We start from the raw sequence: 115,343 nt of genomic DNA on the forward strand, positions 1-115,343 counted from the left end.
TTGGGCACTGTACGCGTTGGTAAAAAAAAGGCGCCAGCCTTCAGCAAACGAACCGTTCTATAGCGCTCTTGCTGCGGACTCAGTTCAGATTGCCATGCCGCAGAACGGTGATCCTGCTGAAGGGGCATCAGGGGGCGCCACCGAGCTTGGCAGCATCGGCGCAGAACAGAAATTGACCGTCGCGACTGACGCCGGGGAGGTACCTCGCACGGCAACGGGACTGGCGAGGTTCATAGAGAAATACAAAGGCGAAATGGCGGTCGGCGGCACTGTATTGCTGGGTGCTGGATTAACTTTTTACCTCACAAAAAATTTCATATTAACGAGGCCTGCTTATCTTGATCTTTCCGATGTGATTGGAAAGATGGAATTTATAGACATTGCGGAAAGTCCTGATTTCAGAAAAATATTCGACGTTCCAACGCAATTCCCCAGTCGGAAAATTCTGTCCGCCGATGTCCCGGGAAATGCGGAAGAAAATTTAAAGCGGTACGTCTCGGATTTGAGCGCGGGCCTTGCTCGAAATACCTTGCTGAGGCAATTCTTCGACGATCTCATGCATCGGCTTGCACCCAGGATAGCCCAAAACAAGAGTCTTATGACCAGGGTGGGTAATGAGTTTGCATTCCTGGTGGAGCTGGACCAGATGATTTGCAATATGCAAAACTACATCGTCACACGCGAAATTTATGCGGGAGATTATACTCATTTAAAAGCGATTTTTATACTTAATAAAATAAGAAATTACGTATTGGGCAGTCTGATTGATAAATATCAGGGGAGGGCGATCGATTACTATTCTATTTCAGGTGGAAAGGAAAATTTTAAGCGGCTGGAGAAATTCTGGAGTTCGGATCTTGTTTCCGTATATGTTCAGTATATGCTTCACGAAAACGGGGCGTCAGAAAGTGAGATTGAGTATTACGGTGAAGTATTAAGAATAATTATCGAGGCGGCAAGGCTTTCCGTGACAGAGTATACGGAGAGCGGTGGCGTAGGATTTGTCGATGAAGGAGGCGTCATAAAGCTGGCCATTGATGGCATAAGTGAGCGATTGATATATGCGAAAGGTCAGCTTTCCTGGGAAAAAAGAGCGGATGCCAGAGCCAGTACCGATACCGGTCACGGAGGGTCGAAAGATAGCGATTCGGTGGAGAGGTACACCAAACTTGTCGAATATCTGCGACAGGCCTCAAAAGACCTCGGGAGTACGGGTAGTCATGACTTCATCTATCCAGGCGACCTGCCGGGCAGGCTTAAGTCACAGTTTATTACGGAGCGCTGCGAGGAGATACTGGGCGACGCGGCCAGGAAGAAAATAATAATTCCCGTGACATACAAGGACGGACCCAATGCCCAGGTTGCGATGTTTAGTCTTGAGCAGATCATTCTGGGCGTCCACCTGAAGCATTCATATTACGATGGTCACGCGGAGATAAATTGGCCTGATGTTATTGAAAGCGCTCTGAAAACGCCGCTGCTCAATATGCGAGAGGAGGTGAGGTGGATATATAAGATTTTGTCAAATATAGACGTGGTTCAGAAGCACGTGGCGACGTTGAAGGGCGCGAATCTCGATGGGATCGTAGCGTTCGCAGACAAGTTAATTAAGGAAAAAGCGTGGGAACTGAGCATAACGAAAGACGTTAACTTCGAAACAACCGTATCCGTTACGACGACAGAAATAGTCGCATCGCGGCCCGGCGGTCGTCGTGAAAAGACGGCTGAGTATATGCTGGGACAGATCGCTTTCACGAAGTTGAGATCGCGCCAGAATATGCGTGTGTCTGATCCGGAATTTACAGAACTGGTCAAATTCCTTCTTGAATTTGATTTTCAGACGTCATATCAGCGACAGGTACTGGATGCGAGAGAGGATCCAACGTTGAAGAGCGCGTTCGACGCAATCACGCTCGCCAAAGTGCAGCCATTAATAGACAACGGGCTTCGCCTTCGTGCAATGAAATACTCCGGATACGAATTGGCGGGACTGTTTGCATTCGAAGATCTGGATGGAAAATTTAAGATAATCTCTCTTGTCGATAATACGATCAAAGTTTTTGATTCAATTCTCGGCGTGCGGGAAAAAATTCGGCGTGATCGTGATGTTCGAGAATGGCTCCTGGGACATTCTATCGATCCGCAGGCAAACTGGGCGTATGAAAATGGTGGTTACGGGGCAGGGGTGATTTTTCCGATCTCTTTTGATGAAGACGATCACACTTCCAATGCAATCACATACCATTCTGTTGACCATTCGGATATTTCATTTTTCAGGAAATTTGCCGAGAGGTTATATAATGAGGCCGACGCATTGGCCAAGTCGGAAAGCGAGATCATGTGGGGGAGGATTCTCAGTTGGCTGGATGTCCTGGGCTTTTTCATCCAACTTCTGACTGCTCCGTTGAGCGCATTGCCAGCGATCGCTATCAGTGCGGCCGCGGCGGGAATACCTGCTATCGGCAAGATCCTCATTGCGGACGACCCGGATGAGAAGAATGGACATATGCTCGAGCTGGCTCTTGGTGTCGGGATCGAGGGTGCAAGCGAGGCGGCCCCAGAATTGTTGGGTAGATTTTTTAGAAGGATAGGCTCGTCGGCAGCGTATCGTCGCTTTGCAACAAAAATGGCGAACGGAAAATTTGGCAGATGGCTTGATGAAGTGGATCTTCCAAAACCGGTTAGTCAAGGTGAATATCCCGGCTCTCTTGAGTTGGTCAGGGACATAAGCAATGAAGTTCGCGTGGAAAAGAACGCCGACGTTGTTGCGAAAATCAATGCGCTTGAGAATATTGTCCAGAATGATCCTGTCCTGCGCGATCACTTGTTATCGCCAGGGTGGCAAAATTCATTCGATGCAGGGGAGCGCTTGAAAAACCTGCTCCAGCCTTTCCCGGATCCGTCTTCCATTCCCGGCGAAAGTGGCGCGCGGATTCCGCTTGAGCTGAGCCAGTTATGTCGCGATAAAAACATCGTGCTTCGATATAGATCCATCAACGCCTGGAGTCGTCTCGCTCCAGACTCGCGGGTAAGTCATCTTGCGGTGGTCTGCGAGATTGACAAGGTGATGTACGTTGTCGATCCCACCTTATTCGAGGTAAGCGGCCGTCACGTTATCAAGGACGCCGTGTTACTGGAGCAGGAATGGTTTGAAAAGACCCGGGAACAGTTGAAGGGAGTGCTCGTCAGATATAAAGACTTTCCGAGTCTTGACGAGGCGAAGCAGTTCGGGCGCATGGATTATTTATTTGACGTAGATAAAACAGAGCCCGGGACCATCGTTCTCAACGCACCTGCCTGGTTCGAGTCCGATCTGCAGAATTACGCCGGATTGAACCGGGGATGGCGAGTGGAAGTCGATCTGGAGGGGATGAGTTCCGACGTGGATCGCGCTTATGCGTCAGGCGCAGATCCGGATGGCAAACGCTATATGAGGGACCTTGACGGAAGCGTCTATTGGGTGAAAAAAGACGTGGACGCGAACACGTGGCGCGTTGTCGATCCGGCGAATCCAACAGGATATGCGCCGCCCATTCGCCGCGAAATTTCAGGGCGGTTGGTGCGCCATCTCGACCTTGCGGGCAAAGGCGGCGCGCCGGTGCAGTTGCGGCAGTTGCATCTCGACGGTGCGAATTTGCGTGGCATGGAGGATTTCATGAGGCAAGGTAAGGTGCGTGCGCTGGAGCAACTCGATCTGGTAAGGCAATCTTTAAGAGCGAGCGGCGATGACGCAATGACGGCAAAACTTGCGGAAGCCTTGTGGGGGAGTAAATGGTCGGATGAATTAATTCGGCCCCAGCTCGTCGGGCAATTAACCGAAAAGATTGCCTTAATAAAAAAGAGGGTCGAGCGTTTTGATCCGGGTAAACATGTTGACTATTTTAATTTGAAAGTCGGAAAGAATCCGGACGGTTCTCCGCGTGTGAGCACGGAGACCGTGGCGGAACTCGATACCCTGCAGTACTCAGATTTTTCAGATCGCGGGATCGATGTAAAGTATATGAACGCGTACGAGAATGGCGTTGACTTTCTCAAGAGCCGGGACGATCTTGGATCTGATTATATGGGGAGAGTCATTGTTCATGAAATGACGCATGCGGTCGACAATGCTGGCGGCCTGTGCGCGGTTGATAATGCATATATCGGTATCAAACGACCCGATAAAAAACATGATTTGACTGCGTTGGCGAAGCTTGCTTCCGAGCCCGGAGATGCGGCGGCCAAAAATGCCGACTCTTACGCGACCTTTATTCACTACCTGTCGCATTTCAAAAAAAATCCGCAAAAATTTGCCGACTTTGAGAGGGCGTTCAAATTCTGGACGCAATCCAGAGTGCGGAGTGAGGGAATTGAATTTCTGTTCGATTTCAATGTTGAAATGATCCCGGGCCCCATGGTAACTATGGGCTACGCAGTACGGGATTCGTTCAGGAACATGGCGTGGAAACGAGCAAGTGACGAAGGGAAAATAGACAATCTGATTAGATACGCAATGCAATTGCCGGAAGCTCGCGAGCTCTCCTACCTTGCGGGAAAAAATACTGTGGAACTTTCCATCCGGAATAGTTTGCAATTTGATTTCGAGGGCGAGCGAAAAACGAGATTTTCATGGGGGACTACGCCGGCGGTCGACCTCGAGAAAGTCCGGCTACGCATCGCTCGCGATATTCGACGTTACCTTGAGGCGCACGCTCATCTCGATTCGTTAACCAGGTCCCCCCCGGACCTCGTTCGGGATCCGATCGACGCCGAGTCCCCCGAAACCGCGGCGGCGAAGTGGATTCTGAAGAGCAGCCGCTCCCGCAGTAACGAGATCGATGAAATAAAGCGCGTCATTGCGGATTTCAAGAACGAAGATCTGTTTGATCCGGTGACGATCGGCAAAGTGCATGACCGCGTCTACCGTCCTCCTGCGGGCGTGACTTACCGTAAGGCCCGAACCGCGGACAATTCGCTTTTCATGAGTCTGGATGTGGGCGACAGCCTTTTTGTCAAACAGGTTGAGAAGATGGTCGCCGACCCCGAGCATGCGGGGGATCAGTTATTTGCCACGCTTGTGCGCACCCATCCGTATGGGGACGGTAATGGTCGAACGGCAAGGACACTATACGCAATCCATCGGCTTCGCCTGAACGAACCTGGTTTCAGGGCATTGACCCCAGCGGACGAGGATGTGTTGAGCGGGCTCCCCCCTGTAGGGAGCAACCCGCCGAATCCGCTTCCGAAGGACCTGCCTGCGGCCTCTGGTGTCGTTCAGGAATTGGCAATGGGATCGCAGGTGGCTGCGAACCGAAGGCAATATCTGATTCTGGAGACGGGGGAGGACTTCCACCTCGGTTATGCGGCAATCGATGAACATGCTGCGCATGTGACATCCTGGCGAAAAGGCGAAAAGCCGCTTCAGAATCAGGCGGAAGACCTGGTCGTGCACGCTGGTGTCTTGCGGATGCGGACACGAGGCTTGCCGGGTAATAGCACCGCGCCAAGTACGACAAGCGAGTCTGGAAAGAAACTGATTTTCTACGCGCCCGGCACGTATAGGATACTCGATCCAGATCTGGTTGCGGCTGCCAATAAGCAGACCTCGAGTTCGCCAGATGGAGGGGCAGCAAATATCGCGGGATTTAAGCCGAATGAGTTCGAGTCAATGCACCATTCCAGAGGATATTATGCCGACGGAGCGGATATGTCTGAACCGTCGCTTGTTTATTCGAGTGAGATGCATCTTGGTGCTGCTGACGCAGCGGTCATAAGCGGAATTTCAGAATACGAATTCTCGCATTACGTGCCAGATTATATCGACACTGAAAGATTGAGTTTGCTCGATGGCTCGGCGGCTCGCGGAGCGAGCCGCACGGATATATTGTCTTTAACCGGCGAGGAGATGTCAATCGAGCAGATTCTGGCTCGCGTGTCTAAAACCGGGTTGAAATATAAGCGTGTGCATATTTGTGTCTGCCGTGAGCTTGCCGACACGGCGAAGCTGACGCGGGGGGCGCAAAAAATGGACTCGGCTGCGAATATCCTGGCTGGCGAAAATAGTGACCTGGACACACCCCGCCCGGCGCATGTCGAAGGTCGCATGATAACTCACCTGGTCACGCTCTTAACATTAGACACCGGGAGTGGAACGATTGAAGAGACCGTGCAGGGTGCAATTGCCAGAGTTTCGGGCGAATATCTGGAGATCTACGCCGCGGCTGGCGATATCTTGTCAATCCATGATTATGAACAGCTCAATTGGGGCACAGCGGAATACTGGGTGAAGATTAGCGACAGGGTGGTTGATGAAAGCGTCCCCGGAAAACCGGTAGTTGCGCAGCCGAAGATTGTCATAAAAGATCCGCAAAACATATACGTCGGTCAGGGCGTCTATTTGATGTACAGAAATGGTAAATTTACCCATGTGATGTCAGGTAACCTGAGTATTGGTGAGGTGGCCAATATAGTCTACGGCAGTGAGGTTCAGGATTTTAATCTGGCGGCGAAGAATTTAAAAAATCCAACGAATAGCGGACGCATTTCGATAAGCCAGATGGATGGCAGCGTGCTTGTCACGGCGGGCGCGGAGGTGGAGCTCCATAATCTTTACAGGGTAGGTTATGGAGAGACTTTAAAATCTGTAGCGCTGTCCAGGCTTGGCTCGACGAATTATGTCAGGCAACTGGCATTCGTGAACGTCGATTTACTTGAGAGCTTTGACGTCAACCGAATTCCGGTTAACTCGGATATCTTGATCGAACGGCTCGAAGAAACGGTGGATTACGATAAGGAAATTTTGCCCGGCTCTGTCCTCAGAATTCCCATGAAGTTAGAAGTCGGTGTCGATCTATTTAAACAGCGTGGTGACTATGCGTACAATTATTTAATGAAACAGGCTTTTGGTTACGAAAGTGCCTTTTTGAGGGCGAAGCTGAAGGTGTGGAATGACTTGAAGCTGCTGTCGCCGGGGCGAAGGATTGAGGAAATTCAGGACCAGAGCGGCGGACGTTACATCTATATCGCGCCGCTTTAGCCGTCGCCGGCCTTCCGGCAGCAAAGCGGGCCGGCACTGACACCTTCGCCAGGCCGGCCCGCCGCAATAGTCATCGGCAAAAATCAGTCGACCGTGCGCCCGGTCTTCATCTTCGCCGCCACCAGCACCGAGATCAGGCAGCCGATCGCCAGGTAGGCCGCTACCGGATGCCAGGAGCCGCCGGCAAAGCTGACCAGCGCCACCGCGATAAACGGTGTGAAACCGCCGCCGACCACGCTCGCCACTTGATAACCGACGCCCGCGCCGCTGTAGCGATACTCGGTGCCGAACAGTTCGGTGAACATGGGTTGCTGCACGCTCACGACCATGTCGTGGGCAACGTTGGCGAGCATCACCGCGAAGATCACGATCCACACTGTCGAGCGGGCCTCGAGAGCGAGAAAAAAGGGCACCGCGCTGAACATGCCGACCAGCGCGCCGACGATATACACGCGCCGGCGGCCGAAACGGTCAGCAAGCCACGCGAAGCAAGGAATCGTCACGCAGCTCACGGCGCCGACCAGCAGGCCGATCGTGAGAAAGAACTCGCGCGGCATGTGCAGATTTGCTGTCGAGTAGTTCAGTGCGAATGCCGTCACGATATACATCGTGAACAGCTCGGCAAGGCGCAGCGCGATGATCAGCAGGAAAGCCTTGGGGTGTTTCAGCAATGCCTCGACGATCGGCAGCCGCACGCTGCGCTCACCGTGCTCGCCGACCTTCTCGACGAACTCCTTCGATTCTTCCATGCTCGAGCGGATCCACAGCGCAATCAGCACCAGCACCACACTGAACAGGAAGGGCAGACGCCAACCCCAGTTCAGGAACGACGCGTTGTCCATCGAGCGGCTAATGATCGCGACCAGCCCGGTCGAGAGCACGAGACCCACGCCATAGCCGACCTGCACGCCGCTGCTGTAGAACGCCTTTTTCTTCTCCGGCGCGCTTTCGACCGCCATCAACGCCGCGCCGCCCCATTCGCCGCCTACCGCGAAGCCCTGGATCGCGCGCAACGTCACGAGCAGCACCGGCGCCCACCAGCCGATGCTGGAGAAGGCCGGCAGCAGGCCGATCGCCGCGGTGGAGAGGCCCATCATCATTACTGTGAGCACCAGCATGCGCTTGCGTCCGAGCCGGTCGCCGTAGTGGCCGAACACGAAGCCGCCGAGCGGCCGGAACAGAAAGCCGACGCCGAACGTCGCGAATGCGGCGAGCGTGCCCATCGCCGGGCTGACCTTCGGGAAGAACTCGGCATTGAAGACCAGCGCGGCGACGATGCCGTACAGCAGAAAGTCGTACCAGTCGACCACGGCGCCGACGAAGCTGCCAAGCGCCGCCTTGCGCGCCCGGCTGCGCGCCGTGCGGCTGTCGGCGATGGCCATTTTCGGCGCTTTCGGGAGGGTGATACTCATGACGGTGTCTCCTTCGGATTCTCGGGATGCTGTCTGGAAGCGCGCGGCAGATGCAGGGCAGTGGCTGCTGCAGGCCCATCACAGGATTCCCGAAGGTTAATGATGGGAAGCCGTTCCCACAATCTGCATTAGGTGAAATTGCGCGATCATCGGACGCAGCTGCGCGCATAGCGCGCGTTTTGCGCGTTTACACGGAGCTTCGCCGGTTTGATTTGGGCACGCGGAGGAGTCGTCCGCAGGTCGCTCGTGCTACCTTGAACATGCCATCCTGAAATCGACGTGTACTGATATACTACATACGGAATATTGATTTTTGCGGCGATGCAGCATATGATTGAGTCATCTATTCGCTCAATTATTCGGAGTTACAAATGGAATTTGTTCCTCTCGCGCTGCTTGCCGTTGCTGTTGTGGGTTTAGGCTCTGCCGCCACCGTCCTGTTGACCCGCTGGATCCCGCAGCCGGTTGCGCAGCTTGCAGCGCAACATGGCCGGTTCATCGGCTTGGGCGAGCAAGACGGCGGAATGGCTGCGGCGGCGCCGTATCGTGGGCATGTTCAACAAGAGGCGATGAATGTCGTCAGAACTTCAAACTGAAGCAGTGGCCACACCCTTGACGCTGTCATTGCAGCCGATCGGCGCGAGCGTGAGCTTGCGCGATCAGGCGTATGCCATGCTCCGCCAGGCCATTGCCGACGCGGATATCTATCAGACCCGCGAAGAAATCCGCCTCGACGAGCGTGTGCTGAGCGAATCGCTGGGCGTGAGCCGCACGCCGGTGCGCGAGGCGATGACGCTGCTGGAACAGGAGGGTTTTCTGCGCATGGTGCCGCGGCGCGGCATCTACATCGTGCGCAAGAGCAAGCGTGAGATCGTCGAAATGATCCAGATGTGGGCCGCGCTTGAAAGCATGGCGGCGCGTCTTGCCACCCTGCACGCCACGGACGAGGAAATCGCCCGCCTGCGCCACATGTTCGACCATTTCCGCGACGCCATGCCGGCCGAGCACATCGCCGAGTATTCAGACGCCAACATCGCGTTTCATCAGGCGATCGTCGAGTTATCGAAGTCGCAGATCATTCTCGACACGATCAAGAACATCTTCATCCACGTGCGGGCGATTCGCCGCATGACCATTTCGCAAAGCGACCGCGCGTCGCGTTCGATCGTCGATCACCTGCGCATTATCGAGGCGCTGGAGCAGCGCGATACCGAACTGGCTGAGCGGCTGACGCGTCAGCATTCGCTCGATCTGGCGGCGTTTGTCGAAGCGAATTGCGATTTTCTGGATTGACGGCTGCTTAGGCGCCAGCTTGGCGCTAGGGATGAAAAAGGCCTGCGGTGATGACATCACCGCAGGCCTTTTTGCCTTTCTGACCCGCAGGTGCCAAACGACGCTGGCAGTGCGGGTTAAGTCGCGCTTGACGGTCTTTAAAATATGGTATGTGATATATCAATATAACAATCAAACGGCAATAATTCGGTGTTTTCCCTAGGATTAGCGTGCACAAGCGGGAACATTTGGCCGCAGCGAAGGCCAGGCAGGCCTTCAACACGGACACGCCCGGAACAGCCGGATCGAAATTTAACCTTGACCGTATGTGATATATTACATACGGTATATAAAGGCCGTACATCTGCATGAGCGGACGTTATCGAAGCGGACGCGTCGGTCGATAACCCTTGCATACAACTGACTGATCAGGAGACATGACATGAGCAAAGCACTCGACGGCGTGCGCATTCTCGATTTCACGCATGTGCAATCGGGCCCTACCTGCACGCAGTTGCTCGCGTGGTTCGGCGCGGACGTGATCAAGGTGGAGCGGGCCGGCGCCGGCGACATCACGCGTGAGCAACTACGCGATATTCCCGACGTGGACAGCTTGTATTTCACGATGCTCAATCACAACAAGCGCTCGGTCACGATCGATACCAAGAACCCGGAAGGCAAGCTGGTGCTCGAGGCGCTGATCCAGAAGTGCGACGTGCTGGTGGAGAATTTCGCACCGGGTGCGCTGGACCGGATGGGCTTCACGTGGGAGCGGATTCAGGAATTGAATCCGCGCATGATCGTGGCTTCGGTGAAGGGTTTCGGCCCGGGTCCTTATGAGGACTGCAAGGTCTACGAGAATGTTGCGCAATGCGCGGGCGGTGCGGCCTCGACCACCGGTTTCGACGATGGTCCGCCGGTGGTGACCGGTGCGCAGATCGGCGACAGCGGCACGGGTTTGCATCTGGCGCTAGGCATTGTCACGGCGCTGTATCAGCGCACGCAAACCGGGCGTGGGCAGAAGGTGCTTGCCGCGATGCAGGACGGCGTGCTCAACCTGTGCCGCGTGAAGCTGCGCGACCAGCAGCGGCTCGAACGCACCGGCACGATGAAAGAGTATCCGCAATATCCGAACGGGATGTTCGGTGAAGCGGTGCCGCGCGCGGGAAATGCGTCGGGTGGTGGTCAGCCAGGCTGGATTCTGAAGTGCAAGGGCTGGGAGACGGATCCCAATGCGTATATCTACTTCATCACTCAGGCGCCGGTGTGGACGAAGATCTGCAACGTGATCGGCAAGGAAGAATGGGCCTCCGATCCGGACTACGCAACACCTGCCGCGCGCTTGCCGCATCTGAAGGACATCTTTGCCGAGATCGAGCGCTGGACCATGACCAAGACCAAGTTTGAGGCCATGCAGATTCTGAACAGATACGACATCCCTTGCGGGCCGATTCTGTCGATGAAGGAAATTGCCGAAGAGCCGTCGCTGCGCAAAACCGGCACGATTGTCGAAGTGGATCATCCGACCCGCGGCAAATATTTGACGGTTGGTAATCCTATCAAACTGTCGGACAGTCCGACCGAAGTCAAACGCTCGCCGCTGCTGGGTGAACACACCGACGAGGTGATGACTGAACTCGGCTACTCGCCTGAACAGATCAGCGCATTGCGGACCGCTGGCGCGATTTGAGCACTCAAGGAGCGACGTATGGATACGTGGATGCGTTTCATGTCGAGCGACAATGGTGTCGTGTTCGGCCGGGTGGAAGGCGGCTATCTGCATGAGTACGAAAGTCTCGATCAACCGGTGCCGACTGGCGCTGTGTTGTCGACACGTGCACTCACGCCGCTCGCGCCTTGTGCGCCCGGCAAGATCGTCGCCTTGTGGAATAACTATCACGCGCTTGCGGCGAAGCTGGACAAGCCTGTGCCGGCGCATCCGCTATTTCTGCTGAAGCCGGCGGGATCGGTGACCGGTTCGGGTAATGCGATCCGGCGACCGCTCAGCTACGCGGGCAAGATCGTCTATGAAGGTGAACTCGGCATTGTGATTGGGCGGCGCTGCCGCGATGCGAGTGCTGAAGAGGCTGCGAATTCGATCTTCGGCTACACGCTGGTCAACGACGTGACCGCAGCCGATCTGCTGAACGAGAATCCCCACTTCCCGCAATGGTGCCGTGCAAAGGGCTTCGATACGTTCTGCTGTATCGGACCCTCGATCGTCTCCGGTTTCGACTGGCGCACAGCGCGCCTCGTGACGACGCTCGACGGTGTGGAGCGGCAGAACTATCCGCTCGCCGATATGGTGTTTTCGCCTGCCGAGCAGGTGCGTCTGATTTCACAGGACTTGACGCTCGAACCGGGCGATGTGATCGCATGCGGCACGTCGGTCGGCGTTGGGTCGATCAAGGACGGTGCAACGGTAACGATCACGATCGACGGGATCGGCACGCTAAGCAATACGTTGGCCGCTGCGTGCGAGATCGCGATATGAGGCGACGGCCCGGCGCGTTGCGCCGAGCTATTTACTGTTTATAGACGCTCAATTCCTTCACGCGGGTAATTTTCTCGATAAGACTCGCGCCTTCCTCCATCAGGAAGCGTTTGAAGGCGACTGCAACCGGCGGCAGGCGCTTGTTCTTCCGATGCACGACGTACCAGTTGAGCATGACAGGAAAGCCCTCGACGTCGAGCACGACCAGATGGCCGAGCTGCAACTCGAGGCTGATCGTATGGGCGGACAGGAAGGCGATGCCCATGCCGGCGATCACGGCCTGCTTGATCGTCTCGGTGCTCTTGATCTCCATCGCGATCTTGAGATTGGCGAGACGGCCGGCGAAGCCTTCCTCCATCGAATTCCATGTGTCCGAGCCGCGCTCGCGCACGATAAAGGCCTCGTCCGCCAACTGGTTCATCTTGATGTTGCGTTTGTGCGCGAGCGGATGCGTGGGTGCCGCCACGATCACGTAAGGGTGCGGCGCGAACGGCTCATTGGTCGCGTCGGTTTCGTGCGGCGGCCGCACCATCACCGCGAGATCGGTCTGGTTGGTTGCGAGTTGATGCAACAGTTCCGCGCGATTGTGTACCGCGAGATTGAGCACGACACCCGAGTAGCGCCGTGTGAATTCAGCCAGCAGGCGCGGAAAGAAGTAGTCGCCGGCGCTGATCACCGCGACGTTCAGCTTGCCGCCGGAGACGCCCTTGAGCTGACCCATCGCCTCGTCGACTTCGTGGAACTGCTGAATGATCGCGCGGCTGTAGTGAAGCATTTCGGTGCCGGCCGGCGTCAGATAGATTTTTTTGCCGAGCTGCTCGAACAGCGGCAACCCCGCGTGTTCCTCGAGTTGCCGGACCTGGGTGGAAACGGCGGGCTGCGTCAGATGCAATTCTTCCGCGGCGCGCGAGAAGCTCAGATGGCGCGCCACTGTTTCAAAGACCTTCAGTTGCCGCAGAGTCGCATTGCGCATCGTCATGGCCGATGTATAAGCAAATGTGAATCAACATAATAACAAACTTTAATTATTAGTAATTCAGCAATGACCCTAGCATGGGGCTGTATAAGAAGCGGGATTGCCGGTGCGGTGCTTGGTGCGGTAGTCGGCGCGGTAGTCGGGTTAACGCTTGGATTCGAGGCGCGGCGGGGGGCACCGAAAAGCTGAGGCACTGCCGATGCTTAATTGATCGGAATAAAGAACCGGCCTGTAAAGCGATGATTCAGGCAGGGCAGTATTTAAATAATGCGAATTAAAGACACAAAGATTAAATATTCCAGAATGGCAATCTATTCGGGTCATAACCAGAAGGTGTCGCGGTGGCCGCGGGCATCTCGGCGAAGTTCATTCTCGCGCCAATGCGTTCGCGCTGGATCGAAGCGCGCAACGAGCTTCAGGGCGTGCTGGGACGCTGCTCGTGCATCGCCGCAATCGCTCCCTCAGACCCAACGCTGCAGCGGCGTGGGCGCAGTTTGCCGCGCCCGCCGGTGTGGCTTCCAATGCCGCCGGCGCGGCGCCGGCCGATCCGCGGCTGGTCAGCCCATGCAACATCCCACGCAAGGAGCTTCATGATGGAAACTGAAACCGACCTCAGGCGCCATGATCTGCTGATCGACGGCAAGCGTTTGCCGCCCGGCACCGGTGAATATTCCGTCGACATCAACCCGGCGACCGAAGAGCCGATTGCACTGGTTGCACAAGGCAGCGCCGCCGATGTCGATAACGCGGTACGCGCGGCGCGTGCCGCGTTGAAAGTGTGGAACGCGATACGGGCGGCCGAACGGGGCCGCATCCTGGCGCGTCTCGCCGGCCTGATGCGCGCGAATCTGGAGGAGCTCGCCACGCTCGAAAGCCGCGATGCCGGCAAACCGATCTCGGCGGTGATGCGCCAGGATATTCCCGCAGCGATCGATACGCTCGAATACTACGCAGGGTGGTGCGACAAGATCAACGGTCAGGTCGTGCCGGTGCGCCCCGACGCCTTGACATACACGCTGCGTGAACCGGTCGGCGTGGTCGCCGCGATCGTGCCGTGGAATTTCCCGCTGATGATCGGCATGTGGAAAATCGCTCCTGCGCTGGCGTGCGGTTGCACGCTGATCGTCAAACCTGCGGAGATTACGCCGCTGACCGCGTTGCGCATCGGCGAATTCGCGCTCGAAGCGGGCGTGCCACCGGGAGTCCTGAATATCGTCACCGGCAAGGGTCGGGTGGTCGGCGATGCGCTGGTGGCGCATCTCGGCATCGATAAAGTGACTTTCACGGGTTCGCCTTCAGTGGGTCGGGGCATTCTGCAGGGCGCGGCCGGCAACTTCAAACGCGTCACGCTGGAGCTCGGCGGCAAGTCGGCGAACCTGATCTTCCCGGATGCGAATCTCGACAACGCGGTGCGGGCCGCGGCGTCGGGCATCTTCTTCAACACCGGCCAGGTATGTTCGGCCGGCTCGCGCATTCTGGCCCACCGCGATGTCTACGACGAAGTTGTCGAGCGTCTCGCGGCGCGTGCGAAGGCGATCAAGGTCGGCGATCCGGCGGCGCGCGAAACGTCGATGGGGCCGCTCATCTCCGCGGCGCAGATGAAAACCGTGCTCGGTTATGTCGAGACGGGGCGCGCCGAAGGGGCGTCGCTCGTGACCGGCGGCGCTCGCGTGGGCGAGCGCGGCTTCTTCGTTGAGCCGACAGTGTTCGCCAACGTCGAGCATGAAATGCGCATTTCGCAGGAGGAGATCTTCGGGCCGGTGGCGACCGTGCTTCGCTTCAACGACGAAGCCGATGCGATCCGTATCGCCAATGGCACGTTGTATAGCCTCGCGGCCGGCGTATGGAGCGCGGATATCGGCCGTGTGCATCGGGTGGCGCGTGATCTGAAAGCGGGTACCGTGTGGATCAATACCTACGGCTATACCGACGTGCGCTTGCCTTGGGGCGGTTCCGGCGATTCCGGTTTTGGCCGCGAGCACGGCGATGTGGCGATTGAAAACTTCACCGAGCCGAAGGCGGTATGGCTGGCGATCGATCAATAGCGGTGCGAAAGAAAAGGATCGAATGCGTGGCGTTCGATCCTTTGCTGAAGCTTGCGAGAGAGGTGTTGGCCGCAGCGTGGGTTGGCGCTCAATCGCCCTGCAATGCCATCCGTTCGCGCAGTTTGATCAGGGCGAGCACGACGTCGATAGTCGGCGTGGGCTCGGCAACGAGATGCCCCATTTCCTGCACCACAGTCAAGAGCGGATCGATCTCCATCGGACGGCGGTTTTCCAGATCGACCAGCGTCGAGGTCTTATGTGCGCCGACCGCACCCGCACCGTCGATGCGTTTTTCCACGTCGACGCGAAAATGCACGCCGAACTGATCCGCAATGCGTTTGGCTTCGAGCATCATCGTGCGTGATACCGCACGCGTGCCGGGGTCGCCGGTGAGGACATCGAGCGTAGCGTGGGTCAATGCGCTGATCGGGTTGAAGCACAGATTTCCCCACAGCTTGAGCCAGATTTCATCGCGGATATTGTCGCGGATCGGCGCATCGAATCCCGCCGCCTGCATGATCTCGTGCAATTGCTGAATGCGCGGCGTGCGTTCGCCACTCGGCTCGCCGATCGGAAATTTCTTGCCGTACACGTGCTTGATGACGCCCGGTTCGGCGATCTCCGCAGCGGGATACAGCACACAGCCGATCGCGCGTTCGGGACCGAGCCTCGTCCATTGGACGCCGTCCGGGTCGATGCTGGCGAGGCGTGTGCCGGCGAATTTTCCGCCGTGCTGATGAAAGTACCAATAGGGAATACCGTTCACGCCGGTAACGATGGCCGTGTGCTTGCCGAGAAGCGGCTGCATCGCATCGACCACGCCAGGCAGCGAGTGCGCCTTCAGCGTGACGATCACGAAGTCTTGCTCGCCGAGTTCGCGCGGGTCGGATGTGCAGCGTACCGGCACGCTGACCGTTTCGCCGTCCATGATCAGACGCGCGCCGTGTTCGCGCATTGCCGCAAGATGCGCCCCGCGTGCGACGAAACTCACATCCGCGCCGGCACGCGCCAGTTGCACGCCCATCAAACCGCCAATCGCTCCTGCTCCGAAGATGCAGATCTTCATGATGCCGCCCCTGTGACGATGAAAAGTCGCTTGCCCGATGCTGCGTATGGTCTTGCCGCAGTGGCGGGTCACTAATCGAGCATAAGTCTGCGAGGCGATTGCGGACAGTTAAAGTTTATCGGCCGATGTATTAGGGATTGGTTATAGACGTGCAGCAGTCAGATTTTGTGGAACAACCTCAAACTCAATGAAAAGTTCGGGTGATTTGTCTGAAAGTGCCGCGATGCGATTGAGAAACTTCTCATACTGGAACATTGCTCGGAAGAGCAGAATGGGCATTCTTTGAAAAAAGTGATGCATTCAAGTGGCATTGCAAACGGATTATTGGGAGCGATGCTATGAAGTTTCGTCAAACCGCAGGCCGCGATTTCGCGGAAATGGAGAGCGTCCTGGCGCGCCTGCTCGACGTGATGCTGGTCGCACTGGGCGCGGCGCTCGCATCGCTAACGGTCGTGACCGGTACGGCACATTCGATTCTCGAAGGCGCTTTCGCGGCGTTCGACATGGCGTTGGCGATTTTGCTGTTGCCCTTGTTCGGCATCTATGAATCGTGGCGCGGCCGCTCGAAATGGCGTCTTGTCTTTAACGTTGTGTTCGGTTGGATCGCAGTGCAGCTTTGCGGCCTTGCGATCATGTTTCTGCTTCACCGCACTGCGTCTGTGTCGCGGCTCTGGTGTGTGAGTTGGACCGTGATGACCGCAACCGGACTCGTCGCGTCGCGGCTGCTCGTGCACACGGTGCTCGGCCGGATCAGGCGCGCCGGGCGCAATCTGCGCATGGTTGCCGTGGTGGGCGCCGGTGCCCATCGCGATAGCGTGATCGGCAACATTGTCGGTTCGCCGGACGCCGGATTCCGGGCGGTTGCCACGCTCAACACGCGGCAGGGTAGCGAGCCTGATTTTCCGGGGCTGCCATCGTTCGCGTGTCTGCGCGAATTTGCGGACTGTGTGCGCCGTGAGCAGATTGAGGAGGTATGGCTCGCGCTATCGATGTCCGAAGAGGACACGGTGTTGAGGGTCATGGACGAATTCAATGGTGATCTTGTCAATCTGCGTTTCATTCCGGACGTACGCAGTCTCGCGATGTTCGACCGGAACGTAGTCGATCTGATCGGTGCGCCGGCTATCAATCTGATGGCGTCGCCGATGACCCCGTACGCCCTGGTTCAGAAAGCGATTTTCGACAGGCTATTCGCGGCAACCGCGCTGCTTGCGTTGGCACCTGTGATGCTGTCGATTGCTGTGGCCGTCAAGGTGACCTCGAAAGGGCCGGTGTTGTTTACCCAGCAGCGCAAGGGCGCCGACGGGCGAGTTTTCCGCATCTACAAGTTTCGTTCAATGCGTGCGCACAAGCAACAGCCCGGTGTGCTCCGTCAGGCCACCCGCGGGGATCCACGTATCACGCGTGTCGGCGCGTTTTTGCGCCGCACGAGCCTCGACGAGCTGCCGCAATTTATCAATGTGCTGCGCGGGGAGATGTCGGTGGTCGGACCGCGACCGCACGCGATAGAACACGACGACCAATATCGGAGCGTTGTCGACGGTTATATCCATCGTTACAGGATCAAGCCGGGCATTACTGGCTGGGCGCAAGTGAACGGTTTTCGCGGCGAGACCGACCGGATCGAAAAGATGCAGGGGCGTGTGGAACACGATCTGTATTACTTGAGAAATTGGTCATTCTGGTTGGATATGCGAATCGTCTTTGTGACGGTGTTAAAGGGGTTGGGGCATCGGAACGCGTATTGATGCGTAGCCTTCTGGCGTTCCGCGAGGACGCCAGAAGGCGTGGCAGTACCTGGTGGGTCAGCTGGCTTCCATCTCAATGGAATATGAATCCTGTCTGCCTGATGTGGGGCAGCGAGAGTGGTGCTACGGCCCGCTTGCTTGAAGAATAGGTTGAACACGATGTTAGCGGTAATTCGAACGAGGCCGGTCTATCGGCTTGGTGCCTTGATGGCGGCGGTAACCCTGTTGACTAGCGCATGCGCGGGGGCGCCGGGGATGCGAATGGAGACGTCCCGTGTACAAAAAATGCCGAGTGCTTACGGCGCTTCCACCCCAACTGGAGACGCCGGCGAAGGTTCGGCAGATGAGAAGGCCGATGCGACCTCTAACACGCCGGATATTGCTATAACCGAGGTCAACGCGTCACTGATCTCGCGCCTCGCGCAAAGTCAGAAGCAACAGCAAGCTGAGCTTTCGCAGTTGCTGTCCGGAGCGCCCCAAGCTTATACCGTCGGGCCCGGCGACGTGCTGCAAATCGTCGTCTGGGATCATCCGGAGTTCGCGGCCGCACTGGGTTCTTCACAAACGCAGTCGTCGGCGCGACCCGGCGATCCACTGTCCGGATTCATCGTCGATCAGAACGGCAGTCTAACGTTTCCGTATGCAGGCACGCTGCACGTGGCCGGCCAGCGTACCGATGAGATCCAGCAGCGCCTGACCGGCGCGCTTGCGAAGTACTTCGTCAAACCCCAGTTGACTGTGCGCATGGCCTCTTACCGGGCGCATCAGGTCTATGTTGACGGCGAAGTGCGTAGCGCGGGCGCACTCGCGGTCAATGACGTGCCCATGACACTTTACGAAGCAATCGGCCGCGCCGGTGGCTTCAGCGAAGCCGCCGACCAAAGCGACCTCGTGCTCGTGCGCGACGGCGAGTCACATCGAGTGAACCTGACGCAGCTGCTAGCGCGAGGCGTGAGTCCGTCGCGACTCTATCTGAAGCCCGGCGATTTGCTGCGCGTCGCGTCGCGCGACGAAAACGACGTGTATGTGATGGGCGAGGTCAACAAGCCGGTCTCAGCGATTCCACGCAGAACCGGCCGCATCACGCTCGCGGACGCTCTCTCGCAGGCTGGCAGCGTGAATGCATCCACCGCCGATGCCGCGCAGATGTTCGTGGTCCGCGGCTCGTTGTCAGGGACGCCGCAGGTGTTTCACCTCGACGGCAGGTCGCCGGTCGCGATGCTGCTCGCCAAGGATTTTGAGTTGCAACCCAAAGACGTCGTGTATGTCGACGGCAGCGGCCTCGTTCGCTTCAATCGTGTGTTGAGTTTGTTGATGCCGTTAATCAGCACGGGTTTGACGGCCGGGGTGATCGCAAAATGATAAAGCGCGTGCTGGTTGTCTGCGCGGGAAACGTCTGCCGCAGTCCGATGGCAGAAGCCCTTCTCGCGCGGCGTATCGAGTCGGTAACGGTGGAGTCCGCCGGCATTACGGCGTTGATCGGTTACGGAGCCGATCCAGTCGCCGTGAGCCTGATGAGCGAACGAGGCCTCGATATACGGTCCCACCGTGCGCGTCAACTGGTGACATGGATGCCCGCTACCGCCGACCTCGTACTCGTGATGGACCGTCTCCAGCGGCAGCAACTTGAGCATCGGTTCGCGTCCATTTATGGACGCGTCTATCGACTCGGCGATATGTCAGGGGCGCCTCGCCATTCAGACGCGGGGTTCGATATCCCCGATCCGTATCGCAAAGGCCGCGCGGCATTCGAAGAAAGCCTAAGGCTCATCGAAGCCGGAGTCGAAGGATGGGCCGCGCGCATCGCGGGCCTATCCGGGGGACGTGTGACGTCTGCTCCCGTTCTCGGCGAATCGCCATCCTGACAGCCGGTAAAAATACCTATCTTTATACACAATGAAACCGTTGCAATCGCCCGAAAGCGAGGCGTTAAAACAAGATGATGAGATTGACCTGATCGGGGTACTGGATGTGTTTGTCGAGTACCGATGGGTCATTCTCAAGATTTGCCTCTGTTGCCTCGTGCTTGCGACGGCATTCGCCTTTCTGTTCCCTCCGCGCTATCAGGCGGATATCTCGGTTCAGGTAGGAGACGGCAGCGGCTCGGCTGCTGCGCAGAGTTTGCTGGGCAACGTGTCGTCGCTTTTCGACTACAACTCGCCCACGTCGGCCGAGCAGCAGATCATGGCGTCGCGGCTCGTCGTGACCAGTGTCGTCGACGAATTGCGTAGCTACATTGTCGTGCACCCACGCCGGTTTCCGTTGATCGGCAATTTCATATCCGGGTTCAATGACGCTGTGATGCGTCCAGGTGTCCTGGGTATCGGGGGCTGGGCATGGGGCACGGAAAGCGCCGACATCGTTCAGTTCGATGTGCCAAAGCGGTTGGAAGGTGATCAGTTCGCGCTCACGGTGCTTTCCGGTGACCGCTACCGTCTGTCCGGTTGGGATCTTGATGAGGCCGTTACCGGTCGGGTCGGCGCGGCCGAGGTGTTCCAGACGGGCAGTGGGCCAATGACGTTGCTTGTGAAGTCGTTCAACGCCGCACCCGGCACGAAGTTCAAGCTGACCCGGAAATCCCGGCTTGACACGATCATGAGCATGCAGAAGGGCTTGGAAATTCAGGAGAAGATCAAGTCGTCGGGCGTTCTCATTGCAACCCTCACCGCAGCAGATCCAGTGTTGGTTCGGGACCAGTTGCAGGCGATTGGCCGCTACTACGTGAAGCAGAACGTCGAACGCAAGGCCGCTGAAGCGGCGCAATCTCTCGCGTTTCTTGATACGCAGGTGCCGCTGCTCAGAAAGCAGTTGGTGGACGCTGAAGCGCGCTACACGCAGATGCGAAAGAAGCAGGGCACCGTCGATTTGCAGGAGGAAGCCAGGATCGCCATTCAGCAGACTGCGGATTCCAGAACGCGGATGCTTGAATTGCAGCAGAAGCGTGATGAGCTCGCTTCGCGGTTCACGAGTTCGCATCCTGAAGTGATTGCGCTTAACGCGCAAATCGCCACCCTTCGTTCTCAGCAAAGTGCGTTTGATCGGCAAATGAGGCTCTTGCCCGACGTACAACAGGACGCAGTACGTTTGATGCTCGATGTCAAGGTAGCGACCGATCTCTACACGGCGTTGCTGAACAATGTGCAGCAGCTGAAATTGATCAAGGCAGGCAAGACCGGAAGTGTGCGCGTTGTCGACACGCCTGTCATTCCCGAAAACGTCGCATTTCCTAACCGGTCCGTAACGATCGCTGCGGGTGCGTTGCTCGGACTGCTGTTGGGTGTCGGCTTCGCGTTCGTTCACAATTTTTTGTTCGCGGGGATTGCCGAAGCGGACGAGATTGAGAGTCATGTCGGTTTGCACGTGTACGCAACGATCCCGGAGTCACGCCACCAAAGGCAGATCAATCGGAACGATATCGACCACGCTTCGGACGTTCGCTTGCTCGTTGAAGCCTTTCCTCGCGAACCGGCCGTCGAAAGCCTGCGAAGCATGCGCACGGCACTCCAGTTCGCGATGTCGAACGCAAGAAATAACGTGATCCTTATCTCCGGCCCCTCGCCTGGTGTCGGCAAATCCTTCGTATCCGCGAATTTCGCGGCACTGCTGGCAACGAGCGGAAAGCGAGTGCTGGTGATTGACGGCGACCTTCGCAGGGGTTATCTCCACGAATACTTCGGTCGACAACGCGCGCGGGGTCTGACAGACGTCATTACGGGGGCACTCTCTCTTGATGAGGTCATTCATCGCAGCGTTGTTCCGAATCTTGACTTCATCGCCACCGGTGTGCTGCCGCCTAGCTCCGCCGAGATACTGATGCACGAGCGCGTAGGACAACTTCTTGAAGACAGCGCACACGATTACGACGTGGTACTCGTCGATTCGCCGCCGGTTCTGGCCGCGGTCGACGCGGTAGTGCTAGCGGAGCACTGCGCGACAGTGATGCTCGTTGCTCGGGCCGGTCATACGCGCGTTGGGGAGTTGACGGAATCTGTGAGGCAGTTCGCGCACGCTGGAGTCGCTGTTAGCGGTGCGCTTCTCAATGGTCTCGATCCAAAGTCCGGACGACGGAGCTACAACCGTAAGAATGGTGGTTACCGATACGTGCAGTATTGCTACGAAGACCCGCGCCCTGCATTGACGACCCGCTGGCGTCAACTGCTGACCCGTCTTGGTCAGGGGCAGTGATGGAAGTCAGTACGGTAGGTAGCGCCGAGCGGTCACGGTCGGCGGATGGCGGCATTTTTTTTGGCGCATTGCAGGTTCGTCGAGACTTGGGATCGCCTCCTTTGCGGGTGGCGCTCGTGGTTGAAGCGGCCGGTGGCGGCGTAGCCGTCCATATTGCTGATATGGTGCGCGGCCTGCGCGCTTGCGGCGGCTTCGACATCCATCTAATCGTCCCGATTGGAGCCCGTTTCGACGGAGTGATTCTCACCGAGGACCTGCTCGCGCAATGCGATACGGTTCATCGTGTGCCGATGCGCCGCTGGGTCGGCAGCGCTGACATGATCGCCTTCGCCCAACTATCCAGGTGCCTGCACAGGATCAGGCCGGACATCGTTCACAGCCACAGTTCGAAGGCAGGGGCGCTCGCGCGGATGTGCATTGGACCGTGGAAGCAGGTATACACGCCGCACGCTGTCTACACGCTGAATCCGTATTTGCCGCGAGCACAACGGCGGTTTTATGGGCTGATCGAAGGTTTCCTCGGTCGTGTTCGGAGCGACCGCCTCATCGCGGTTTCCGTCGACGAAGCGGAACATTTGCGGCAGGTGTTGCGTATTCCAGCGGATCGCATCGAAACGATTTTCAACGGCGTGCCTGCGCCTGCGTTGCTTCCGTCGATTGAAGCGCGGGTTGCACTCGGTTTGCCGCATGACGCTGTTGTTGTCGGCTTTGTGGGTCGTCTGGATTTCCAGAAGGGCGTTGATCGGCTCGTGCGGGTCGCACAGTGCCTCCTCGAGCGGGGCGTGGACAACGTCATTTTTGCGGTGATGGGTCCTGGTGACTTCGGCAGCGTTTCAGGCGTGAGCGAAGAGAGCATTCCCACGAACATACGCTTGCTTGGGTTGATTCCAGAGGCACGCCGTTTTTTCTCCGCCTTTGACATCTTTGCGCTTCCAAGCCGCTACGAAGGTTTTCCCTATGTCGTCCTCGAGGCAATGGCGGCCGGCATCCCGATTGTGTCTACCCGGGTGTCCGGAGCGGCGGAATTGATCGACGCGGAACAGATCGGCTTTGTTGTTCCCAATGAAGACGACACAAACCTTTTCGCGGACGCGACGGCGGCGCTTGCCCAGGACCCAATGATGCGCGAACGCATGAGCCGTAACTGCGAGCGCGCCGTCGAGCGATTCTCAGCTACAGCGATGGTTGAACGAACCGCAAATCTATACAAACGTCTACTTATGAAGGAGACCAATTAATGCCGAAAAACACGCATGTGGTCCTCCTTCACGCGTACAGCTCGAAGAACTCTGGAGATGGCCTGCTCGTCGACCTGTCGATCGACCTTTTGAAGGAGGCCTTTGGGGAGATGACGCGCGTATCGATCATTGCTGCTGATCCGGCTTCCTTCTCCCAATACTCCGATGTTCATCCGGCGCCGGTTCTTGCGGAAGCTGGTATCTCCCGTATTGCCGGCGCGGTCAGTATGGCGCTGCCGATCGGCAAGAATAGCCGGGCGCGCGAGTTGTTGCGGATTCTGGCCTCGGCTGATCTTCTCGTGGGTGTCGGCGGGGGATACTTGCGTGCGCGTAACTACATGGAAGCCCTCAAACTGGAAGTGGGCCACCTGCTGCAGATGCGTGCAGCGTGTCTGTCGGGCAAGCCGACCGTGTACTTGCCGCAAAGCATTGGACCTTCGATGCCGGCGAAGCCGTTGCGCTCGCATCTCATAGGAATGCTCGCAGGGTTTTCATGCGTGTTCGTTCGAGATGACCGCTCGGTCTCCTTCCTCGCCTGCAACGCGAACACCCGTCGCGCGCCTGATCTGGCTGTGCTGGACTTCGAGCGGCGCAGCGCACAGATCATGGAGCGAGCGGAGAAGGCTCGCACCAGCGTGGCTCACGTGGCATTCGTCCTGCGGCGGGCGCCGAAATGGTCGATGCAGCAGCGGGAACGGTACGAGACCGCCACGCAGCGGCTGATTCAACGGTTGAGGCAGACATGCCGGATCAGCTTTGCCGTGCAGAGTAGGGGCCGAGGCAACGACGACCTGGCGTACTACCGGAGCATCGGCGTCGACGGCGACCTTATGTCGCTGAAAGAAATGCTGGCCACGGATACGCCGGACTTCGTAGTGTCGGTCCGCTTGCACGGCTCGCTCGAGTCAGTGCTGAGTGGCGTTCCTTCTTACCACCTTAGCTATGAACGCAAAGGTTTCGGTGCGTATTCCGACCTCGGACTGGACGGTTGGGTGGTCAACGCGGCTGACTTCGACCCCGAGAAAGTTGCTGCGACGATCCTGACGCCGGGTGCGATTCGCAATTTTTGGGCGAACACCTCCTCTGGCTTCGAGCGCATCCGTGTTGCACGGGAACGGATACTTGCCGAGCTCCGGGCCGCGCGAGGCTCATAGCGCGGGATGGTGATGCACCTGTTCGTCCGGCTCGCCTTTCGCATCACGTCGCTAGCGCTGAAATTCGCGCTAACGATCGTCGTCGCCCGTATGCTCGGATTCGCAGCTGTGGCCGACTACGGTCTGGCGCTCGCAGTATCGGTTGTGTCGTCCAAATTGCTCGGACTAGGATTCAGCTCCGAAATGAACCGGCGATTGAGCGCTGTGAACCCGGCAGGCGCGATTCAGGACGCGGGCCGTCTACTGCTGCTCTATTGTGCCGTCTACGCGGCGATCGCCGTCGTCGTCTTGACTGTGCACAACTGTGTGGGCTTCGATGTGTTTCGTCGAATCCCACCTGGCGTTCTCTGGGGCGTGATGTTGGTGGCCTTCTCTGAGCATATTGGGCTTGAGACGACGTCTTATGTTTTTTCGCTGCATCGGCCGCGCCTGGGCGCGCTGCTGCTTTTCATTCGTACGGGTGCGTGGGCCGGTGTCGCGATTCCTGGTTTGCTCACCGGTGTGCTCCTTTCAGTTGAAACAGTTTTCGCGCTCTGGTGCGGGGCGAACGTCATTGCCGCGCTTGCGGCATGCTGGTGCATCTGGCGTCAGAGGCGTGAGGTAGGGTTGGCGCAGCCGGTGTCGCGCAAGGTGGGCGGCGTTCGCTCAGTGTGGGTGGCGGGCTTGCCGTTCTTTGTCGCGACCACCGTACTCTCTGGTCTGCAATACGGCGAGCGATTTCTCGCGAGCAGTGTGATCTCTGCTGATTCGCTCGGCCGCTACGTGTTTGCGTGGTCAATCGCGAACGCTATCCAGACGATCGCCTATGCCACGATCGTAGTGACGGCCGGACCACGGTTGGTACGCTCGTTGAGTGAGGCCGGCGGCGACTTCAGGGCGACATTGCAAATTTCGATGCGGTCTGCCGTTGGCATCACGATGATTGCCGCTACCGCGATTCTGATCGCTTACAAGCCGATCTTCCGCGTCGCCCGCGAGCCCGCCGGTAGTCATGAACTCACGATGCTGGGCATTCTGCTGGTCTCCTTCGTCCTCCGGTCTATCGCAGACGTTTATTGGAGTGGCGCAGTCGCACTGCGCCTGGGCAAGCAGGTCGCCGTTGCAATGGCTGTCGTAGCGGCCATCAGCATTCCGGGGGAATGGATATTGGTGACGCGGCTAGGCGCAACGGGCGCGGCGCTGGCGCACCTGGCAGCGAGTACTGGGATCGTAGCGATATTGGCGTTTCTCGTGATGCGTGCCCGTGCTGTACCCGAAGCTGAAGCGGTCAATAGAGAGGTTGTTCATGCTCCGTAAGGTACTCAATACCGGCCCGCGGCTTAGCAATGGTGTCGTTCGGTTGATCGCCAGTCTTGCGATCCTGTTGTATATGACGATGTATTGGAAAGCCAGCATGTTCTTGCCTGAGTTCGTGTTCCGCGACTCAGGCAAGATTCAGTCGCAGATTGGTGGGTCAAGTACATATCAGGACACCTCTTTCGACGCGGTCGCGAAGTTTTATTCTTCGCTCGGTAATATCGGCACCAACCTTTTCGTTGTGGGTATTGGCGCCTTGTTCATCTGGCTGATGTTCGGATATTCGAAGCGGCTTGGCGGTCTGTTGCTGAATACGGTGCTGATCGCGCCGTGCGTGTTTTTCAATTTATTCGTTGCCAGCAAAGACACGCTTGTCGTTCTGATGTCTATCGCGCTTATTCTGATCGGCCGGAGATGGCGGGTGCGGAATGTCATAGTCGCCGCAGTTGCTCTCTATGCGGGGTACGCGTTGACGGTACGGATTTATTTTGCGCTGATCCTTGCGATTGCCATTGGCGCGTGGATATTCCGTCGAGCATCGCTGCGACTGAAGACGGTTCTGATCCTTGCAGTTGTGGCGGGGCTGTATATGTTGCCGGACGCCGCGTACTACGTTCTGTTGCATCCGCGCGATATGGCTGTCGACTATCTCGTCGCCGGCTCGCCCTATGGCGCGCGCACAGGTTTCTACAACCTGCTCGAGCCGAATTCGTTTGCTGCTTTCTGCGTGGACTACGTCTACGCAATCCTGAAGCTGAACATTCCGGTTCTGTTTTATCCGGGACCAAAGGAATTCCTGATGCTGGTATTCGTATGGATCGCAGTCGGCTCCGTGTTCGGTCGAACATCTGACCGCGTGGAAGGAACCGGAACGGGTGCCATAGATGTGCTCGCAAGCCTGGTAATCGGTCACATGGCGGTTTCGATGTTATTCGAGCCGGACTTGGGAAGCTACATTCGGCACCTGTCAAGCGTTGCGCTTTTTTGCGCATGGCGGCTCAACTACTTAGGGGGCAGACCAGGTTCCTGGCTTAGACCTGGTGGTCGTATGCGCGCCCGGAGATATATGTCATGTTCTGATCAAAAAATGCTCGCGTGTCTGAATTGCCTGTTCAGGCAGTCGAAGGCCCGTGCACCACGTTTCTCATGATTTCATTTCAAAGTCTATTGAAGACGGGCGTAATCGCGCTTTGCATGGTCGGCATGACCATGCAAGCTCGGGCACAACCGTTCAGACAGCGGGTTTTCGATAGCGAAGGTCCCTCAAAGATAGGTACGCAAGTCAAGGTCGAGCGCTTCACATCGACATCTGCGATGCAGATCAAAGCTGCCGGATTTAACTTCGTTCGTTTTGGCGTATGGGTGAATTCGATGCAGACCACTGAATATCAAAAGCGGGTAGCCAGCGCGTTTGCCGCTGCTGAGGAGGCGGGCCTTCCCGTCCTTCTTACGGTGCGCTCGACAATCCCTCTTGCACGGCCTTTTCAGTCGGACGAGGCGGCTCGCAATGCACAACTGCGCGACGCCGCGAAGCAACTGATTCACGTAGTGAGCAGTCTGGTTGGCACTTACAGGAGCAATGTGCTTGCCATTGAACTCTGGAATGAACCGGAGTTGCCTACATATTGGCCGACGGGCGATATCGATGCGACGTTTCCGGTATATATGCGGGAGGTGTGCGCCGGACTGAAAAACGTTCACGCATTGACGCCTGTGATTGGATTCGGCTTCGCGACGGCCCCAGCATCCGGTTCCCGCTCGGACAAGCTGTTGCAGAGCCTTCAATCATCGTCGGATCACTGCATCGACGCCGTTTCGTACCATGCATACGGAATGAGCGAACGGCAGATTCAAGACGCATCCGCGCACGTTCTTTCCCGATATGGACTGCCGGCGCTTATTACAGAGTGGGGCGTCTCGTCTGGAGCAAAGGGGGGCATGACCGGTCAGGCGGCAGACATCCAGGCTTTTCTCATGAAGCGTGCTTCGTTGAGGACACCGCTGATCTCTATCTACGAATGGCAAGACACAGTCAATGGCAAGAACGCGCGCGAGCGCAATTTTGGTTTGGTGGACGCTTCAGAGACGCCGAAGCCGGCGCTCGAAGCGGCGTTGGCAGCGCTGCGCAGGCAATGACCGCCAGCTTAGCGCGGTGGCCGCGATTTGCCGATCCGTTCGGTCAACTTGCACACCAGTGCGGTCAGGAGCATGAGACAGACGAGTGTCTCGCCCGCGATGAAGGCGAGAGCCGTACCCAGGTGACGTTGAATCTTATCCATTCGCCGCTCCAGGGCGTTATATGCAGCGGTTCTATTACTATCCCTGCCGAACCAGCAGAAAGCTCACGCCGATCGCTGCCAGAAACGTCCCGCAGCAGCGATTGAACCACCGGCGAACCTTGGCGCGAACCAGCCACTTGCCAAGGTGCATGCCAGCCCAGGAATAGAGCGCGATCGCCACCCATTCGAGTACCAGAAAGCTCGCGCCGAGCACGGCGAACTGCGGCAGCATCGGTTTGGCGATATCGACGAACTGCGGCAAAAATGCGGTGAAAACCAGAATCGCCTTCGGATTGCCTGCCGCCACGAGACACTCCTGCCGGGCAATCCGCCAGAGCGACGCGTCGTCCTGCTGGGTCGTATCGATGGCCGGCGCGTCGCTGCGCCACAACTGGATGGCAAGCCAGATCAGATACGCGGCGCCGGCCAGTTTGATCGCAAGAAAGAACCACTCGGATGCGTGCAGCACGACGGCAAGGCCGGTCGCAGCCAACACCAGCATCAACGCGAACGCGACAAGCCGGCCGGTGCCGCCGACGAAGGCTGTCATGAAGCCGTGACGCGCGGCGACGTTGATCGATAGAAGATTGTTTGGGCCGGGCGCGAGGTTGATCGCGAAGCAGGCGGGCAGGAAGAACAGCCAGGTGGTGATGGACATGACGGCTCGCACGGAGAAGGGGACGTGGCTGCAACGAATCGGGCGCGCGAGACGGCAGGCGTCAATGACGCCTCGATTCTGCGCGATTCAGCTTTTCCCGATATTTCCCCGATTGTAGCGAATCGGCGGAACGCGCCGATTGAACCCATCCGCTCAATTCACCGATTTAACGAAGCCCGGGTCGCTGATCAGCGCATCGACGCTCAGCCTGACCGTGTCTTCGATGGCAATGGTGTTACTGGTGAATTTAGGCGACTTCTGCCGGACCGTCTTGACGGTTGAGAACACCACTTTCTGGGTCGCGGCATCGGTCACGATGTAGCGCATTTTCAGCGTCCAGAATGCCGGCGACCGCGCATCGTCGACCGTGAACGTCTCGATGCTGCCGCTCAGAACCTTCCCGCCTTCAGTGAGATGGAAACCGGCGATCCGCAAACTGCTTGCGACGCCGTTGCGCACGGCCTCGTTGATATCGGTTTTTAGCACGATGCCGGTCATCGCGGTGTTTTCGATCCGGTTCGGCGAAACCTGGCCGTTGCGAGCCGGCATGTACACGAAATCGCTTGCGGGGGCGACGCTGAGCCAGCCGGTGGAATGCGCGGCCGCGCGCGGCGGGCTATTCAGGCCGAACCACGACCAGGAGCAGGCGGACAGCATCAACGGCAGTGCGACGGCGCCGCAACCCTTGAGCACAGCGGATCTCAGGGCCGGGCGCAGGGGGCCGAGCGATTGCCGCAGAGACTGACGCTGTTGCGGCGACTCGGGCGCTGTGCTGGAAAAAGCGTCGGTCGAGGTCAGAGGAGTTGCCTTTCAAGTTGAGTCATCGCGGTACAGAGCATCATGGTAACAGCGAGCCGATCCTGTGCGTTTCCTGAACCGGATCAGGGGCCGGAATTTTCGAACGATTGAAACAGCCTCGCCCTTCGCGGGGAGGGCCGCACGATCAAAAGAAACCGGCTTTGCCCTGAGTCATATCCACCAGGGCTAGCCGGGCATCGTCTACTGCGGTGACGGGCAGCCGGACAGTCATCTTCACCAGCATCCCGTAGGCGCTGTCCACGAGTCCGTAACCTTCAGCCTCGATCCATCTGCGCACTTTCGCTTCATCGGCGTAACTCACTTCGACGATCAGCGTAACCTGAGCAATCCGTTCCACCCGCGGCGCGTCCAGCAGAGCCGAGGCAATCGCGTCGGTATACGCTCGCACCAGCCCACCGGCGCCCAGCTTCACGCCGCCGTAATATCGCACGACGGCCGCCAGCACGCCGTCCAGATCGTGATGCCGCAGCACTTCGAGAATGGGCCGGCCCGCGGTTCCGGACGGCTCGCCGTCGTCGGACATGCCTGACTGGCCACCTGCCAGCAGCGCCCAGCACACATGCGTCGCGCCAGGATGCTCGTTGCGCAGACGCCGCAATTCGGCCATCGCGGCATCGCGGTCGGCGACCGGTATCGCATGCGCGATGAAACGGCTCTTGCGAATCTCGAGTTCCGCGCAAAGCGGCGCGGGCAAGGTATAGGTGGGCAAGGCAAAGACTTCAGTGAATGAAAAATGCGGGCCTCATGCAGGTCTCATGTGGCCCTGTGCCCACCATGGTAACGGATCGCCGATGGGCGATCCGCGAATGTCTATAATCGTCCGCTAAACGCGTGCCGGTCTGCTGAATCGGGCGCGCCACTCAGGAGACGACATGCTTGATCTTTCTACGCTAGGAGCGTTCGTTGCCGTTGTTTTAGGGCTCTTTCTGATTCCCGGTCCGGCCGTGCTGCTGGTTTTGACTCGCACGGTGCATGGTGGGCGCAAGGCCGGCATTCTCACGGGTCTTGGTGTCGCAGTTGGCGATTTCATACACACGTTAGGCGCATCGGTCGGGCTGTCGGCCTTGCTGATGACGTCGGCACTCGCCTTCAATGCGGTGAAATTCGTCGGCGCCGCGTACCTCGTCTATCTGGGCATTCGCGCTTTGCGCGAAAAGCAGGCGAGCGCGCATCTGCCGGCGGTCGCGCCGGTTTCCGCTTCTAAAGCCTTTTTTCAGGCGATCCCTGCCGAAGTGTTGAATCCCAAGACCGCGCTGTTTTTCCTCGCGTTCCTGCCGCAGTTCGTTCGCCCTGAGCACGGCTCCTCATTCCTGCAGTTCACAACGCTCGGGCTGATCTTCGTCGGCATGAGCGCGCTTTATACAACGCTGATCGTGCTGACCATTCGTCCGCTGGGCAAACTCGTCAGGCGCCTGACATGGCTTAGCCGCTGGCAAAACAAGTTCATCGGCGTGCTGTTCATTTCGCTCGGCCTGCGCGTCGCGATGCAAACGCGCTGACCCAGCGGTACTGACTCAGCCGCGCGCCGGTTTTTCGTTCGGGCGCGCGGCGATACGCTGGCCTGCTCGCGCTAGATATTCCGGCGCTGCCGCCTCAGGCGGCCTTCGCGTGCGTATTCCATCTGGCCCTGGGTACGCACGGCGAGCCTTTCCTGTTCGGCGCGGCTTATCTGCCGCGTATCGTCGATATCGCCAACACGCAGCACTTCCTGCGCAATCCGTATGCGTAGCGTCATTAATGGTTCGCCGCGCTCCACCAGTGTGCGGTCGGTGGCACGCGCCTGCTGGACGCCGCTGTCGATCAGGTTGCGCAGTTCAAGCAGCGTGAGCCGCTGGCGTTGGATCTCGAGGATGAGCCGCTGGATGGCCTGCTCGTCGCGCGTGCGCCACCAGGCGCGCAGTTCGGCGAGCGTGGGAGGGTCGAAGGGAGGAAGGCGCATTGTTCAGACGAAAAATACCTGTATATATGAACAGTATATCCCGTCCTTTTACGAAAACGCGTAGAGCGCGTTGACCGGCTCGCCCCCCTGCAACAGAGGAAACCGAACGGCGCGGGCGAAACACCTTCCGCCTAGCGTCCACGTCCCTTCGCTGCGGCTTTGCCCGTTGCAGGCACAGGCGACGCGCCCGCACTGCCGCATATCAACGCCCCCCCGCAACCGCTGTCGCCCGCAGTGATGCGCGCGAGTCGCCCGCGCGAGCGCGCAACGCGAGGCTGTGCAGAATCGCCGACGCGAGTTTCGCGAGGAGCGGCGCTTGCGCATCGGCGGCCAGTTCGCCCGTGGCTTGCGCCAGCAGGCGGGGGCGCAGGCTGGGTACATTCAGGTCGACACGAAGTCGAAACAGTTGTCGGATGGATCGGACTTCCAGGCGTTCTGCAAGATCATCTGGCGCGAAGCGAGTATCTGCTCGACGCGTTCAGTGTGGGCGACGCCTATCTGGTCACCGTGCTGAACTGGGCGTCGTATGGCGGCATCGATCTGTCGCAATGGCCGGCAGTTGCTGAGTACTACAAGCGATTGATGCAGCGCCCGAGTGTCGCAAAAGCCGCTGCGGAAGAATTCGCGTTGTTTGAGGAAGAAGTGGCAAAGCGCGCGCAAAGCCGAGAGCAGGTTGCCGGCTGCGCGATTAGTCGTCGCCTTGCTGGCAGAAGCGGCGCCCCGGAATGTGCGACACCACTGCCTGTGCGATTTCGAGTGGCGTGCTTTCAGCGGGCACCACGCGGCGGCTCGATTCGGGGGTGTGTTTCATGGTCCATTCGACGAGTCTGTACGAGCGTCCCCAAAGGGGTTGTAAGGGGGCCGAGACCTTGCACGAGTGGATCTGGCGCACCCATTCGTTGCCGGGCATCGCGCGCAAATGCTCGAATACCGTGTCTTCCACCATCGTTTGACTCCTTCTTCGCAGGCATGCTGTCCATCTATCGGCGCGTCGGCGACATCCCTCGAAAAAAAGCGCCGCCAATGTTCTGGCGGCTCAACAGGGGATGTTGTGCGGCATAGTTACAGGTAAGAATTAAGCCAAACTTAAGACCCCGCTCAAAATCCCCGCGTTGGGTCGCACTGCCTGATCGCTTCGTTGAGCTGCTGTTTTGCATGCCCGGCGATCCAACCCTCAAGACCTCGCGGAATTGGCCGTTATTACAGCGATTGGGGCTGCCGACCCCGCTCCGCCTCCGCGCCCGCATCGATAACGTGACGAATCTCGCTCAAACGCCGCTTTCAGACCGCCTTCGCGCGCTCGTCGATACTGTGCAGCACAACGAGCGCACGCTGCGCCGCTTCCAGAACGTCGAGTTGAGGTTGATCGGCGCACGGGATTTCGCGTCGTTTCTCGACACGCTGTTCAGCCATCTGCCGCAAGCATTCTCGCTGGCGAGCGTGGTGTTGTGGCTCGACGACCGCGCGCCGATGTTGCTCGAACTGCTCGAGCCGGGCGCGTTGGATGCGATCGACCAGCCCAATCTGAGAACGTCGCGCGAGGGTGGTCTCGCCGCCCAGGGGCTATGCGACGAGGGACGGCCGTGGCTGGGCAAGCTGGGCAAGCTCAATGAAACGGCGCGCCGCGCGTTCTTCGGCGACGCTGACACGCCGGGGAGCGCGATCTTGCTGCCGCTTGCCGCCGGCGACACCGTCAGCGGCTATCTATGCCTCTGCAGCGACGATCCGGGGCGTTTCGCTGAAGGCATGGCCACGGATATTCTGGAGCGCTTTGCGAGCATCGTGACAGCGAGTCTCGACAATGTCGCGCATCGCGAGCGGCTCAAGCAACTCGGTATGACCGATTCGCTGACCGGCCTTGCCAATCGCCGCTACTTCGATGAACGGTTGCGCGAGGAGCTCATGCGCGCCGTCCGGTATGGCGTACCGGTCGCGTGTCTGTTCATCGATGTCGACAGTTTCAAGCGTATCAACGACACCTACGGACATCAGACCGGCGACCGCGCTCTGGCGGCGGTGGCGGCCTGTGTGCGACAGCAGGTGCGGCTGGGCGATACCGTGGCGCGCTATGGCGGCGAAGAGTTCACCGCGCTGCTGCAAGGCGATCGGACCGATGCGCTGACGGTGGCCGAGCGCGTGCGGCGGGCTGTCGAAAAGCTGGATTTGCAGGACGACCACGGCGAACGCATCGCGTTGACCGTGTCGATCGGCGTAGCAGCGCGCACGATTGCCGGTACACCGTCCGACGCGGCCGTGCAGGGCCGCGCGATGATGGAAGAAGCCGACCGGGCGATGTACCAGGCCAAACGCAATGGCCGCAACCGCATCGAGGCGCTGGTGAAAGCGGGCAGCAATAACGCGCCACGCTAAACCTGCGCTGCTGGAACAGTGCAGCGTGATTAACGGAGCAGCGGGGCCTTCTCACGCATCCGGCGGCACCCCCAGCAGTTGCAGCGCTCCACCCGTCACCGCTCCGAACACCGGCCCGGCCACCGTCCCGCCATAGAACGCCTTGCCGGCCGGGTCGTCGATCATGACGGCGACGATCAGCCGTGGGTCGCTCATGGGCGCCATGCCGACAAACAGCGCGCGGTAACGGTTTTTCGCGTAAGTCGCGCCGACCTGTTTGCGTGCTGTGCCGGTTTTGCCGCCGATCCGGTAGCCTTCCACTGCCGCGGCTCGCCCTGTGCCGCCAGGGCCGGTGGCCATTTCCAGCATCGAGCGGATCGCGCGCGCGGTGGCGGGCGTGGTGACCGCATGGCCCTTGCCGGTGGCCTGTGCCGCGCCACTTGCACCCGCGTTCCCGTCCGCGTTTTTGTCCGCTTCTTTGTCTGTACGCAACAGACTCACGCGATGCAGGGTGCCGTCGCCGGCATAAGCGGTGTAGACCTGCGCGATCTGCAGCAGCGAAGTGGACAGACCGTAGCCATACGCCATGGTTGCCTGTTCGATCGGGCGCCAGCGTTTGAACGGGCGCACCTTGCCCGACGCGACACCCGGAAAGGTCAGCTCGGGCCGCAACCCGAGCCCGTATTCCTGATACTTGTTCCAGATCTTTTCGGCGGGCAGATTCAGTGCGAGCTTGGCGAGCGCGATATTGCTCGACTTCTGCACGGCTTCGGCAACTGTCATCGCGCCATGATTCGACGTGTCGTGAATCACGGCCGGCCCGATCTTGTACCAGCCCGGTGCAGTATCGATGACGCTTTGCGGCCGCACCTTGCCCTCGTCGATCGACAGCGCGACGACGACCGGCTTGATGGTCGAGCCCGGCTCGAAGGTGTCGACGACCGCGCGATTGCGCAGCTGCCGGCCGGTCAGACGCGCGCGGTCGTTCGGATCGAAACTCGGATAGTTGGCGAGCGCGAGAATCTCGCCGTTGCGCGCATCGAGCACGACCACGCTGCCGGCTTCGGCGTGATGTTTGGCGATGGCGTCCTTCAGTTGGGCGTAGGCGAGTTGCTGAATGCGCCGGTCGATCGTTAGATGAACGGTGTCGCCGTTCTGCGCGGGCACGAGCGGCCGGGTCTCGGACACCACCCGGCCCAGACGGTCACGGATCACTTCGCGCTGGCCCGGCACGCCGAGCAGTTGTTCGTTGGCAGCGAGCTCGACGCCTTCCTGGCCGTTGTCCTCGATATCCGTGAAGCCGACCACGTGCGCCGCCGATTCGCCTTCGGGATAAAAGCGCTTCGAGTCCGCGATCTGTGTGATGCCGGCGAGGCCCAGTTTGTTCACGTGATCGGCGGTGCCGGCATCCACCTGGCGCTTGAGCAGCACGAAGGTCTTGTCGCCGCTCAGACGCCGGCGCAGTTCCGCCAGCGGCAGGTCGAGCAGCTTCGAAAGTGGCGCGAACGCCGCTTCGTCGAGTAGCTTCGGGGAGGCCCAGATCTCATAGGTCGCGAGGCTGACGGCGAGCATCGAGCCATTTCGGTCGACGATGCGCCCGCGCGTCGCATCAAGTTCTAGCGTGCGCTGATAGCGTTTTTGCCCCTGATCGACGTAGAAGTCCTGATTGACCACCTGGACCCAGAACGCGCGTCCCGCCAGCGACGCGAACGCGCCGAACACCAGCAGGACGACAAGTTTCGAGCGCCACATTGGCAGGCGCGCGGCCAGCAACGGGTTCTTCGCGACGGGCGCGTACGGATCGTGCGACTGCGATTTCTTCTTTTGGATCATGAGTGCGGGTAACGAACAGCAGTGCGAGGGCGAAAAACCGGCGACGCCGGTGGCCTGTTGCGCGTGACTGTCGAGCGTGCTCCTCGAACGAAAGCCACACGCGCGTGGCGTGCAGTGGGATTAGCTGGCGCCGCTCGAATCGGCGGCGGTGAATATCTTGAGTTGCCGGTGACGCAGCCATTTGGCGCTGGCCGCGGCAATCGACGCTGCCCCGATTGTAATAAGAACGTAATCAGGATGCGAGGTCCATGCAAGGGGATCGTGGCCGGGCGGCAAGTCGTGCACGGTGTCGCCGCCGAGCGCGGTGACGGTGCGGGCGAAACACAGGCCGAATTCGGCGATGCCTGATTTGGCTTAATCGGGTTGCGGGATCGGGTATGGCAAGCGGTTGCTGAACGGCGCGGCTTCGCCTTCGCGGCGCAGACGGGCTGTGGCCGTAACCGCAAGGCGTAGTCACAGCCACAGGCGGCCACAAAAAAGCCGCGCGGAGTTGAAAAATCCGCGCGGCTGGTTCGTTCGATTGATGCGTCGACTCCGACGCGGCGTGTTAAAGAGGCGCTCTCTGCCTGTAGAGCGCCTTCTCTTTCTCTGCCTTTCCTCTCCTCGCGCCTCGCTGCCTGAATCGAGGAGCCTGCGGCCTCAGGCCGGCAGCGCAAAGCTCGAGATCGCCTCGCGCAACACGCCCACCTGATCCTTTAGCGAATGGGCCGCGGCAGCGGCTTCTTCGACGACGGCATTGAGCGCCAGGAGGTTGGTCTGGAACGCGATGCCGTCGATTACGCCGATGATGTCGCCGATCGGCTGGTGATTTCGCCCATCGTGCGGACCACGTCGCCGACGAAGCCGCCGCCGTCCTTGCCGCCGTCCTTGCCGTAGAGCTAGCCCATTCTCAAAGCCCGCAAAACCGAAACCCCGTGCACACCATGTAACCAGACATGCTCACCAATAAACCAGGCCGCAACCCACGAAGCCGCAATAACGATCAAATCACAGTGCCCGCTATTCCAAAGATTCAAGGAATGCCGTCCGGCAACCCACGGCACCCCCAAAGGATTGGGCCAATCGGCCAACAGATGCATCAGCCCACCACAAGCAAAACCAAACCCCGGCGCAGCATAAGCAGACCGCCCAAGCCAATGATAAGAAACCGCGAGCAACGCGACCCACCCCACCCCCCAATGCGTCAACGTACGATGCGTGATCCACAGCCTTCGCGCGCGCGACCACCAGGCCACCTCCAGCCAGTCCGGCGCCGTACTCCCTGCCACCCCGGCGATGAAACTCAAGAACACGCCGATATGAAACGAACCGCCGCCGCCGACGCGAGCGACAACAGCCGCGGCGATGACGCCGGCTGCAAACCCAGTCGCGTGATGTGCTTTTTTGGATGCCATCGAACCTCACGACGCAGCGCGCCGGATAAAAGCTAAAGGGCGGCTATAGTCGCAGATGAACAGATAAAAAAATAGCCGACACGCGATATAAAAAATCGCGCATCGGCGTGGCCTTCAGTGTTGTTCTCAAAACGCAGCCGCGCGACCAAAAACTCAGGTCGCGCAGCGCGCAATATCGAAGCGCATTTCCGATTCAGGCGGGTCGTCTGGTGCATCCGCGGGATGTATCACCTTGATGACCGAGCCGGCGTTGAGCGGCGTCAGCGTAACGAAATATGAGTTGTTCGAATCGGAGCCGACGGCGATCTCGGTCGCGTCGCCTACGCGCGACATCCGCACGCGTGACAGCTTGCTTTCAAGGCAATCGGCGATATAGGCAGGGGCGCGCTGCGAAGACACGTACATCATCGGTTGGGATGCATCGTGGGCGGGGCCGCTGGAGGAACCGCAGGCAGCGAGAAAAGCGGTAACGGCAGCAGCGGGAGCAAGCAGAAGAAGTCGTTTCATGGTCAGATCGTCGGCGTCCCCGGTCGTGCGCGGGAACTTGGGGCGCGGGCGAAGCGCGACGCGATTGAACGCAACGCCATGCTTCGCGACGAAGCCGCCGTTCGACCGCAACGACGTTACGGCAAGGAAGGCAGCCGGCCTTAGTATACCCACGGCGCGCTTGCGCCGTCACTATGACTACGTCGAGCGTGCTGGTACGCGCCTTCCACGTACACGTCGGTACGCCTGCTCAGCGAGTAGTCGCCTTGTAGCGACGCCATGTGCCACTTCGGATCGCCCGAGCCATTCGAACCTGCCGTCAGGCAATCTTCCATTCATTCAGTTTTCTGCAATGCACTCTTCCAATTCGGATGGTCTATCTCGGCGAATTACGGTTCTACAATTCACTTCACACCCCTGACCAAGGGTGTCTTTTTCATTTCTTCTTTATACGCGGCTTTCGGGCCGCGTTTTTTTGCGCTTTTATAATCGATTTGTAAGTTCCCGCGCATAACGAAATACATCACTCCGATTGGCGAGGAGCTTGCCCCGGCTTGTCCGTTCGTCAGGGGGCCGCATTCGGCGTGTGCGGGACGGGTAGAATCGCAGGCTTGAGATGTGTTTCCGCCCCGCGAACGTGAGTAAACCTGTAATGACCGATACCCCCCTTCCATCGTCCGACACCGCTGCTGACTCCACGACGGAAGGTGCGCCCGAAATCCACGAAACCCCGCACGAGCACCTGGACGAAGCGCAGCCCGAAATTCAGCACGAAGCGCGTCTGTGGCGCGACGACGGCTGGACCGCGCGCGTCATCAAGAACGAAGACGACGAAGGCTGGGCCGTCGCAATGATCAAGGACGGCGAAGCGGAACCGGCGCTCGTCGGTCCGTGGACGATGGGCCGCAACAAGAAAGATCCGAAGCCGCTCGACACGTCGGCGTTCAACACACTGGTGAAAACCGCCTCTGAGGTGCTGCGCCGCCATGAGCAGCAACTGCGCGCCCAGTTGCATAAAGAAGTGCGCGTGGCCAGCGCGGACGGCAATGACGAACTCGACATCACGCTCGACATCGTCCCAGACGAAGACGAACCGTACGCGCTGCTGACCGCGCTCGACACATTTGGCGAACAGCTCGCGCAAGTGCAGGTCGCGCCGAACTTCAAGCTGAGCAAGGCGAGTGCCGCCGCGTGGGTCGAAAACGAATTCCGCCGTCCGGGCTAGACCGGTGATGCCTGGTTTAGCTAGCGAAATGCTAAACACAATCTTGCTAAAGCCTGCCAATTTGCTTTCGCACTCGCTGCACAGAATCCTCGCAGGACCGCTTCGGCACGACGGTCGGGTATCTGACGGGGGGCCGGCGGGGATCAAACTGTAGGGGCGGCGTGGGGCAGCGCGGCCGGCCGCCTCAACTCCGCTTGCAGAAAATCGCCGTCACGAGCGGCGCCACCCGATGGACGATCGCTGTGCTGCCGGCCGCGGTGACCGCGTTCTGGACCTTTGATTCGCTACCAAACACCACGACGCCATAGGCCGAGCGGGCCAATGGCTCACCTTTGCCGACGCGAAACATCGGATCGTCTTTTTCGTAGCCGACCACCGCGAAAACGTGAAAGCCGAATGCGGTCAGGTCGGCGCCCTGCGTCGGCGAAAACGCATTGATGGAGTTGCTTTCGACCCGCGTCGGTTTCGGGTCGATCAATTGTTGCTCGACGAGGTCGGCAATGAACTGATGACCGCTCTCATTGCAGACCAGCGGCGCATCGAGGGCTGCGGCGTGGCTAGTGAGCGGCAGTGCCGCGATGGCCAGAGCAAGGAGTACAGAAGAAAACAAGCATTTCATAGGCGTGAATAGCGACCCGCGTTCGATGTAGTGTGTTCGCAACGGGCGGCGGCCGGGTGTCGCGACCCGAAGGACGTTGCGTATCGAAAGGATCTGGCGTGACAGGCGCAACTGGGTTCGCACTTTAACGTGATTTGGCATATTTTGCGCGGCGCCTGGCACGCAGCGGCAACGACGGATCCTTAAGAAAGCGTTAAGGAAGGAAGCAAGCTTTCACGATCCCGTATATATTTCCGGGTTATGAATTCGCGACAACAAATTCCATTGAACGTTTCGACCCCCAGAACATGGGACGCGAGGCTCGCCCGCCGGCTTGTCACGCCGCTCGTCAACACCTGGGTCACGCCGAACCACTTGACCACGCTGCGCCTGCTGATTGGTCTGGCTGGCGCACTGTGCCTTGCTCACGGCGGATTTGCCTGGGCCAATGCGGGCGCCTTTCTGATCGTCCTGTCGAATTTCGTCGACCACACGGATGGCGAACTCGCACGCATCGGCGGCAAGTCGAGCCGGATCGGTCATTTTTACGATCTGGCTTGCGACGCGCTCGTGACCGTCATGTTGTTCGTCGGCATGGGCATCGGTACGACGCATGTCGGCTCGTTGAAAGTTGCACCCGGATGGCTCGGTGCCGTGGCGGGCGTTGCAGTCGCATTGATTTTCTTCCTGCGCATGCGCATCGAGGATATGGCGGGCAAGGCGGGTACAAAGCAGGCGTCGGTCGGCGGTTTCGAAACCGAAGACGTGCTGTATCTGCTACCCATCGTCACGCTGACGGGCGTCGTCATGCCGTTCATCGTCGTTGCGTCGATCGGCGCGCCGCTCTTTGCCGCCTGGGTCGTGGTCGACTACTGGCGCGTCGCGCACCTGGCGGCCGCTCCCGCCAAGGCGTCGGAAACCAGTCAAATGTGGGCCAGCAAATGAGTATGCACGCCGAAGACGACGTGATCGCGCCAATCTCAGTTGAACGTTCGTCGGCCTCTTTGTCGGCCATGCCGGTCGCGCCTGCGCCGAATGCCGGGCGCGCCGTTGCGAGCCGCACGCGCACGTTCGACACCCCGCGTCTCGCCAGGGATTTCGCCGCTCAGGACGCGTTCCTGTATCTGGAAGATTTCCTCGCGCCTGAAGTCACCGCCCAGCTCGTCCAGAGCGCGCGGGGTCTGCTCGACGAAGTGAACCGCAACTATCTGCCGGGCCACAAGCAGGGCGGCAGCGTAAGCCGTCATACGATCGACCGCCTCGCGCCGTTCATCGCCGAGCTGTATCGCTCGAAGGAACTGATCGGCTGGCTCGAGCAGCTCAGCGGCGACAAGCTGCAGGTGTCGCCCGCGGACGATCCGCACGCGTATGCGCTGTATTACTACACGCGTGCCGGCGACCACATCGGCTGGCACTACGATACTTCCTACTATGACGGCCGCCGCTACACGCTGCTGCTCGGCGTGATCGACGAATCGTCGTGCCGGCTCGATTACGAATTGCACACGCGCAATCCGGACGTGCCGGACCAGCCGGGCTCGGTGCAGATTCCGCCAGGCGGCCTGGTGTTCTTCGACGGCGACAAGCTGCGTCATCGCATCACGCCCGCCGGCGCGAATGAAATGCGCGTGTCGCTGACTTTCGAATACGTCACCGATCCGAACATGCGGCCGTGGCGCCGTTTCATCTCGAACATGAAGGACGCCATCGCGTACTTCGGTTTCCGCCAGGTTTTCCGTCAGATGACCAAGCGCGGCAAGGACCTTGCATGACACGCGCGGCCCTGATTCTGCTGTCGATCGGGACGGCGCTTTTTGTCGGCCTGCTCGCGTGGCAGGGTTTCGGTTCCGTCGCTGCGGCGCTGGCTGCGGCAGGCTGGGGGCTCATGCTGGTCGCGGCGTTCCACCTCGTGCCGCTGGTGCTCGACGCCGGCGCCATCGCGCTGCTGTTCCAGCGGCGGCGCGACGGCGTGCATCACGGCGTGACGCTGCGCGATGCATTGTTTGCACGCTGGATCGGCGAATCGGTGAATAGCCTGTTGCCGGCCGGCCAGATCGGCGGCCCCGTGGTGATGGTGCGGCAACTGTCCCAGCGCGGCATGCGCATGCGCGATGCGGCTGCCGCCATCACAGTCAGCACCACGATGCAGGCGCTCGCGCAAATCGTTTTCGCACTGTTCGGGCTGCTGCTGTTCGGCGCTTACGCCGCGCACGGCGCGCTTCACGATCTGCGAATCGCTACGCTTATTGCCACTGGCGTGCTGGGCGTGATGATCGCTGGCTTCTATTACGCGCAGCGGCGCGGCCTGTTCGGCCGTCTGCTGGGCGTGCTCTCCAAGGTGTTCGGCAAGCGCGACTGGTCGTCGCTGATGACGCGCGCCGAAGCCGTCGACGCCGCCGTGCAGGCGATGTACCGCGAGCGCGGCCGCGTTGCGGCGAGCTTCGCACTGAGTCTGGTGGGCTGGATCGTCGGCACGGTCGAAGTGTGGCTCGCGCTGCGTTTTCTCGGCCATCCGGTCGGCTGGGTCGATGCACTCCTGCTCGAAAGTCTCGGGCAGGCGATTCGTGGTGCAGCGTTCATGATCCCGGGCTCGCTCGGCGTGCAGGAAGGCGGGTATCTGCTGCTTGCGCCGCTCGTGGGCCTGCCGCCGGATGCGGCGCTGGCATTGTCGCTCGCCAAGCGCGCGCGTGAAATCCTGCTAGGTTTGCCGGGGCTGCTGGTTTTGCACTTCAGCGAACGAAGCTGGCAACGGCGGCGCGCCACGGCGCGCGTGCCGGTTGCCGATTAGGCTGACGCTTAGGTTATCAATTAATTTCCGAATTTTTTCAAAGGACCGCGCATGCGTGCCATCATCCTCGCAGCGGGCCTCGGCCTGCGTCTCCAGCAACCGCCGCAGGCACAGTTTCCGAAGTGCCTGTTGCAGTTCGACGGTATGAGCCTGCTCGAACGGCATCTGCAAATGCTTGACGCTGCCGGCGTGACTGATGTCGTGCTGGCGCTCGGTTTTCAGCCGGAATCGGTGCAGGCGGAACTGGAGCGGATCAACTGGCCGCATAAGGTGGAAACCGTCCTGAACCCGCGTTACGACCTGGGCAGCGTGCTGACGGTGCACACGGTGGCCGAGGCGCTGACGCGCGGCGGCGACGTGCTGTTGATGGACGCCGACGTGCTTTACGATGAGCGCATTCTGAGCGCGCTGGTGGCGGGCGAGACGATCAACCGTCTGCTGATCGACCGTGATTTCGAAGCGGGCGACGAGCCCGTCAAGCTCTGCCTGAAAGACGGCGTGCCTGTCGAATTGCGCAAGCAGCTCGCCGTCAATCTCGCGTACGACACCATTGGTGAATCGGTCGGCTTCTTCCGCTTCCGCCAGGAAACCGCGCAACGTTTCACGCAGATCGTCGCGGGCTACGTGGATAGCGGCCGGGCCAACATGCCGCACGAAGAAGCGGTGCGCGACCTGTTGCTGGAGCGCAGCCAGGTGTTCGACACGGCCGACGTGACCGGCTTGCCGTGGATCGAGATCGACTTCCCGAACGACGTCGCTCGCGCCAGCACCGAGATCCTGCCGCAGCTGCAACCGCTGGTCAGCGCCTCGCGCTAAGTCTCGCTCCCGAATCGCTGCTGTATTGCATGGTGAGCCGGCTGTATGCCGGCTCGCCATCGCGTCGTTTTTTCGCTTCTTTTTCACTCCTGTTTTTCCTGGTCCTTGCAGTCTCGTTGCGCGCTCAACTATCGGGCGGCGGATAATAGCGCGTCATTCGCGTGAATACGGCAACGCTTCGTTTGGCAACATCTGTTGTCGATGCGGTGCGATAATTGCCCCTTTATACCGGTGGCCTTGCAACCCGCCGTCATGCCAATGCCTCTCGCTTTAGGCACTTTTATTGTTCCGCTGATCGTCGCGTGTGCCATGTTCATGGAAAACGTGGACGGCACGGTCATCGTGACGTCGCTGCCAGTTCTGGCGCGCGACCTTGGCCAGGACCCCATCACCCTCAAGCTTGCCGTGACGGCTTACGTCATCGGCCTCGGTGTCTTCATTCCCATTTGCGGCTGGGTCGCCGACCGCTTCGGTTCGCGCACGGTGTTTCGCACGGCAATCGGCGTCTTCATGGCGGGCTCGCTGATGTGCGCGGCGTCCACTTCGCTCGGCACCTTCGTGGTTGCTCGCTTCGTGCAAGGCATCGGCGGCGCGATGATGGTGCCGGTGGGTCGCATCATTATTTTTCGTTCGGTGCCCAAGTCGGACTTCATCCGCGCCGTCAACTATCTGACGGTGCCTGCGCTGCTCGGTCCCGTGGTCGGGCCGCCGCTCGGCGGTTTCATTACGACCTATCTGCACTGGCGCCTGATCTTCTTCATCAACATTCCGATTGGCCTGCTGGGCATCTGGCTCGCGAACAAGCACATTGCCAACGTGCGCGAAGCGCATCCCGGCCGGCTCGACTGGACCGGTTTCGCGTTGTCGGCGAGCGGGGCGTCACTATTCATGCTGGGGCTCTCGCTGGTAGGCGGCGAACTCGTCCCCAACACGGTATCGGTCAGCATGTGCGTGATCGGCGTGGTGCTGCTCGCGATGTACGTGCTGTACGCGAACCGCGTCGAGTTGCCGGTGCTCGATTTGCGGCTGTTGCGCATTCCGAGTTTTCACGCGAGCGTGGTGGGCGGCTCGCTGTTTCGCATCGGCCTCGGCGCGGTGCCGTTTCTGTTGCCGCTTGCATTGCAGGAGGGACTTGGCATGACGGCGTTCAAGTCGGGGTCGATCACCTGCGCGTCCGCGTTCGGCTCGATTTTCATGAAGGCGGCCGCGTCGCGCATTCTCGGCCGTTTCGGTTTCCGCACGGTGCTGATGTTCAACGCGGGCTGCGCGGGCCTCGCGATCGCTGTCTACGGGTTGTTCTTTCCCGGCACGCCGCACTGGCTGATCTGGTGTGTGGTGCTGTTCGGCGGCTTCTTCCCGTCGTTGCAGTTCACCTCGTTGAATACCTTGGCGTATGCGGATATTCCGAGCCGCGACGTCGGCCGTGCGACGAGTGTCGCGAGCGTGATCCAGCAGATTTCGTTGGGGCTCGGCGTGACGATCGCCGGCATCGTGCTGCAAATCTCGCATAACGTGCAGGGTCATTCGAGCATCGTGTTCTCCGACTTCTGGCCGGCGTTCCTCGTGGTCGGCCTGTTCTCGTTCCTGTCGATTCCGGTGACCGCGCGCTTGCCGCAAGGCGCCGGCGATGAAATCGCACGCGGCAGCAGAGGGAATGCTTGAGTGTTCAATGCGCGGTGCGCCGCGCCTTGTGACGCGGTGCATCAACCGCGTGCGATGCCGATTCGAATACCGCTATCCGCAACAATTAGCGTCATGAAGGGGGCGTTTTTGTGTACTGCAGCATGCACCCTAAGCGTGTAACGGCTTCGCATATGCCGGATCGGCATGTTATAAGCCCAAGGCAGCTTTCATTATCGTCAGATGAAGAAGTCGTCTTGGGGGATATCCAATGAAGTTGTTTCACAACGCCAAGTCGTCCGTTAGCGGACTTGCGCTAGTCGCACTCGTCTCTGTTTCAAGCGGTTTTCTCGAAGTCACCCCGGCCTTTGCTAAAGCGCCCGCGAAAGCGCAACCGGCAATTCTCACGGCGTCCGCCATTGCGGTCGCCGACAAGTACAGCGCCGATGCCGCAGAACAGATTTTCAAGGAAGGCGGCAACGCCGTCGACGCGGCAGTCGCGATTGCCTTTACGCTTGCCGTGACGTATCCGGAAGCGGGCAATATCGGCGGCGGCGGTTTCATGACGCTGTATGTCGACGGCAAGCCGTACTTCCTCGACTATCGCGAGCGCGCGCCACTGGCTGCGACGAAGAACATGTACCTCGACGACAAGGGCGAGGTCATCAAGGACATGAGTCTGTTCGGTTATCGCGCGGTGGGCGTGCCGGGCACCGTCGACGGCATGTGGCAAGCGCAGCGCCGCTTCGGCAAGCTCAAATGGAAGCAGGTGCTCGCACCGGCCATTCATTACGCACGCGACGGCTTCGAGGTCAGCGAGCAATTGCAGCAACGCCGCGACGACGCCGCGAAAGACTTTGCCGGCAAGACCAACTTCGATACCTACTTTGGCAACCTGAAGCAGGGCGTCAACTTCAAGCAACCGGATCTCGCCGCCGTGCTGCAACGCATTTCGGATCAGGGCGCGAAAGACTTCTACCAGGGCAAGACGGCTGATCTGATCGCGGCGTCCATGCGCGGTCACGGTCTGATTACGAAGGCCGATCTGCAGCAGTACAAGGCGGTGTGGCGTCAGCCGATCCAGGCCAACTGGAACGGCTATCGCGTGATTACCGCGCCACCCCCGAGCTCAGGCGGTATCGGTCTCGTGCAGTTGTTGAAGATGAAGGCCGACCTTGCGCCCGACTTCAAGGACGTCACGCTTAACTCCGCGCAATACGTGCACCTGATCGCTGAAATCGAGAAGCGCGTGTTCGCCGATCGTGCGCAGTATCTCGGCGATCCGGATTTCTACAAGGTGCCGGTCGCGCAACTGACCGACGACGCATACATCGCCAAGCGTGCCGCGGAAGTGAACCCGAATACGCCGTCGGATACGAAGAGCGTGCAGCCGGGTCTGGGCACAACGATGCCTGAGAAAGCGGAAACCACACACTTCTCGGTGATCGACAAGTGGGGTAACGCCGTGTCGAACACGTACACCATCAACGGCTACTTCGGCTCGGGGGTGGTGGCGGATCGCACGGGCATCGTGCTGAACGACGAGATGGACGACTTCTCCGCGAAGCCGGGTGTCGCGAACATGTTCGGTGTGGTGGGCAGCGACGCGAATTCGATTGCACCGAAGAAGCGCCCGTTGTCGTCGATGAGCCCGACGATTCTGACCAAGGACGGCAAGGTGTCGCTCGTGATCGGCACGCCCGGTGGCTCGCGCATCTTCACGTCGATCTTCCAGGTGATCAACAATATCTACGACTTCAACATGCCGTTGCCGGAAGCTGTCGGCGCGATGCGCTTCCATCACCAGCTGTTGCCGCCGAACACGATTTTCTGGGAGCCGTACAAGCCGATCGACGGCGAGCTCGCCAAGCAGATCGAGGCCAAGGGCTACACGCTGAAGGGGCAGGATTTCAGCGGCGACATCCAGGCGATCAAGGTCAATGGCGATACGCCGGAAGCCGCAGCCGATCCGCGTGGCCGTGGTGTCACGCGGGTGATTCAGTGAGCGTTTGATTTAACTTGTTTCAGTGCACCTGGGCGGCGCATCTTTGCAGATGCGCCGCAGGCAGAAGAAAGGCCTCGCACTCCATTTGAGTGTGAGGCCTTTTTTATCTGCGTGACTAATGGCGCGTCAGGCACGGAGCGAAAAGGCGCGGAGCGCGAAACTTCTTTGAGCCGCTGTGCAGCCACTCAGTCAGCTTGTCTGCTCGACCGGCGTCAAGGTCAATTCGAGCCGTTGCGCGCCACGCAGCACGGTCACGTTGACCGGCTTGTCGATACGCGAGGCGTCGAGCGTGCGTTGCAGGCTATCGACGTCTTGCACGGCAAGCGCATCAATCGCGACGATCGTGTCGTCGGTACGCAGACCGCCGAGCGCGGCCGGGCTGCCTTTGACGATTTCCATGACGTGTACGCCGCTTTCCGAACTCAGCGCGAAATAGCGCTGCACGCGGCGCGACAGCGGCCTCGTGGTGCCGGCCACGCCGATGTACGCGCGCCGCACGCGGCCGTGCGCGAAGATCTGCATGATGACCCACTTGGCCGTATCGATCGCGGTGGCGAAGCAGATCGCCTGCGCGCCGGGAATGATCGCGGTGTTCACGCCGATCACCTGACCGGCCGAATTGATCAGCGGGCCGCCCGAATTGCCGGGATTGAGCGCGGCATCCGTCTGAATTACGTCGTAGATCATGCGGCCCGAATTCGAACGCAGCGAACGGCCAAGCGCCGAGATCACGCCAGTCGTCACGGTTTGCGCGAGGCCGAGCGGATTGCCGACCGCGATCGCAATCTGGCCGGCCCGCAGCTTCGACGATTCGCCGAGTTCGACGTGCGGCAACGGCTCCGGCGAGCCGATGCGCAGCACGGCGAGATCGCTGCCGGGATCGTCGCCGACCAGATCGGCGTCGAATTTCGCGCCGTCGGCGAGCGTCACCTTGATGTGCGTGGCGCCATGCACGACGTGGCTGTTGGTGAGCAAATAGCCGTCGGGCGTGAACAGAAAACCCGAGCCGGTGCCGCCGCGCGCGCCGCGGCTCTCGCGCCCGGAGGGGGCGCCGGGCAGCCGGCGTTCGACTGAAACGAAGGCGACCGCCTGCTGTACGCGTTCCAGCGCGCCGATTACGGTGCGGGAATAGGCGTCGAGCAGAGCGTCGTCGGATAAAGCGTTGAGTGGATCGGGCCCGGGGGCGTTGGATGCGGCGCGCGGCAGGTCATCGATGAAGCGTGGACGGCTTCCCATGGCGATGCTCCGGATAAGCGGGAGTCGAGATGCGGGGCGGTGGACGGGTTTTCAAGTGTGGGCGCGGCAGGGTACGCGACACACGCCATACAAGCCGATCAGGCGCTACCATGCCAACAAGGAGACAGCCGCCATGAACTCACCCGCCACCTCAGCCGCAGCCTCTGCCTCGTCGGGCGCGCCGACCGACCCGACTGACCCGGGCGAGCCGCACATCGAGTCGCTCAGCGCCATCACGCTCGCCACCCGCGACATGCCGCGCGCAGTGCTGTTTTACGAAGCGCTTGGTTTTCCGATCAAATTCGGCGGTTCGCACGAAGCGTTTACGTCGTTTGCATTCGGCGGTTCGTATCTGAACCTGATCGTCGATACGCGCGCCCCAGTCAACTGGTGGGGCCGCGTGATCATTTATGTCTCGGACGTCGATGCGCTCTACCGGAAGGCGCTGGCGGCGGGTTTGACGCCGTCGCTCGAACCGTCCGATGCGCCTTGGGGCGAGCGCTATTTCCACATTAGCGATCCCGACGGTCACGAACTCAGCTTTGCGAAGCCATTGCGTTAGCGCTGGGCGACCGGGCAAAACTCGCTATGATGAGTATCCAAAAAGCGCGTAAGCCGCTGGAGAACGCGCCGCGCCCCAACGCGCGGCTGCCGCGCTGGTAACACGGCTGACACTTCGCGCTTCGATAATCGAGCGCGTTCGCGACGCGCATGCGCCGCGCGCCTAACCATTTCCGTTGCCAGGAGAGTCGCAATGAAAGAGCTGGATCCGAGACCCGAGGCCGAAGTCATGGCAGAGCGGCAACGCCGTTTCGAGGAAGACCTTATCGATGCGTACGACGAGGAGCTCGAAATGGAGGTCGACGACCGCATCATCGACGGTGCGGGAGGCTTCACGCCCGAGCTTCGCGAGGCGCGCAAAGTGTACTTCCGCGAGCTGTTCCGGTTGCAGGGCGAGCTCGTCAAACTGCAGGACTGGATCGTGCAGACCGGCCATCGCCTGGTGGTGATTTTCGAAGGGCGCGATGCGGCCGGCAAGGGCGGCGCGATCAAACGCATCACGCAGCGGCTCAATCCGCGCGTGTGCCGCGTGGCGGCGTTGCCGGCGCCGAACAACCGCGAACGCACGCAATGGTATTTCCAGCGTTACGCGTCGCATCTGCCGGCCGGCGGCGAAATGGTGCTGTTCGACCGCAGCTGGTACAACCGCGCGGGTGTCGAGCGTGTGATGAATTTTTGCAGCGACGACGAATACGAAGAATTTTTCCGCTCGGTTCCGGAATTCGAAAAGATGCTGGTGCGAAGCGGCGTGCAGATTCTCAAATACTGGTTTTCGATCACGGACGAAGAACAGGAGATCCGCTTTCAGAACCGCATCCACGATCCGCTGAAGCAGTGGAAGCTGAGCCCGATGGACCTGGAAAGCCGGCGCCGCTGGGAAGCCTATACGCAGGCGAAAGAAGTCATGCTGCAGCGCTCGCACATTCCCGAAGCGCCCTGGTGGGTCGTGCAGGCGGTCGACAAGAAACGCGCGCGCCTGAACTGCATTCACCATCTGCTGAGCCAGGTGCCGTATCACGAGATCGAGCACCCGCGTGTCGAATTGCCGGCACGGGTCTATCACGACGAATACAGCCGCCAGCCGGTGCCGCCGTCGATGATCGTGCCGGAAGTGTATTGATTGAGTCTCGGGCTTCGGCTCGGTGGAATGAAAAAAAGCGCGGCAGACACCGCGCTTTTCTTGTCTTCGCTGTGGCCGGACTTGCGAGCGGCACCCGCGGTTTCAGCCGTTTCAGCCGTTTCAGAACACCAGCCTGAAGAACCAGTACAAGCCCCCTGCCAGCGCGATTGAAACCGGCAGCGTCAGCACCCACGCGAGGATCAGGCTGCGCACGGTGCCCCATTGCAAGCCGGAGCCGTTAGCCGCCATGGTGCCGGCCACGCCGGACGACAGCACGTGCGTTGTCGAGACCGGCAAGCCGTACATGTCGGCCGCGCCGATCGTCAACATCGCCACCACTTCAGCCGACGCACCCTGTCCATAGGTCAGATGCTGCTTGCCGATCTTCTCGCCGACTGTGACGACGATGCGCTTCCAGCCGACCATCGTGCCGAGACCCAGGGCGATGGCCACGGCGACCTTGACCCACGTCGGGATGAACTTGGTGGCGTGATCGGTTTGCACCTTGAAGTTGTCGATGGCCTTGGCGTCTGCCGGTGCGAAGGCCGGCTGTTTGGTCTTCTCCATCAGGCGAATTGCTTCGGACGCAACATACATGTTGTTGCGCACGTTATCGACGATGCTTTGCGGCACAGTTGCTATCGATCCGGACTCGGTGACCTGCCTGCCGATCATATCGGTCAGTTGCTGCAAGGCCGGCAACGTGGCGGGCGTCAACTGGCGCGTGCGCACGTACGCTTCGACATCGGCGCGCGGATCGGTGGACGGCGCCGCGCCCTGGGCGTACTTGGCGAACGTGGCCGAGGCCTGTTGCGCGACCGCGAGGTAGGTCTGCGTTTCCGCCGGCGTGACCGCCTTGTTCAGCGCGTAGGCCGTCGGCACCGTGCCGATCAGGATCAGCATGATGAGACCCATGCCTTTCTGCCCGTCGTTCGAACCGTGCGCGAACGAAACGCCCGTACAGGTCAGAATCAGCAGGGCGCGAATCCAGAACGGCGGCGGCTCCTTCCCCTTCGGCTCCGCATACAACGCGGGAACGCGTACCACGGCCTTGAGGATCAACAGCAGCAAGGCGGAAGCAAGAAAGCCGACCAGTGGCGACAACAGTAACGACTTGCCCACGCCGAGCGCCTGATTCCAGTCCACGCCGCTCGTGCCGTTCGCGCCGTGCATCAGTTGATTCATCAGGCCGACGCCGATGATCGAACCGATCAGCGTATGCGAACTCGAGGACGGCAGTCCGAAATACCAGGTGCCCAGATTCCAGATGATCGCCGCGATCAACAGCGCGAAGACCATCGCAAAGCCCGCGCTGCTGCCCACTTGCAGAATCAATTCGACGGGCAGGAGTTGCAGAATGCCGAACGCGACCGCGCCCGTTGAAGTAAGCACACCGAGGAAATTCCATCCCCCTGACCAGACCACCGCAATGTTCGGCGCGAGCGAATGCGTGTAGATCACCGTGGCGACAGCGTTGGCCGTGTCATGAAAGCCGTTGACGAATTCGAAGCCGAGCGCGATCACGAGCGCAATGCCGAGCAGCAGGTAGGGCAAAAACGAGGCTTCGCGAACCGGTTGCAGATCGTCCGCCAGATGCATGGCGCAATAAGCAGCGCCGATCGCAATCACAACGAGGAAGATGATCAGGCCAATATTGCGTCCCTTTCCACTTGCAGCGCCCGGTTGTGGGTACGAAAGTTCCGGCATGGCGTGAGCCCCAAAAAAGTTTGTCGCGGAACTGCCGATCCTGCGGTGCCTGTGTGTCGTAATGATGACAGTTGCGTGACGGCTATGCGGAACGGATGTTCGCGGAAAGTGCGTGGAGGTTGGCGCTACGGATAGACCGCCGCCTGCGCGGCGCGCAATAATGATAAGTGGTCCGAAAATAACTATGCACGAGAAGTGCACTCTGTGCGGTGGAACGGATTTTCCAGTTCAACTGCCGCCAAGGTCGCATACAGACTCGCGCGACCCAAGGGCCTCCACGACTTGCGGCGGATTGCGACTCATGCAACGCGGATTTTCTTGCGGCCATCCTCGTGCAGTTTAGGCGACGCGCCGGCGGATATCCACCGGGCCCCTTTTTTTGCTAGGCTGACATGAAAGGGACTTTTGAAGGACGTCCGATGAAGGGAGCAAGCCGGAAAATCGACAAACGGGCTTCGGATAGCAAGCCGTCCGGCGCTGAGTCCTCGGCGGAGACGGCCTTCGCATCGTACGCGTCGCCCCTTGTCGACGAGGCCATCGAACACGCCAATGCGGTGCGCGAAGACGCGTCGCCCGAAACGCTGCACAAACTGCGGGTGTCGCTGCGGCGGTTGCGCTCATTGTGGTGGGCGTTCGAACCCTTGCTGGACAAAGGTGAGAACACGCGCCAACGGGCGCTGTTCAAGTATCTGGCGACGGCAGCCGGCAAGACGCGCGATTGGGACATTCTGATCGAACTGATTGCCCAGCACGAGCGCGTGGCGCGCGAGATGACACCGATGCTTGAGGAGGCGCGCGGCGGCGCGTTGGCGACGAGCCGTGAAACGCTTTCGAACGCGGACGTCAAACATCTGCTGCAAGACGCCCTGACCAGTGCCAGTAAGGAATTGAACACGGCCCATGAGCGCGTGCCGCTGCAAGCGTTCGTCGATCGGCGCGTGGCCGCTTCTGAACGTTCGCTGAAAAAGCGCATAAAACGCGCGTCTCACGCAAAGCGCTCCAACTACACCGCGTTTCATGAAGTCAGAAAGGCGGGAAAAAAAGTGCGCTATCTGCTCGAGTTTTTCGAGCCGGTGCTGAGCGGTAGCCACAAACGTGTCCTGAAGCGGTTAAAGCAGATTCAGAAGCGTTTCGGTACGCTGAACGATATTGTCGCGAGCGAGATGCTGCTGCGCGACAACCTGGGCTTGCTAGCCGGATCCGGCGACACCGGTGCAGCGCTTGATTGGCTCAGGAAGGAGCGCAAACGGCGGATGCGTGCGGCAGCGGGACTGCTGCGCAAACTGTGAGACGGCGGGCGGAAGGTGCGAATGCGCTCGATCTGCTGGCCGCTGCCAACCGGCACCAGGCCGGGCGGTTACTCAGGGACTTGCCCAGGCGCTTTTGCTGCGCCGAGGGGCGAACCCGCGCAGCGTCACCGCGCCGCTTGCTTCGCCGTAAGTCTCCGGCGTGCGTTTGGCGGTGGTCGATTCGTCCGTCGGCGAGAGAGGTTCGACCGCAAACCCGCGCTTTTGCCAGGCGTCGAGGCCGCCCCTCAGCGCGCGAATTCGCGTGTAGCCGTTCTGGCGCATCCGTTGCGTGATCTCCACGGCGGTCGCGCTGTCCGGGCAAATGCAGTAAATCACCATGTCGTAGGCGAGCAGCGCACTGTCGACCTGTTCAGGCGAGTGCGGGTCGAGCGTCAGCACGCCGGGAAAAGGGCACAGCGCTTCACTTGCCGATGCGGGTGGGCGGGCATCCAGGACCTTGGGGGGCGTGATGTGGCGCCATCCGCCGGGCGTCGCTTGCGACGCGCTCGCGCCGGCGGCGTCGGCGCAACGGCGCCGTTCGCGGCGTCGCTGCAGCAGGCGGTACAGCAGATAGGTCAACGCGGCGGCCAGCAGGATGTCGATCACCGTGCCGCCGCGCGCTCTGACGAAGGCGAGCAGCATATGCAATTGCCGTTCCGCCGCGGCGCCGCCGAGTAGCCAGAAGGTGGCCCACGCCAGCGCGCCGGCAAGGTCCCACACCGCGTAGATGCGGCTATCCACGGCGGTCGTGCCCATGAGCGGCGGCGTGATGAGTCCGAGTCCAGGGACGAACTTCGAGATCGACACGAGCGGCACGCCGAAGCGCTCGAATAGCGAGCGAGCCATGTCGACCCTGGAATCGACCGCCGGGGAGATCCGGCTCAAGGCGGCGATCAGTTTGCGTCCGTAGATGCGGCCGGCGGCGAACCATGTGCCGTCGCCGATGAGCGCGCCGAGTACGGCGGCGAACAGGATCGGCCAGAAAGACAGGGTGCCGGCGGCAATCGCGGAGCCCGCGAAGAGCAGCACGGGGACCGCAGGAATCGGCACGCCGAGGCGCGTCAACAGGACGTTGACGAAGACGAACGCGCCGCCCCAGGTTGAAACCGCCGACGACGGAAACTCTACCAATTGCAGAACTCCTGTTTTGCGCGCTGGCGATGACGGGGTCGGCAGCACGGTTGTCGTCAGCAAGTCGATTGCAGGCGGACTTCGCGTTGGCCGCTGCCGTGTTGCGGGAACCGGTCAGCGCGGCGCGACCGGATCGCGATTCAGGTATTGGCGACCGCCACTACACCAGGATTGCCCACGATCGACAAAAACTCGCGGCGCGTCGACGGATCGGTACGGAACGTGCCCAGCATGCGCGAGGTGACCATCGTGACACCGGCCTTGTGCACGCCCCGTGTGGACATGCATTGATGCGCCGCTTCGAGAATCACGCCGACGCCCTCTGGTTGCAGCACGTCGTTCAACGTATCGGCGATTTGCACGGTCATCTTTTCCTGGATCTGCAGACGCTTGGCGAATGCATCGACGAGTCGCGCCAGCTTCGAAATGCCGACCACCCGATGCCCAGGGAGATACGCGACGTGCGCCCGCCCGATGATCGGCACCATGTGGTGTTCGCAATAGCTTTCGAAGCGGATATCTTTCAGCACGATCATTTCGTCGTAGCCGTCCACCTCGGAGAAGGTGCGGGCGAGGATCTCGCGCGGATCGACCTGATAACCCGCGTAGAACTCCTCATAGGAGCGCACCACGCGCGCTGGCGTATCGATCAGGCCTTCGCGCTCGGGATCGTCGCCGGCCCAACGCAGCAGCACGCGTACGGCTGCTTCGGCTTCCTCGCGGCTGGGGCGGCCTACCGCGGCCGCGGGTTTGATTTTCTTGGGTTTGCTGCTGGCCATCCGTCGCTCCTCTGGGATCGCGCGTCGACGCTGGACGGAGCGCGCGGGTTCAATGAGTGCGGCCATTGTTCCATGTTTTGCGTCGCATCGTGCCGATGTCCCTTTCGCGGGCGGGGTGCGAGCTCACTTTGGCCACTCGTCCATCTCGTCGTTGAAGAGCTCGGCGACGATACTGCGCAGCCAGCTCGCCCGCGGATCGTTATGAAACTTGCGATGCCAGTGCTGCCGCAGATCGAAGCGCGGCAATGGCAGCGGCGGCTCGACCAGCGTGATCGATGCATGTTCCGACACGTACGCGAAGCCGATGGCGTGCGGCACTGTCGCGAGCAGATCGGTGCGCGCGAGGATGAACGGCAGGCTCATGAAGTGCGGCGTTTCGAGTACGGCGCGGCGCTTGATACGTTTCTTTTCCAGGTAATGTTCGAGGATTTCCTGGCTGCGTCCTTCGGCACGCACGACTGCGTGGCCCGACGCCACGTACTGAGGCAGCGTGAGGGGCGCCTTCGACAGGGGATGCCCCGTGCGCATCAGGCAGATGAACCGATGGGTGAAGAGCCGTTGCTGGAAGAAGTTGTTGCCCGACAGATCGGGAAAATAACCCACAGCGAGGTCGACGTCGCCCGATTCGAGTCCGCGTTCCACCTGCGAGGGCGAGAGCGACACCGAGCGCAGATTCGCATTGGGCGCGCGTTCGGCGAAGAGTTGCAGGAGCCGTGGCAGGAAGACGATTTCGCCGACGTCGGAGAGGGCGATGGAGAAGGTATGAGTGCTCGTGGCCGGATCGAAGTCCTGCGCGTCGAGCATGCCTTTCTCGATACGCAGAAGCGCGTCGCGGGCGGCGGGGAGGATGGCGAGCGCGCGCGGCGTGGGCTCCATGCCTTTCGATGTCCGCACGAAGAGCGGATCGTCGAAGTATTCCCGCAGGCGGCCTAGCGCGGTGCTGACGCGGGGTTGGCTGACGCCGAGTTGTTCCGCTGCGCGGCTCACGTTGCGGGTGTCTTCCATCGCTACCAGGTAGGGGATCAGGTTTAGATCCAGGGTTGTGTCGGACATGCTGGTTGTTGCCTGCGGCGCTTGAGGTTTGGGTATTTGCTATCTCGATAGAGGGTAGTTTAGTTATTTTGATTTTGGATAGTGGTTTTTTCGCCGCGCAGGCAAACAATTCAGGGAAAGCCGCCAAAAGCCAGGCACTCGTACAGCAACGACCCCCCGCCGGGCAGGCAAAAAACCTATGATTAAGGGGAATCTCCAGCCTTGACAACCCGCCCGGAGGGCAACCATAATCGCTGAGTGGTTCGCTAACCGAATCCGTGTTCACATATAGAACAAATCGACCGCGAACAAACCAACGGCGCCAGCCCGCATCTCCATCCGGCGAGCCGCCGCCAGCCCAGGCCCGGAGACCGTCCCGCACAAGCCTATGCCTGCCAAGGCAACAAGCCCAGCGGCACGCAGCGCCGCAAAAGGAAATTCGACATGATCAACAAGATTTTCGAGTCACTTCAATCGGCGGTCGCCGATGTCCACGACGGTGCGACCGTCATGATCGGCGGCTTCGGCACGGCCGGCATGCCGTCCGAGCTGATCGACGCGCTCATCGAACAAGGCGCGCGCGAACTCACCATCGTCAACAACAATGCCGGTAACGGCGATATCGGCCTCGCGGCGCTGCTCAAAGCCAAACGCGTGCGCAAGATCATCTGCTCGTTCCCGCGCCAAAGCGATTCGTATGTGTTCGACGCGCTCTATCGCGCCGGCGAAATCGAACTCGAACTGGTGCCCCAAGGCAACCTCGCGGAACGCATTCGCGCCGCGGGCGCAGGCATCGGCGGGTTCTTCACGCCTACTGGCTATGGCACCAAGCTCGCGGAAGGCAAGGAAACCCGTCTGATCGACGGCAGGCATTACGTGCTGGAGTCGCCGCTGCATGCGGACTTCGCGCTGATCAAGGCATTCAAGGGCGACCGTTGGGGCAATCTGGTCTATCGCAAGACCGCGCGCAACTTCGGGCCGATCATGGCAAGCGCGGCGAAAACGGCCATCGTGCAGGTGTCGAAAGTGGTGCCGCTCGGTGAGCTCGATCCGGAAAATATCGTCACGCCTGGCATCTTCGTGCAACGCGTGATCGAAGTGCCGCAAGCCGTGCACCAAGCCGAGCTTGCATCCGCGACCGCCGCCTGAGGAGACCGACATGAAAAAACTGACCCGCGATGAAATGGCCAAGCGCGTTGCCCAGGATATCCCTGAAGGCGCTTTCGTGAACCTCGGCATCGGCGTGCCCACGCTGGTGGCCAACCACCTCGCTGCCGACAAGGAAATCTTCCTGCATAGCGAAAACGGCTTGCTCGGCATGGGCCCGGCGCCCGCAAAGGGTGAGGAAGACGACGAACTGATCAACGCCGGCAAGCAGCACGTCACGCTGCTCACGGGCGGCGCCTACTTCCATCACGCAGATTCGTTCGCGATGATGCGCGGCGGCCATCTGGATTTCTGCGTGCTCGGCGCGTTCCAGGTGTCGGCGAAAGGCGATCTGGCGAACTGGCACACCGGCGCGCCCGACGCGATTCCGGCAGTCGGCGGCGCCATGGATCTCGCCATCGGCGCGAAGCAGGTCTACGTGATGATGGAGCACCTGACCAAGCAGGGCGAAAGCAAGATCGCGGCGGAATGCACGTACCCGGTCACGGGCGTGAATTGCGTCAACCGCATCTATACGGATCTGGCGATGATCGACGTCACCGACCAGGGCCTCGTCGTGCGCGAGATCTTCTCGGACATCGACTTCGATGCGCTGCACAAACTGACCGGCGTGCCGCTGATCGACGGCACTCAGGCGGCTCGCGCGGCCTGAGCCCAGGCGAACGCGGCAGGCGTCTTCGCGTTTGCCTCGCAGAGAAGCCGAAACGCTGGCGAGGCAAGCGAAACCGTGCACGCCGCGCCAGCATCCCGCCGCATTGTCCGGAACGCGCATGAGGCCCGCTTCCTGCACGTCATCCGGCATCACGGCGCATACCGCATATAGGGCACATCCAGCGTATACGGCACATACGACACGTCCGGCCCGCTGTCGCGGCGATGTTCGGCGCACGACGCATCCTGCCCCGCCGTCGCGGCGATATTCGGTACTCAATGCGCGGCGACGCCGGGTGCGGTACGCTCTCGATAGACAGCGCCTGGGGGCGCGCCTCGCAGCGCATCCAGATAGCCCCGGCGAAACCTTCACTTTCGATTTCCTCTCATCGACGCCATCATGCTCGACTCCAGCGCCCGTCTGACTGGCCTTCTTTGCGGCACGCAGCCGATGAACGATGTCTGGGCGCCGCGTGCCACGCTGCAACGGATGCTCGATGTCGAAGCAGCGCTTGCGCGCGCTTCGGCTGCGCATAACGTGATTCCGCACAGCGCCGTGGCCGCGATCGAGGGCGCCTGTCAGGCCGATCAACTCGACGCCGACGCACTTGCGCGCGACGCGGCGCTCGGCGGCAACCTCGCGATTCCCCTCGTCAAACAACTCACCGCGCGCGTCAAGGCGGCGGATGCGGAAGCGTCGAAGTACGTCCATTGGGGCGCGACGAGCCAGGACATCATCGATACGGCGACGGTGCTGCAATTGCGCGACACCTTCGATCTGCTCGACAGCGGCTTGCAAACCACGTGCGATGCACTGGCGAAACTCGCGGCCACTCATCGCACGACGCCAATGATCGGCCGCACCTGGTTGCAGCAGGCGCTGCCCATCACGCTCGGCCTGAAATTCGCGCAATGGCTCGACGCGTTGCTGCGTCATCGCGAGCGGCTCGATGCGTTGCGTGCGCGTGTGCTGGTGCTGCAATTCGGCGGCGCGGCGGGCACGCTGGCGAGCCTGCGCGACGCGGCGCCACAAGTCACGCAATCGCTGGCTCAAGAACTCAAGCTCGCCGTGCCCACCTTGCCGTGGCACACGCAGCGCGATCGCATCGCCGAAACTGCGGCACTGTTCGGCATGCTGATCGGCACGCTCGGCAAAATCGCGCGCGATATCTCCCTGCAGATGCAAACCGAAATCGACGAACTGGCCGAGCCCGCCGCGGCAGGCAAGGGCGGTTCGTCGACGATGCCGCACAAGCGCAACCCGGTCGGCTGCGCGGCGGTGCTGACGGCGGCGACACGCGCGCCGGGCCTGGTGGCCACGGTGTTTGCCGGCATGGTGCAGGAGCACGAGCGCGCGCTTGGCGGCTGGCAAGCCGAGTGGGACGCGCTGCCGGAGCTCGCGCGCCTCGCAGGCGGCGCGCTCGCCAACATCGAGCAGATTGCTGTGGGGCTCAACGTGAATGTGCCGCGCCTTGCCGCCAATCTCGACGTCACGCACGGATTGATTCTCGGCGAAGCGGTAATGCTAGCCCTCGGCGACAGCATCGGCCGGCTCGATGCGCATCATCTCGTCGAGCGCGCATCGAAAGCGGCGATCGCCGAGCGCAAGACGCTCTTCGACGTGCTCTCGGCGGACCCCGCCGTGACCGAACATCTTTCGCTCGAGCGCCTCACGCAACTGCTCGATCCCGCTCAATACGTCGGCCAGGCGCACGCTTATGTGGACGCCGCGCTGGCACTTCATCACACGCGCGCCAAACGCGCCACTTCCAAGGAGTAACCGGCATGCCCTACGCAGCAGTCAACGGTACCGAGCTTCATTATCGAATCGACGGTGACCGTCACGGCAGTGCGCCGTGGATTGTGTTGTCGAATTCGCTCGGCAGTGATCTGTCGATGTGGACGCCGCAAGTCGCGGCGCTGTCTAAACACTTCCGCGTGCTGCGCTACGACACGCGCGGTCATGGTCACTCGGAAGCGCCGAAAGGTCCGTACACGATAGAACAACTGACCGGCGACGTGCTCGGTCTGATGGACACGCTGAAGATCGCGCGCGCGAATTTCTGCGGCGTGTCGATGGGCGGCCTGACCGGAGTCGCGTTGGCCGCGCGTCACGCGAATCGTCTCGAACGCGTCGTGCTGTGCAATACGGCAGCACGCATCGGTTCGCCGGAAGTGTGGGTGCCGCGCGCCGCACGAGCCCGCACTGAAGGCATGCTCGCACTGGCCGACATGGTTCTGCCGCGCTGGTTCACCGCCGACTTTATCGAACGTGAACCGGTGGTGTTTGCCATGATCCGCGACGTGTTCGTGCATACCGACAAGGAGGGCTACGCATCCAATTGCGATGCCATCGACGCCACCGATCTGCGCCCCGAAGCCCCCGGCATCAAGGTGCCTGCGCTGGTGATCAGCGGTACGCACGATCTGGCCGCAACGCCGGCGCAAGGCCGCGAGCTGGCGCAAGCGATTCCGGGCGCGCGCTATGTCGAACTGGATGCCTCGCATATTTCCAACATCGAGAAAGCCGAGGCCTTCACGAAGACCGTGCTCGACTTCCTGGCGGAGCAGAAATGAACGATGAAGACCGTTACGAAGCCGGACTCGATGTGCGCCGCGCGGTGCTGGGCAGCGCGCACGTCGACCGGTCGCTCGCGAATCGCACCGAGTTGACCGACGAGTTCCAGAATCTGATCACCCGCTATGCGTGGGGCGAAATCTGGACGCGCGAAGGTTTGCCGCGTCACACGCGCAGCCTGCTGACCATCGCCATGATGGTCGCGCTCAATCGCAGCGAAGAACTCGCGTTGCATTTGCGCGCTGCGAAAAACAACGGCGTGACGCGCGAGCAGATCAAGGAAGTGCTGCTGCAAACCGCGATCTATTGCGGCGTGCCGGCAGCCAATTCGGCGTTCCACCTGGCCGATAAACTGTTTCGCGAAGACGACGCTGCCGCGGCAAAGCCGTAACGACACTGCAATACTGGCGCGGCGTGTGGCCGCGCCGGCACTCGCCGCGGCCACGAGGTCGCTTTTTCCGCCAGACGGTAGCGGCTCGAACGCGTGATGCAGAGCCTGAAGCGTGAGTCAGGTGAAACGCGCTTCAAGTGAAGGGAGACGCCAGCGCCCGAACCCTTCGCGATAGTTGTTATGCATTCGCACGGCCCTCGACCGCGAATGACGTTCCAAGGCCCGCTCAACAGCGGGCCATTGTTCGTCGACGCATTGGGTGGCCATCCACTGATAAGTGCGCTATTCAGTGATACCGGCCAGTGCGTCGAGTTCTTCCGTTGCGCCCGCTTCAATCTGCAAATCGTTGATGGTGTCGCCGTCAACGATGGCGCGTACCGGATATTCCCCTTCGTTGTAGATCGTACCTTTCATGGTTTGCGCCTCCTCTGGATGCCCGCACGGCGGGCGTTGTTGACGCACAGATTAGCGCCGGTCCTGCTTTAACGCTGCCAGTTTCAGCCGGTCTGTAAAGATGTGTCGCGCGACGGCGCTTTTCAGAATTGTCCCATTTTGACCCCCAACTCCCCGATGCAGTGTCGTTTATTACGCATTTCTAACGACGCATTACAAAAGGGAGATGTATGAGAATAAACAAACCGTCTTGCGGGCCAGCAGGCAACCTGGCCCGTCTACTGGCCGCATTCATGCTGCTACTGGTGGCGTTCGGCGCAAGAGCTGACTATACGTCCGACTGCACCAGCCGCTACGCGCAGTCCGGTGCGATACCCGGCACTAAATGGTGTGCCCTCGACGCGGCGAGCAATTCTCCAGGTGGGCCGGGTGGCTATGCATGCCTGAACGACATCGATCTCATCAAGAAGTGGTGCGCAGGCGAAACCGATCCGCAGCCTGAAAAGTCCTGTCCGGTTGCCGATCCTGTTTATCCGGGCAGCGGCGCAGTCACGCTCGGCAGCACGGATTTCGTCAGCGGCGACGACATGCCGATGGTGTTCTCCCGCACCTACCGCTCAGCTTCGCTCGGCGCTGCCGGCAATGCGATGGGCCCCGTCTGGTTCCACAACTGGCAGCGTCAACTGAACCTCGCGAGCGCCAACAACGGCGGCTCCTCGAAGGTCGTCGCCTTCCGCGAAAACGGTGAACCGGTCACCTTCAACTGGTCCGGCGGCTACTGGCGCACGGCTGGCTTTACAGGTCTCGCACTGGCGCAGAATGGTTCAGGCTGGACACTCACGGACCTCTCCAGCGATACCACTGAAACATACTCTGCCCAGGGCGTTCTGCTTTCGGAGCGTACCAGGACCGGCTTTGTCAGGACATTGTCCTATGACGGCTCCGGTCGGCTAGCCACAATGAGCCAGCACGGTGATGATGCGATCGCCAAATTCGATCTGACGCTTCGATTCGACTACGACGACAAAGGCCGGCTTGTTCGGTTGACTGATCCGGCGAACAGTTTCACGCAATACGGCTACGACGCGAATAGCAATCTGATCTCGGTCACATGGCCGGACGGAAATGTGCGGCGGTATGTCTATGACGATACGCGGTTCAAGAACGCGATAACCGGCGAGATCGATGAAACCGGTACTCGTATTGCGACGTGGACATATGACTCGCAGGGACGCGCGAACGCAGTTAGCCATCCCGATTCATCGCGCAATGTCCAATTCACGTACGCCAACGGTGCAACTACCCTTAGCTACGGGCAAAACAGCCTCACGATGAATTTTTCGTCGATTGGAGGCATGGTACGGCCAACCACAACCGTGGCGGCCAAAGGCGCTGCGAGCACGACATGGGATGCAACGGGCAAGCTGTTGTCCCAAACTGGCGTCAGTGGTAGCAGCACCCAGTACGCATACGACGACGCCGGTCGCCCGGTTCGTGCGGTAGTCCACAGCGTGCTGTCAGGTACGTCTGTTACCTCGGTACGGTACGCCGACTCGACATCCCTTCGGCCTTCTACGATTGCTTCGCCTGGCAGGATGCGAGCATTCGTCTATGACGCGAAAGGCAACGTGACTGGGCTCAGTGAGTTCAGCACGAGCGACGCGACCGGCGAAAGCGGATTCGACGCGACGGCGTCCGGTCAGCAGCAAACCATCGGTGTGCGGTATGACGCGCTCAACCGGGTGGCCGGAGCGAAGGTCTACGTCAACGGCGTCATGACGGAAGACTGGGTTTACTTTTACGACACCACAGGGAATCGGGCAACAGCGCAGAACCTCTTAACTGGATGGCTTCTCGGAGAAACATACCGGGACGCGGCACACCGCGTGACGCAACAGAATGGCAATTATCGCGAGACACATATTGCGTATGATGCACGGGGACGGATTACCCGGTTCACCTATAACGAGAACGCTACAAACGCAACCGGTGGTTTGGCGCGCCTGCTAACCGTGGACTACGGCTATTCGGCTGACGGCAGAGTGGTGTCCCGCACCGGCAAGGTGTCGAAGAACGGTGCAGCCGCGACGTTGATCAGCAGTGACGAGGTTAATCAGTGGCTGGATAACTACGAAGCCGGCATGGATCCTGCGGGCCCTCCGGCCAATCTGATGGGATGGGTCAAGGCGCTGCAATTCGTTCAGGAGCCAGGGCTGCAGCCAGTCTGCGTGGAGTGCGTTTTCTATGCTGGTCCCCGGCTTGCATGGACAGTGTTCCAATTGGCTCGCGATCCAATTTGGTCGATGCTCAGGAATACAGGCAAACCAGACGCGGACGCGCAACAGTGTGCGGAGATTCCAGAGCAACTGACGCTTGCGGAACAAATGGGTATGCTGAAGGACGCGAGGTCGATCAAAGGAGACTTCAACTTGGGAGAAGGAACTAGGGCAGATGCGGACGCCCTTGCTCGGGATCTTCTCGGCCATGGCTACAGATCGTCTAGTCGTGACGAGTCGATACTGATTAGTAAAGACGGTTTGCGGCAATATAGACCGCCGAACTCGAAGGACAGCCCCTACGCTACGACAGGAGTACAGGCAAACTTTCAATCAAGGAGTGTTCCTCACGGTGAGTGGCAAAATAATGGCCACCTGAACGTACGCCCATAGGACGAACAATGCGTGCTGAACTGAAGTCGGTCGACTCTCCGGATGTCGACTTTGAAACCTACTGGCCGGAAGACGAAACTTGCTTTTCTTTCCCGATCGAGCTACGAATCGGGCCGGAAGGGGGTGAGGCATCTGACCTCTTCCAGATGACGGTCTGTACTCCCGGCTGGCTAACCAAGCAGAATGCGGGAATGACAGCAGTTTTGGGAGAGAATTTATTGATAGTCTTCGGCTACAACTGGGAAATGATTCACTCCTATCTTGAGAACCGTATCAATCGGATCATGGCGGAGGACTGGCCCGCGCTTGCTCTAAAGCTGAGTCGCTTCGCAAGATGGGAATTTGAGAACTATCGTGAGTAAGGTTTTCACTGGATCCCGTAGGAAAAAATGCGAGCAGAGTTGAAGTCCATTGATTCGGCAGACATCGATTTCGATAGCTACAGTCCGGAGGAGGAAGATTGCTTCTCCTTTCCGATCCAAATGGCAATAGGGTACGAAGGTGGTAAGGGGGGATCTTTTTCAAATGACTGTCTGTACGCCCACCTGGATTGCCAGGGAAAATCAAGGGAAAGCTGCGGTCGTAGGGACGGCGTTGCTGGTCGTCTTCAGATACGACTGGCCGGCGATTCTATCGGCGATCCGGGAAATCGTTAGTGCGTATACTGCCGACGATTGGTCGGCACTCGCGCACAAATTGAGCCGAATCGCCGACTGGGAATTCGAGGACTACCGCCCGTACCAAGGTTAAGCGGAAAATGGGCAAGGCGCGAGCAATCGCGCCTTTTTTCGTAGCCGTGGTGCGAAGCCGCCGGTAGTTGTCAGTGCTGCGTGGTCCCCGCTCGCTCATCTTGGCGGCTTCATTCGCTACGCGTGGAACCGTGAAGTCTGTACTGGTGTTGCGGGCTTGCGGGATAGGAGAGGAAGCAGCCGATTGGGTCATGGTGCGATTTCCAGTGTGTTCCTGAATCGCCCGAACCCCGCTTCAGGCAATCCTGCTCTCGTTCATCACTGCAGTTTCAGCCGGCAACTGCGAGCGCACCGCGCGCAACACCGTATCCTTGATGACCTCGCACCAATGCGCGAGTGCGTCTTTTTCCATCAGCGATTCACCGAGAAACGCACCCAGTGTGTACTGATTGGCGTTATAGAAATAACCGAGCGACGCGATCATCAAGTACACGTCACGCGCTTTGACGTCGGTACGAAAGACGTTTTGCGCCTTGCCCGCATCCAATAACTTCTGCACGACCGAAATCGCATAGCCGGAAATCTCCTTCAGCTTTGACGATTTATTCGCGTGCTTGCCCTGGTGCAGATTCTCGCTCGACAGCAGTGTGACGAACTCGGGATGATCGAGGTAGTACTGCCAGACGAATTCGACCATCTGCTCGAGGCCATGCAGCGGATCGTCCAGATCGAGATCGAGCCTGCTTTCGGCCTCGTTGAACTGCGTGTAGATCGTCTCCAGGACTTCGACAAACAACTGTTCCTTGCTGCCGAAGTAGTAATAGATCATCCGGTCGTGCGAACGCGCGGCCTTCGAAATACTTTCGACTCGGCCGCTTGCATAGCCTTGCTTTGCGAAGACCTTGATTGCCGCTTTGAGAATCTTGGCGCGCGTATCTTGTGCCTGCTTCGCTCGGATGCCGATAGCGCCCGGCTTGCGGGCGGCGGTGGGACTCATGACGGTCTCGGATCTCTTTGTTAGCGTAGGATGATTGAACAGCATGCGCCGTAGCCGCCGAGGCACGCTTAGGTGCGCTCGAGCATGGCGCGCCTTCATCATACAGCCCATATTGCGCGCGGCGAAATGCTCTGCACGATCACGTGCTTTCGGCGTAGATTGAATCGGGATTCGTGCCGCGATGCCGCGCCGCAGCATTCAGATGTCCGCCGGGAAACTCGTTGCGCAGTCTATTTTGATCGAGTAGATTTCAAGCAAGTTTGGTGTAGCGCATACTACACGAACGGTGAGTGGCCGCAACATGGAAAAATGCGGATCACGCGAAAGACCCTTTAAACAGGGGCTATTCGTCAGCCGGACAGGACCGATTGTAATGTCGTCGTATGGGAACCCCACCATGACAGAACATACGAAGGTCGATTTCGGTGCGGACGGCGTCGACGGCGAAACCGCCTCGACGCCAGGTCCGACCGTGCTCGAGAAAGCGGTGCCGCGCAGCGAGCGGATGGCGTCGAACAAGATCGAATGCAACGCGTGTCCGGTGTTGTGCCAGATATCGGAAGGCCGCACCGGCGCGTGCGATCGTTATGCGAATGCGGATGGGCGGCTGATTCGTGTCGACCCCGTGGTGTTTCTGTCGCGCGCCGCTTTACCCGAAGCAAGCACGAGCAGTGCGGAGGCCACGGTCGAATTTGGTGCATCGTCTGAAGCACACGATCCTGTTGCGGACCAGGCGCTGTTCGTTACGGGCATTGGCGCATCGTCCACGTATCCCGACTACAAGCCCGCGCCTTTCATTGTTTCCTCGAAGCTCGACGATGTCGACATGATTACCGTCGTCACCGAGGGCATTTTCAGCTATTGCAGTTTCAAGGTGAAGATCGACACCGACCGCTTTCTCGGGCCGGAGCAATCGAACGTGCGTTGCCATGGCGAGATCGTTGGGCATGTGACCACGGCGGAGTATGGCTCGCAGATGCTGAGCCTCGGCGGTGTTCATCATCTGACGGGCGGCAGCAAGAAAGAAGGCCGCGTGACGTGCGACATGATGCTCGCGCTCGGCAACAAGGAAGCGGTGGAGCTGAGCATCGACGGCGGTGCAAGTCTGGTGATTCGCGCGGGCGCGGCGCCGATTGTCGACGGCGTCGAAGAGCGGCGTATGCGGGTGGGCTGCGGGTCGGCCACCATCGGCATCTTTGCGAAGCAATGGTTCGGTCACGCCGACGAAGTGGTGGTGGTCGACGATCACATCACCGGCGTGCTGACGGAACACCAGGCCGGCCGCTGTCTCGGCATGACGCGCTCAGGTCTGAAGATTCGCGGGCGCAAATCGACCCCGGGCCGCTATTTCCAGGTCGCGAATCCCGGCACCGGGTGGGGCGGCACCGACATTCAGGACCCGCTCGCGATTGTCGAAGGTTTCGATCCCGCCGTGGCGAAACCGGGCATGCGCTTGCTGATGGTGTCGACCACGGGCGAACACGCGCAGTGGTATGAACTCGATCAGGACCTCGTGCCGCGTATCGCAGCCATGCCGGATGCCGTGCGCCGCACGGTCGAACGGATCGGCGAGAACTGCGAGCCGTCGCTTGCGACGGTGCTATTTCTTGGCGGCGCGGGCGGCAGCTTGCGAGCGGGAGCAACGGAGAATCCGGTCCTGCTTACACGCGCCATCAAACAGAAACTGGTCAACGTAACATGTGGCGGGGCGCCCGCCTATGTATGGCCGGGTGGCGGCATCACGGTGATGGTGGATGTTTCGCGCATGCCCGATCGATCGTTTGGCACTGTGCCGACGCCCGCAATCGTCGCGCCGATCGAATTCACCATGACGTATGACGCCTATCGCGACCTCGGCGGCCATCTCGACGCGGTGCGTTCGCTGGAAAGCGTACTGGCGAACGGGCCGGAGCATACGGAAGGGGCGCCGCTCGCGCGCAGAACACTGGCGCGCAATCCCGACAACCCGTGGCCGCCCGCTATGCCGCCGATGCTCGGCTAACGGCGACACCATGAGCGACACAACGAGCACAACGAGCACAACGAGCACAACGAGCACAACGAGCACAACGAGCACAACGAGCACAACGAGCACAACGAGCACAATGAACAACGCAACCCGCACCCAACTCGACGCGGCCCGCTGGCACTGGCAGCATGGGCCGATCGATCTGATCCTCGGCGCGGACGGCGAGCCCTCGGCGGTGCAGGCCGCGTACGAGGTTTGCTGGGCGCGCTTTGTAGACGTGTTGCCTGAGTTGGTCGGCGAGTTGGCGCTGCTTCGGCAACCTGTGCCGAGCAACGCGGCGCAGGGTGACTGCGCGCTGAAAGGCCCAGTTGCCCGTCGCATGTGGAGCGCATGTCATCCTCACCGCGCGCGTTACATCACGCCGATGGCGGCCGTTGCAGGCAGCGTCGCGGACGAATTGATCACGGCGTTCGCGCGTGAAGGCATATCGCGCGCCTTTATCAACAACGGCGGCGACATCGCACTCTATTTGACCGAAAGACAGCAGTACCGCGTAGGCGTGTTCGCCGATCTGGCGGCATTGTCCGGCGCAAGGCTGTCAGGCGATCAAACTTTAGACGCAAACCTGACGCTCGACGCCGCCATGCCGATTCGCGGCGTCGCGACGAGCGGCTGGCGCGGGCGCAGCTTCAGCCTCGGCATTGCCGACAGCGTGACGGTGCTCGCCCGCAACGCCGCCACCGCCGATGCTGCCGCGACGATGATCGCCAACGCCGTCGATCTGGACCATGCGGGCATCGTACGCAGGCCGGCTTCCTCGTTGAAGGACGATAGCGATCTTGGTGACATGCTCGTGACCGTCGACGTGCCGTCCTTGCCGCAACCGTTGATTGATTTCGCGCTGGCGCGTGGTGTCGACGCGGCGCAGCGATTACAGGAACAAGGTTTGATCGAAGGCGCCGCGCTGTTCCTGCAAGGGCGGGTGCGTGTGGCCGGTGGTACCTGTCGGAATAGCGCGTTGTTTGCGCAGCGCGCCCAGATAACAACGGAGGCCCCGTGTTCGAGATACGCCGCGTGCTGACGCACGTCGAGGACATTTTCCACGAGTTCGGCCCCGCGCCCGCCCAGCCACTGCGGCGCGGCGCGATTGCCGCGGTGATGACGAATCCGTTCGCCGGCCGCTACGAAGCCAGAATCGAACACGCCATGGAAGCGCTCAAGCCGATCGGCTTCGATATGGCGCAACGGCTGCTGACGGCGATGGCCGTACCGCACGCGTCGATCGAAAGCTACGGCAAGGGTGCCATCGTCGGCTCGCGTGGCGAACTCGAGCATGGCGCGCTGTGGCATGTCCCCGGCGGCTATGCGATGCGCGAATTGCTGGAGAAAAATGGCGTGCCGACCCATGCGATCGTGCCGTCGACCAAGAAAGTCGGTGCGCCGTCCACCGCGCTCGATGTGCCGCTGACGCATGTCAACGCGAGCTACGTGCGCAGCCATTTCGACGCGATCGAAGTGCGTGTGCCCGGTGCGCCCGCCGCGGACGAACTGGTGTATATCCTCGTGATGAGCACCGGACAGCGCGTGCATGCGCGTGTCGGCGGGCTGGCGAAAGAGGCGATTGTCGGCAAGGACGGCTTGCGCTGAGCGGCGCTTGAGCCACGCAATGCGCTGAAGCATTGCAACGAAACAATGAGTCGAAGCGCGGAGCTGAAGCAATGCGTTGCGGCGAGTAAGTAGAACACTAAGCAGAACATGCATCGAAACACGGAGATCGAAATGGCAATCAAGCTTCGCAAGCTGGTCGTGCAGGTCGATGAAACGCGCATCGAAATGGGGCAGACTATCGAGCCGCCGGCACGCCGTGCAGTCGCGATTGCGGTGATCGACAATCCCTATGCGGGCCGTTACGAGGCCAGGCTGGACGCGCTGATCGAAGCCGGTGAGGAACTGGGTGCGTTGCTCGGCAGCAAATGCGTAGAAGCGCTAGGCATCAAACCGGGCGACGCGCAAAGCTACGGCAAGGCGGCGATCGTCGGCGAAGCGGGCGAACTCGAACATGCGGCGGCGATCCTGCATCCCAAGCTCGGCGCCCCGCTGCGAGCCGCGGTCGAAAAGGGCGCGGCGCTGGTGCCGTCGGCGCAAAAAATGGGTACGCTTGGCACCGCGATCGATGTCCCGCTGGGTCACAAGGACGCCGCCTTCGTGCGCAGCCATTTCGATGCAATCGAAGCACGCGTGTCGGACGCGCCGCGCGCCAATGAAATTGTCGTAGCCGTCGCGGTGACGGCCTCGGGCCGGCCGCTGCCGCGCATCGGCGGCTTGCAGGTGAATGAGATCAAGGGTGAAGACGGTTTGCGCTGAGTTATTTCAAGGGTCGCGATGCTTTCGAATTTGCTGGTACAGCTGGTCAACGGACTCGCCGACGCGTCGACGCTGTTTCTCGTCGCCGCCGGTTTGTCGCTGATCTTCGGCGTGACGCGCATCGTCAACTTCGCGCACGGCTCGTTCTATATGTTCGGCATCTATGTCGCGTATAGCATCGCGAGCCGTTTCGGCCATACGGTGGGTGGATTCTGGCTGTCGGTGCTGGTTGCCGCTCTGGTGGTTGCGGTGCTCGGCGCGCTGGTCGAAATGATCGTGTTACGACGCATCTACCAGGCTCCCGAGTTGTTTCACCTGCTGGCGACATTCGCGCTGGTGCTGATTTTTCGCGACGCCGCGCTGTGGTTGTGGGGTCCGGAAGACCTGTTCGGACCGCGTGCGCCGCATCTGGCAGGCGCGGTCGATTTTCTCGGCCATCCGCTGCCGACCTACGATATCGCACTGATCGTGATCGGGCCGGTGGTGTTGCTGCTGCTCTGGTATGCGTTGACGCGTACACGGTGGGGCACGCTAGTGCGCGCCGCGACGCAGGATCGCGAGATGCTCGGCGCGCTCGGCATCAATCAGGCATGGCTGTTCACCGGCGTGTTTTTCGTCGGCGCGTTTCTCGCCGGTTTGGGTGGTGCGCTGCAAGGTCCGCGGATGTCGGCGAATCTGTCGCTGGATCTGGAGACCATCGGCAATGCGTTCGTCGTCGTGGTGGTCGGCGGCATGGGGTCGATTCCGGGCGCGTTCGTCGCGGCCTTGCTGATCGCCGAGATCAAGGCGCTATGCATCGGCATCGGCCATGTGTCGGTGTTCGGTATCGACTTGTCGTTGAGCCGCTTTACGCTCGTTGCAGAATTCGTCGTGATGGCAGTCGTGCTGGTGGTGCGGCCTTGGGGCTTGTTAGGGAAGGCGAGTGCCGCGGTGCGTGGCATGGCTGCGCCTGAAGCGCCATTGAGGCCTGCAGGCAAGCGTCTGAAGTGGCTGGCGGCAATCGCTTTGTTGGTGCTGATACTCGCGCCGCTGGCGGCCAATGCGCTTCCCTACATGCCTGTGCTGCTGGTTGAAATCCTGATCGCCGTGTTGTTCGCGACGAGTCTGCATTTCATCATGGGTCCCGGCGGGATGCATTCGTTCGGCCACGCGGCGTACTTCGGGCTGGGCGCATACGGCGCCGCATTGTTTCTCAAAGTCCTCAATCTGCCGATGGAAGCCGCGTTGCTGCTCGGCCCCTTGCTCGCGGTGGCGGGCGCGCTGGTGTTCGGCTGGTTTTGCGTGCGGCTCTCTGGCGTCTACCTCGCGATGCTAACCCTCGCGTTCGCGCAGATCGTCTGGTCGGTGGTGTTCCAGTGGGACGACGTGACGGGCGGCAGTAACGGCATTCTTGGCTTGTGGCCGTCGAACTGGTTGTCGTCGCCAGTGGCTTTTTATTATCTGACGCTCGCCTGCGCTGTGGCCGGTGTGGGGCTGTTGCGCAAGATGCTGTTCTCGCCGCTTGGCTACGCAATGCGGGCCTCGCGCGATTCGGTGCTGCGCGCCGAGGCGATCGGCATCGACGTGAAACGGGTGCAGTGGGCGGCCTTCGTCGTGGCGTCGCTGTTTTGCGGGCTCGCCGGCTCGCTCTATGCCTTCTCCAAGGGGACGATTTCGCCGGAGGTGATCAGCGTGAGCCGCTCGGTGGATGGCCTCGTGATGGTGCTGCTCGGCGGCTTGCAGACGTTGACCGGCCCGATCGTCGGCGCCGCCGTGTTCACCTGGCTGCAGGACACCGTCGCGCGGCAAACCGATTATTGGCAGGCGTTGCTCGGTTTCGCGATTCTGCTGCTGGTGATTGCGTTTCCGCAGGGCATCGTCGGTTTCATTCGCGAGCGTTTTGGCGACGATACGGTGGATAAGGCTGAAGAGCGTACTCCATCGCCATCGCAGGGCACGGCGATCAAGGAGGGGCTATGAGCTTGCTGCGCGTCTCCGGCCTCTCCAAGTCGTTCGGCGGGCTGAAAGCGGTCGACGATGTATCCTTCGATCTCGAAGCGGGTCAACTGCTGGCCCTGCTGGGTCCGAACGGCGCTGGCAAGTCGACCTGCTTCAACATGGTCAACGGGCAACTGCGGCCGTCGTCCGGTTCGATTCGTCTCGACGATCACGAACTGGTCGGCATGCGGCCACGCGACATCTGGCGGCTGGGCGTCGGCCGCACGTTTCAGATTGCCGCGACCTTCAATTCGATGACCGTGCGCGAGAACGTGCAGATGGCGCTCGTCTCGCGCGAACGCAAAACCTTCGGTCTGTGGAAACCCGCGGGTTCGCGCTACGCCGATGAAGCCATGGCGCTGCTCGAACAAGTCGGCATGGGCGCCGACGCGCACCGCGCCTGCGGCGTGCTCGCATACGGTGACGTCAAACGCGTTGAACTCGCGATCGCGCTGGCAAACCGCCCGAAGCTGCTGCTGATGGACGAGCCCACGGCCGGCATGGCGCCAAAGGAGCGCAACGCGCTGATGGCGCTGACCAGGCGTCTCGTCACCGAGCACAAAATCGGTGTGCTCTTTACCGAGCACAGCATGGACGTTGTATTCGCGTACGCCGACCGCATGATCGTGCTCGCGCGTGGCAAGCTGATCGCCGAGGGCGACGCCGAAACGATCCGCAACGACGCACGCGTGCAGGAAGTCTATTTCGGCACCGGCAAGACGTTCCAGCCACGCGCGCCGCTGCATGAAGCGGCCGGCGGCCATCAAGGACAAGGAGCGCTGCAATGAGCGAGCCGATGCTGAAAGTCTCGGGCCTCAATGCGTTCTATGGCCGCGCACACATCCTGTTCGACGTGGGCCTCGAAGTCGGCCGCGGCGAAGTCGTCGCGCTGATGGGCCGCAACGGCGCCGGCAAATCGACGACGATGAAAGCGGTGATGGGGTTGCTGCCGCGCCGTCAAGGAGAGGTACATTTTCGCGGGCAAAACATTACGGCTTTGCAGCCGTATCGTATTGCGCGCATGGGCATGGGTTTCGTTCCCGAGGACCGTCGCGTGTTCTCGGATCTGACGGTGATGGAAAACCTCGATACAGGCCGCCAGCCGCCACGCGAAGGCGCGCCGCAATGGACGCCGGAAAAGCTGTTCCGCCTGTTCCCCAATCTTGGCGAAATGCCGAAACGCCCAGGCGGCCAGATGAGCGGCGGTGAGCAGCAGATGCTTACCGTCTCGCGCACGCTAATGGGCAATCCGTATCTGGTGCTGCTCGACGAACCGTCCGAGGGCGTCGCACCCGTGATTGTCGAGCAGATGGCGAACATGATTCTCGAACTCAAGCGCGAAGGGCTGTCGATTCTGTTGTCCGAACAGAACCTGCATTTCGCCGAGCTGGTCAGCGACCGCGCGTACGTCCTCGAGAAAGGACAGATCCGCTTTAGCGGCACGATCGGCGAACTCGCAAAGAACGAAACAGTGAGGCGCGCTTATCTGAGTGTGTGATTCCACCGGCGCACGAGGCGTGCAGGGTACGCACACACACGGCGCCGGGCAGTCGTTGCGAACCGTTGCGAAAGGAGAGGCAGATGGCAGCAGAGACGTTGACAGGCTTGTCGGGCAAGGTCGCCGTAACGAACATCGGTCTGCTGTTATCCGGCGACATCGACCAGCCGATTCTCGACGCCGACACGCTGGTGATCGACGACGGCGTGATCGTCGCGATCGGCAAGGAGGCGGATTGCGACCTCGAAGGCGCGCGGACGACCGTCGACTGCAAAGGCACCACGGTCGCCCCGGGCCTGATCGATTCGCACGTGCATCCGGTGTTCGGCGACTGGACGCCGCGGCAGAATCAGATGGGCTGGATCGAATCGAACCTGAACGGCGGCGTGACGACCATGATCTCTGCCGGCGAAGTGCATTTGCCCGGCCGTCCGAAAGACGTGCTCGGTGTAAAGGCGCTTGCTATTACCGCTCAACGTTCGTTTGAAGGAATGCGTGGCGCGGGTGTCGGTGGCGGTGTGAAAGTCATGGCGGGTGCGCCGGTGATCGAGAAGGGCATGGTCGAGGAGGACTTCAAGGAGCTCTCGGAAGCGGGCGTGAAGCTGCTCGGCGAAGTGGGTCTCGGCAGCGTGAAGGGCGGCGAGGAAGCGGCGCAGATGGTCGCGTGGGCGCGCAAGTACGGTATTCAAAGCACGATTCACACGGGCGGCCCGTCGATTCCCGGCTCGGGTCTGATCGATAGGGACGTGGTGCTCGCCGCCGATGCGGACGTGATCGGCCATATCAACGGCGGCCACACGTCGCTTTCCTATCGGCATGTATGCGATCTGTGCGAGCAATCGAGCCGCGCGCTGGAGATCGTTCACAACGGCAACGAACGGATCGCCTTGCTCACCGCACGTCATGCGGTCGAATTGAAGTGCCCGCATCGCATCATTCTCGGCACCGATAGCCCGGCGGGCTCCGGCGTGCAACCGCTCGGCATTCTGCGGATGATCGCGCTGATCTCCAGTCTCGCCGACGTCCCCGCGGAAATCGCTTTCTGCTTCGCGACCGGCAATACCGCGCGGCAGCGCAATCTGCGGCAAGGGCTGATCGAAGTGGGCCGTCCCGCCGACCTCGTCTTCATGGACCGTGCACAGCACACGGCGGCCGATACGTTGCTGGAAAGCGTGCAGCTCGGCGATATTCCCGGCGTCGGCATGGTGATGATCGACGGTTTGATCCGCTGCCGGCGCAGCCGCAATACGCCACCGGCGACTGAAGTGCCGGTGGTGCTTTGAACGCGCGCCGTGCCGCGTGGCCGGCATTGCCATGAACCGCCCGGCGCCTCTTACGCTGCACGTCAACGGCGCGACGCATCTTGTCAGCGCCGCCGCCGACACGCCACTGCTTTATCTGCTGCGTAACGACCTCGCGTTGAACGGTCCCAAATTCGGCTGCGGCCTTGGCGAATGCGGGGCGTGTACGGTGTTGCTCGACGGCATGCCGACGCGTTCGTGCGTAACGACAGCGAAGGTTGCCTTGGGACGTGAGATCACCACGCTCGAAGGACTGGGTGCGCGTGCTGCGCTGCATCCGGTGCAACAGGCCTTTATCGAAGAGCAGGCCGCCCAGTGCGGCTATTGCCTGAACGGCATGATCATGACCGCCAAAGCGTTGCTCGATCGCGATCCGCATCCGAGTGTCGAGACGATTCGGCGGGAATTGTCGCGCAACCTCTGCCGGTGCGGCACGCATGTCGAGATCGTGCGCGCGGTGCAGCGCGCAGCGGTTTTGCTTGCCGAGCAACCGGTGCTGGATCAAGGAGCGCGCGCATGACGGGACCCGATTTGAGTGTCGATCGCCGGGCCGCGCCGCCGTCGAGGCGGCAGTTCCATGACGCGCAGAATGTGCTGATCGTCACGCGGCCGCCACAAGCGCCGGTGCGAGCCGCGGTTGGGCAGCCGGGATCGCGGTCCACGTTCGTGCCGACGGAAGCGGACCTGTTTCTCGTCGTGCGCGACGACGGCAGTGTGGTCGCGTTCAACGGCCACGTCGATCTCGGTACCGGCATCGGCACGGCGCTCGCGCAGATCGTCGCGGAAGAACTCGACGTGCCGTTGACGCGCGTATCGATCGTGCTTGGACACACGAACGAAGCGCCGAATCAGGGGCCCACGATTGCAAGCGCGACGATCCAGATGTCGGCCGTGCCGTTACGGCATGCAGCGGCGCAAGCGCGGCAGTTTCTGCTGGCGGAAGCGGCCGCGCGTCTGAACGTAAGCGCAGAGCAACTCGACGTGCGAGACGGTGTGGTCTTTCAGCGCGACGACGCCAAAAAGGGCATTGGCTACGGCGAGTTGATCGCCGGGCGGCGCATCGAATTGACGCTCTCCCATGACGCGCCTTTGAAATCGCCGGACGCGTACAAGATTGTCGGCAAGAGTTCGCCGCGTGTCGATATCCCCGCGAAAGCCACGGGCGAATTGAGTTTCGTGCACGACGTGCGCGTGCCGGGCATGCTGCACGGCCGCGTCGTGCGGCCGCCTTATGCGGGTGTCGCGCAGGGCGAGTTCATCGGCAATAGCCTGCTGCATGTCGATGAACATTCCATCGGCGATTTGCCAGGCATCGTCAAGGTCGTGGTGATCCGCGATTTCGTCGGCATCGTGGCTGAGCGCGAAGAGGTCGCGCAGCAGGCGGTGAAGCGGTTGAATGTGCAGTGGAAAGCAGTCGAGGGTTTGCCTCCGCTCGAAACCAGCGCGGAAGTGGAAGCCGCGCTAAGAGCCAATCCGGCTAAACGGCGCGATCTGGTGATCGAGGGCGATATCGACGCCGCCCTCGCGAAAGACCCTGCTCGAACGCTGGAACGCACCTATGTATGGCCGTTTCAGATGCATGCGTCGATTGGACCCTCGTGCGCGGTGGCCGACTACCGGGATGCGAAGCTGAAGGTCTGGTCGGGCACGCAGAATCCCCATTCGCTGCGTGCCGACCTCGCCTTGCTGCTGGCGCTGGATGAAGCGCACATCGAAATCGTGCGCATGGACGCGGCAGGTTGCTATGGCCGCAATTGCGCGGACGATGTCGCCGCCGACGCCGCGTTGCTATCGCGCGCCACCGGCAGTCCGGTGCGCGTGCAACTATCGCGCGAAGACGAGCATGCATGGGAGCCCAAAGGCGCTGCGCAATTGATGGATGTGCGCGGCGCTTTAGATGCAGAGGGCGGGCTCGCGGCATACGACTTCGCGACGCGCTATCCATCGAACGACGCCCCGACGTTGGCGTTGCTGCTCACCGGAACCATTTCCGCGCAGCCGCAAGTATTCGAAATGGGCGATCGCACGTCCGTGCCGCCGTACGACTACCGAAGCATGCGCATTGTCTGCGACGACACGCCGCCGATCGTGCGCGCGTCCTGGCTAAGAGGCGTGTCCGCCTTGCCGAACACGTTCGCGCACGAGTCCTTCATCGACGAACTCGCGGCGCAAGCGGGCGTCGATCCCGTTGAGTTTCGGCTGAAACATCTCACTGATCCGCGCGCGATCGATCTCGTCAAGGCAGTGGCTGAAAAAGCCGGCTGGCAACCTCGTACTGTCGCTTTGAAAGAGGCGGCTCAGGAAGACGGCGACGTCGCGCGCGGCAGAGGCTTCGCTTACGCCCGCTACGTGCACAGCAAGTTTCCCGGCTTCGGCGCGGCATGGTCCGCGTGGATCGCCGACGTCGAAGTCAATCGCAAGAGCGGCGAGCTTGCCGTGACGCGCGTGGTGGTCGGGCAGGACACCGGCACGATGGTGAATCCCGACGGCGTACGTCATCAGATTCACGGCAATGTGATTCAGGCAACCAGCCGCGCACTGAAAGAGCGCGTGACGTTCGGCGAGAACGCGGTGACGAGCCAGGAGTGGGGCGCGTATCCGATCCTGACGTTTCGCGAAGTGCCGGTGATCGACGTCGTGATGATGCCGCGCCACGGCGAGCCGCCAATGGGCACTGGCGAATCGGCGTCGCTGCCTGGCGCCGCCGCGATCGCCAACGCGTTGTATGACGCGACCGGTGTGCGTTTTCGCAGGCCGCCGTTCACGCCGGAGACGATTCGCGCCGCGCTCGCCGATGCGCAAGCGGAAGAGGCGGCTGCGCGCAAAAAGAAGCGCTGGCGGCTCGGCTTTCTCGGCGCAATCGCCGCAGGCGCGGCCGGCTGGCTGGGCGCACTGGCCATGGCGCCGCAAGCCATGGCGCCGATTGCGCCACTTCGCGCGAGCGCGTTCGCGCCCGAACTGGTGGCACGCGGCAAACTGCTCGCGTCGCTGGGCAATTGCGCGGTTTGCCATACCGCGCACAACGGCGTGCCGAACGCGGGCGGCAAAGCGCTCGATACGCCATTCGGCACCGTCTACAGCACCAACATCACACCCGATGGACAGACGGGCATCGGCACATGGTCGCTCGACGCATTCGTGCGGGCGATGCGGCAAGGTATCAGCCGCGACGGGCATCGTCTGTATCCCGTGTTTCCGTACACGTCGTTCAAAAACACCTCCGACGACGATCTGAAAGCGCTCTACGCGTACCTGATGGCACAGACGCCGGTGCGTTCCCGTCCACCGGAAACGAAGCTTGCGTATCCGTTCAGCGTGCGTCCGTTGATGGCCGCATGGAACGGGCTCTTCCTCGGACGCAATACGTTTGCCGCGAGCGCGACCCAGAGTGCGCAATGGAATCGCGGGGCGTATCTCGTGAACGGCCTCGGCCATTGCAGCGCATGCCATACCCCGCGCAATGCATTCGGCGCCGAGAAAACCGGTCCCGCATTCATGGGTGGCGGCATGGCGGAAGGGTGGGAAGCGCCTGCGCTGTCGACGCTTTCCAACGCGCCCGTCCCCTGGAGCGAAGACGAACTCTTCAGCTATCTGCGCTACGGTCACGCGCCGCTGCATGGTGTCGCGGCCGGGCCGATGGCGCCGGTCGTCAGCGATCTGACGGCATTGCCCGACAGCGATATTCGCGCGATGGCGACGTATCTGGCGTCTTTGAGTCCCCTGGAGGCCAACGCGGATCCGGTGGCGACGGCGCGTCAATACGAGCAGGCCAGCACGATGACGGGTACGGCAACAGGCTTGGGTGCACGTCTCTTCGACGGCGCGTGTGCCGTCTGTCATCACACTGGCAGCGGGCCGCAATTGTTTGGTGCGCATCCGTCGCTGGCGCTTAACACGAATCTGCACAGCACGACACCTGATAATCTGATTCGCGTGATTCTCGATGGTATCGGCTCGCCTGCGCGCCCCGAACTCGGTACGATGCCGGCTTACCGCGACAGTTTCAACGACGCCCAGGTCGCCGAACTCGTGTCATACCTGCGTCAGCAATTCGCCGGCGGCAAGCCGGCATGGCAGGACGTCGCGGCGAGCGTCGCCAGAATCCGCGCGACGTCGCGGGCCGAGTGAAATTGCAACACGCATTGCGGCACGGTTTGCCGCATCGCTCGCAGCACCACTTGCAGCACGATTCGCAACACGGCTCGCAGCACGGCTTGCAACACAACTCGCAGCACAACTCGCAGCACGGCTCGCCGAACGAATCGCGAGACGCTCGAACGCTCGATAAGAACGACCGCATTCCCGCAATCCTTTTGATAACGGAGAAACGCATGACCACGCGCGCAGGATGGATCTCTCGCCTTACGGTTTCAACGGTTCTATCGCTTGCTGCCTTCGGTGCGAGCGCCCAGCAGACCATCAAGATCGGTGAAATCAACAGCTACAAGGCGCAGCCTGCCTTTCTCGGGCCTTACAGGAACGGCTGGAATCTCGCGCTCGACCAGGTGAACGCGACGGGTGGCGTACTCGGCAAACAGCTCGAAGTGGTGTCGCGCGACGACAACGGCAATCCGGGCGACACGATCCGCGTCGCGCAGGAGTTGATTGCACGCGAGCAGGTGCAATTGCTGTTCGGCGGTTTCCTGTCGAACACGGGTCTCGCGCTGACCGACTTCGCGAAGCAGAAGAAGATTTTCTTCCTTGCTGCCGAGCCGTTGACTGACAAGATCGTTTGGGCCGACGGCAACAAATACACGTACCGTCTGCGTCCTTCGACGTATATGCAGGTGGCGATGCTGGTGCCCGAGGCGGTGAAATTGAAGAAGAAGCGCTGGGCGCTCGTGTATCCGAACTACGAGTACGGGCAATCGGCGGTGGCGACGTTCAAAAAGCTGATGACGGCGGCGCAGCCTGATGTGCAGTTTGTCGCCGAGCAGGCGACGCCGCTGGGCAATGTCGATGCGGGCGCGGTGTCGCAGGCGATTGCCGATGCGAAGCCGGATGCGATTTTCAACGTGCTGTTCGGCGCCGATCTTGGCAAGTTTGTGCGCGAGGGGAATACACGCGGGTTGTTCAAGGATCGCAGCGTGGTGTCGTTGCTGACGGGCGAGCCGGACTATCTCGATCCGCTGGGGGCGGAGGCGCCGACTGGCTGGATCGTGACGGGTTACCCGTGGTATTCGATCGATACGGCGGCGAACAAGAAGTTTGTGGATGCGTATCAGGCGAAGTATCACGACTATCCGCGGCTTGGGTCGGTGGTGGGATATTCGGCGCTGATGTCGATTGCGGCGGGGATCAGGAAGGCGGGGTCGACGGATTCGGATAAGTTGGCGGCCGCGTTCAAGGGGCTTGGGGTGGAGACGCCCTTCGGGACGATTACCTATCGCGCGCAGGACAATCAGTCGACGATGGGGGCTTTTGTCGGTGTCACCGGTCTCAAGGATGGGAAGGGGGTGATGACTTCCTATCGGTATATTGACGGGGCTAGTGTGCAGCCGTCGGATGCGGAGGTTAGGAAGTTGAGGCCTGCTGACTAAGTTTTTTTTCCTTTTGCGGCGGCATTGGGGTGGTTTTGTGGTTTTGGCTTTGATGGTTTTTTTGCCTGCCTGGCGTTTTTACAAAACGCCAGGCAGGCAAAAGGCTTACTCCTCCGCATCATGCTCAATCACAAACCGCCTCAAATAAGCCAGCACGGCGGCTTCGACAGCCCGATGATCAGCGGTACTCTTCGACCCTGCATTTTCCTCATCGCCAAACAACGTGGACGGCGCATTATGCACATCCACTTCCTGGCCTTCGCGAAACACGCGAATCTCGTGAACGTCTTCGGCGTACTCGGCGATCCAATGCACGCCTTCAATATGCGCGCCTGCGCGAACGGTAGGTATCTTCATGGACGTCTCCCGTCAGGTCGGACCACGGCGCCGACCCTTGCCATCACCATACGCCGTCCAGGCGGCAGGCGCGAGCGTTGTAGGGCAATTTCCTGAGGTTCGCTGCGCTGCAACGGGCGTCCCTGACGCTTAACCATGCTACTGGTGGCGCCCTCGCAACGGGGAATTCGTCAAGGAACAGATCGATAAGGTGCGCGCCGGCAAGCGCGGCGTCAGATCGGCAAAGCAGGCGATTGCAATCGGCCTGTCGGAAGCGCGCCGGGCGGGCGTCGCCGTGAAGCCGCCGAAGAAGGCAGCGCACACCAGAGCGACCCGAGCGCGCCACTGACGGTAGCGCCCGAGCGGGCGTGCGGCAGGTAACGCGGCTAGGCTCGCGCACTTCTCGTACGCATCGCTGTCCCGAGTGGCAATGCGGCGCGCGCAACATCCACGCGCGCCGCATCTTTCCAGCCGTCTTACTGCACCGTCGCCAGCACGTCGCCCACGGTCTTGAAGATGTGTCCGATCTGCTCTTCGTCGATGATGAGCGGCGGCGAGAACGCGAGGATGTCGCCGGTAAAGCGCACCAGCACGCCCGCCTCGAAGCACTTCACGAACGCTTCGTAAGCACGCGCGCCCGGCGCGCCGTCGCGTGGCTCGAGTTCTACGCCCGCGATCATGCCGAGGTTGCGAACGTCCTTCACATGCTTGGCACCGCGCAGCGAGTGAGCGGCGGCTTCGAACTTCGGCGCCATCGTCGCCGCGCGCTCGAACAGGCCTTCGCGGCGATACAGGTCGAGCGTCGCAACCGTCGCGGCCGCCGCGGCCGGGTGGGCCGAATACGTGTAGCCGTGGAACAGCTCGATTGCGCCCTGCGCGCCGCTGTTGACGATCGTGTCGTGGATCGTGCGGCTTGCGGCCACCGCGCCCATCGGGATCGCGGCGTTGTTGATCGCCTTGGCCATCGTGATCAGGTCCGGCGTCACGCCGAAGTATTCGCTAGCGGTCGCTTTGCCGACCCGGCCGAAACCGGTAATCACTTCGTCGAAAATCAGCAGGATGCCGTGCTTCGTGCAAATCTCGCGCAGCTTCTGCAGATAGCCTTGCGGCGGAATCAGCACGCCCGTCGAGCCGGCCACCGGTTCGACGATCACGGCGGCGATCGTCGAGGCGTCGTGCAGCGTGACAATGCGCTCGAGTTCGTCGGCGAGATGCGCGCCCCATGCGGGCTGGCCCTTCGAAAACGCGTTGTGTTCAAGGTTATGCGTGTGCGGCAGGTGGTCGACCGCCGGCAGCAGCGCGCCGGAAAACGTCTTGCGGTTCGGCGCGATGCCGCCGACCGAAATGCCGCCGAAGCCCACGCCGTGATAGCCGCGCTCGCGGCCGATCAGCCGTGTGCGCTGAGCTTCGCCACGCGAACGGTGGTACGCCAGCGCGATTTTCAGGGCGGTGTCGACCGATTCCGAGCCGGAGTTCGTGAAGAAGATCCGGTCGAGGCCGTTCGGCATCAGTTCGGCGACTTTCGTGGCCGCTTCGAATGCCAGCGGATGGCCCATCTGGAAGGTCGGCGCGAAGTCGAGCGTCGACAGTTGCTGGGTGATCGCAGCGACAATCTCGTCGCGGCCGTGGCCGGCGTTCACGCACCAGAGGCCGGCGCAGCCGTCGAGCACTTCACGCCCGTCCGTGGTGCGGTAGTACATACCCTTGGCCGATTCCAGCAGGCGCGGCGCGGCCTTGAACTGGCGGTTGGCGGTAAAGGGCATCCAGAAAGACGACAGGTCGTCGATGACGGGGCGCGAAGTCATGGTTTTTTCCTCGAAGTGGTCCCCCAAGGGGACTTCCTTCGGGGCGTAGCCAAAACTGTAGCGTTCGCGGTTTAATGGCGGCATAAACAGTTGACGCAGTGTGGTGCTAACTGTGTTGGTGGAATTGCGATAACTGTGTCGATCGCACAATGACGCAATTCGATGCTTTATCGGGCCATCTATTTGGCAACCTAGCCGGCCGTCGCGACCGGCCTCTCAGTCCAAACCATGATCGAACTACAACTTGAGCGCGACCGGCGCGCCGCTCCCACGCTCGTCGAGCAGGTCGTGCAGGGTTTCACGCGCGCTATCGAGGCGCAGTCGCTGCGCGCCGGCGCGCTGTTGCCGTCGGTGCGGCAGTTGGCGCAAAGCCACGAACTGAGCACCTTCACCGTCACCGAGGCGTACAACCGTCTTGTTTCGATGGGCCTCGTGGTGGCGCGGCGCGGATCCGGTTATCGCGTGGCGGCGCGCTCGCAGTCCGCGCGGGCCGCCCCGACCGACTGGCAGCCGCCCAGCCTGACCGCGACCTGGCTGCTGTCCGACGTGTTCGCCGACCATTCGGTGCCGATCAAGGCGGGCGGCGGCTGGCTGCCGAACGAATGGATCAACGAGACGGGCTTGCAGCATGCGCTGCGTGCAATGAGCCGGGTGCCGGCGGCGCGGCTCGGCGACTACGGGCATCCGTACGGTTTCGCGCCGCTGCGCGAGCGGATCGCCGAGCAACTCGACCGGCGCGGTTTGCCGGTCGACGTCTCCAACGTGCTGCTCACGCAGGGCGCGACCCAAGGGCTGGATCTGATCGTCCGCACGCTGCTGCGCGCGGGCGACGCCGTGATCGTCGAAGATCCCGGTTATTGCAATCTGCTGCAGATTCTCAAGCTGGCGGGGCTGGTGGTGCATGGGGTGCCGCGCACGCCGGCCGGCGTCGATACCGACGTGCTCGAAGCGCTAGTCGCACAGCACAAGCCGAAGGCGATTTTCGTCAACACCACGCTGCAGAATCCGACCGGCGCGACCTTCGGCATGGCGGCGGCGTTCCGTCTGTTGCAGATCGCCGAGCGTCAGCGCATGTGGGTGATCGAAGACGATGTCAGCCGCGAACTGGCGCCACCCGGCGCGCCTCTGTTTGCCGCCATGGAAGGCTTGCAGCGCGTGCTCTACGTTGGCGGCTTTTCGAAGACGGTGACGCCGGGCCTGCGCTGCGGCTATGTGGTTGCCGAGCGGGCGGTGTTGCGCGAGCTGGCGCGCACGAAGATGGCGGTGGGCCTGACCTCGTCGGAAGCGATCGAGCGGATTGTCGACAAGGTGCTGCTCGAAGGGCGCTATGCGCGTCACGTCGAAGCCGTGAACGAGCGGCTCAAGCTCGCGCATGCGGCGGTCGAAGAACGGCTCGATTCGCTCGGCCTCGAACTGTTTCATCGGCCGCGAGCGGGCCTGTTCCTGTGGGCGCGGCTGCCGATCGAAGCGGAGCGCGCCGGTGAAGTGGCGACCGCCGCGCTTGCGCATGGCATCTGGCTCGCGCCCGGCTCCTACTTCCGTCCCGACGATGCCCCGAGCGCCTGGTTCCGTTTCAACGCGCCGTACTCGACCGACGACGCGTTGTGGCGCTTCATCGAGCGAGTCGGGCAGGGTGCGAGCTAGCTGTGCTCAATGTCAAACGGCTTGGCCGAGCAGCTTTAGTGCGATCGGATACAGCGAAAGCACCAGCAGCAGCGCCATCGCCACATTGAAAATGCGCAGCCGCTTCGGGTCCGACAGCACGCGCCGCATCGCGGTGCCGAAACCGGCCCACAGGCAGATGCACGGAAAACCGATCACGTAAAAGACTACCGCCATTGCGATGGCGTTCATGCTGGTGCTCTCGCTCAGGTGGATCGTCGTGGCGGCGGTCAGCACCATCATCCACGCTTTCGGATTGATCCACTGAAACGCGATGGCTTCATGAAACTTCATGGGCCGGCGATCGCCTTTCCTGACCTTCAGTTCGCCCGAGGTGCCGATTTTCCACGCGAGATACAGCAGATACGCGACGCTCGCGACTTCGAGCACCGTGTACAGCACGGGAAAGTGCACGAAGGCTTCGCCCAGGCCAATCCCCACCGACAGCATCAACAGGACGACCCCGGCGCTGATGCCGGAAACATGGGGCAGCGTACGGCGAAAGCCGAAGTTGACGCCCGAGGCCAGCAACATCGTGTTGTTCGGACCGGGCGTGATCGTCGTGACGAGCGCGAACAGAATGCCGGCGGGCAGCGCACTGAGGCTGAGGTAAGACATAGGTGGCTCCGGTGGCGGTCGGTAGGACCTTGGGAGCATTCTAGCGAACCATGCCGGTACAGTACCTGTACGGATTGTGGGATGGTGTCCGGTACAGGTGCGCGCATGAGGTTCGCGTTGGACGCGCCCAGCGGCCTTCGGACGACAGTAATAGTGGGATTCGCGCCACTATTACTGAGATTTACGACACTATTAATGAGACTATTTAGTCCGCGTTGGGTTAGGGGAGGTCAGTGTGCCCACCGCAACGAATTTATGATGCTGGGTTCGGTGGGCAATTGCGAGGCCAGACAGTGGCACGTGTTGTGACTCGTAAGGAAGTCGGCAACCTGAAAAAGCGTCGATATCATTTTCCGTGGTTCTGGTGCAAATAGGCTCATTGGACCGGTCAAAATAGCGATCGAATCAATCACCTGTCATGGGATAGCCGTCAAATGCAGCACCTGGCTGACCAGGTAGTTCACATTGAGCCAGTTGATTGCAAGGTTACTGACGTTGACCGTCCCGATACCCGTGGCAAAATTCCAGCCGGTGCTGGCGCCATAGGCTTTTGCGTAGCTGGTACCACTCGTTGAGAGCACACCGTAGGTGCCACTCGGGAGAAAGCAATTGTTCGAACCTGAGCAATTCACGTCCATGTCGCCAGAGGTGACGTTATAAAAGATGCAGTTGCTGGCGTCGCGATTGCCAAGACTCGAATTGCAGACACTGCTACCCAGCAGGACATTCTGAACCGCGGCCAGCTCGTAATAGACGGGGCTTGGATTGCCTTGGCGGGCTTCGCCGGTGTACTGGTTCACCAGGGCCTGAAAACCGGCCCAGATCGGCGCGGAAAACGATGTCCCGCCACCGCCGGACCATCCGCTTGGCGCGCCTGTACAGGCGACACCGCCGTTGGACGTGTCGGTGTCGCAGACAACGTAGTAATGGCCCCAAACGCCGCTGGCCGCAAACAGAGAGACATCGGGAATATCACGTACCCCATCGGGCGGATTGCCCGTTGCCAGCGGCTGCCAGGCCGGCTTGGCGTATCCCTTACATGTTCCGCTGACCACCCCGCCTAGTGATGGACTTCCTGTGGCACAACCGCTCGGTCCGCCGCTGCCGGCGGATATCGTCAAAAACGCGGCCTTGCCCGTTGGGCCGTTGCAAAACCCGTTTGCGCCATAAGTCGTGCTATAGCCGTAGGCCTTGGCAATCAGCACGCTGGCGCACGAATTGTTCCACGGGATTTCAGGAATATAAGATATCGCGGAACCATAGGTCGACGTATTGCCTGAATTCCAATAGGAACCGGTGACGCCTGCCGAGGCATCGCCGAAATCCGTACCCCCCACAGCAACATTGTAGGGTGTCGAGGCAAGGCCGCTGACGCCGATTCCATGTGTCGAAATTGACTGCCCTGCGTCACAGCTCGTAGCGCCCTGATCACCTGCTGCGACAAAGACAGAGATGCCGAGTGCGGCTGCCTGCTGATAAATGGTCGCGTACGCCGCATTGGCCGCAGCCCCGTTTTTCGCCTCGCACTCCCCGTAGCTAACGCTGATGATCGCAGGCGGGTTGATACCGTTCACCACGTTCTGCAGTGCGATCAGACCGCCAAAAGTCGTGCTGGTATCGCCACAGGACGCCAGTACGATGGATGCGCCAGGGGCGGCGGCGCTCGCCCATTCTGCATCGAGCACGGCTTCTCTTTCGCTAGCTGCGACGACACCGGGATTAGAACAATTGTTAGCACTGCTCGCGGCTGCCGGGTGAACCTGCGTGAATGAACCGCTTGTATAGCCAGATAAACCGAAGGTCGAGCGGAATGTGGTCCAGTCAGCTGTGTTGTAAACGTTTGTATTCTCTATGACGACAATCGTCTGCCCTTGGCCAGAGACGCCTGAACGAAACAGCGGATTCACATTGTAGATGGTCGCGAGATCGGCCGGCACAACCGCATGGCGCGTTGCGTTGCCGCTGGTGTAGGTGTAATCGGAGCGCGGGATGAAATTTGTATGCGGCTTGAAATCGCTCAGCGATACTATCCCGCGTACGGCGTCCGCAAGCGCAACCGGGATCCGTGGATTGCTTACGTTTGCTATATGCGTCACTCCATTTGACACAATATGATGGATTTCGGTCCGAAACGCGTCGCGGATCTGCCCCGCTGTTCCCGAGAAATCGATCACCATCCCGCCTGACTCAACGCCGTTTACCGTTAGTCCGTGCCGGGAAAGCCAATCGCTGACCGCGTTGACATCCGCGTCCGCCGGGCCGAACTCCGAGCGGAACTGTGCCGCGGTGAGCCATTGATGGAAATGTGCGGATTTTGGATCGTGAATACTTGTAATGAATCTGGCGAGATCTGCGTCCCTCTCTGCCGGCCTCTTCAGAAGAAGCTGAACATGGTAAAGCACTAGCGTGTCGTCCACCCGGCCGCCCTCATTGAGAGCATTCAACTCCGGACGAGTATTGCCTGGCAACTCCACCGTCTTGCTCTCGTCGACGACCTGCGTGACAAGCTGCCTTGCGGACTGCGCCAATGCGACAGATACCTTGCCGAATATTACGATCGGTATAAGCAGGCTCACCACGAAGACTGGATTAGGTCTTTTGAACATAGCGTATTTCCCGACGCGCCCGACCAGTATTGACTGCTGGAATCGAGCATACGAAATTCAACAATCGTTGATTCCGGACCCGCGCAGAACAGCACTCCGTCATCGAACCGTTGCTGCATTGGGCATGCTTTGACGACCTTCAGTAAAACCAGACACCTGCGCGACACAATCGTCGTCGTGTTGAAGACGCGATTCATCTCGCCCCCTGAATTTCCGGCCACCGACAGAACGAGAAGCAAGCTTTACGCCATTCGTAAAAAGTCGTCTCCACATCTCCGCTAACTCAGCTCAGGCGGGGCAGTGGGCAAATTCCCGAGACTTGTCGGAGAACCACGGGTATCAACGTGTCGTAGAACACGCTGCGATCCAACGCGCGCGTAACGTAACGTGACGTAACGTCAGATCCGCCATTCCGTACGGTGCAACCTCACGATCCCAGCGAAACGTTTCGAGAGACCGCTTCTGGGATCTCTCCCGCGAGGAAGTTCACGCCTTGTTGGGTGCACCCGATTCGGGTGCGTGGCTCGGACGGTGCGATCGAGTATTGCTCACGCTGCTTTACAACACTGGCGCCCGAGTGTCAGAACTGATCGGAATTCGGGTGGCCGATGTAAAGCTCGCCACGACGCCGTGGGTACCGGTATCTGCCTGATCGAATGAAGCGTGTACGCGAATGAGGAGCGCAGCGTGCAGGCACTGGTTGATATCGTGCGCCGTTCGTCTGGGCGCGAACATCCGCGTATGACCCTGGCAAGACTTCTGATGTCAAACGAAAAGGTGACAGCGCGCGCAATGGAAGCTTTGTCAAAGGTGAGGGTTTCAGGCGCGCCCGATCCTCCAAAGGACCCGCGCGGGGAACCGGTCCCTTGGGATGTCGCAAAGGCTGCGTTGGGCGTCCGATCCGACGGAGAACTAAGCGAGATCTGGAAGTTATGCCTCGAACGCGCTGACAGTCGAGAAAACAAGCATGTCTTTACCCGAGCGAGTGCGCCTACTCCCATCCCTGATATCCGACAGGCTGTGCCGAATTGCCGTAACCGGCGGGGTACGGCCGCCGCAGTTCAGGTGGCGTGTACATCTCGTTATATGCCGGATAGGCAGGCGGGCGGCCCACTATGATGACCTGCGGCGCCGCCGCTTGAGCGGGCGGCCGAGGTACGTAGGCGGACTGCGCGTCAGCCGGCTGGTACCGGGCGGGCGGATACGGAGCTGGCGCGTACTGGTAAGCCTGAACGGTTCGAGGCGGCGGCGCGTATTCCCGCCAGGCGTACCCACCTGACTCCTGAGACTCTGTTGACATCTGGTTATAGGCCGGCGCCGCCGCGTATTGCTGGGGCTGCTGGTTCTGATATTGCCGAGGTTGCCGGTTGTGCGCCGCTTGAGACGGTAGAGCCGCTTGAGTTCCTTGCTCCACGGCGTATTGCGGTTCCTCATCGGCCTGCCGATATCGCGGCACCGCCCGCTGAGCGTTCTGGAAATCGCGCCTCTGCGTCACCTGCGCGTCGTCATCATTGTCCGATTTTGCTTCCGGCAATGCCGTCACGGCTTGCGTCGGAATCAGTATCGGAGGCTCGGACTCGGTGGCAAACAGCTTCGGCGACGTAGTCCGCGTAGAAACCTGCTTCAGAGGCACAGGTTGCATTTCAGCCCGCTCAGGCGGCGTAACCCGCACTGAGGCCTGCTTCAACGACGCGACCGGTGCATAGACCCGCCTCGGCGGCGCAGACGCGACTTGCGCGGGACCGTGCTTCAGCTGCACAGACTCGGCCTGCGCGGGACCGTGCTTCAGCTGCACAGGCTCGGCCTGCGCGGGACCGTGCTTCACCGGCACAGGCTCGGCCTGCGCGACGACCAGCCTGGACGGCGTAGCTCGCGCAGCAGCATCCCGTTTCGGCGATGTGACCGGCGCGGTTACATGCCTCAGCGACACGGCTTGCGCTACAACCCGCCTTGGGGGTGCCACCCGCTCGGCAACCGGCTTCGGCGATGCGGGCATGGCCGGCGCAGCAAGCTGCTTTTGCCGATGCTTCACCTCGTCGCCCAAGGTCGCATAGGATTTCGAGTCTTCCCTGGCGCGCGCGTTATAGCCGATGAAATACGCATAGCGCAGGTCTGCAAGGCGCGCCTGAATGTCGGCTTCGGCGGAGACGCGTTTTTCGCCGGGATCGAGAGATGCGTCGACGGTCGAGTCTTCGAAGGCCGAGGCTTCAGCATCAGCGGCACGGGCGGATCCGGGATGCAGCGCGCCCACAGAAGACATAAGCGCAGCGGCTACCGCGACGAGCACTTTTTTTTCCATACTTTCACCTCGGAATTCCGTGCGACAGACCGCGTGGGATTCTCCAATCTCCGGACCGGACTTCCAGGCGCGCTTCCGGGATATCGGCTCCTTTTAACACGTCCTTAAGGGCCCAGGATAGTGTTTCCGGGTATAACCTGGGCGAATGACTATATGCCGTACAACCATAGTCATACCGACGTTGTCGGTCCGGAAATTCTTGCCTGCTCCGGCGGCCATAGCACGCATCAGCTCGCGCCGCGGTCGGTGGAAAAGTTCGGCCTCGAGAACACTCGCAAGGCCGTTCGCCAAAGCATCGAAAGCCTCCCACCCGCTGACAGCGCGCGCAGCGGGCAGCCTGTTCATGCTCGTAACCGACGAGCATGTCATCGATCAGGGGCATGCCGGCGACCGCCGTCACCTTGAGTCCCGCGAGACTTGCCTTACAACGGAACGCCCAACAACTCGCCTCCCCAAAAATAGGTGCCGACCCCTCTCATGCCGTGCTGACAGCATCTGATTATTTCCATTCATGAAGAAGACTATTTGTTTGAATGGCACGTGACGGCACGCGCAGGATCCCCGACAATACGAGTCGCGACGGGGCGTAGCACTGGCTGGTGCGACACTGGATTCCTCATCCGGTCCCCGCCGTACTCCTGCATTCGCGCTAGCAGCAGGGCGGAAGGGCCTTGAGAGTTGCCCAAATGGAGTCGCGCACGGATCGACTGCTGCGAAGCGCTCGACAGCTAACCCCGTCAGTTGGAGGCTTGCTTCAGAGCAGGACCGGCGCCTAATTTGCGGTGTCAACGCCCTCTCGCGGCCATCAACCCCTGCGACATTGCTCTCTCAACTGACGTGCGTCGCATCAGGTTGACTTTGGCGTTTCGCATTACAGCCGAGCGTGCCATTCAGAACGATGATGAACATCTGGCCGAAGAATGCGAACGGGTAGCTTCACTGCAGGGCGTTGCGCATCCGTGTCAGGTTTTTCATGGTCCTTGGCGGAACAACCGTCTAAGGGCCAATATTTCATAACGTTTAGGAGAGTTTATGGCTTTCGAACATCGTGGCTTTCGGGTGACTGCCGATGCTGTGGCTGATGAGCTTGGCGTTCAGTGGGTATGTCATGCCCTTATTGAACGTACCGATGGCGATGCGAAGAAAGGCGCGCCCGCAGGCATCGAACTAACTATTCCCAGGGCCAAGATTGATCCTTTGATGGCAATCAGCGCACTTGAGCACAAATCCCGGGCCGCCATTGATGATTGGCATGAGGCAGGGCAAGCATAGAGGCAGGTCTTCGTTCACTTTGAGCTGCCCTGCGCCGGCGCGAGACCCGCGGGTTCCAGCTCAAATACGCACCGATTGATGTTCTTGCTAAAGCCACGCGCCGTTGGCGCTGGCGTCCAGTTCGCAATCAAGGTTGCGCATTTAGTTCCGTTTGTGACTAGCCGAAACGCATGCGCGGTGCTTTGTCAAGTTGGCGTGCGTAGGCTGTCTGTGTAGAGAGAAAGCGTAGTTATCCTTATCAGATAACTTTTTCGACGAATCCAGCGCCGAATTTGTCGCACCGGCAACGGATCGTTTCGTCCCCCAAGGGGACTTCCTTCGGGGCGTATGAGACCACGCCACCACTCTCGAGCAACAACTCCTCAATGTCGCGCAGGTTCAGGCTGAACCGGAAATACCAGCGAACCGCCAAACTGATGACGACCGCATGGAAGCGGTGACCGTGATAAAGCGATTTCAGCGCTTTCGTTTTCTTCATCGCCTCATTTACCGCCGCCTTATCATCAACCTGACAAAGCCTTCTTCTGGACATGTATAAACGGTATATACTGTTTATACAGTTATTAACGCGGAGAAGCACATGGCAGCACCCGTCACTAAAGAGCACACCAAGAAGGCATTCCATTTCCCTAAGAGCTCGCCCAAGCACGCGGTCAATGGCGCGGAGCCGGCAGTCGCGCTGGAACAGCCGGCGCAAGCGGCGCCTGTAGTCAAGAAAGCGGCCAAAAAGGCGAAGCGCTCGGCAACGGTTGAAGCAAAGCCTGTCGCTAAGAAAGCAGCCAAAGCGAAGCGCTCGGCAGCTGCGGATTCGAAGCCCGCCGTTAAGAAAGCGGCCAAAGCGAAGCGCCCGGCAACCACGGAAGCAGTGCCTGCGGCTAGGAAGGCAACCAAAGCGAAGCGTGCCGCAACTGCGGAAGCCGCGCCGGTCAGCGCATCTGAAGCAAAAAAAACCAAGCAGCCGAAGAAAGAAAAAGTCGTGCGCGACAGCTTCACGATGCCGAAATCGGATTACGACAAGATTGCGTCTCTCAAGCAGAAGTGCCTCGACGCCGGCGTGTCGGTCAAGAAGAGCGAGCTGTTGCGAGCAGGGTTGATGATGCTGGAGTCGGCAGCGCCGCAGCGCCTGCTTGCCGCGGTGTCGTCGCTCGAGACGGTGAAGACGGGGCGTCCCGCGAAGGTCTAAACCCGGCATCGTGGTTCGATGCAAGATTTGAATCGATTCGTGCCCGCTCCGGTGGTGTCGGACTACAGCGCATCCGGCTGCAAGTGCTCGAGCCGCTGGGGCGGCTACGAGGCATCATCATTACATCGCCATATTGCTGGAAAGTGACGGACAGATTACGTCGAACCTCCGCAGCAGCGGTGTGACGCTCGAAGTGACGCTGGTCAAGCCTGCTGCGGGGTGCTTATCCTTTGATGTGCTCCGTCGAGAGCCAGCCCCCGCTTACGCCGATCTGCGCCACCTGTTTCGCCACCGCGTCGGCGAGACGCTTCGCATCCGCTGAAACACCGGCCTTCCTGGTTTCGGATACGGCGTGCAAGCCGCCGCCCACGGCCGCGGAGGTCGCAATGCTCCCGGCTGCGGCGCCCACGCCGGCTGTTTCGGCCATGCCGGGGGCCTTGCCGCTGTCGCCGGTGGCATTGAAACTTTGCACCAGGCGCGCGGTGCCGCCCGCCGGTTTGTACAGAATCTGCACGGAGCTGCTCACCTCGCTCTTGCCTGCGCCCAGGCCGATCAGCACGCGGCGGCGGCGATTGCCCGCGTCGATCGTGTCGAAGCTGCCTTGCACGAGCAGCACGTTCTGATCGGCGGGGGCGGGGATGTCGGAGCGAATTGCGCGCAACCCCATCGATTGCAATTGATGCACGATTTCGTTGGCGACCTGCTCACGTACGGCGATCGCATCGGCTGATTGCTTATCGGCGGCGGACGAGCCGTCGAGGTGCGATTTCAATTTCTGCAGCATGCCGCCGTTGTCCAGTTTCACCTGATCCGGATTGCTGTCGAAGGTGTAGACATAAATGTTGTCCGGGCGCACTTGCGGCTCTGCGCTGGTCTGGGTCGCGTTGTTGATGCTGCCGCCGGCGCAGCCGGTCAGGAGCGTGCCGCAGCAGACCATTGCGACGCATGCAAATCGAGCGGCATTCTTTTTGAGGAAACTCACTGAAGTCAACATGTTCATCCTGTCGTCGGCACGCGGTGCCGTGATGGTCGAATGCACATTCCGATGATCGGGCAACCGTGGGATCGTTGATCATCGGGATCGCATTCGCACATAAAACACCCTTGATCTCATGCGTCTTTTTTCTTACGCACCGGCAGCGAAACGAAGTATGGGTGAGTCACTTCCCAAACTCCATTCAACAATTATTTCGCGCTATGTCACGGCGAAACATGCAGTCGCGGGGCGTGGTTCGGCGTGGGATGAAAGCGACGGTGAGCGCATCAGGTCAAGGCGAGCTTGATGATGCAGAAAAGAACGAAGACGAGTAGCGCGGCGGCGACGGCCATATTCAGCGGATAGCGCATTATTCACCAGGCACTAGCGATGCGGTGCTCTCATCCTAATCAACTGAAGGAAGATGAAAAGTGGGCAGACAGGCTGCTATGTGCGAAAGCGAACGTAGCGCACCGAACGGCCGCGCTGCTTTTTTGCGGAAACGTTTCCAGTTGATTTTGCATCGTGCGCCAGGGTGTGCCCGCTGGCGCAATGTTGGCGGATAGCGCATGATTGCAGCAATGTGCCGTCCGACCCCAGATGCAGCAAGCCTTTGCGGGCGGTGCGGCGCACACGACGCCACGGGTGTATCTGTCGGAGAAACCCATTGCGGCGATGCACCGCGGGCGAGTATTCAATCGTTAAGGAGGATTTCGCATGGACCGACCTGACGCCGCCAATCCGTTTGGCGATTTCACCAAAATGCTGGAGCAGTTCAAGCTTCCCGGCTTCGACGTGCCCGCCATCATGGAAGCGCGACGCAAGGACATGGAAGCACTGGCTCAGGCGAATCAGACGGCATTCCAGGGCATGCAGTCGCTCGCGCAAAAACAAACCGAGATGCTGCGCACCACGCTGGGCGAATTGCAGTCGCTCACGGGGCAGTTGTCGGCCGGCGGCGCCGCGCCTCCAGCGAAGGCCGCCGAACTGATTCAGCAAAGCCTGCATAAGTCGCTAGCGGATATGCAGCAGTTGGCGCAAGCCGCATATCAAACGCAGGCTGAGTCGTACGCGGTGATCGCAAAACGCGTAGAAGAAAATGTGCAGGAACTCAAATCGCTCTTGCAGCAGCAGAAAAAGTAACGGACGCAACCGCGTCGAATCGCTCGATCGAGAATCCGGATTTGGCGCGGCTCGCAGAAGTCGCAATGAATTAGCAGGAAAGTTGGGATGAAACACCCGGTGCCGCGGATGACGACCAAGTTATCCGCGGCATTTTTTTTCGCCTCGAATCGTGCTCATCGCGTGATTTTATCTTCACACAAAAGCAGTCTGGCCGCGCCGCAATAATCAGAAGAAATAGGCCCATGCACACGAGTTATTCAGCGTGCGCTTACATTGACTGCCACATGCCGCACGCATTGATATTTTTCTGCTGTGGCCCCGTTATTTCATGTGTGTGTTCGCTTTAAACAGGCCATATCGGAAAAATCTGCGTCGAAGCGCCGTCCCTTGGTGATCCTGTCCTCAAATATCAAACGGGTTCGAACGGCGCAGCACCCGCGTAGGGTTTAAATCGGCCCGCAAACGATTGCCATACCCCTTCGCGATGGCTAAAGTTTCGCGCCGCCACTCCGTAGACGCATTCACACAACCCAACCGGTGTGAATGCAATACCGGCACCGCCGGTCTGGAGTGCCCACCTGAATTCCCGTTCGTGATCGGCCTACGCGCCGGTCACGAGCGTTTCACCGCGAAGGAAATCTTTTGAAACCGATGCTCTCTACAAGCATTGCTCGCGCAATGCTAGGGGCCAGTTGCGCGCTGTCGTTTGCCGCGCATGCCACGCTCGGCCAGAACGCCAGCACTGTCGACAGCGATCTGACGCGCCTTCACGCAGTGGCTCACACGTCCACTACGCAAAGCGCGTATTCGGTACACCTGATTACGATGCCGTCCGGCACGCTGGTGCGCGAGTACGTCGCGCCCAACGGCATCGTCTTCGGTGTCGCGTGGCAAGGCCCGACGCTGCCGGATCTGAAATCCATGCTGGGCACGTCGTTCGACCAATACGTCGCCGCTACCGCGACGCGCCGTGGCACGCCGCTGGCGGTGTCCAACAACGATCTGGTCGTATTCTCCGGCGGGCATCTGCGCGCGTTTGCCGGCCATGCCTATCTGCCGCAAGCGGTGCCCGCGGGCGTCGATGTCGGCATCATTCAATAACGGAGCGGATCATGCGTCATACGTCTTCGTTCGTTACCTTGTTGGGGGCGGCGCTGCTCGCGGTGCTCGTCAGCGCCTGCGGCGGCGGGGGCGGCGGTTCCAGCGGTTCCGGCTCCTCCGCGAATTCCAGCAACTCGACGAGCGTTTCGGCCGGTCCCACCGTCACCAATACGTCGCCTTCGCCGCAAGTGGTGGCTGCCAACGCAGTGCGCGTGACAGTCGACTCCGGTGTGAGCAACGTGCCGAACATGCCGTTCGTCAGCATCACGATTTGCGCGCCCGGCACCAGCCAGTGCCAAACCATCGATCACATCCTGGTGGATACCGGTTCGTGGGGCGTGCGTGTGTTCGCCTCGCAATTGCCCGCGTCGATGGCGCTGCCGCAACAGAAGGACGGCTCGGGCAATCTGGTTGCCGAATGCATGCAGTTCTTCGACGGCTACACGTGGGGTTCGGTGAAGCTTGCCGACGTGCAGATCGCCGGTGAAAAAGCGGCCTCGCTGCCGGTTCAGGTGATCGACCCGAACTACGCTTCGCTGCCGTCCGATTGCGCGAGCCTTGGCGCGTCGCGCAACACGCCGGGCACGTTGCAGGCCAATGGCATTCTGGGCATCGGCGTGTTCAAGCACGACTGCGGCGCGAACTGTGTGCAGAAGGCGGTGGCCGGCACGTATTACGGGTGCAGCGGCACGGCATGCACGTCGATTCCGCTCGCCGAGGCGCTGCAGGTCGCCAATCCGATTCCGTACTTCGCTACCGACAACAACGGTTCGATGCTGAGCCTGCCAACGGTGTCGGGCGGCGCGCAGTCGGTCAGCGGGCAACTGGTGTTCGGCATCGGCACGCAGAGCAACAATTCGCTAGGCAGCGCGCAGGTGATCGGCGTGAGTCCGTCGAATGGCACCTTTACCACGGTGCAGAACGGCACGACGTATTCGAGCAGTATTCTGGACAGCGGCTCGACTGGCCTGTTCTTCCAGACCAGTGCGTTGCCGGTATGCGCGAGCCCCAATAGCGCGTACTACTGCCCGGTGTCGGCCCAGTCGTTGAGTGCAATGATCCAGGGCGCGAACGGTACGACGAGCACGGTGAACTTCACCGTTGGCAATGCCAACACGATTGCGCAGACGTACAGCGGCGATGCGGCGTTGCCGTTGCTGGCGGGACCGGCCTTTGTGACGTCGTCGATTTTTGACTGGGGCCTGCCGTTCTTCTACGGCCGTAACGTGTACGCCGCCGTCGAGCAGCAGGCGACGCCCGGCGGTACGGGGCCTTATGTCGCGTATTGAGCGATAGCCAGGTTAGGCTCCGATGGAAGCAAGCCCGTTGCCGGTTTATTCGGCAGCGGGCTTTTTTGTGGGTTCGCGGAGCTGTGTTTTATCGGCAGCCGCCGCAATCACCCGATGCACGAACCGCAGCTTGTCCACCACCGGCGAGGCCAGCGTGAACGGATAGCCGTCGGGCATGCCGAGACTGCGGTTCAGGCTGTTCAACGCATACGTGAGCGGAAACCAGCGCTTCATCAGATTCTCGAAGCTCGCGTCTTCCACGGGTGTGCGGTCGGTCAGCGTCGGCTCGCTCGGGTCGTCGGGCAACAAGGCGAGGCCGTACGAGGTCGCTGTATCCAGCACGTCGACGATCAGCATGTAGTGCGCCCACGTCTCTGCCCAATCCTCCCAGGGATGCATCGTCGCATAGGCGCTGATCGTCGAGGCCTGCCAGTCCTTCGGTGCCCCGTCGCGGTAGTATGCCGTCAGCGCCTCGCCGTAGTCGGCGCGCTCGTCGCCGAACAGCTTGCGGTAGGGCCCGAGCCAGCGCCGATTGTTCGCCACCAACTGGTTGAAGTAGTAATGGCCCGTCTCGTGGCGGAAGTGGCCGAGCAGTGTGCGGTAGGGCTCGCCCATCGCGCTGCGCACCTTTTCGCGGTAGGCGTCTTCGGCTTCGGCGATGTTCAGCGTGATGAGGCCGTTATCGTGGCCGGTCATGACCGATGAACCGTCGCCGCCGTCCTCGAGGAATTCGAAGGCCAGGCCGGATTCGGGATCGGCCTGGCGTGACGGCACGTCGAGGCCGAGCGCGGCCAGCGTGTACAGCAGACGCCGCTTCGCCGTCTCCAGCCGGTACCAGTAGAGCCGGTTGTCAGGCATGCTCAGATTCGGAATCGTGCGCGTAAGCTGGCAGGCGCGGCACAGCGTGTCGGGCGAGTCGGCGGGGATCATCCAGTTGCAGACGTTTTCGACCGCGTAGTTGTGGCACTGCCGGAACAGCGCGCCCTCGGCGCGTGGATGCAGACTGCGCCAGAGCCCTTTATCGGCTTCTTCGAAGGCGCTGATTTCGGCCAGTTCGGGCACATATCCGAGCAAAGACTCGCACCGTTCACATCGAACGTTCTCGTAGAACACAAGGTGCGCGCAACGATTGCAGTGGAAGGTTTTCATCGATCGAACCCGGGTGGTGGGGGGCAGTCATGGAGCGAAGCTGACGCGCAATCTTCATGCCGCATTTGCCAGACGTCACTGGTTTAACGCACATTACGTACATGATCGTGCATCGGCGCTGCGCCGCTTTGGTGCGCGGCAGCCGAAACGGCGGTGGAAAGGCGTGCTGATCGATCGACCGGACGGCCGGCAGACGCGGCAAACTTCGCAACAGGCGGTAATCCGGGCGGGTCGGGCAGTTCACGCGGTTTTTCGCGCTTGTTCTATAAACGGCATGAAGCTTGCTTTTTTGGCGGGCTGCCATCCTTTGTCAAGGAGTCCGGTGTGTCCATACGCGTCGCGTTGAATCACGTCACACATTACCGTTACGACAGGCTGGTTGCGCTGTCACCCCAGGTCGTGCGTCTCAGGCCTGCGCCGCATTGCCGGACCCCGATTCTGTCTTATTCGATGCGGGTCGAACCGGCCGAACACTTCATCAACTGGCAGCAGGACGCGTTCGCCAATTACCAGGCGCGTCTGGTGTTTCCCGAGAAGACGCGCGAATTCAAGGTGACCGTGGATCTGGTCGCCGAGATGGCGGTCTATAACCCGTTCGACTTCTTTCTCGAACCGTCGGCCGAACAGTTTCCGTTCGAGTATGCGCCCGGCCTTGCGCTGGAACTCGCGCCGTACCGCGTCAAACGCTCAATGACGCCGCGCTTTGCCGAGTTCGTTGCGAGTATCGACCGCACGCCGATGGGCACCGCCGACTTCCTCGTCGGACTGAATCAGCGGCTGCAACGCGAGATCCGCTACCTGATCCGTATGGAGCCAGGCGTGCAGACGCCCGAGGAAACGCTGGTGAGCGCCGCGGGCTCGTGCCGCGATTCGGGTTGGCTGCTGGTCGAGACGCTCCGGCAACTGGGGCTGGCGGCGCGCTTTGTCTCCGGCTATCTGCTGCAACTCGCGCCCGATGTCAAATCGATCGACGGCCCGAGCGGCACCGAAGTCGACTTCACCGACCTGCACGCCTGGTGCGAGGTGTACCTGCCGGGCGCGGGCTGGATCGGCCTCGATCCGACTTCCGGCTTGCTCGCCGGGGAGGGTCATATTCCGGTTGCCTGCACACCCGAACCCGGCAGCGCGGCGCCGATCTCCGGCGCGGTCGACGAATCCGAAGTCGAGTTCGAGCACACCATGTCGATTGAACGGGTGGTAGAGACGCCGCGCGTCACCAAGCCGTTCAGCGAGGCGGTGTGGAGCGACGTGCTGAAAATGGGCGCGCAGGTCGACCAGCGCCTGACCGAGATGGACGTGCGCCTGACGATGGGCGGCGAGCCGACCTTCGTGTCGGTACGCGATCGCGACGCCGCCGAATGGAACACCGACGCGCTCGGTCCCACCAAACGCGGCTACGCGGTCGCGCTGATGGACAAGCTGCGCTCGCGCTACGGCGCGAGCGGCTTTCTGCACATCGGCCAGGGTAAGTGGTATCCCGGCGAGCAGTTGCCGCGCTGGGCGATGTCGCTTTACTGGCGCGCCGACGGCGAGCCGTGCTGGCACGATCCCACGCTCTTCGCCGACGAACGCGAGCCGGGCACCTACACGGCCGGCGACGCGCAACGTTTCCTCTCTCATCTGGCGACGAAGCTATCGCTCGACACGGACTGTATCCAGCCCGGCTTCGAAGACGTCTGGTACTACCTGTTGCGCGAGCGCCGCCTGCCGGTCAACGTCGATCCGCTTGATGCGCGCCTTGACGACGAACTGGAGCGCGTGCGTCTGCGGCGCGTGTTCGATGCGGGCCTGGGCGGCGCGACCGGTTATGTCTTGCCGCTCGCGCGCGAACGCGACGTGCCGAACGAGGCGCCGAAGTGGGTCAGCGGCCGCTGGTTTTTCCGCGACAAACGCATGTTCCTGATTCCCGGCGATTCGCCGATGGGTTATCGCTTGCCGCTCGACTCGCTGCCGTGGGTGTCGAAGACCGACTATCCGTATCAGCATGCGCACGATCCGTTTGCGCCGCCGGTGCCGTTGCGCCCGGCCGCGCAATTGCGCATGCAATACGACGGCGACGGCGAGTCCCGCCGCACCATGAGCACCACCGATGCGCGGCATGCGGCCGCGTTGTCGTCGTCAGCGGCGGATTTGCTGAGCGGCATGGCGGGCAGCGGCGTGCTGGCCTTTGCGCCTCGACCGGGCGATGAACAGGCGCCGGCGCGCGGGCAGTCGTCGAAGGAAACGCTGCGTACGGCGATCTGCGTCGAAGCGCGCGACCCGAAACGGGCCGCCGGTCCGAAGGCGGAAACCCAGGCGTTCGGCAGCGGCCGCTCGCTGCTGCATGTGTTCATGCCGCCGCTCACCGAACTCGACGACTACCTCGATCTGCTCGCGGCCATTGAAGCGACTGCCGCCGAATTGCGGATGCAGGTGGTGCTCGAAGGCTATCCGCCGCCGCGCGATCCACGACTGAACGTCCTGCAGGTGACGCCGGACCCGGGTGTGATCGAGGTGAACATTCATCCGGCTTCGAGCTGGGCGCAACTGGTCGACAACACGGAGTACCTGTATCAATCCGCGGCCGAGAGCTATCTGAGCAGCGAGAAGTTCATGACCGACGGCCGGCATACCGGAACCGGCGGCGGCAATCACTTCGTGCTCGGCGGCGCGACGCCGGCGGATAGTCCCTTCCTGCGGCGTCCCGATCTGCTGGCGAGCCTGATCGCGTATTGGCACAACCATCCGTCGCTGTCGTATCTGTTTTCCGGGCTCTTCATTGGCCCGACGAGCCAGGCGCCGCGCGTCGACGAGGCGCGCAACGACCAGGTGTATGAATTGGAGGTGGCGTTTCGCGAGTTGCAGCGGCAGATCGATCTGCTCGGCGGCCGCGAAAGCGCGAACCTCCCGGCGTGGATGATCGACCGCTCGTTGCGCAACATCCTGATCGACGTGACGGGCAATACGCACCGTGCCGAGTTTTGCATCGACAAACTCTATTCGCCCGATGGTCCGACTGGCCGCCTCGGCCTGCTCGAATTGCGCGGTTTCGAAATGCCGCCGCATGCGCGCATGAGTCTCGTGCAGCAGTTGCTGCTGCGCGCGCTGGTGGCGCGTTTCTGGCACGCGCCGTATACGCAGCGGCTCACGCGCTGGGGCACGGAACTGCACGACCGCTTCCTGCTCGGCACCTTCGCGAAGCTGGATTTCGACGATGTGCTCGGCGAACTCAACCAGGCGGGCTTCGCCTTCGAGAGCAGCTGGTTCGCGCCGCACTTCGAATTCCGCTTCCCGCTGGTCGGCGCGACCACGGTGAACGGCGTTTCGCTGACCATCCGCAACGCGCTCGAACCCTGGCACGTGATGGGCGAGGAAGGCTCGCCGGGCGGCACGGTGCGCTACGTGGATTCGTCGGTGGAAAGGCTCGAAGTGCGTGCGCTCGGTTTGAATGACAACCGTCATGTGGTGACGGTCAACGGTGTGCCGGTGCCGCTTCAGCCGACGGGCCGCGTCAGCGAATATGTGGCCGGCGTGCGCTTTCGCGCCTGGTCGCAGCCGTCGGCGCTGCATCCGACCATCGGCGTGGATGCGCCGCTCACCTTCGATCTGGTCGATACATGGACTGGCCGCTCGGTCGGGGGATGCCAGTATCATGTCGCTCATCCGGGCGGGCGCAACTATCAGACCTTCCCGGTCAACGCCTACGAGGCGGAAAGCCGGCGGCGCGCGCGCTTTTTCGCGTCCGGCCATACGCCGGGGCCGCTCGCGGTCGACACGCCGCAGCGCAGCCTCGAGTTTCCGTTCACGTTGGACCTGCGCTACTGGTAACCTGGTAGACTAACTGCGGCAACAGACCTTTAAGAACGACACGACCTTGGCCTTTCAATCGACTTTTCCCTTCGAAGCGTCCGCAGCTCGCGCGGACGCTTCATCCTCATTGCGGCTGTTGCCCGCCTACGAAGGACATTGGGACGAGTTACGCGACGCCTCAGGCGCGTTGCGCGAACCGTGGCGGCAATTCTTCGAGCGGCTGGGCGAAGACGGCATCGCGCGATTGGAGGATCACTACGCCTCGGTCGCGCAGCAGATCCGCGACAACGACATCAGCTACAACGTCTATGCGGATAACGGCGAGCCGCGGGCCTGGGCGCTCGACCTGCTGCCATTCCTGATCAGCGAGGCCGAGTGGGCGCATATCGAGCGTGGCGTGACGCAGCGCGCGCATCTGCTCAATGCGATCGTCGCCGACGTCTATGGGCCGCAGACCTTGCTCGAACGTGGGCAGCTGCCGCCCGCGCTGGTGTTCGGGCATCCCGGTTATCTGCGCTCCGTGAAGGGCTTTACGCCGCCTGGCGGACAATATCTGCAGGTGGTTGCCGTCGATCTGGCGCGTACGCCCGACGGTGACTGGACCGTCATGGCGCATCGCACCGAGGCGCCTTCCGGCCTGGGTTATGCGCTGGAAAACCGGTTGATCGTGTCGACGCTGTTTGCCGATCCGTTCCGCGCGATGCGCGTGAGCCGCCTCGCGCCGACCTATTCGCAATTGATTGCTACGCTCGCACAGGCCGCGCAGGCCACAATGCAGCACGACAGGTCGGGTGCCGATGGCTCGACGCATATCGCGTTGCTCACGCCCGGGCCATTTAGCGAGACCTACTTCGAGCACGTGTTTCTGGCGCGGTATCTCGGCGTCACGCTGGTCGAAGGCAAGGATCTGACCGTGCGCGACGACATGCTGTATCTGAAGACGCTCGCCGGTCTCGAACGGGTGCACGTCGTGCTGCGCCGTCTGGACGATGCGTTCTGCGATCCGGTCGAACTGCGCGCGGATTCGAGCATCGGCGTGCCGGGCCTGCTGCAGGTGATGCGCGCGGGCAATGTGATCGTGTCGAATGTGCCGGGTTCGGGCTTTGTCGAATCGCCGGCCTTGCATGGTTTTTTGCCGGGCATCGCCGAAGTGCTGCTCGATGAAGACCTTGTGCTGCCGAGCGTGGCGACGTGGTGGTGCGGCGAAAAGGCGGCGCGCGAGCACGCGTTCGGGCGTCTGGACGAAGCGTTCATTGTGCCGACCTGGCCGGTCGCGCCACGCGATGCGCCGCCCGGGATCGAACAGGGCAGGCAGCGGCTCTCGCCATGGCGTGAGCGCATCGAAGCGATGCCCGACACCTATACGATCCAGCAGCCGCTGCGCTTTTCCTGCACGCCGCGTTACGAAGACGGCACCATTGGCCGCCGTCCATCGGTGCTGCGCGTCTTTGCGATTGCCGACGTCGACGGGGGCTGGCATGTGATGCCCGGCGGCTTCACGCGGATGGCCGCCGAGCGTCAGGCGACGGTGTCGATGCAATACGGCGGCAGCAGTGTCGATACGTGGGTGTTGTCGAGTCAGCCGACCTCGACCTTCACGCTGCTGCCTTCGCCGATGCAACCCGCCGACCTCGCGCGCAAGCATCGCACCGTCTCGAGCCGCGCGGCTGAAAATCTGTTCTGGGCCGGACGTTATGGCGAACGCGCCGAAAACAACGTGCGGCTGTTGCGGCTGATTCTCGGCTCGCTGGAAGGCAACGACGCCGACGCGATGTTCCCGACGCTGGTCGAACTCGCCATGCATTGCGGTCTCGTGCAATCCGGCGATATGTTCTCGCCGGTTTCGCCGCCAGCATTCGAGCGCGCGCTGGTCGCGAATCTGAGCGAGAGCACCGGCGTTGCGAGCATTGGCCAGAACCTCAACTATCAGGCGCGTGCGAACGGCGAAGTGCGTGGGCGTTTGTCGAACGATCACTGGCGTACGATTCTCGCGGCGCGCAACGATTTCCGCGATGCACTGCAGACCGAGCGTAACGATCGTTATGACCGCGTGACGCTGATGAACGCGCTCGAACGCTTGTCGGTGCAACTGTCGGCGATCAGCGGCGCGCAAGGCGACCGCATGACTCGCGACGAAGCGTGGCGTCTGTTATTCGTCGGGCGGCACATCGAACGCGTGTCGGCGATGACATCGTTCTTGCGCGTGATCGCCGATAACGGCCAACTCGCGAAACCGGCCGGGTTCGATCTGCTGCTGCAATTGTTCGACAGCACGCTGACGTATCGCTCGCTGTATCCAGGCCGTTTCGAAGTGCCGGCTTTGCTCGATCTGCTGGTGATCGAGCCTACCAATCCGCGCGGAATCTACGGCGTCTATGACCGCCTGCGCACAAAACTCGACGAGATCGCCGTGGCCGCGGGCAGCATGCGGCATCGTCCGTTTGCGGAATTGATGCTGCCTGCCGATTCGTTGCCGACGCTCGAATCGCTGTGTGGCGTCGACGAAAACGATTCATACGCCGACCTGATGGCGGTGTGCGATCAGATCGGCGGTTATGTCGGCGCGGCGGCGCATGAGATCAGCGCACGCTATTTCAGTCATGCCAGTACGGTGGCTTCGCAGGTTTGGTCATGAAGAACGCGCCGACCGTGTTGTCCGTCTCGCATCGCACGACCTACCACTACTCCACGTATGTGGAGACCGCCCAGCATCTCGCGACGATCAGGCCGATCGCCTGTGCGTGGCAGCGAGTGGTTTCGCATAGCGAAAAGATCGAACCGGAGCCGTCGTATCAGACTAGCCGTATCGACGCATTCGGCAACGACGTACTGTACTTCGCGTTGGACGCCCCGCACGAGCGCTTGCAACTCGTTAGCGAAACCACGGTGGCGGTCATGCCGCGCTGGACCGATCTCGATCCCGATGAAACGCCGGAATGGGAAGACGTGGTGGATGCGTTGCGTTTTTGGGTCGGCGGCGAGTTCCGGCCCGAGGTGGAGTTCTGCTTTGCGTCGCCGAACATCGTGCCGCGGCCGTCGTTGCGCGCTTATGCGCTGCCGAGCTTTCCTCCCGGCATGCCGATTGTGGCGGGGGCGATCGATCTGATGCACCGGATTCACGAAGACTTCGCGTATAAACCCTCGGCGACGATGTTCGACACGCCCGCCGAGCGCGCTTTCGAAATGAAGAGCGGGGTATGCCAGGACTTTGCGCAGGTGATGATCGGCTGTTTGCGTTCGCTGGGTTTGCCGGCGCGTTACGTGAGCGGTTATCTGCGCAACGATCCGCCGCCTGGGCAGCCACGCTTGATCGGTGCGGATGCCTCGCATGCGTGGGTGTCCGTGTATTGCCCGGAGAGTGGCTGGATCGATCTCGACCCCACCAATGACGTGTTCGCCGATAGGGACCACGTGACGCTCGCGATCGGCCGCGATTACAGCGACGTGTCCTTGCTGCGCGGGATGATCCTGGGGGGCGGGGCGCATCGGGTGGAAGTGGGGGTGACGGTGCTGGCGCTTTAACCTGCCGCCTTTTGTTCTGGCATTCTGATTCCGCTATTCATTGCGGGTAGTTTTCATCGTGAACGGGGAACAGAGGGTGACAGGGGCTGAACGGGTGCTGCTGGTGCCGGCGCCGGATCGTAGGTCATGACCGGCTGATTGTTCCCTTTCAGGAGCAGACCGCACACCGATCCGACGATTTTTGCGAGGCACTTGCTGCGCGAAAGTGGGCTTGACTATGTGTGTATGCACATATACACTGCCCACCATGACCCGTCCTCTCTCTTACGACGAATGCAATTGTTTCGCGCTGCGCCAGGCGGCTCGGCACGTCACGCAAATCTACGAGCGCCATCTGGGCCAGGTGGGGTTAACGGCTGCGCAGTTCACGATTCTCGCCAAGCTCGCGCGCACGCCGAACCTGCCGATGGTGGACCTCGCGGACGCCATGGTCATGGAGCGCACCACGCTGCTCCGCGCCATGAAGCCATTGCAGCGTGACGGGCTGGTGGTCGCCGAATCGGCGGAGCATGACGGCCGCACGTTTCTGTTCAGTCTCACGGAGAAGGGCGCAACGACCTTCGATCAGGCCACCATCGCATGGCGTGCCGCGCAGGACGAGTTCGAGGAAAAGTTCGGTCACGCGCGCGCCAAGGCGCTGCGCTCCGAGCTCTTCAGCATCACCGGATAGACAACGCGTATGCGCTCGTTCCGACGAGCTTTGGCACGTCTGATTATGTGCATACGCACACGCAAAAAGGAGGCGCAGCGATGGAAGGGCTCTTCGACGACGACTGCTTTGCGATCCGCCAGGCCGCACGTTATATGTCGCAGCTTTACGACCGCCATCTGGAGAAAGTTGGCCTCACCATCACGCAGTATTCGCTGATGGGGCGCCTGGAGCGCACCGGTCTGATGACCATGAAGCAGCTGGCCGAAGCCATGCACATGCAGCGCACCACGCTGGTCCGCACGATCCAGCCGCTACGGCGCAACGGACTGGTGTCGAGCGAGGCCCTCGGGGCGGACGCGCGGGCGTTGTCGATTGCGCTGACGGCAGCCGGCGAAGCGCGTTTGCAAGCAGGGCGCAAGCATTGGCATGCGGCACAAGCCGAATTCGAGGATCGCTTCGGCGAGCAGCGCGCGGCGGCAATGCGTTCCGAGTTGTTCGCCATCACAAGCGATTCCATTTGAATCAGCCCGCATGGAGCGGGTCAAGTCCGGCGCAGTACAACGCGCCATTGTTTTTTGCTCAGCTAGTGCATACGCACATACGAACATCATGTCCACTACACTCTCGACTATTGCACCGCCTAGCGTGGCAAACGCTGCCAAACCGGCGCGGCGCATTCCGTGGATGCTGCTCGCGATCATCACGGTGCTCGCCGTGCTGGCGCTTGCCGCGTCGTACTGGTTCTTCGTCGGCCGCTTTGTCGAAACGACGGACGATGCCTACGTCGGCGGGGATGTGACCGTGATGTCGCCGAAGGTGAACGGCTTCGTCACGGACGTGCTGGTGCACGACAACCAGTTCGTCCACGCGAATCAGGTGTTGATCCGGCTCGATGCGCGCGATTACGACGCTCGCCTTGCCCAAGCGAGTGCGGAGGTGGAGAGCGCGCAAGCCGCTGTCACCGAGTTGCGGGCGAAAAAGTCCTTGCAGCTCGCCACGATCAACGAGCAGGCCGCCGAGGTTCGCGCGTCCGGCGCGGAGTTGACGCGCAGCGCCGCCGATCAGACGCGCTATCGCGAACTGGTGAAGGACGACGCGGTATCGAACCAGGTCGTGGAACGCGCGGACGCCGATTTCTCGAAGGCGCATGCCGCGGTCGACCGCAGCAGCGCAGCGTTGATTGCCGCACAACGGCAGATCGCCGTGCTCGACGCGCAGATCGGCGATGCCGAGGCGCGCATCGCCACCGCACAGGCGGCGCAGCGGGTCGCGGCATTGAATGTGGAGTACACCACGATCCGCTCGCCGATCGACGGTTACGTCGGCAATCGCACCGCGCGCGTCGGCCTGCTGGCGAACACGGGCGTGTCGCTGCTGACCGTAGTGCCGTCGAGCGGGCTGTGGATCGATGCCAACTTCAAGGAAGACCAGCTGAAGAAGATGCACGTTGGCGACGGCGTCGACGTGGATCTCGATGCGTCGAGCAAACGGATTCACGGCGTGGTTGAGAGTCTCGCGCCGGCGACCGGCGCGACCTTCAGCGTGTTACCGGCGGAGAACGCCACCGGCAACTTCACGAAGATCGTGCAGCGCGTGCCGGTGCGCGTGCGTCTCGACGTGCCGAAGGACATGCAAGGCGTTCTGCGCCCGGGGCTCTCGGCGACGGTGAAGGTGCATGTCGAAGCCGACAACGCGCCGCCCCAGGGATAAACCCGCCATGGCTCAAGCCCCCGCCCATTTCGCCGATCCCGCCGACCAGCCGACGCGCACCAAATTCTTCGCGTTCGCCCTGATGTGCCTCGGCTTTTTCATGGCGACGCTCGATATCCAGATCGTTGCGTCCTCGCTCAAAGACATCGGCGGTGGTTTGTCCGCGAGCCAGGACGAGCTCTCGTGGGTACAGACGTCCTATCTGATCGCCGAAATTCTCGTCATTCCGATGTCGGGCTGGCTTACTCGGGTGTTTTCCACGCGCTGGCTGTTTGCGTTCTCCGCACTCGGCTTTACGATCACCAGCATGCTGTGCGGTCTCGCATGGGACATCAATTCGATGATCCTGTTTCGCGGTCTGCAGGGTGCGCTCGGCGCGGCGATGATCCCGACCGTTTTCACCACCGCGTTCGTGCTGTTTCCGGGCAAACAGCGCCTGATTGCGTCCACCACTATCGGCGCGCTGGCCACGCTCGCGCCGACCATCGGTCCGGTGATAGGCGGCTGGATCACGGCGCAATGGTCCTGGCATTGGCTGTTTTATCTGAACCTCGTGCCGGGTCTCGCCGTGACGCTGATGGTGCCGAAATACGTTCGCATCGACGAGGCCGATCTTTCGCTGCTGAAAAAAGGCGACTACCTCGGCATCCTGCTGATGTCCGGCTTTCTCGGCTGCCTCGAATATGTGCTGGAAGAAGGCCCGCGCAAGAACTGGTTCGGCGACGACGTGATCGTGCTGTGCACGTGGGTGTCGGCGATCTGCGGTTTTCTGTTCCTCGTGCATGCATTCACCGCGAAAGACCCGATCGTCGATTTGCGCGCGCTGGCGATTCGCAACTTCGGCATCGGCAGTCTGCTGTCGTTCATCACCGGGATCGGGATTTTCTGCACGGTGTTTTTGACGCCGGTGTTCCTGTCGCGTGTGCGTGGTTTCGATTCGCTGCAGATCGGCTTGGCGCTGCTATCGGTCGGCTGCTTTCAGTTGCTTGCGCTGGCGGCGTACTCGACGCTGGCTCGTGTCATCGATATGCGCTTGCTGATGGTGTTCGGACTTGTTCTGTTCGGTGTCGGGTGCTATCTCTACGTGCCGTTGACCAGTCAGTGGGGCTGGAAGGAACTGCTGGTACCGCAAGCGTTGCGCGGCATCGGCCAGCAGTTTTGTATTCCGCCTATCGTCACGATGGCGCTCGGCTCTTTGCCGACTTCGCGGCTGCGCTCGGCGAGCGGCCTGTTCAATCTGATGCGCAATCTGGGCGGTGCGATTGGCATCGCAGTGAGCAGCACGATGCTCAACGATCGTTTGAATCTCCACTATGAGCGGCTCGACGAGCATTTGAGCGCGGGCCGGCCGGTGGTCGAATCGATTTTGCGGCAGCAAAGCGCGCACTTCGCGGCAGTCGGCGGCGATGCGCTGAATGCGGCTAACGCAGGACTCGGAGAGTTGCATGCGCTGCTGATGCGTGAAGCGCTCGTGCTCACGTTCTCGGACACGTTTTTTGTGCTGTCGCTCTGCTTTGTCGCCGGTTTGTTGAGCGTGCTGTTCTCGCATCCGTTTGGCAATACCGCACCGCCGCCCGATGCTCATTGAGGAATTCAGCGTGAAACCAATCGTTATCAAAGTACTCGCAAGCGCGGCGCTACTGACGCTCGCGGCATGCGCCGTGCAACCCGAAACACATGCGGACCTGCAGCATACGGTGCAGGCCGTCGCACCGACCGCGTGGAATGTCGATGCTCCTCAGGACAGCGTAAGCGCCGATACATGGTGGGCGCAATTCGGCGATCCTGTCATGCATCGGCTGGTGGAGTCGGTGCTGACAGGCAATCTCGACGTGCAGGCCGCCGTGGAGCGCGTCAAGCAGGCGCAGGATCTCGCGACGCAAAATCGCGCGGCATTGCTGCCGGAGTTGAACGCCAGCGCGACCGCTTCCGACTCTCGCCAGAACACGCCGCCGCCGCTCGGCTATGTGCGTCAGGCCGGTGTTGGCCTGACGGCTAGCTGGATGCCGGATGTCTTCGGCGGCGAACGCCTTGCTGTTCTCGCAGCACAGGCGCAAGTGTCGGGTCGGCAGGCGGCCTTGAACCAGCTGCGCCTCGCACTCGCGGCGAACACCGCGGCGGCATATATCGACCTGCGCTGGGCGCAATCGCAATTGCAGATTCTCAGCGACAACGAACAGATCCGCGCCCGCGCTTTGAAACTCACGCAGGAGCGCTTGCATTACGGACTGTCGACGCAACTCGACGTCGCACGGGCACAGAACCAGCTAGAGGACTTGCAGGCGCAGATCCCACGCGTGCAGTCGGCCGTGCAGCATCAACTGAGTCTGATCGCGGTGTATTCGGGGCGCACGCCGGAGAGCGTCGACGGCTTGCTGCTGGCCAATGCACGCGACATCCCGGTGCCTGCGCAAAGCGTGCCGCAGACGCTGCCGTCCGAGGCACTGTTGCAGCGGCCCGACGTGCGCAATGCCTACGCCACGGTCGAACAGCGCGCGGCGGAAGTGGGGGTGTCAAAAGCGCAGCGCTATCCGCAGTTCAGGCTCAATCTCGCCGACGGCCTGCTGGCCTCGTCCTACCTCGGCTTGCCGACGCTGACGGATAACCTCTTCAGCGCGGCATTGAACGCGACGAGTCCGATCTTCAACGCCGGGCGGATCACCGCGAACATCGACGCGAGCGAGAGCCGGATGCGCGAATCGCAACTCGGCCTGCAGCAAGCCATGCTGCAGGCGCTCAAGGAAATCGAGGATAACCGTAGCGACCTGGTGAATGGCGCGGTGCAGGTGCAACGCCTGGGCGGTGCGCTCGATGCATCGGACCATGCGCTGCATCTGTCGAGCGAGCTCTACAAGGGCGGCGCGACAGATTTCCTTGATGTGCTCGCCGCGCAGGAGGCGTATCTGCGCGACGCGGAATCGTTGAATCAGGCCAAACGCGAGCATGCGCTCGCGGCGGTGGCGTTGTACCGCTCGCTGGGCGGTGGATGGGATGTTCCCGCCACGATCACGGCGGCATCGGCGAATTGATGCGAGTGGATGTGGCGACGAAAGTAGTAGTCCAACTGGAGATGAATGATGAGTAAGCGAGAAGTGGTGATTTGCAATCCGGTGAGAACGCCGATCGGCGCATTCGGCGGATCGCTGAAAGAGGTGCCCGCAACCGAACTCGGCGCGGTCGCGGTGCGTGAGACGTTGCGGCGCAGCGGCCTCGATCCGGCCGCGTTGGCCTCGGTGGTGATGGGCAACGTGATTCAGGCCGGCAACAGGATGAATCCGGCGCGCCAGGCATCGATTGGCGGCGGCGTGCCGGTAGCCGTGCCAGCATTGACGGTCAATCGGGTGTGCGGTTCGGGCGCGCAGGCAATTGCGTCCGCGGCCCAGGAAATCTGGCTTGGCCTCGGCGATGCAGCCGTGGCTGGCGGCATGGAAAACATGGACCGCGCGCCGTATCTGCTCGACGGCGGCCGCTGGGGCTACCGCATGGGCAACGCGCAAACCCATGACAGCCTGCTGCGCGACGGCCTGAACGACGCGTTTTCCGGCGAGCATTCCGGCTGGCACACCGAAGACCTCGTCACGCAGTTCGACCTCACGCGCGAAACGCAGGACCGTTGGGCCGCGCGTTCGCAACAGCGGTTTGCCGAAGCGCAGGCGCGCGGCGATTTCAACGCTGAACTGGTCGCGGTCGAAGTCCCGGGGCGCAAAGGTCCGCAGCATTTTACGAGCGATGAACAACCGCGCCCGGATACCACCGTCGAAACGCTCGCCAGACTGCGTCCGGCATTCCGTCCGGACGGCACGATTACCGCAGGCAACGCGCCGGGCTTGAACAGCGGAGCCGCCGCCATGCTGGTCGCTGAACGCGGGTTCGCCGAGGCGCGCGGCATCGAGCCATTCGCGCGGCTGGTGGCGTATGGCGTCGCGGCCGTGGAGCCGGGCATGTTCGGCCTCGGTCCGGTGCCGGCTGTGCAAATGGCCTTGGCCCGCGCAGGTTGGCAACTCGAGGACGTCGAACGCTTCGAGATCAATGAAGCCTTCGCCGCCGTGCCGCTCGCGGTGGCGCGCAAACTCGGCATCGCGGAAGAACTGATCAACGTGCAAGGCGGCGCGATCGCGCACGGTCATCCGATCGGCGCAACCGGTGCGGTATTGACGACGCGCCTGCTGCATTCGATGCGCCGCGACGGCCTGAAGCGCGGCGTCGTCACGTTGTGTATCGGCGGTGGGCAGGGGATCGCGCTGGCGCTGGAAGTGATCTGAGATCGGCTGCTGTGGCGCGTTGCGGTGCCTGGCATCGCAGCGCGCTGCTGCCATTCTGATGTGAGCGCGGCCGGCCTGCCGGCACTCGATCCGTGTACCCTTGCGATTCTGTCGAATGGAGGATCGCTGCATGAACATGGAACAACTGCTGGAACGTGCGGGGGCCGCGCGAGAAAAGGCCTATGCGCCGTATTCGAAGTTCAAGGTCGGCGCCGCGCTGCTGACCCGGGACGGCACCGTGTTCGACGGCTGCAACGTGGAGAACGCCTCGTACGGACTGTGTAATTGCGCTGAACGTACGGCGTTTTTCAGCGCGATTGCCGCGGGCTATCAGCGCGACCAGTTCGCCGCGCTTGCCGTGATCGGCGATACCGATGGACCGATCGCACCCTGCGGCGCGTGCCGCCAGGTGATCATCGAACTGGGCGGTCCTGAATTGCCGATCCGGCTCGGCAATCTGCATGGCGCCACCCGCGACACCACCGCGCGTGAACAATTGCCGGACGCGTTCTATTTGTGAGCAAGCACAAGGTTATCTCCGACACCGCCCCCGGTGTGGACGATGCAGGACGGCTGGTGGCGCGCCAATTGATCTGACATAAGAACAATGCGGAAATAACGCGGCCACGGTGCGTCGCAGCAAACCGGCCCGACAGGTATGGCCGATGCACATCGTCAATCTTTGCTACATTTCTGCAAGCGTGCTGCGTACGCAGTCCTCGAAGCCTTTTGCTTCTCGACCCGGCGCGTGTGACCCAAATTTATCAAGAGGCAAAAGATGCGAATTCTAGTCGTAGGGGCGGGTGCCGTGGGCGGCTACTTCGGTGGACGTCTTGCAGCGGCGGGCCAGGACGTGACCTTTCTCGTGCGCCCAGGCCGCGCGGAAAAACTCGCGCGTGACGGTCTCGTCATCAACAGCGTGCGCGGCAATCTCACGTTGCACGACGTCAAGACGATACTCGCCGGTGTTGGCGCGGAGCCGTTCGATCTGGTGCTGCTCAGTTGCAAAGCCTACAGTCTCGACGATGCGATCGATTCGTTTGCACCGCTGGTCGGCGAATCGACGCTGATTCTGCCGATGCTCAATGGCATGCGCCATCTCGACGTGCTCAAGGAAAAGTTCGGTGCGTCACGCGTACTGGGCGGTCAATGCGTCATTGCAGCGACGCTCAGCCCCGAGCAGCAGATCATGCATCTGAACGACATTCACGCGATTACTTTCGGTGAACTGGAAGGCGGCACGTCCGAGCGTGTAGAGGCGATTGCGGACGCGATGGCCGGCGCGAATTTCGACACCGTGGTCAGCGACAACATCCTGCTGCGCATGTGGGAAAAGTGGGTGTTCCTGGCCACACTGGCGGCCAGTACGTGCCTGATGCGCGGTTCGGTCGGCGATATTCTGGCTGCGCCGGATGGCAAGCGTATCATCGAAAACCTGCTCGGCGAGTGCCGTGGCGTCGCGGAGCACAACGGTTTCACGATGGACCTGGACTTCGACGCTCGCGCTACCCAAACGCTCTTTACACCGTCGCCGCTGACGGCTTCGATGTTGCGCGACGTGGAAAGCCACTCGCATACCGAGGCGGATCACATCCTCGGCGATCTGATCTCGCGCGGCGGCGATGCGCAAAAGGGCGAGCACGGCTTGTCGCTGCTGCGGATTGCCTATAGTCATCTGAAGACGTATGAAACGAGGCAGGCCCGTACGTCCTGAATGACCTGAACGCGGGCGATGGGGACGGCCACAGCAGCCTAACGTTTCGGAGGTGAAGCATGCCGAGTCCAATCGGATCCGTACCCGCGCTCAGTGCCGCCTCGGCGACGATCTTCTCGATTGGCATCGTCTTTCTCGGCTACTGGGGCCTGCACGATCAGGCGAAATGGCGAGTCTCCGACGTCTTTGTCTTCGTGTTTTCGATGATTGGCTTCGGCTGCCTCGGGCTCGTGCCGTGGATGGCGACGAGCCCGGTCGAGCCGGAAACCAGTGACGCCCGCATCCGTATTGCGCGGCACATGTTTCTTGTCGGCGTCGTGTCAATCTGGCTGAGCGTGGCGATTTCGGTGATTTTCTGACTAAACACGGCAGTGAGGCTTAAAATTCGCTTCGGCTGTATGGTCGAACTGCGCTGACGACGCCATCTGTCTTCAGGACGTAAAGGAAGCTCGTCATCCGGCGCGTGCAGGTGTGCCCCCGCCACACCTGCACAAGAAAGAGAACGGTTTCAATGCGCTTACGCACAGGACCTGGAACCCCGCGGCTCAGAACACCTTCACCGGCACATTCACCACCAGCCGGTACTCCATATTGTTGCCGTCGGAGTAATAGCGCGAGGCGTTGTGCCACATCGCGATGAACGTGACCTTCGTGTCCTTGAAACGCCCGCTTTGCAGCGTATAGCTCGGAATGAAACCGAACTCGTGATGGTGCCCGTGCACCGGTTCGCCGTTCTTCCAGTACAGATCGTGCAGCGGCGCCGACGCCGAAGCATTATCCGCGGCGCCGGCCGACGCATCCGCCCCCCACCCATACTCGCCCCAGAACATCGCCTTGAGCCCCGGCACGCCGGCGTATTTGCCGTCGAACGTGTAGCGCAATTGCAGCGACTGCTCATGCGGCGCGTTGTAGTCGACGTCCATCGAGTTGGTCAGGTAGATACCGTTGGTCTCGTTGACGTAGTCGAAGAACTGGTCGCCGAGCACCTGCTGGTAGCCGAGCAGCAGTGCGTGCGGGCCGTGCTGTGCGGAGACCGACAGGCTGTACGCGTTGTTGTTGATATGCCCCTGGCGCGATGCGCCGGTGTCGTGCGTCGAATAGATGTTCGCGAGACCGCTCCACTTGATGGTGGTGGGGTCGCCGAACGACTGCGCTACCGAGCCGTAGTACTGACGCCAGACGTCGTCGGCCTGGTCGACATACAGCGCCATTTCGCCGTTCTTCGCGTAGTGCCATGTGCCGCCGACGTAGGTCAGGCGGTCGATGCGCGTGCCGCCGTACGAGGTGGTCAGATTGGTCAGGTTCGTGTGGCCGCGTGCGTCGACTTTGGTGAAACTGCCGGCCTCCAGCGTCGTATGAACCAGATCGTTGCTGACCATCGACACACCGAGGAAAGTCGGCGGCAACGCGCGGTTGTCGTGCGGTTCGAGGAAGGGGTTGGTGACGGACTGCAGGCCGTACTTCACGACCGTTTCCGAAATGCGCCCCTTGATGTCATACATGCCGGGATAGGCCCACGCGAGCTGTTGCGAGCCGCCGCCGTCCTTGCCCACGTGCACCATGTTGCCCGCGCCGTTGCCGCCGTCGAGTTTGAGAGCGGCGAACAGTGACGCGTCAACGCCAAACCCTACCGGGCCTTGCGTGAAGCCGGATTCATAGTTGGCTTGCGCGCCCTGAACCCACGCGTGGCGATAGATCGCGGTGGGCGCCTGGAAGTAGTCGGCGTAGTTGCGCAACTGCAGGTTGAGATGGCTATCGGCGATAAAGCCCTTACTCGCCGCCTGGCTCGATGGCGGCGTGGGCGGCGTGACTGTCTGGTCGGCCTCCGCGTTGACGACGGCGTTGGTGGTGTCGGGTTGATCGTTGCGCACCTGGCCGCCCTGGTCCGCTCTGCGCTTGCCGGATGGATTGGATTGCGAATCTTGCGACGCGGGCGTTGCTTGCGACCGTTGCGTAGGAGAGGGAAACGTTTGCGCGAGTGTTTGAGTTTTCGTCGCATCGGAGGTGGGCTCCAATACGGCGTCATCGGCGTAGGCGCTCGCGCCGATGGTCAGCGCGGGCAGCGTGAATGCGCAGTAAAAGAAGGTGGCTGCGCTAGATTTTTTTGACCGCTTTTTTGTTCGGCTATCTTTCATGGCGTACGTCTCTGTTATTTTGGTGAATCTTTGGCTGGCGGTTAGCCAGTCCACGCTTATCGTTCGTCGCGCTGATGGCGGGACGAACGAATCCAACGGCGCGACGACCCGCCGCGCCGGGGAATTCGGTTTTAAATTTCCAGACTGTTTTCTTTAGCGTTGCCCCAAGGGGACTTCCTGCAGGGCGCCCCCCGAGAGGACCTCCTTCGGTGCGCCCCCCAGGAGAACTTCCTACGGGGCGCCATTCACGCGAATGCACGCGACGCGTGTTGCGCTCGCACCGTGCGTGACTGGCTGCGGAATCTCGCTGGCGCAGGCCTCGATCGCATCCGGGCAGCGCGTGCGAAACGCGCAACCGGAGGGTGGGCTGAGCGGCGACGCAATCTCGC

Annotated in this window: 96 protein-coding genes and 5 pseudogenes (2 of these 101 cut by a window edge); 68 read left to right on the top strand and 33 right to left on the bottom strand. The window is 61.0% G+C overall.

All coding sequences use genetic code 11. The features are described from left to right. Positions 1–7,015: the 3' portion of a putative adhesin gene (locus P3T22_RS05725; RefSeq protein WP_429324482.1), read on the top strand. Its footprint begins 2,384 nt before the window's first position; only the last 7,015 of its 9,399 coding nucleotides appear in the window; the start codon falls outside the window, past its left edge; it ends in the stop codon at positions 7,013–7,015. 83 nt (positions 7,016–7,098) lie between these two features. Here P3T22_RS05725 and shiA read toward each other — a convergent pair whose 3' ends face one another. Further along, positions 7,099–8,427 carry a shikimate transporter gene (shiA, locus tag P3T22_RS05730; RefSeq protein ID WP_063500020.1) on the bottom strand — a complete coding sequence of 443 codons (1,329 nt, stop codon included), beginning with the start codon at positions 8,425–8,427 and terminating at the stop codon, positions 7,099–7,101. A gap of 371 nt (positions 8,428–8,798) precedes the next feature. Here shiA and P3T22_RS05735 point away from each other — a divergent pair, with 371 nt between their 5' ends. From P3T22_RS05735 to P3T22_RS05750, 4 genes are all read left to right on the top strand, one after another. Beyond that, the gene (locus P3T22_RS05735; RefSeq protein ID WP_063500019.1) at positions 8,799–9,023 is read left to right on the top strand and encodes a hypothetical protein; all 225 of its coding nucleotides are present in this window, start codon (positions 8,799–8,801) and stop codon (positions 9,021–9,023) included. Continuing rightward, positions 9,001–9,720 carry a GntR family transcriptional regulator gene (locus P3T22_RS05740; protein ID WP_063500018.1) on the top strand — a complete coding sequence of 240 codons (720 nt, stop codon included), beginning with the start codon at positions 9,001–9,003 and terminating at the stop codon, positions 9,718–9,720. Before P3T22_RS05735 ends, P3T22_RS05740 begins: the two co-directional genes overlap by 23 nt. Before the next feature lie 421 nt (positions 9,721–10,141). After that, entirely contained in the window at positions 10,142–11,389 is a 1,248-nt protein-coding gene (frc, locus tag P3T22_RS05745) for a formyl-CoA transferase (RefSeq protein WP_063500017.1), read from the top strand. Positions 11,390–11,407: 18 nt separating this feature from the next. Further along, entirely contained in the window at positions 11,408–12,193 is a 786-nt protein-coding gene (locus P3T22_RS05750; RefSeq protein ID WP_429324483.1) for a fumarylacetoacetate hydrolase family protein, read from the top strand. Between the two features lie 31 nt (positions 12,194–12,224). On the opposite strand, the gene P3T22_RS05755 is transcribed toward P3T22_RS05750, so the two are convergent. Then, entirely contained in the window at positions 12,225–13,172 is a 948-nt protein-coding gene (locus tag P3T22_RS05755; protein WP_429324484.1) for a LysR family transcriptional regulator, read from the bottom strand. Between the two features lie 427 nt (positions 13,173–13,599). Here P3T22_RS05755 and P3T22_RS05760 point away from each other — a divergent pair. Both P3T22_RS05760 and P3T22_RS05765 read left to right on the top strand, forming a co-directional pair. Continuing rightward, a pseudogene (locus P3T22_RS05760) lies at positions 13,600–13,773 on the top strand (LysR family transcriptional regulator); the annotation flags it as partial. After that, complete coding sequence (locus P3T22_RS05765; protein WP_429324485.1) at positions 13,763–15,214, top strand: aldehyde dehydrogenase family protein; 1,452 nt, start codon at positions 13,763–13,765, stop codon at positions 15,212–15,214. The pseudogene P3T22_RS05760 and the gene P3T22_RS05765, both read left to right, overlap by 11 nt. Positions 15,215–15,302: 88 nt before the next feature. Here the strand turns inward: P3T22_RS05765 and P3T22_RS05770 are convergent, their stop codons facing one another. Continuing rightward, positions 15,303–16,280: a 2-dehydropantoate 2-reductase gene (locus tag P3T22_RS05770; protein ID WP_429324486.1), complete on the bottom strand. Its 978-nt coding sequence runs from the start codon at positions 16,278–16,280 to the stop codon at positions 15,303–15,305. Positions 16,281–16,618: 338 nt separating this feature from the next. On the opposite strand from P3T22_RS05770, the gene P3T22_RS05775 reads away from it, so the two are divergent. The 9 genes from P3T22_RS05775 (at position 16,619) to P3T22_RS05815 (ending at position 28,037) form a co-directional block, all read left to right on the top strand. Further along, on the top strand, positions 16,619–18,028 hold the full coding sequence (locus P3T22_RS05775; protein WP_063500011.1) for an undecaprenyl-phosphate glucose phosphotransferase: 1,410 nt from the start codon (positions 16,619–16,621) through the stop codon (positions 18,026–18,028). Between the two features lie 207 nt (positions 18,029–18,235). Next, on the top strand, positions 18,236–19,390 hold the full coding sequence (locus tag P3T22_RS05780) for a polysaccharide biosynthesis/export family protein (protein ID WP_082855419.1): 1,155 nt from the start codon (positions 18,236–18,238) through the stop codon (positions 19,388–19,390). After that, positions 19,387–19,893, top strand: coding sequence for a low molecular weight protein-tyrosine-phosphatase (locus tag P3T22_RS05785; RefSeq protein ID WP_063500009.1), 507 nt, complete (start codon positions 19,387–19,389; stop codon positions 19,891–19,893). The genes P3T22_RS05780 and P3T22_RS05785 overlap by 4 nt, the downstream gene beginning before the upstream one ends. A gap of 31 nt (positions 19,894–19,924) precedes the next feature. Next, the gene (locus P3T22_RS05790; RefSeq protein WP_063500008.1) at positions 19,925–22,213 is read left to right on the top strand and encodes a polysaccharide biosynthesis tyrosine autokinase; all 2,289 of its coding nucleotides are present in this window, start codon (positions 19,925–19,927) and stop codon (positions 22,211–22,213) included. After that, complete coding sequence (locus P3T22_RS05795) at positions 22,213–23,451, top strand: glycosyltransferase (RefSeq protein ID WP_429324487.1); 1,239 nt, start codon at positions 22,213–22,215, stop codon at positions 23,449–23,451. Before P3T22_RS05790 ends, P3T22_RS05795 begins: the two co-directional genes overlap by 1 nt. Further along, positions 23,451–24,605, top strand: coding sequence for a polysaccharide pyruvyl transferase family protein (locus P3T22_RS05800; protein WP_063500006.1), 1,155 nt, complete (start codon positions 23,451–23,453; stop codon positions 24,603–24,605). Before P3T22_RS05795 ends, P3T22_RS05800 begins: the two co-directional genes overlap by 1 nt. A 204-nt stretch (positions 24,606–24,809) precedes the next feature. Then, positions 24,810–25,901, top strand: a complete 1,092-nt coding sequence (locus P3T22_RS05805; RefSeq protein WP_429324488.1) for a lipopolysaccharide biosynthesis protein — start codon at positions 24,810–24,812, stop codon at positions 25,899–25,901. Then, positions 25,891–27,051 (top strand): hypothetical protein, encoded by a 1,161-nt coding sequence (locus P3T22_RS05810; protein WP_063500004.1) that lies wholly within the window; start codon positions 25,891–25,893, stop codon positions 27,049–27,051. Before P3T22_RS05805 ends, P3T22_RS05810 begins: the two co-directional genes overlap by 11 nt. After that, positions 27,048–28,037: a cellulase family glycosylhydrolase gene (locus tag P3T22_RS05815; RefSeq protein ID WP_063500003.1), complete on the top strand. Its 990-nt coding sequence runs from the start codon at positions 27,048–27,050 to the stop codon at positions 28,035–28,037. Before P3T22_RS05810 ends, P3T22_RS05815 begins: the two co-directional genes overlap by 4 nt. 8 nt (positions 28,038–28,045) lie before the next feature. On the opposite strand, the gene P3T22_RS05820 is transcribed toward P3T22_RS05815, so the two are convergent. From P3T22_RS05820 to P3T22_RS05835, 4 genes are all read right to left on the bottom strand, one after another. After that, positions 28,046–28,180 (bottom strand): hypothetical protein, encoded by a 135-nt coding sequence (locus P3T22_RS05820; protein ID WP_256390488.1) that lies wholly within the window; start codon positions 28,178–28,180, stop codon positions 28,046–28,048. Positions 28,181–28,217: 37 nt separating this feature from the next. Continuing rightward, on the bottom strand, positions 28,218–28,838 hold the full coding sequence (locus P3T22_RS05825; RefSeq protein WP_063500002.1) for a LysE family translocator: 621 nt from the start codon (positions 28,836–28,838) through the stop codon (positions 28,218–28,220). A gap of 153 nt (positions 28,839–28,991) precedes the next feature. Further along, positions 28,992–29,531: a hypothetical protein gene (locus P3T22_RS05830; protein ID WP_063500001.1), complete on the bottom strand. Its 540-nt coding sequence runs from the start codon at positions 29,529–29,531 to the stop codon at positions 28,992–28,994. Positions 29,532–29,781: 250 nt separating this feature from the next. Next, entirely contained in the window at positions 29,782–30,366 is a 585-nt protein-coding gene (locus tag P3T22_RS05835; RefSeq protein WP_063500000.1) for an IMPACT family protein, read from the bottom strand. A 163-nt stretch (positions 30,367–30,529) separates the two neighbouring features. On the opposite strand from P3T22_RS05835, the gene P3T22_RS05840 reads away from it, so the two are divergent. Then, complete coding sequence (locus P3T22_RS05840; RefSeq protein WP_429324489.1) at positions 30,530–31,156, top strand: LysE family translocator; 627 nt, start codon at positions 30,530–30,532, stop codon at positions 31,154–31,156. 71 nt (positions 31,157–31,227) lie between these two features. Here P3T22_RS05840 and P3T22_RS05845 read toward each other — a convergent pair whose 3' ends face one another. Then, positions 31,228–31,596, bottom strand: a complete 369-nt coding sequence (locus P3T22_RS05845) for a hypothetical protein (RefSeq protein WP_063499998.1) — start codon at positions 31,594–31,596, stop codon at positions 31,228–31,230. 277 nt (positions 31,597–31,873) lie between these two features. On the opposite strand from P3T22_RS05845, the gene P3T22_RS05850 reads away from it, so the two are divergent. Then, positions 31,874–32,110 carry a hypothetical protein gene (locus tag P3T22_RS05850; RefSeq protein ID WP_063499997.1) on the top strand — a complete coding sequence of 79 codons (237 nt, stop codon included), beginning with the start codon at positions 31,874–31,876 and terminating at the stop codon, positions 32,108–32,110. A 174-nt stretch (positions 32,111–32,284) separates the two neighbouring features. Here P3T22_RS05850 and P3T22_RS05855 read toward each other — a convergent pair whose 3' ends face one another. Continuing rightward, on the bottom strand, positions 32,285–32,542 hold the full coding sequence (locus P3T22_RS05855) for a DUF2866 domain-containing protein (protein WP_063499996.1): 258 nt from the start codon (positions 32,540–32,542) through the stop codon (positions 32,285–32,287). 308 nt (positions 32,543–32,850) lie between these two features. Between P3T22_RS05855 and P3T22_RS05860 the strand changes: the two genes are divergently transcribed. Further along, the gene (locus P3T22_RS05860; RefSeq protein ID WP_429324490.1) at positions 32,851–33,966 is read left to right on the top strand and encodes a DUF484 family protein; all 1,116 of its coding nucleotides are present in this window, start codon (positions 32,851–32,853) and stop codon (positions 33,964–33,966) included. A 51-nt stretch (positions 33,967–34,017) separates the two neighbouring features. Here P3T22_RS05860 and P3T22_RS05865 read toward each other — a convergent pair whose 3' ends face one another. From P3T22_RS05865 to P3T22_RS05890, 6 genes and pseudogenes are all read right to left on the bottom strand, one after another. After that, complete coding sequence (locus P3T22_RS05865) at positions 34,018–35,778, bottom strand: peptidoglycan D,D-transpeptidase FtsI family protein (protein ID WP_429324491.1); 1,761 nt, start codon at positions 35,776–35,778, stop codon at positions 34,018–34,020. A 120-nt stretch (positions 35,779–35,898) separates the two neighbouring features. Then, on the bottom strand, positions 35,899–36,120 hold the full coding sequence (locus tag P3T22_RS05870) for a TRIC cation channel family protein (RefSeq protein ID WP_429324686.1): 222 nt from the start codon (positions 36,118–36,120) through the stop codon (positions 35,899–35,901). A gap of 369 nt (positions 36,121–36,489) precedes the next feature. Further along, a pseudogene (locus tag P3T22_RS05875) lies at positions 36,490–36,576 on the bottom strand (methyl-accepting chemotaxis protein); the annotation flags it as partial. An 80-nt stretch (positions 36,577–36,656) separates the two neighbouring features. Continuing rightward, entirely contained in the window at positions 36,657–37,172 is a 516-nt protein-coding gene (locus P3T22_RS05880; protein WP_429324492.1) for a metal-dependent hydrolase, read from the bottom strand. Positions 37,173–37,325: 153 nt separating this feature from the next. Then, entirely contained in the window at positions 37,326–37,679 is a 354-nt protein-coding gene (locus tag P3T22_RS05885; RefSeq protein ID WP_429324493.1) for a sugar ABC transporter ATPase, read from the bottom strand. 185 nt (positions 37,680–37,864) lie between these two features. Then, a pseudogene (locus tag P3T22_RS05890) lies at positions 37,865–37,987 on the bottom strand (porin); the annotation flags it as partial. Between the two features lie 323 nt (positions 37,988–38,310). On the opposite strand from P3T22_RS05890, the gene P3T22_RS05895 reads away from it, so the two are divergent. Then, positions 38,311–38,883 carry a hypothetical protein gene (locus P3T22_RS05895; protein WP_063499992.1) on the top strand — a complete coding sequence of 191 codons (573 nt, stop codon included), beginning with the start codon at positions 38,311–38,313 and terminating at the stop codon, positions 38,881–38,883. Between the two features lie 184 nt (positions 38,884–39,067). Here P3T22_RS05895 and P3T22_RS05900 read toward each other — a convergent pair whose 3' ends face one another. Then, positions 39,068–39,502 carry a hypothetical protein gene (locus P3T22_RS05900; protein WP_063499991.1) on the bottom strand — a complete coding sequence of 145 codons (435 nt, stop codon included), beginning with the start codon at positions 39,500–39,502 and terminating at the stop codon, positions 39,068–39,070. 240 nt (positions 39,503–39,742) lie between these two features. Here P3T22_RS05900 and P3T22_RS05905 point away from each other — a divergent pair, with 240 nt between their 5' ends. The 6 genes from P3T22_RS05905 to ggt all read left to right on the top strand — a co-directional run bounded on the left by P3T22_RS05905 (position 39,743) and on the right by ggt (position 46,710). Continuing rightward, a complete protein-coding gene (locus P3T22_RS05905) occupies positions 39,743–40,426 on the top strand; it encodes a CDP-alcohol phosphatidyltransferase family protein (RefSeq protein WP_429324494.1) in 684 nt (227 codons plus the stop codon). Then, the gene (locus tag P3T22_RS05910) at positions 40,423–41,253 is read left to right on the top strand and encodes a HalD/BesD family halogenase (RefSeq protein ID WP_429324495.1); all 831 of its coding nucleotides are present in this window, start codon (positions 40,423–40,425) and stop codon (positions 41,251–41,253) included. The genes P3T22_RS05905 and P3T22_RS05910 overlap by 4 nt, the downstream gene beginning before the upstream one ends. After that, positions 41,250–42,269, top strand: a complete 1,020-nt coding sequence (locus tag P3T22_RS05915) for a flippase-like domain-containing protein (protein WP_429324496.1) — start codon at positions 41,250–41,252, stop codon at positions 42,267–42,269. The genes P3T22_RS05910 and P3T22_RS05915 overlap by 4 nt, the downstream gene beginning before the upstream one ends. Positions 42,270–42,320: 51 nt before the next feature. Beyond that, a complete protein-coding gene (locus P3T22_RS05920; RefSeq protein WP_063499987.1) occupies positions 42,321–43,085 on the top strand; it encodes an NTP transferase domain-containing protein in 765 nt (254 codons plus the stop codon). Positions 43,086–43,343: 258 nt separating this feature from the next. Then, entirely contained in the window at positions 43,344–44,747 is a 1,404-nt protein-coding gene (locus P3T22_RS05925; RefSeq protein WP_429324687.1) for an MFS transporter, read from the top strand. Between the two features lie 229 nt (positions 44,748–44,976). Further along, positions 44,977–46,710, top strand: coding sequence for a gamma-glutamyltransferase (gene ggt / locus P3T22_RS05930; RefSeq protein ID WP_429324497.1), 1,734 nt, complete (start codon positions 44,977–44,979; stop codon positions 46,708–46,710). Positions 46,711–46,899: 189 nt separating this feature from the next. Here the strand turns inward: ggt and P3T22_RS05935 are convergent, their stop codons facing one another. Next, the gene (locus P3T22_RS05935) at positions 46,900–47,946 is read right to left on the bottom strand and encodes a S1C family serine protease (protein ID WP_429324498.1); all 1,047 of its coding nucleotides are present in this window, start codon (positions 47,944–47,946) and stop codon (positions 46,900–46,902) included. Positions 47,947–48,079: 133 nt separating this feature from the next. Between P3T22_RS05935 and P3T22_RS05940 the strand changes: the two genes are divergently transcribed. Both P3T22_RS05940 and ppk2 read left to right on the top strand, forming a co-directional pair. Continuing rightward, positions 48,080–48,508 (top strand): VOC family protein, encoded by a 429-nt coding sequence (locus P3T22_RS05940; protein WP_063499983.1) that lies wholly within the window; start codon positions 48,080–48,082, stop codon positions 48,506–48,508. A gap of 192 nt (positions 48,509–48,700) precedes the next feature. Continuing rightward, positions 48,701–49,627, top strand: a complete 927-nt coding sequence (gene ppk2 / locus P3T22_RS05945) for a polyphosphate kinase 2 (protein ID WP_063499982.1) — start codon at positions 48,701–48,703, stop codon at positions 49,625–49,627. Between the two features lie 120 nt (positions 49,628–49,747). Here ppk2 and P3T22_RS05950 read toward each other — a convergent pair whose 3' ends face one another. After that, positions 49,748–51,334, bottom strand: a complete 1,587-nt coding sequence (locus tag P3T22_RS05950; RefSeq protein ID WP_063499981.1) for an inorganic phosphate transporter — start codon at positions 51,332–51,334, stop codon at positions 49,748–49,750. A 419-nt stretch (positions 51,335–51,753) separates the two neighbouring features. Between P3T22_RS05950 and P3T22_RS05955 the strand changes: the two genes are divergently transcribed. Next, entirely contained in the window at positions 51,754–52,623 is an 870-nt protein-coding gene (locus tag P3T22_RS05955; RefSeq protein WP_429324499.1) for a CHAD domain-containing protein, read from the top strand. Positions 52,624–52,695: 72 nt separating this feature from the next. On the opposite strand, the gene P3T22_RS05960 is transcribed toward P3T22_RS05955, so the two are convergent. The 3 genes from P3T22_RS05960 to P3T22_RS05970 all read right to left on the bottom strand — a co-directional run bounded on the left by P3T22_RS05960 (position 52,696) and on the right by P3T22_RS05970 (position 55,586). Further along, the gene (locus P3T22_RS05960) at positions 52,696–53,754 is read right to left on the bottom strand and encodes a VTT domain-containing protein (protein ID WP_429324500.1); all 1,059 of its coding nucleotides are present in this window, start codon (positions 53,752–53,754) and stop codon (positions 52,696–52,698) included. 140 nt (positions 53,755–53,894) lie between these two features. Beyond that, entirely contained in the window at positions 53,895–54,533 is a 639-nt protein-coding gene (gene folE / locus P3T22_RS05965; protein WP_063499978.1) for a GTP cyclohydrolase I FolE, read from the bottom strand. Positions 54,534–54,656: 123 nt separating this feature from the next. Continuing rightward, positions 54,657–55,586 carry a LysR family transcriptional regulator gene (locus P3T22_RS05970; RefSeq protein WP_429324501.1) on the bottom strand — a complete coding sequence of 310 codons (930 nt, stop codon included), beginning with the start codon at positions 55,584–55,586 and terminating at the stop codon, positions 54,657–54,659. Positions 55,587–56,009: 423 nt separating this feature from the next. On the opposite strand from P3T22_RS05970, the gene P3T22_RS05975 reads away from it, so the two are divergent. From P3T22_RS05975 to pcaC, 5 genes are all read left to right on the top strand, one after another. Continuing rightward, positions 56,010–56,714 (top strand): 3-oxoacid CoA-transferase subunit A, encoded by a 705-nt coding sequence (locus P3T22_RS05975; RefSeq protein WP_063499976.1) that lies wholly within the window; start codon positions 56,010–56,012, stop codon positions 56,712–56,714. Between the two features lie 10 nt (positions 56,715–56,724). Next, the gene (locus P3T22_RS05980) at positions 56,725–57,384 is read left to right on the top strand and encodes a 3-oxoacid CoA-transferase subunit B (RefSeq protein WP_063499975.1); all 660 of its coding nucleotides are present in this window, start codon (positions 56,725–56,727) and stop codon (positions 57,382–57,384) included. Between the two features lie 399 nt (positions 57,385–57,783). Next, on the top strand, positions 57,784–59,163 hold the full coding sequence (locus P3T22_RS05985) for a 3-carboxy-cis,cis-muconate cycloisomerase (protein WP_429324502.1): 1,380 nt from the start codon (positions 57,784–57,786) through the stop codon (positions 59,161–59,163). 5 nt (positions 59,164–59,168) lie between these two features. Next, positions 59,169–59,960 carry a 3-oxoadipate enol-lactonase gene (pcaD, locus tag P3T22_RS05990; protein WP_429324503.1) on the top strand — a complete coding sequence of 264 codons (792 nt, stop codon included), beginning with the start codon at positions 59,169–59,171 and terminating at the stop codon, positions 59,958–59,960. Next, positions 59,957–60,352 carry a 4-carboxymuconolactone decarboxylase gene (pcaC, locus tag P3T22_RS05995; protein WP_063499972.1) on the top strand — a complete coding sequence of 132 codons (396 nt, stop codon included), beginning with the start codon at positions 59,957–59,959 and terminating at the stop codon, positions 60,350–60,352. Before pcaD ends, pcaC begins: the two co-directional genes overlap by 4 nt. 282 nt (positions 60,353–60,634) lie before the next feature. On the opposite strand, the gene P3T22_RS06000 is transcribed toward pcaC, so the two are convergent. Next, positions 60,635–60,766 (bottom strand): hypothetical protein, encoded by a 132-nt coding sequence (locus P3T22_RS06000; protein WP_429324504.1) that lies wholly within the window; start codon positions 60,764–60,766, stop codon positions 60,635–60,637. Positions 60,767–61,038: 272 nt separating this feature from the next. Between P3T22_RS06000 and P3T22_RS06005 the strand changes: the two genes are divergently transcribed. The 3 genes from P3T22_RS06005 to P3T22_RS06015 all read left to right on the top strand — a co-directional run bounded on the left by P3T22_RS06005 (position 61,039) and on the right by P3T22_RS06015 (position 64,164). After that, a complete protein-coding gene (locus P3T22_RS06005) occupies positions 61,039–63,414 on the top strand; it encodes a DUF6531 domain-containing protein (protein WP_429324505.1) in 2,376 nt (791 codons plus the stop codon). 8 nt (positions 63,415–63,422) lie between these two features. Next, positions 63,423–63,776 carry an immunity 8 family protein gene (locus P3T22_RS06010; protein ID WP_429324506.1) on the top strand — a complete coding sequence of 118 codons (354 nt, stop codon included), beginning with the start codon at positions 63,423–63,425 and terminating at the stop codon, positions 63,774–63,776. A gap of 163 nt (positions 63,777–63,939) precedes the next feature. Beyond that, positions 63,940–64,164: an Imm8 family immunity protein gene (locus tag P3T22_RS06015; RefSeq protein WP_429324507.1), complete on the top strand. Its 225-nt coding sequence runs from the start codon at positions 63,940–63,942 to the stop codon at positions 64,162–64,164. Positions 64,165–64,398: 234 nt separating this feature from the next. On the opposite strand, the gene P3T22_RS06020 is transcribed toward P3T22_RS06015, so the two are convergent. Next, positions 64,399–65,100 (bottom strand): TetR/AcrR family transcriptional regulator, encoded by a 702-nt coding sequence (locus P3T22_RS06020; protein WP_063499971.1) that lies wholly within the window; start codon positions 65,098–65,100, stop codon positions 64,399–64,401. A gap of 397 nt (positions 65,101–65,497) precedes the next feature. Here P3T22_RS06020 and P3T22_RS06025 point away from each other — a divergent pair, with 397 nt between their 5' ends. The 11 genes from P3T22_RS06025 (at position 65,498) to P3T22_RS06075 (ending at position 79,749) form a co-directional block, all read left to right on the top strand. Next, the gene (locus P3T22_RS06025; protein ID WP_429324508.1) at positions 65,498–67,102 is read left to right on the top strand and encodes a 6-hydroxynicotinate reductase; all 1,605 of its coding nucleotides are present in this window, start codon (positions 65,498–65,500) and stop codon (positions 67,100–67,102) included. Between the two features lie 103 nt (positions 67,103–67,205). Then, positions 67,206–68,150, top strand: coding sequence for a UPF0280 family protein (locus tag P3T22_RS06030; protein WP_429324509.1), 945 nt, complete (start codon positions 67,206–67,208; stop codon positions 68,148–68,150). Then, positions 68,126–68,716: an amino acid synthesis family protein gene (locus tag P3T22_RS06035; protein ID WP_429324510.1), complete on the top strand. Its 591-nt coding sequence runs from the start codon at positions 68,126–68,128 to the stop codon at positions 68,714–68,716. The genes P3T22_RS06030 and P3T22_RS06035 overlap by 25 nt, the downstream gene beginning before the upstream one ends. Positions 68,717–68,848: 132 nt before the next feature. Further along, positions 68,849–69,433, top strand: a complete 585-nt coding sequence (locus P3T22_RS06040; RefSeq protein ID WP_429324511.1) for an amino acid synthesis family protein — start codon at positions 68,849–68,851, stop codon at positions 69,431–69,433. A gap of 18 nt (positions 69,434–69,451) precedes the next feature. Continuing rightward, positions 69,452–71,392, top strand: coding sequence for an ABC transporter permease (locus P3T22_RS06045; protein WP_429324512.1), 1,941 nt, complete (start codon positions 69,452–69,454; stop codon positions 71,390–71,392). Continuing rightward, entirely contained in the window at positions 71,389–72,198 is an 810-nt protein-coding gene (locus P3T22_RS06050) for an ABC transporter ATP-binding protein (RefSeq protein WP_429324513.1), read from the top strand. Before P3T22_RS06045 ends, P3T22_RS06050 begins: the two co-directional genes overlap by 4 nt. Further along, the gene (locus P3T22_RS06055; protein WP_063499964.1) at positions 72,195–72,908 is read left to right on the top strand and encodes an ABC transporter ATP-binding protein; all 714 of its coding nucleotides are present in this window, start codon (positions 72,195–72,197) and stop codon (positions 72,906–72,908) included. Before P3T22_RS06050 ends, P3T22_RS06055 begins: the two co-directional genes overlap by 4 nt. Before the next feature lie 83 nt (positions 72,909–72,991). Continuing rightward, entirely contained in the window at positions 72,992–74,191 is a 1,200-nt protein-coding gene (locus P3T22_RS06060) for an amidohydrolase family protein (RefSeq protein ID WP_429324514.1), read from the top strand. Positions 74,192–74,222: 31 nt separating this feature from the next. Next, positions 74,223–74,729: a (2Fe-2S)-binding protein gene (locus tag P3T22_RS06065; RefSeq protein ID WP_063500843.1), complete on the top strand. Its 507-nt coding sequence runs from the start codon at positions 74,223–74,225 to the stop codon at positions 74,727–74,729. Further along, positions 74,726–78,337, top strand: a complete 3,612-nt coding sequence (locus P3T22_RS06070) for a molybdopterin cofactor-binding domain-containing protein (RefSeq protein WP_429324515.1) — start codon at positions 74,726–74,728, stop codon at positions 78,335–78,337. The genes P3T22_RS06065 and P3T22_RS06070 overlap by 4 nt, the downstream gene beginning before the upstream one ends. A gap of 203 nt (positions 78,338–78,540) precedes the next feature. Further along, entirely contained in the window at positions 78,541–79,749 is a 1,209-nt protein-coding gene (locus tag P3T22_RS06075; protein WP_429324516.1) for an ABC transporter substrate-binding protein, read from the top strand. 105 nt (positions 79,750–79,854) lie between these two features. On the opposite strand, the gene P3T22_RS06080 is transcribed toward P3T22_RS06075, so the two are convergent. Beyond that, positions 79,855–80,106: a hypothetical protein gene (locus P3T22_RS06080; RefSeq protein ID WP_063499960.1), complete on the bottom strand. Its 252-nt coding sequence runs from the start codon at positions 80,104–80,106 to the stop codon at positions 79,855–79,857. 160 nt (positions 80,107–80,266) lie between these two features. Between P3T22_RS06080 and P3T22_RS06085 the strand changes: the two are divergent. Further along, a pseudogene (locus tag P3T22_RS06085) lies at positions 80,267–80,428 on the top strand (DUF6496 domain-containing protein); the annotation flags it as partial. Between the two features lie 133 nt (positions 80,429–80,561). On the opposite strand, the gene P3T22_RS06090 reads toward P3T22_RS06085, so the two are convergent. Further along, a complete protein-coding gene (locus P3T22_RS06090) occupies positions 80,562–81,890 on the bottom strand; it encodes an aspartate aminotransferase family protein (protein WP_063500842.1) in 1,329 nt (442 codons plus the stop codon). A 228-nt stretch (positions 81,891–82,118) separates the two neighbouring features. Between P3T22_RS06090 and P3T22_RS06095 the strand changes: the two genes are divergently transcribed. After that, positions 82,119–83,534 carry a PLP-dependent aminotransferase family protein gene (locus P3T22_RS06095; protein ID WP_063499959.1) on the top strand — a complete coding sequence of 472 codons (1,416 nt, stop codon included), beginning with the start codon at positions 82,119–82,121 and terminating at the stop codon, positions 83,532–83,534. A 12-nt stretch (positions 83,535–83,546) separates the two neighbouring features. Here the strand turns inward: P3T22_RS06095 and P3T22_RS06100 are convergent, their stop codons facing one another. Beyond that, positions 83,547–84,170, bottom strand: coding sequence for a LysE family translocator (locus tag P3T22_RS06100; protein ID WP_063499958.1), 624 nt, complete (start codon positions 84,168–84,170; stop codon positions 83,547–83,549). A gap of 416 nt (positions 84,171–84,586) precedes the next feature. Next, complete coding sequence (locus P3T22_RS06105; RefSeq protein WP_429324517.1) at positions 84,587–86,776, bottom strand: S53 family peptidase; 2,190 nt, start codon at positions 86,774–86,776, stop codon at positions 84,587–84,589. A 496-nt stretch (positions 86,777–87,272) separates the two neighbouring features. On the opposite strand from P3T22_RS06105, the gene P3T22_RS06110 reads away from it, so the two are divergent. Then, positions 87,273–87,428 (top strand): hypothetical protein, encoded by a 156-nt coding sequence (locus tag P3T22_RS06110; protein ID WP_429324688.1) that lies wholly within the window; start codon positions 87,273–87,275, stop codon positions 87,426–87,428. A 339-nt stretch (positions 87,429–87,767) separates the two neighbouring features. Here the strand turns inward: P3T22_RS06110 and P3T22_RS06115 are convergent, their stop codons facing one another. After that, positions 87,768–89,075, bottom strand: a complete 1,308-nt coding sequence (locus P3T22_RS06115; protein ID WP_429324518.1) for a hypothetical protein — start codon at positions 89,073–89,075, stop codon at positions 87,768–87,770. A 1,032-nt stretch (positions 89,076–90,107) separates the two neighbouring features. Between P3T22_RS06115 and P3T22_RS06120 the strand changes: the two genes are divergently transcribed. Continuing rightward, on the top strand, positions 90,108–90,347 hold the full coding sequence (locus tag P3T22_RS06120) for a hypothetical protein (RefSeq protein ID WP_063499955.1): 240 nt from the start codon (positions 90,108–90,110) through the stop codon (positions 90,345–90,347). A gap of 247 nt (positions 90,348–90,594) precedes the next feature. On the opposite strand, the pseudogene P3T22_RS06125 reads toward P3T22_RS06120, so the two are convergent. Beyond that, positions 90,595–90,825, bottom strand: a pseudogene (locus tag P3T22_RS06125) (hypothetical protein); the annotation flags it as partial. 102 nt (positions 90,826–90,927) lie between these two features. Between P3T22_RS06125 and P3T22_RS06130 the strand changes: the two are divergent. After that, positions 90,928–91,530, top strand: a complete 603-nt coding sequence (locus P3T22_RS06130; protein ID WP_429324519.1) for a hypothetical protein — start codon at positions 90,928–90,930, stop codon at positions 91,528–91,530. A gap of 223 nt (positions 91,531–91,753) precedes the next feature. On the opposite strand, the gene P3T22_RS06135 is transcribed toward P3T22_RS06130, so the two are convergent. Further along, positions 91,754–92,524, bottom strand: a complete 771-nt coding sequence (locus P3T22_RS06135; protein WP_429324520.1) for a DUF4410 domain-containing protein — start codon at positions 92,522–92,524, stop codon at positions 91,754–91,756. A 699-nt stretch (positions 92,525–93,223) separates the two neighbouring features. Between P3T22_RS06135 and phaP the strand changes: the two genes are divergently transcribed. The 3 genes from phaP to P3T22_RS06150 all read left to right on the top strand — a co-directional run bounded on the left by phaP (position 93,224) and on the right by P3T22_RS06150 (position 96,021). Beyond that, complete coding sequence (gene phaP / locus P3T22_RS06140) at positions 93,224–93,649, top strand: phasin family protein (RefSeq protein ID WP_063499952.1); 426 nt, start codon at positions 93,224–93,226, stop codon at positions 93,647–93,649. A gap of 633 nt (positions 93,650–94,282) precedes the next feature. Continuing rightward, the gene (locus P3T22_RS06145) at positions 94,283–94,732 is read left to right on the top strand and encodes a DUF2844 domain-containing protein (protein WP_429324689.1); all 450 of its coding nucleotides are present in this window, start codon (positions 94,283–94,285) and stop codon (positions 94,730–94,732) included. Positions 94,733–94,743: 11 nt separating this feature from the next. Continuing rightward, positions 94,744–96,021 carry a DUF3443 domain-containing protein gene (locus P3T22_RS06150; RefSeq protein WP_063499950.1) on the top strand — a complete coding sequence of 426 codons (1,278 nt, stop codon included), beginning with the start codon at positions 94,744–94,746 and terminating at the stop codon, positions 96,019–96,021. 45 nt (positions 96,022–96,066) lie between these two features. Here the strand turns inward: P3T22_RS06150 and P3T22_RS06155 are convergent, their stop codons facing one another. Beyond that, positions 96,067–97,170, bottom strand: a complete 1,104-nt coding sequence (locus P3T22_RS06155; protein WP_429324521.1) for a zinc-binding metallopeptidase family protein — start codon at positions 97,168–97,170, stop codon at positions 96,067–96,069. Between the two features lie 324 nt (positions 97,171–97,494). Between P3T22_RS06155 and P3T22_RS06160 the strand changes: the two genes are divergently transcribed. From P3T22_RS06160 to P3T22_RS06215, 12 genes are all read left to right on the top strand, one after another. Then, entirely contained in the window at positions 97,495–100,977 is a 3,483-nt protein-coding gene (locus tag P3T22_RS06160) for a DUF2126 domain-containing protein (protein ID WP_429324522.1), read from the top strand. Between the two features lie 46 nt (positions 100,978–101,023). Continuing rightward, a complete protein-coding gene (locus tag P3T22_RS06165; protein WP_429324523.1) occupies positions 101,024–103,594 on the top strand; it encodes a circularly permuted type 2 ATP-grasp protein in 2,571 nt (856 codons plus the stop codon). Beyond that, entirely contained in the window at positions 103,591–104,481 is an 891-nt protein-coding gene (locus P3T22_RS06170; RefSeq protein WP_063499947.1) for a transglutaminase family protein, read from the top strand. Before P3T22_RS06165 ends, P3T22_RS06170 begins: the two co-directional genes overlap by 4 nt. Before the next feature lie 247 nt (positions 104,482–104,728). Further along, a complete protein-coding gene (locus P3T22_RS06175; RefSeq protein WP_063499946.1) occupies positions 104,729–105,151 on the top strand; it encodes a MarR family winged helix-turn-helix transcriptional regulator in 423 nt (140 codons plus the stop codon). 80 nt (positions 105,152–105,231) lie between these two features. Further along, positions 105,232–105,654, top strand: coding sequence for a MarR family winged helix-turn-helix transcriptional regulator (locus P3T22_RS06180; protein WP_063499945.1), 423 nt, complete (start codon positions 105,232–105,234; stop codon positions 105,652–105,654). 88 nt (positions 105,655–105,742) lie between these two features. After that, positions 105,743–106,843, top strand: a complete 1,101-nt coding sequence (locus P3T22_RS06185; protein WP_181448443.1) for an HlyD family secretion protein — start codon at positions 105,743–105,745, stop codon at positions 106,841–106,843. 7 nt (positions 106,844–106,850) lie between these two features. Further along, positions 106,851–108,431, top strand: a complete 1,581-nt coding sequence (locus tag P3T22_RS06190; protein ID WP_063499944.1) for a DHA2 family efflux MFS transporter permease subunit — start codon at positions 106,851–106,853, stop codon at positions 108,429–108,431. Between the two features lie 10 nt (positions 108,432–108,441). Continuing rightward, on the top strand, positions 108,442–109,872 hold the full coding sequence (locus tag P3T22_RS06195; RefSeq protein WP_063500838.1) for an efflux transporter outer membrane subunit: 1,431 nt from the start codon (positions 108,442–108,444) through the stop codon (positions 109,870–109,872). Between the two features lie 48 nt (positions 109,873–109,920). Beyond that, positions 109,921–111,105, top strand: coding sequence for a thiolase family protein (locus P3T22_RS06200; RefSeq protein ID WP_429324524.1), 1,185 nt, complete (start codon positions 109,921–109,923; stop codon positions 111,103–111,105). 130 nt (positions 111,106–111,235) lie between these two features. Continuing rightward, entirely contained in the window at positions 111,236–111,625 is a 390-nt protein-coding gene (locus P3T22_RS06205) for a cytidine deaminase (RefSeq protein WP_279224531.1), read from the top strand. Positions 111,626–111,883: 258 nt separating this feature from the next. Further along, a complete protein-coding gene (gene panE / locus P3T22_RS06210; protein WP_429324525.1) occupies positions 111,884–112,819 on the top strand; it encodes a 2-dehydropantoate 2-reductase in 936 nt (311 codons plus the stop codon). A gap of 59 nt (positions 112,820–112,878) precedes the next feature. Further along, positions 112,879–113,178 carry a hypothetical protein gene (locus tag P3T22_RS06215; RefSeq protein WP_063499940.1) on the top strand — a complete coding sequence of 100 codons (300 nt, stop codon included), beginning with the start codon at positions 112,879–112,881 and terminating at the stop codon, positions 113,176–113,178. Between the two features lie 186 nt (positions 113,179–113,364). Here the strand turns inward: P3T22_RS06215 and P3T22_RS06220 are convergent, their stop codons facing one another. Together P3T22_RS06220 and P3T22_RS06225 are read right to left on the bottom strand one after the other, a co-directional pair. After that, entirely contained in the window at positions 113,365–114,954 is a 1,590-nt protein-coding gene (locus P3T22_RS06220) for an OprD family outer membrane porin (RefSeq protein WP_063499939.1), read from the bottom strand. Positions 114,955–115,185: 231 nt separating this feature from the next. Beyond that, positions 115,186–115,343, bottom strand: the end of a protein-coding gene (locus tag P3T22_RS06225) for an ABC transporter ATP-binding protein (RefSeq protein WP_429324526.1). Its footprint extends 877 nt past the window's final position; only the last 158 of its 1,035 coding nucleotides appear in the window; its start codon lies beyond the right edge, outside the window; it ends in the stop codon at positions 115,186–115,188.

It is taken from the genome of Paraburkholderia sp. GAS348 (assembly GCF_050434205.1).
GTDB lineage: Bacteria > Pseudomonadota > Gammaproteobacteria > Burkholderiales > Burkholderiaceae > Paraburkholderia.

Coding starts and splice junctions, on each gene's coding strand:
- P3T22_RS05825 (WP_063500002.1), bottom strand. CDS start 28,838: ATGTCCATCACCACCTGGCTGTTCTTCCTGCCCGCCTGCTTCGCGATC.
- P3T22_RS05810 (WP_063500004.1), top strand. CDS start 25,891: ATGCTCCGTAAGGTACTCAATACCGGCCCGCGGCTTAGCAATGGTGTC.
- P3T22_RS05985 (WP_429324502.1), top strand. CDS start 57,784: ATGCTCGACTCCAGCGCCCGTCTGACTGGCCTTCTTTGCGGCACGCAG.
- P3T22_RS05755 (WP_429324484.1), bottom strand. CDS start 13,172: ATGACGATGCGCAATGCGACTCTGCGGCAACTGAAGGTCTTTGAAACA.
- P3T22_RS05905 (WP_429324494.1), top strand. CDS start 39,743: ATGAATTCGCGACAACAAATTCCATTGAACGTTTCGACCCCCAGAACA.
- P3T22_RS06145 (WP_429324689.1), top strand. CDS start 94,283: ATGCTCTCTACAAGCATTGCTCGCGCAATGCTAGGGGCCAGTTGCGCG.
- P3T22_RS06005 (WP_429324505.1), top strand. CDS start 61,039: ATGCTGCTACTGGTGGCGTTCGGCGCAAGAGCTGACTATACGTCCGAC.
- P3T22_RS06120 (WP_063499955.1), top strand. CDS start 90,108: ATGGCTTTCGAACATCGTGGCTTTCGGGTGACTGCCGATGCTGTGGCT.
- P3T22_RS06045 (WP_429324512.1), top strand. CDS start 69,452: ATGCTTTCGAATTTGCTGGTACAGCTGGTCAACGGACTCGCCGACGCG.
- P3T22_RS05790 (WP_063500008.1), top strand. CDS start 19,925: ATGAAACCGTTGCAATCGCCCGAAAGCGAGGCGTTAAAACAAGATGAT.
- P3T22_RS06050 (WP_429324513.1), top strand. CDS start 71,389: ATGAGCTTGCTGCGCGTCTCCGGCCTCTCCAAGTCGTTCGGCGGGCTG.
- P3T22_RS05915 (WP_429324496.1), top strand. CDS start 41,250: ATGACACGCGCGGCCCTGATTCTGCTGTCGATCGGGACGGCGCTTTTT.
- P3T22_RS05840 (WP_429324489.1), top strand. CDS start 30,530: ATGCTTGATCTTTCTACGCTAGGAGCGTTCGTTGCCGTTGTTTTAGGG.
- P3T22_RS06025 (WP_429324508.1), top strand. CDS start 65,498: ATGACAGAACATACGAAGGTCGATTTCGGTGCGGACGGCGTCGACGGC.
- P3T22_RS05975 (WP_063499976.1), top strand. CDS start 56,010: ATGATCAACAAGATTTTCGAGTCACTTCAATCGGCGGTCGCCGATGTC.
- P3T22_RS06070 (WP_429324515.1), top strand. CDS start 74,726: ATGACGGGACCCGATTTGAGTGTCGATCGCCGGGCCGCGCCGCCGTCG.
- P3T22_RS05940 (WP_063499983.1), top strand. CDS start 48,080: ATGAACTCACCCGCCACCTCAGCCGCAGCCTCTGCCTCGTCGGGCGCG.
- P3T22_RS05820 (WP_256390488.1), bottom strand. CDS start 28,180: ATGGATAAGATTCAACGTCACCTGGGTACGGCTCTCGCCTTCATCGCG.
- P3T22_RS05795 (WP_429324487.1), top strand. CDS start 22,213: ATGGAAGTCAGTACGGTAGGTAGCGCCGAGCGGTCACGGTCGGCGGAT.
- panE (WP_429324525.1), top strand. CDS start 111,884: ATGCGAATTCTAGTCGTAGGGGCGGGTGCCGTGGGCGGCTACTTCGGT.
- P3T22_RS06150 (WP_063499950.1), top strand. CDS start 94,744: ATGCGTCATACGTCTTCGTTCGTTACCTTGTTGGGGGCGGCGCTGCTC.
- P3T22_RS06020 (WP_063499971.1), bottom strand. CDS start 65,100: ATGAGTCCCACCGCCGCCCGCAAGCCGGGCGCTATCGGCATCCGAGCG.
- P3T22_RS06075 (WP_429324516.1), top strand. CDS start 78,541: ATGACCACGCGCGCAGGATGGATCTCTCGCCTTACGGTTTCAACGGTT.
- P3T22_RS06135 (WP_429324520.1), bottom strand. CDS start 92,524: ATGTTGACTTCAGTGAGTTTCCTCAAAAAGAATGCCGCTCGATTTGCA.
- P3T22_RS05865 (WP_429324491.1), bottom strand. CDS start 35,778: ATGATCCAAAAGAAGAAATCGCAGTCGCACGATCCGTACGCGCCCGTC.
- P3T22_RS06215 (WP_063499940.1), top strand. CDS start 112,879: ATGCCGAGTCCAATCGGATCCGTACCCGCGCTCAGTGCCGCCTCGGCG.
- P3T22_RS05885 (WP_429324493.1), bottom strand. CDS start 37,679: ATGAAACGACTTCTTCTGCTTGCTCCCGCTGCTGCCGTTACCGCTTTT.
- pcaD (WP_429324503.1), top strand. CDS start 59,169: ATGCCCTACGCAGCAGTCAACGGTACCGAGCTTCATTATCGAATCGAC.
- P3T22_RS05895 (WP_063499992.1), top strand. CDS start 38,311: ATGACCGATACCCCCCTTCCATCGTCCGACACCGCTGCTGACTCCACG.
- P3T22_RS06040 (WP_429324511.1), top strand. CDS start 68,849: ATGGCAATCAAGCTTCGCAAGCTGGTCGTGCAGGTCGATGAAACGCGC.
- P3T22_RS05855 (WP_063499996.1), bottom strand. CDS start 32,542: ATGGTGGAAGACACGGTATTCGAGCATTTGCGCGCGATGCCCGGCAAC.
- P3T22_RS05955 (WP_429324499.1), top strand. CDS start 51,754: ATGAAGGGAGCAAGCCGGAAAATCGACAAACGGGCTTCGGATAGCAAG.
- P3T22_RS05900 (WP_063499991.1), bottom strand. CDS start 39,502: ATGAAATGCTTGTTTTCTTCTGTACTCCTTGCTCTGGCCATCGCGGCA.
- P3T22_RS05950 (WP_063499981.1), bottom strand. CDS start 51,334: ATGCCGGAACTTTCGTACCCACAACCGGGCGCTGCAAGTGGAAAGGGA.
- P3T22_RS06130 (WP_429324519.1), top strand. CDS start 90,928: ATGGCAGCACCCGTCACTAAAGAGCACACCAAGAAGGCATTCCATTTC.
- P3T22_RS05765 (WP_429324485.1), top strand. CDS start 13,763: ATGGAAACTGAAACCGACCTCAGGCGCCATGATCTGCTGATCGACGGC.
- P3T22_RS06205 (WP_279224531.1), top strand. CDS start 111,236: ATGAACATGGAACAACTGCTGGAACGTGCGGGGGCCGCGCGAGAAAAG.
- P3T22_RS05750 (WP_429324483.1), top strand. CDS start 11,408: ATGGATACGTGGATGCGTTTCATGTCGAGCGACAATGGTGTCGTGTTC.
- P3T22_RS06180 (WP_063499945.1), top strand. CDS start 105,232: ATGGAAGGGCTCTTCGACGACGACTGCTTTGCGATCCGCCAGGCCGCA.
- P3T22_RS05970 (WP_429324501.1), bottom strand. CDS start 55,586: ATGTCCGACACAACCCTGGATCTAAACCTGATCCCCTACCTGGTAGCG.
- P3T22_RS06095 (WP_063499959.1), top strand. CDS start 82,119: ATGATCGAACTACAACTTGAGCGCGACCGGCGCGCCGCTCCCACGCTC.
- folE (WP_063499978.1), bottom strand. CDS start 54,533: ATGGCCAGCAGCAAACCCAAGAAAATCAAACCCGCGGCCGCGGTAGGC.
- ggt (WP_429324497.1), top strand. CDS start 44,977: ATGAAGTTGTTTCACAACGCCAAGTCGTCCGTTAGCGGACTTGCGCTA.
- shiA (WP_063500020.1), bottom strand. CDS start 8,427: ATGAGTATCACCCTCCCGAAAGCGCCGAAAATGGCCATCGCCGACAGC.
- P3T22_RS05925 (WP_429324687.1), top strand. CDS start 43,344: ATGCCTCTCGCTTTAGGCACTTTTATTGTTCCGCTGATCGTCGCGTGT.
- P3T22_RS06190 (WP_063499944.1), top strand. CDS start 106,851: ATGGCTCAAGCCCCCGCCCATTTCGCCGATCCCGCCGACCAGCCGACG.
- P3T22_RS05935 (WP_429324498.1), bottom strand. CDS start 47,946: ATGGGAAGCCGTCCACGCTTCATCGATGACCTGCCGCGCGCCGCATCC.
- P3T22_RS05980 (WP_063499975.1), top strand. CDS start 56,725: ATGAAAAAACTGACCCGCGATGAAATGGCCAAGCGCGTTGCCCAGGAT.
- P3T22_RS05740 (WP_063500018.1), top strand. CDS start 9,001: ATGTCGTCAGAACTTCAAACTGAAGCAGTGGCCACACCCTTGACGCTG.
- P3T22_RS06080 (WP_063499960.1), bottom strand. CDS start 80,106: ATGAAGATACCTACCGTTCGCGCAGGCGCGCATATTGAAGGCGTGCAT.
- P3T22_RS06175 (WP_063499946.1), top strand. CDS start 104,729: ATGACCCGTCCTCTCTCTTACGACGAATGCAATTGTTTCGCGCTGCGC.
- P3T22_RS05880 (WP_429324492.1), bottom strand. CDS start 37,172: ATGGCATCCAAAAAAGCACATCACGCGACTGGGTTTGCAGCCGGCGTC.
- P3T22_RS06185 (WP_181448443.1), top strand. CDS start 105,743: ATGTCCACTACACTCTCGACTATTGCACCGCCTAGCGTGGCAAACGCT.
- ppk2 (WP_063499982.1), top strand. CDS start 48,701: ATGAAAGAGCTGGATCCGAGACCCGAGGCCGAAGTCATGGCAGAGCGG.
- P3T22_RS05910 (WP_429324495.1), top strand. CDS start 40,423: ATGAGTATGCACGCCGAAGACGACGTGATCGCGCCAATCTCAGTTGAA.
- frc (WP_063500017.1), top strand. CDS start 10,142: ATGAGCAAAGCACTCGACGGCGTGCGCATTCTCGATTTCACGCATGTG.
- P3T22_RS06220 (WP_063499939.1), bottom strand. CDS start 114,954: ATGAAAGATAGCCGAACAAAAAAGCGGTCAAAAAAATCTAGCGCAGCC.
- P3T22_RS05815 (WP_063500003.1), top strand. CDS start 27,048: ATGATTTCATTTCAAAGTCTATTGAAGACGGGCGTAATCGCGCTTTGC.
- P3T22_RS05780 (WP_082855419.1), top strand. CDS start 18,236: ATGGCGGCGGTAACCCTGTTGACTAGCGCATGCGCGGGGGCGCCGGGG.
- P3T22_RS06000 (WP_429324504.1), bottom strand. CDS start 60,766: ATGAAAGGTACGATCTACAACGAAGGGGAATATCCGGTACGCGCCATC.
- P3T22_RS06030 (WP_429324509.1), top strand. CDS start 67,206: ATGAACAACGCAACCCGCACCCAACTCGACGCGGCCCGCTGGCACTGG.
- P3T22_RS06105 (WP_429324517.1), bottom strand. CDS start 86,776: ATGTTCAAAAGACCTAATCCAGTCTTCGTGGTGAGCCTGCTTATACCG.
- P3T22_RS06170 (WP_063499947.1), top strand. CDS start 103,591: ATGAAGAACGCGCCGACCGTGTTGTCCGTCTCGCATCGCACGACCTAC.
- P3T22_RS06015 (WP_429324507.1), top strand. CDS start 63,940: ATGACTGTCTGTACGCCCACCTGGATTGCCAGGGAAAATCAAGGGAAA.
- P3T22_RS06090 (WP_063500842.1), bottom strand. CDS start 81,890: ATGACTTCGCGCCCCGTCATCGACGACCTGTCGTCTTTCTGGATGCCC.
- P3T22_RS05800 (WP_063500006.1), top strand. CDS start 23,451: ATGCCGAAAAACACGCATGTGGTCCTCCTTCACGCGTACAGCTCGAAG.
- P3T22_RS05785 (WP_063500009.1), top strand. CDS start 19,387: ATGATAAAGCGCGTGCTGGTTGTCTGCGCGGGAAACGTCTGCCGCAGT.
- phaP (WP_063499952.1), top strand. CDS start 93,224: ATGGACCGACCTGACGCCGCCAATCCGTTTGGCGATTTCACCAAAATG.
- P3T22_RS05845 (WP_063499998.1), bottom strand. CDS start 31,596: ATGCGCCTTCCTCCCTTCGACCCTCCCACGCTCGCCGAACTGCGCGCC.
- pcaC (WP_063499972.1), top strand. CDS start 59,957: ATGAACGATGAAGACCGTTACGAAGCCGGACTCGATGTGCGCCGCGCG.
- P3T22_RS06065 (WP_063500843.1), top strand. CDS start 74,223: ATGAACCGCCCGGCGCCTCTTACGCTGCACGTCAACGGCGCGACGCAT.
- P3T22_RS05920 (WP_063499987.1), top strand. CDS start 42,321: ATGCGTGCCATCATCCTCGCAGCGGGCCTCGGCCTGCGTCTCCAGCAA.
- P3T22_RS06100 (WP_063499958.1), bottom strand. CDS start 84,170: ATGTCTTACCTCAGCCTCAGTGCGCTGCCCGCCGGCATTCTGTTCGCG.
- P3T22_RS06010 (WP_429324506.1), top strand. CDS start 63,423: ATGCGTGCTGAACTGAAGTCGGTCGACTCTCCGGATGTCGACTTTGAA.
- P3T22_RS06060 (WP_429324514.1), top strand. CDS start 72,992: ATGGCAGCAGAGACGTTGACAGGCTTGTCGGGCAAGGTCGCCGTAACG.
- P3T22_RS05775 (WP_063500011.1), top strand. CDS start 16,619: ATGAAGTTTCGTCAAACCGCAGGCCGCGATTTCGCGGAAATGGAGAGC.
- P3T22_RS05770 (WP_429324486.1), bottom strand. CDS start 16,280: ATGAAGATCTGCATCTTCGGAGCAGGAGCGATTGGCGGTTTGATGGGC.
- P3T22_RS06155 (WP_429324521.1), bottom strand. CDS start 97,170: ATGAAAACCTTCCACTGCAATCGTTGCGCGCACCTTGTGTTCTACGAG.
- P3T22_RS06115 (WP_429324518.1), bottom strand. CDS start 89,075: ATGGAAAAAAAAGTGCTCGTCGCGGTAGCCGCTGCGCTTATGTCTTCT.
- P3T22_RS05735 (WP_063500019.1), top strand. CDS start 8,799: ATGGAATTTGTTCCTCTCGCGCTGCTTGCCGTTGCTGTTGTGGGTTTA.
- P3T22_RS06200 (WP_429324524.1), top strand. CDS start 109,921: ATGAGTAAGCGAGAAGTGGTGATTTGCAATCCGGTGAGAACGCCGATC.
- P3T22_RS06055 (WP_063499964.1), top strand. CDS start 72,195: ATGAGCGAGCCGATGCTGAAAGTCTCGGGCCTCAATGCGTTCTATGGC.